This window comes from Sphingobacterium sp. xlx-130, from assembly GCF_011007405.1.
Classification (GTDB): domain Bacteria; phylum Bacteroidota; class Bacteroidia; order Sphingobacteriales; family Sphingobacteriaceae; genus Sphingobacterium; species Sphingobacterium luzhongxinii.
The window spans coordinates 57,672-173,014 of sequence record NZ_WFKN01000008.1; the positions used below are offsets into that span (position 1 = coordinate 57,672).

A 115,343-nucleotide genomic window follows, 5' to 3' on the forward strand; every position below is an offset into this window, starting at 1 on the left:
AGGACAGGTTGCCGGTGCACAGATTTCCTCTTCAGGTGGATCGCCAGGTTTGCCATCGGAAATTATTTTACGTGGTTCTACTTCTTTATCAGGAGATAATCAACCGTTAGTTATTATTGATGGTATAAGAGTAAGCAATGAATCAACTAATGGTTCTGTGAATAGATTAGCCGATTTTAATCCGGATGATATCGAAGATATTTCTATCTTGAAAGGAGCTGCAGCGGCAGCACTTTATGGTATTGATGCTGCTTCTGGTGCAATCATCATTACCACCAAAAAGGGTAAATCTGGCTCAATGCAGATTAATGGTGGATATAAAGCTTTTGTTGAAACCATGGGAAGACTTCCTAAGCAACAGTCGATTTATACATTGGGAACCGGGGGTGTTTATGATGAAACTTCCGGTAGTTCATGGGGTAGGAAATTTCGTTCTGACGAAAAGATATATAATAACTTAGAACGCTTTTTTGATACTGGGGTTACTCATGATGTAAACTTCAATGTCAACGGTGGTGCAGAGAAATTTAACTATTATATGTCTGGAAATTATAGAGATCAAGGATCTATGATTCCTAATACCAGCTCTGACAAAATTTCAGTCTTAGTTAAAGGTTCTTCTAAATTAAGATCCAATCTTGACGTTTCAGCTTCATTAAATTATATCAACAACAACATAACTGAAGGTTTAGTCGGCGGTAGTTCGGGTGGTTGGATTAATAGTATACTAACCTATCCGTTGGCATATGATATTCTTGATTATAGATTTGATAATGGATTGCCAAAATATGCGTATGTAGAGGAAGGTGACGAAGATGAAGCAAAGATTTCACCTATGTGGGCCACTATGATGAATCCAAGAAATACAGCTACTCAACGGACTGTTGTGAATGGAAATGTTGTTTATAAACCATTAGACTGGATTAATCTTTCTTATAGATTAGGTCAAGATTTTTATAATCAAGATTATGATTATCATGTCACAGAAGGCACCCCAGGTACATACTTTAATGGCTATTTGTCTGAAACGATTGGTAATTATAAGAACACGACTTCAATCTTTAATGCTTCTTTCGATCGATCATTCCTGGACGATTTTAGAGCAACCTTGTTATTAGGAACTACGCAAGAATATTATGAAGCAGATTCTAAAAGTCAGACAGGTCAGGGTTTTTTGAATCCGGGTATTTATTCGTTCAACAATATCGCAGCTGAAAATATTTATACAACAGATAACTTGCGTAAGCGTAGGAGATATGCGGTATATGGTGATTTCAAGATTGAATATAAGAATTTGCTAACGCTAGGTGTAACTGGTAGAAATGACTGGTCTTCCACATTGCCAATAAACGTTCGTTCATTTTATTCGCCTTCATACTCAGGTAGTTTTACATTCTCAGAATTGTTTGAAAATAAAAGAAGTTGGTATGGTAAATTAAGAGCAAGCTATGCAAAAGTAGGTAAGGATGCACCTATATATGCGACCAACACTAACTTAGTTAAATATAATGGGCTGGGAGGTGGATATGTTGTAAACTCTACGGGTGGAAATCCATATTTAAAGCCAGAGACAACTACAGAATTCGAGGTTGGTACGGAATTAAGAGTTTTGAAGAATAGATTATCAATAGATTTTTCTTATTATCATAAAAAATCTGTTGATCAGATTATTACTGCACGTGTTCCATTGCCTACGGGATTTGTGATTCAAACTTTCAATGCAGGTAGCTTAGAAAATAAAGGTTTTGAATTGTCTTTAACAGGTTCGCCTATTAAAAGAGAAAATTTTGAATGGTCTTCAACAGTAAATGCTTGGAAAAATACTTCTAAGATGTTAGAGTTTCCAGGACATATTACTACGTTCCCTTACACAAATGTACAGTTGAATGCAGGTAAGGCAGCTTCAGTGTTAGGTGAGCCAGTGTTGGGTATTGTCGGGACTGATTATAAACGTACAGAAGAAGGTTACGTAATCGTTGATAATAATGGTTATCCGGTAATCGATGATAACGAAAGGTATATTGGTAACCGTGAGCCTGAATTTAATATTGGATGGAGTAATAAGTTTAAATACAGTGATTTCACCTTGGCCTTTTTATGGGATTTCCGTTTTGGAGGCGATATCTTGAATGCTTCGAGACAGCGTATGATGTCTTTGGGTACTGCACATGATATCGGAGAATGGAGGGATCGTGAGTTTGTATTTAACGGTGTGGCTCAACAAGCGGATGGTTCTTTTGTTAAAAATGAGAAATCTGTCGTGCTAGATTATAACTTCTTTGCGCGCAACTATTATGCAGTGGGAACTAATTTTGTGGAGAAAGTGAATTGGGCTAGATTGAGATATGTTACATTATCTTATAACTTACCTAGAGCTTTTGCTGATCGTTATAAATTAGGAAATATTTCTCTAGAGCTGTCTGCTCAGAACCCTTTAATCTTTACAAATTACTCTGGAGGCGATCCTGAAGTGAATAGTGCTGGACCCAATGCAGGTGGCTCAGGCGCAAGTTCAATGGGGGTAGATAATGGTTCTATACCGTTACCGAAATCGTACTCATTTGGTATCAATGTTTCATTCTAAAGAAAGATCAGTATGAAAAAATATATAAAAAGTATACTAGCTCTAGTTATTGCTGCAGGTACAACGGTGTCATGTGATGACAAGCTAGATATCAATGTGAATCCAACACAGCCGGTAACTACTCCTTCTAATTTGAGGTTACCTGCCATTATATCGAACACCGCTTATCACTTGTATTCACATGCTAGATTCTCAGCATATCACAGTTATTATATGACGAGCAGAACAGGAAATAGTAATGCAATTATAGATAACTGGAATTATAATAATATTACACGTCAGGGAGCGTGGAGATGGCATTATTTTGATGTTGGGTCAAATATCATGGGGATGATCGACCGAGCAGAGCAGGAAGGATCAAATAACTATTTAGGTGTTGGAAAGATATTATTAGCTTTCTCTTATTTGACAGCTACGGATAGCTTTGGTGATATGCCTTTTACAGAGGCTTATTCAGGATCATATAATCCTGTATATGACAGCCAAGAAAAAGTATATGAAGGAATAGCAACTTTACTTGAGGAGGGGCTTACGGCTTTGGGGCGGGTGTCAAGTGCAGCCGTTAGAATGGATGACAAATCTGATGCTATTTATGGAGGTAATTTGGAACATTGGAAGTCTTTCGGGTTAGCCGTAAAGTCTAGGTTGCAATTGCATACGGCCAATTTTAAGGGGAGTAATCAAGAGACTTTAGCTACCGTGAATGCGGCTTTAGCTAATTATGCTGATGCTATCTTTAAATATCCTAAAGAATCTTCTAATGCTTGGGGAAAAAATCTGTGGGGTGAAAGTGCTGCACAACCGGAGTGGCAATTTGCGGATATCAAGAATATGGTTTCTACGTCTGTTCCTACAGATTTTTTAATTGACGCTTTAACGGTAGATAAAGCTGGTAATGGATATGACCCGCGTCTTAAGGTCCTTACATCTCCTGGTAAAAACAATAAATACTTTGGAGCGAAGCTTTCAGAAGGGTTACGTGATACAGATTTGCCAACAGGGACGACAGCTGATGATTTTCCTAATTTGAATTTAGGGTACTGGACATCAGACAATTCGCCCTATCCATTTATTTTGAAAGAAGAACTGTTTTTTATTAAGTCTGAGTTGCATTTTCATATGAATCAAACTGCCCAAGCGTATGATGCTATGATTGATGGTATTAAGTTGAATATGAGTAGGATGGGGATTCAAGAAGGGGAGATGTTGAACTATTTGAGTTCTGCTAAAGTACCTTCTTCTTCTGCGGATTTAAAGTTAGCAGATATAATGATGCAAAAATGGATTGCATTGTACCTGCAAAGTGAAAGTTGGGTAGACATGCGTAGATATAATTATAGTCAAAACGCATATCCCAATATTTACTACCCAAAAAACGCATTGGCAGAATGGGGCGGTAAATGGATTCAAAGATTTCCATATGATCCGCAGACGGAATATATTTATAACCCACGAGAAATAGCGAGATTAGGGGCAGAGGCAAGAAACTGGTGCTTCACACCAGTGTGGTGGGCTGAAAATTCATCTTTAAAATAATAGTTACGTATGAAAGGTCTTTTAAACAAATATATATATCTATTCTTGATAATCCCTTTTGTTATCAGCTGTGATAAAAATGATCCAATAACAGAATTGGGAGATAGTAATGGACAGTTTTTAGCTAGTCTTTCAGTGTCATACAGTAACAGTAAACCTGCGCTGGGGGATACTGTATTGGTGACAGCGAGCACTTGGCAGCGAGATGATAAAATTTCCAAAGTCGAAATGACAGAGACTGTTGTTGAAAATTTTGGGTTAAACTTCACTTTAACCAAAGGAACCAATATCTCTACTTTTGATGCTGAAAAGAAAATTTCGTTATTGAAATTAACAGATACCATATCTAAGTCTGAACCTTGGTTTGTCGTAAATAATCAAAACAAAGAGTTGGATCAATATTTCATTACTCTCACTAATAACTATGTAATCCGTGCGCGCTACCCATTTAAGCACAAAGACGGGAAATATAAAAATGATGTAAGCGTTTTTAATGAATTGACTAATGATGAATTCGCAGTCATTAAAAGTATATTAGCTTATCAAATTAGTCAGGCGGATTATAAGGCTATATTTCCAACGTCTCCAGCAAGCCATTTTTCAACGGGAACATACGCTTTATCAAATGAAGGAATGGTTTTTTTGAAAGCTAGTCTTACTAAAGAGTTATTAATCCAACATATAGCATCAGTAAAAAAAGCAGGAACATATAGTTCAGAGGTTTTTACGCATGTAACCACCCCTTCTGGAGCTGTTAAGTCATCTAATACTACATTTCAAGTTATTTTATAGGTATGAAATACATCAATTATATTTTTATTGCTTTGATGCTTTTTACAACGATGGGTTGTGAAAAAGATACGGTTTCATATATCGACCCAGCTGGCGAGTTTGCTGCTAATTTTACTTTTCCTGAAGGAGAAATTACAGCACCTGCAAAGGTCGTTTTAACGAATCGTTCCAAATACTCGGACAAATACGAGTGGAAATTTCAAAATGCAAAGCAAATCCTTAAAGATGGGGCTATTATAGAAGCAACTACTTCAGATAAGCTAGTCCCAGATACGTTGTTTTATGAATTACCTGGTACGTATAGCGTAACATTGACGGCTTGGGAAGGCTCTAAATCAGAAGTAGTTACCAAAGAGGTAACTATCAAGAAAATGACACCTAAAATTATTGTGCCTGAGAATATAGGTGTTTACTTGAATGTAACTTTTAGTGCCGAAGCTTTTATCTATCCGGGGCAAGGTTTAACGTATCAGTGGAATTTTGGGGAAGCAGGTACTTCTACTGAGGCTACACCTACTGTTAAATTTGTAACAGAAGGTGAGCATACAGTGACTTTAACAGTAAACGATGGGCAAGAAACATTGACTACAGAAACGAAAATATTTGTATTAGGTGAATTGACCCCTAGTTTATATTTTACCGATATGATCACCAAGAAATTGTATCGTTATGCATTTAAGCAACTTTCAGAGCCTACGCTAGAAGCTTACGAAGTCAACCTTGGTACTCATCCTCTTGCTATGCAAGTGTATAATAGTAGGGTCTATATTGCTAATGCAGGAAATAATTTGACTTTCAGTTCAGCGAGCGCGGACGGTAGGTTATTCTCTGTTGATTTAAAAGGTAATGATGATGTTACTTTGGGTAAAGGTGTCGGGAACTATGCTCAAGATCCATTTAATTTCACAATTGATTCTATCAGTAAAATGCTTTTCTATACCACTAGGAACAATAATGTAAGAGCTATTTCACTTAATTCCAGAGATATCGATTTGCCGGCGACTCAGCGTCTAGGTATTGTAGCTGCTAATGCCGGTGTATCTTCCGTTTTTGGTTGGGTTGATGGAGGAATTCAAATAGTTAATAACCAGTTGTGGTATTCAAAGCAGGCAAATGGCTGGGGATTGTATAAATTCAATATCTCAAGCAATGCTTTTGATAGTAGGATTTCAGCACTAGACAATAGCAGTATTCGTAATTTTATCGTTGATGAAGTAAATAGTAAAATTTACTTTGTATTGAATAACGCTGCAGGTACTCGTTCGGTAGGTTTGTATAAGTGTAATTTTGATGGATCTTCGATTACTTTGGTAGATGATTTATCCGGTTATGCACAAGAGGGTTCAGGGTCTGAAATTGCGACAGTTACTTCAATGGCTCTTGATAAGTCATCTGATGGATATTTGTATTATGCATATAGATCTTCTTCAGATATTAACAATACCGGAAAGATCACAGGAAACGGTATGAACTCAGGGATTAAGAAATATAAACTTAATGGGACAGAGAGCCCTTCGTTCTTAATCAAAGGATTCGTTTCTTATGGTATTGCATTAGATTATGTTAAGAGATAAGCAATCATGCATAGAGGTTTCCGTTTTAGTGCGGTAGCCTCTGCTATAATTTTTAATTATGAAATACTCATGTTTAGCCAAGCACAAACAACCATGAGTATTCCATATGACAGATAAAAAACAGATTATACACATATGAAAAAGATATTATTAAGTATTTTCAGTTTCGCTTTATTTTTTTCCTGCGAAAAAGAAATAATAAAAGTTCCGGATGGTTATGGAGTTTCTGAGCTTAAAAAACCTGAAGGTGATTATGTGGTGGATAACTCTTTTAAACGTGTAGCTTATAGCTGGGGAAATATTGATCCCGTGTTATTTGATACGACCAAGTTAGACTATCTTACACATGTTCATTTCGCGTTTTTATACCCTAAAGAAGATGGCTCTCTAACTGCGTTGTCGAATGAAGTGCGTTTTGAGTCCCTAAATGAACTAGCCATTAGTAAAGGGGTGAAAACAGCAATTTCTTTAGCTGGTGATGAGAATGTTTATCGGACAATAGCTTCAAGTGCTGCAGTTCGTAAGGCTTTTGTGAAAAATGTAGTAGAATTTGCTGTTAGGAACAACCTGTCAGGTATAGACCTGGATTGGGAGTATCCAAGGGCAAACTATGGGAGCGATGTTACGTTTGCATTATTAGTGAAGGAATTATCATTAGAGTTGCATTCTTGGCATAAATATTTAAGTATTGCTGTAACAGCGGGAGTGTTTAACGGTCCTGTAAAGGATGGTATAACAAAAGAAGCGATAGATGCGGTTGATTTTGTTAATTTGATGGCTTATGATGCTATAGGCCGTGACGCACAACAACCCAGTCATCACTCAACTTATGCGATCGCAAATAAGGTTTTGGATGTCTGGCTTCTGGAAAAGAATGTACCTAAAGAAAAGGTTGTTCTTGGGGTGCCTGCTTATGGTTTAGACGTTGCGGACAATCCTAGGACCTATGCAAATCTACTGGCTGCTGGGGCTGATCCTAATGCAGATAGTTTTATAATAGATAAAATTGAGTATTACTATAACGGTATTGCAACTATTAAGGCAAAAACTGAATTGGCAAAGTCAAGAGGTAATGGCGTAATGTTTTGGGAATATAGTCAAGACACCAAGGGGGCAAATTCACTAATCAAGGCTGCTTACGAAGTTTCAAAATAAATTTTCTTAATTAAAATTAAGGGGCCATTTCGATTATCTCGTATCGAAATGGCCTTTTTTATATCCTAATTTTAAGTTTCACAAATTAAGGTCGTATAAAAGTATTTGTGCATTTTTATGACTGTTTGTTCTTGGTGCTGTTACATTGTAAATTAATTCAATCGGTTGTTTTTGCGCTTTTTTACGTGTTTTGTTTTATAAGTTGATGAAAAAAATATAAAATGTTAAAAAATCTTAAATCTATTATTTAACTTAGTATTAGTAACTTATAAATCTGAAATTATGGTATCCAAACTTTTACCAAAACAGCTTGGCTGTAGGAAAAAGTCAATCTTGATGGCGGTAACCATTGGGGTGATTGTGCCTACAGTATCTTTTGCTAGTGGTAGAGAAGAGTCAAAAGTGACTCGTTCCACTGGTGAATCATTTCTTTTTATCAAACAGCAAAAGGTAAGTGGTGTTGTGACGGGCCCAGACGGGCCAATTGCAGGAGCTACAGTATCCGTTGTAGGTACATCCAAATCAACCATGACAGATGCTGATGGACGATTTAGTATCGAGGCCTCTAATGGAGCGACCTTGCGAGTATCTTTCATCGGGCTGACACCTAAGAATGTAATTGTTAACGATGCAACGATGAATGTTGCCCTAGGGACGGAAGATAATGCGCTAGATGAGGTTGTCGTCGTCGGGTATGGTACGCAACGCAGGGGAAATGTAACCGGCGCTGTATCAACTGTTAATGTGAAAGATAACCTGCAAGGGAGAACCGTGGTAGATGTAGGTCGAGCCATTCAAGGTACTACTCCCGGGCTTACTATAACGGTGCCCAGTGGTGAAGTGGGATCCGATCCTGTAATAAAGATTCGTGGAGCGATCTCATCGGTCAATGGTAGTAGTGCTCCTCTAATTTTATTGGATAATGTGGAAATTCCAAGTATACAATACGTGAATCCAGATGATATCGAGTCTATAACGGTGCTGAAAGACGCGGCGGCTTCTTCAATATATGGTGCAAAAGCTTCTACGGGGGTTGTGTTGATTACAACAAAAACTGGCGCTGCGGGCAAAGCAAGTATTAGCTATTCCAATAATTTCTCGTTTCAAAATCTTTACAAGAAATTTGAAATGGGGCAGTTGAATGCTTTAAAATATTCCATAGATGCCTTAGAACGTGTAGGGGGAACAGTATATGGCGCGTTTTACTCGTTGGACAAGCAGAGCTATGAAAAGGCTGTCGAATGGGATAAGAAATATGGCGGAAAATTAGGTCCCAATGATCCGACGGTATATGGTCGGGATTGGTATGTAGATCCAGCATTTCCGACACGTAAATATGGTTTACGTACTTATGATCCTTATGACTATATGATTAGGGAATGGGCGCCAACAAAGACGCATAATTTCTCGTTAGGAGGTACTTCTGGTAATACCAAGTATTCGGCGACATTCGGTGCTGTGGATCAGGATGGTATGATAAAGCCTGGAAACAAGGATAATTTTACAAGATATAATGCTGGTGTTCGAGTATCTTCAGATATTACAGATTATCTTACTATGAGGGCCGGTATGATGTATTCTCGACGGATCAAAAGCTATCCTTATGCCACAAATTCTACTACTGCCGACCCATGGTTGTATATGTATAGGTGGAGTTCATTATATCCAATGGGGTATGACGAGTTAGGTAATCCAATCCGTAGTCCTTGGAGTGAAAATGAATTTGCAAATGAAGCTTCGATGAAACGAAATTACCTGAATGCAAACGTAGGAACGACCATTAAGCTAAAGTCTAATTGGAAGGTTGATGTAGATTATACATATTCAAACGAAGATTATGGTTGGAGGCGAAATGGTACAAAATTTACAGGAGCCAACAGTTGGGTTGCTGGTAGGCAGCGTAAGGACTCCAATGGGAATCCGGTATACGTCAATGCTGATGGTGCGGTTGTAGGAGCTTCTGATCCTGGTGCAATATTAGCCTATGATCTTATCAATGAAACATATACGGCTAATGGTTCTAATCCAGATCATATTTACCAACGTTCCGAAAGTGAATATAAACATACTTTAAATGCTTTTACAACTTATAACCTGATGTTGAATAGTGATCATGACTTTAAGTTTATTCTAGGTTCTAATTTGGTCAGTAGTAATATGTCAAACCATTGGAACCAGCGTACCAATCTGTTAGATATTACAAATCCGCAGTTTAGTTTAGCTACTGGAGAAATGACGGGTGGAGGTGAAGAATTTTGGGAAGCCCAGTTGGGCTATTTTGGACGGATAAACTACGCTTACAAGAATAAGTATCTTTTTGAAGGTAATCTTAGGTACGATGGATCCTCAAAATTCCCAAAAGAACTTAAGTGGCGTTGGTATCCATCGATGTCTGCAGGTTGGGTGGTTACTGAAGAAAGTTTTATGGAGCCATTAAAAGAGTCTTTAAGCTTCCTGAAATTTAGGGGGTCTTGGGGATCTATAGGAAACCAAGGGGTTCGTTCCGATCTATACTTGCCTAATATGGACCCTGTTGAAAGTACGTGGGTTGTAGGGGGAGCTAAAGTGGTGGGTATTCCTTCTCCTGATTTGAGATATCCTGAAGTGTTTTGGGAAGATATTGAGACGTTAGATTTCGGCGCCGATGCCCGTTTCTTGAATAATAAGCTTGGAATTGTATTTGATTGGTATAAAAAATCAACTAAAAATATGTTCGGTCAGTTGAGCGGCGTCACATATACCATTGGTGGTGCTCCGCCGTTGCTGAATACAGGGTCATTGGTCACCAAGGGTTATGAAATCGCAGTAGATTTTAACCATCGTTTCGAGAATGGTTTGGGAATAAACCTGAGAGCAAATTTTGATGATGCTAAATCTCGTGTTTATAATTATACGAGCTCTCGTCTCACGACTTCGAATTATGACGGTAAGGTCTGGGGTGAAATTTGGGGTTATGAAACGGATCGACTGTATCAAATGGATGATTTTGTTCTGGATGCTAATGGTAAAACGCAATTGGTGGATTTGACCACAGCTATGACCAAATATAATACTAGTGGTGGCGGAAAGATGTATCTTTTGAAGGATGGACCGAATGGAGAGAAACCTATTTACCAGTCGCGTTTGGAGAATTCCTCTACATTTAATTTTGGGCCAGGGGACGTGAAATTTAAAGACTTAAATGGGGATGGAGAGATTGATAGTGGAGATGGCACGGTTGATAATCCCGGGGATCGAAAAGTAATTGGAAACTCTACTCCTCGTTTCAATTACGGATTTCGTATAGGAGCCGATTATAAAGGGTTTGATTTTGCGGTGTTTTTCCAGGGAGTTGGTTCCCGGCAAGTTTGGGGGAGTGGATTTTTAGCGCAGCCAGGATGGCACGTTTCTGATGGAGCTATGCCAGCTGCCTTTGTTGATGACTATTGGACACCGGATAATACAGGTGCTTTTTATCCTGCAGCTTATAGCAATGCAGGTACTGCAGATATCAATAATATGCAGGTGCAGTCAAAATATTTGTTGGATATGTCTTATCTCCGGATCAAAAATATGTCTTTAGGTTACACTTTTCCTAAAGAGTGGACACAGAGAGCAAAGCTGACAAACGTACGGATATATACCTCATTAGAGAATTTCTTCACATGGGATAAATTGCGAGGACTTCCGATTGATCCTGAAGAAGTATCTGGATTTTCGATATTTAATGAGACAAATTATAATTCGGGTAGAACAGGTGTAGGAACGCCTACTTTTAAAAGTGCGTCGTTTGGACTTCAGTTAACATTCTAAGTCGGTAATTATGAAAAAGATTTTATATACGATAATAATAGCATCTTCTACACTGTTGAGCTGTGAAAGTTTGCTTGATAGACCGGAATTAAATAAGGTAGTAGATTCAGAATCTACATTCTGGCGTAATGAAAGTGATATTCGGTTATTTGCCAATGATTTCTATACCAATTATTTCGTGGGATATAATTCAGGGTTTGGGACAGCTTATACTCCGCTGACAGGATACAATTTTGCAGATGATTTTACCTCTCAAGGCGCACAAGCAAATCTTTTAGGATCTGTACCTACTGGTGCGGGAGGAACTGCCTTGAGCAATACAACATTGCGAACAACTTCAGTGTTAAGATCTGAACACCCTGGACCGAATTGGAATTTCTATTGGGTGCGTAAAGCGAATGTCCTCTTAAACAGATTGGAAAACTATACTAAGCCTCAAGTTTCTGATGAGGTTTTTAATCACTGGACGGCCGTTGCACGCTTTTTTAGAGGGTACGAGTACGCAAGATTGGTGAGTAATTTTGGCGCAGTACCCTATTACGATACTGATATTGATCTAAACAGCCCAGATATGATGTATAAAAGTCGTGACGAACGTGGAGTTGTGATGGATAAAGTGTATGATGATTTTAAGTTTGTAATGGACAACATGCGCTTGGACGATGGAGTTGGGTTCGTAAATCGATATGCAGCAGCAGCGTTGATTTCAAATCTAATGCTTTTTGAAGGCTCCTGGCAACAGTATCATGGTCTGGATGCGGCACGTGCAAAGAAATACTTGGAATTTGCAAGAGATGCGTCTGAATTTGTTATGAATAGCGGAAAGTGGAACTTTAGTAGTGATTTTAAAAGCTTATTTGCTTCTGAAGATTTAGCCGCGAATAAGGAAGTGATTTTTTTTCGAAGTTACCTTGATGCATTGAAAATTACACATGCAGTAGGCTCGTACAGTAATGGTACTGAATCACAAGCTCGGTCTTCCAATTTAGACTTACTTAAAGATTTTATCTGTACAGACGGCAAGGTATGGCAAAATTCAACAGTTACGAATGCTACAAACTTTAGAATGCAGAACCTGGTGAAATCTAGGGATCCTCGATTTGAGGCTACTTTCATGGATACGATTAATACTGCTGCCTCTGGAACTCTGGCTTATGTGCACAAGTTCGCGGGAAGGGAAGCTTTGGGGTTTATTGGTTCTACTTATCCAGCCAAATGGGGAAGTAATACAAATACCAATGACGCTCCAATTGTCCGATTGGCTGAAGTGGTGTTGAATTGGATCGAAGCCAAGCAGATTCTTGCAGAGAATCATGGGGGGGCTGCCGTTACACAGGGTGATTTGGATAAATCAATCAACGCTATCCGTAATAGACCGCTTGATGCAGCCGCTACGGCCAAAGGTGTTCAAAAGACCGCTCCTTTATTATTAGCCAACCTTCCCAGCGATCCAGAACGAGATGCTGATGTATCTGCCTTGATGTGGGAGATTAGAAGGGAGCGTAGAATGGAATTTGTATTTGAATATGCTCGTATGCAAGATATTCGTCGTTGGAAGAAAATGGACTATCTAAATTTTGTTTCAAATGATTATAAGCGTGGTCCTTGGATAATAGGAAATGTAGATCTTAGAGATAAAGCCAAGCCAGGGAAAATCATTGCAACTTATAAAGATATTCTTCAGGTTGAAAATGCTGCCGGACAAATTGTGACATACAATGGTACAAACGATGCGGCTATGGTTGGGTATTATGTGGTTCGTAATTTTTCCAACAGATTACCTGTACAGCCACGTAATTATCTGGCTCCAATAAGTGAAACTTTGATTCAAGAATATAAGGATATGGGGTATACCTTATCCCAAACTTTAAATTGGTAGGACGTTGTTTTCACAATACAAAAGTATACCGCCCCATAGTGATGACTAGTTTTCATCACTATGGGGGCGGTATTTCTTTAGCAGATTTTAATTTTTACTTTATATGACTTTCAGATTTTTAGCACTTTCCATTTTTTCTTTTTTTGCATTAACATTACTTTCTGCCCAGACTCCTTTCAAATTTGCGCAAGTGACCGATACCCATGTTGGGGGGCATACAGGCGCTGATGACCTGCGGCGTACCGTAGCCGACCTTAATAAACAAATGGGTATAGATTTCGTGATTCTCTCGGGAGATGTTACCGAGTTTGGATCGGATGAGGAACTGGCATTGGCTAAACAAATATTAGATAGTTTGCAGCTCCCGTTATATATTATCCCAGGAAATCATGATAGTAACTGGTCTGAAAGTGGAGCAAATTCCTTTCGCAAAGTTTTTGGTGGAGAGACTTTCTTTTTCGAACATAAGGGTTATCAATTTATGGGTACCACCTCGGGACCAAATATGCGGATGAGCCCCGGACAGATACCTCGTGAAAACTTGGTGTGGGTTGACTCGGTTTTTAAAGCAAATGTAGACCCAAGTAAACCTTTAATTTCAATCAATCATTATCCTTTGGACTCTTCGTTGAATAACTGGTTTGAGCTTACGGACCGCTTACAACAACGGAATGTACAATTGGCTTTGTGTGGTCATGGGCATACCAATAAACTGTACAATTGGGACGATATCCCGGGGGTAATGGCTCGCTCCAATCTTCGGGCCAAAGAGGATGTCGGCGGATATAATATTGTTACGCTTACGGGTGACTCGGTATTTTTTCAGGTACGCAAACCGAATGTTGGTACAGCGGACTATTGGTTGAAATTGCCGCTCCAAAAGGTGGTTTTTAAAAATCAATACGCTCGTCCATCTTACGCTGTGAATACGAATACAAAAGCTAAATTGGTTTGGGAGTATCAGGATCACGGTGATATTGGCGCAGGTATTAGTTCAGATGGCCAGCGTATTTTTACAGCCAATACGGTTGGGGAGGTGTATGCGTTGGATCTTAATAGCGGTAAAAAGATATGGTCATTTAAGACGGGAGGGAAGGTGTATGCTACACCGGAAGTCTATAAAGGTATTGTAGTCGTAGGGTCTACAGATCACCATATCTACGGATTAGATGCCAAAACTGGAATAAAAAAATGGACAGTTCAAGCAAATAAGGCCGTATTAGGAACAGCCTCAATAGCGGAAGGAAATGCTTACCTAGGTGACTCGGAGGGGAAATTTCGTTGCATACGTATATCCGACGGGAAAGTCCTATGGACGTTTAATGAGGTAAAAGGGTACGTATCTACTAAACCAACGATTGCTGATGGTAAGGTCATTTTCGGAAGCTGGCAAAATGGTTTCTATGCGCTGGATCTGAAAACAGGAGCTAAGGTATGGGATTGGAGTAGTGGCGCGACGAACCGGATGTTTTCGGCAGCGGCTTGCTATCCTGTCGTGGCTAATAATAGGGTTTTTATTGTGGCACCGGATCGCTTTATGACTGCGTTGGATTTGAAAACGGGCCAGCAGGTATGGCGAGAGAAGAAGGATGGCGTCAAAGTGCGGGAATCGATGGGATTATCGCCGGATGGTAAGTTCGTTTATGCCAAAACGATGGACGGGGAACTTATCGGTGTTTCGGTCTTTAAAAATAACATGAGTGTAGATTGGAAATCGAAGTTGGATTTGCCCTACGAGCTAACGCCAACAGCGATTTATAGCAGTAAAAAGGCAGTATTTGTCCCTAGTCATTCGGGATTGCTATCGGCAGTGGAACCTAGTTCGGGGCAAGTATTGTGGCAATATAAAATTTCAAATGGAATGATTAATCCACCACTGCTGCTCAAGGATAAAATTGTAGCCAGTACCATGGACGGTAAGATCGTGATGCTAAAGTATTAATGGTCGATTATTAATTGTGAATGATATTCAAATGAGATTATTTTGTTTAACCTTTTATTTTATTCTCTTGTCTATCCTTGCGAAAGGACAAGGACAGAGCTGGATACGAATCAATCAATTGGGATATCTTCCTGATGGAAAGAAAAATGCTGTTTGGGTGACTAAGGGAGACCGCGATATTCGTTCGTTTGAGGTGGTCAATGCTAAAAGTAATAAAGTAGCCCTCAAAGGGAAGCTTAAAGATAATTTCGGTGCATATGGTCCCTTTACCAAAGGGCATCGGATAGATTTTTCCGGTTTAACAAGTCACGGCGAATATTATATCCGTACAGATGATGGGACAGAGTCTCCTCGTTTCAAAATTGACCCAGATGTATATAAAGGTACCGCAGATTTTACCCTACGCTATATGCGACAACAACGTACATTGTTTAATCCATATTTAAAAGACAGTTGCCACACCCATGATGGATTTACGATGTATGCGTCTTCGGTAGGGATGCCTGATAGCACACGTGTCGATGTGGGAGGGGGATGGCATGATGCATCCGATTACTTACAGTATGCCACTACGTCGGCGAACGCCACTTATCACTTATTGGCTGCGTACCGCGACTACCCAGCAGCTTTTTCGGATGAGAAGCAGGCAAATGGATTGGATGGTAGCAATGGTATTGCTGATGTATTGGACGAAGCAAAATGGGGATTAGATTGGTTAGTTAAAATGCATCCGGAACCGCATATCATGTTTAATCAAATCGCGGATGATAGGGATCATACTTCGTTAAGGCTCCCAGGCCAGGACTCCTTATATGGTAGAGGACATGAGCGGCCGGTATATTTTATCGATGGGAGGCCTCAACAGCGGGGCAAATTTTTCAATAATACGACTGGAACAAGTTCAACTGCAGCGAAGTTTGTCAGTGCGTTTGGACTGGGGTACGACTTGTTCAAGGAAGATGAAAGTGATTATGCGGCTGTCTTGAAGATGAAGGCTAAGACAGCTTATGAATACGCCCATCTTATACCTGGTGTGACTCAAACTGTTTCCGTAAAGTCGCCTTACATCTATGCAGAGGATAATTGGGTCGATGATATGGAGCTTGCGGAAGCTTGGATGTACCGATTGAGTGCGGACAAGAAGCATATTGATTTAGGACTGGGGTACGCTAAAGAGGAGGATGTGACACCATGGATGAAAAGAGATACAGCAAACCATTATCAGTATTATCCATTTATAAATCTAGGGCACTATGAGTTGGCGAAGGCTGCTGGTGAAAATGGGAAAAAACAACTAATGCGCTATTATAAAGAAGGGATTGAGGAGGTGTGGAATAGAGCAAAAGAGAATGTGTTTTACAGAGGTGTACCTTTTATCTGGTGTAGTAATAACCTGACTACGGCATTTACTATTCAATGCCTTTGGTATAAAGAGCTATCTGGCGACACCCAATACGAAGAATTGGAACAGGCTAATTTTGATTGGTTATTTGGTGTGAATCCTTGGGGAACCAGCATGGTATACGGTTTGCCCGCAGATGGTGATACCCCAATAGATCCTCATTCTGCATTCACGTATTTACATAAGTTTCCTATTGATGGGGGGCTGGTAGATGGTCCAGTGTATACAAATACCTATAAAAATCTGATTGGTATAAAATTAACTAAGCCGGATGATTATGCCGATTTTCAGAGTGATCTGGCTGTTTATCACGATGATTTTGGAGATTACAGTACCAATGAACCGACCATGGATGGCACGGCATCTCTGGTGTATTTACTTTCTGCAAAAGAAGCAGAAGCAAAAAAAAAAACGACCATCGGGTCGAAAATAGAAAACGTAAAAACTACTGATGTATTCGGAGCAACTGTGCGTGGAGACAGTACAGTCCGAGAGGTCAGTCTGGTGTTTACAGGGGATGAATTTAGAGATGGGCTGCCTGTTATTGCGAAAGTGATTAAAAGCAAAAAGGTAAAAGCATCTTTTTTTGTTACAGGTCGATTTCTGGAAGACAAAAAAAGTGCGAGAATAATCAGGAAGCTCATTAGACAGGGACACTATGTAGGGCCGCATTCAGATCAACATCTGCTCTATATGCCATGGGAGGATCGAAACAAGCTATTAGTGACTAAGGGGGAATTTGTGAAGGATATCAAAAGAAATATGGATCGGATAGAAGAGCTCGGAGGGAAAAATATAGACAAGTTTATTCCACCTTATGAGTGGTATAATGCTGTAATTGTGAAATGGGCTAAGGAGTTAGGGTTGGGAACTTATAACTTTACGCCCGGATTGAGAACAGCTACGGATTATACTTATCCCGAAATGGGCGATCGGTATTGGACTACAGACCAGATTTTGAATCAGGTATATAAGTACGAAAGAAGCAAAGGCATTAATGGTTACATCATTTTAGTGCACCTCGGTACGGATCGCCGCCGTCAGGATAAATTATACAACAAACTGGGGGAATTAATTGAGGAGATTCGCTCAAAAAACTATAAATTCGTGGCACTGTAAAAATTATAACTGCGTTTTTTTGCATGTTTTTTAAAAAAGTAGCATATTTACGAAATGTTACCAGGTATGACTATATTTTCGGAACCGATGATAAATACAACAGAGAAAGATTCTAATTACCAAGATCTCGACAAAATGTCGGTTCTTGAATTGCTTAATAATATAAATAAGGAAGATAAAACTGTTCCTTTGGCAGTAGAGAAGTCCATACCACAGATCGAATCGCTTGTAAAGGTGGCTGTGGAACGCATGAAAAATGGAGGAAGGTTATTTTATATTGGTGCGGGTACGAGTGGACGCCTAGGTATATTAGATGCTTCGGAATGTCCTCCAACCTACGGGGTTCCTTTTGATTGGGTTATTGGTCTTATTGCTGGAGGCGACACTGCTATCCGCAAGGCTGTAGAATTTGCGGAAGATGACATGGAGCAGGCTTGGATAGATCTGGAAGAATATGCCGTCAATTCTAATGACGTAGTGATCGGAATTGCAGCGTCTGGAGGGACACCTTATGTAATCGGTGGCTTAGAGAAAGCCAATGAAAAAGGTATAGCCACTGGCTGTATTGTGTGTAATGGCAATTCGCCGATAGCAGCTCGCGCTCAATATCCGGTCGAGGTTATTGTAGGGCCAGAATTTGTTACAGGATCTACCCGAATGAAGGCTGGAACAGCACAAAAACTGGTGCTTAATATGATAAGTACCTCGGTGATGATACAGCTAGGTAGGGTCAAAGGAAATAAAATGGTTGACATGCAGTTGTCAAATCATAAACTCGTTGCTAGAGGAGTGCGTATGGTTATGGCAGAGACCGGGGCTGATGAAGATACTGCTACAGCGCTATTGGAAGAGTTTGGAAATGTGCGTAAAGCGATTGAAGCTTTTAGATCGGAAAAACAGCTATAACAAATATCTAAACATATGTCACCTATCATCTTATTGTCTTTTTTAGTTGTCTATTTCGGCGTACTTCTGGCAGTGTCGCATTTTACCTCAAGGGGATCGGCCGACAATTCCACTTTTTTTGTTGCAAATCGTAACTCAAAATGGTACATGGTGGCTTTCGGTATGATCGGTACAGCGCTGTCCGGAGTGACTTTTATTTCCGTACCGGGCGCAGTAGGCGCATCCAATTTTAGTTATTTTCAGTTTGTCCTGGGGAATGCTGTCGGCTTCGTCATTATTGCGTATGTCTTATTGCCGCTTTATTACAGGATGAATCTGACTTCCATCTATACTTATCTCGAAGAACGATTTGGACATATGACGTACAAGACAGGAGCAGCTATTTTTTTAGTGTCACGTACGATTGGGTCGGCTTTTAGGTTGTATCTGGTAGCGATTGTGCTTCAGCATTTTATTTTCGATGCCTGGAATATTCCTTTTGCGATAACAGTTGTTATTTGTTTGCTCCTTATTTGGTTGTATACGAATAAGGGTGGTTTGAAAACCATTATTGTTACAGATACGTTGCAGACGACGTTTTTGATTACAGCAGTAATCCTCTCGATCTATTTTATGGCCAAAGGCCTTGATTTTGGTGTGGTGGATACATTTGAGGCTGTTAAAGAAAGCTCCTATTCCAAAATTTTCTTTTGGGATGATTTTGTGGGAAGTAAAGCTAACTTTTGGAAGCAGTTCTTGGGGGGGGTATTTGTTACGATAGCTATGACGGGACTTGATCAAGATTTAATGCAGAAGAACCTATCTATGGGTACGATAAAAGAGGCGCAAAAAAACATGATCACCTTCACCAGTGTATTTGTCGTCATCAACATTTTTTTTCTTGCAGTAGGCGCTTTATTGTATATCTACGCAGAGAAAAACGGAATTGATATATCCACATTAGCTACTAGAGATTACCTGTATCCCGAAATTGCGCTGAATCATTTGGCGATTTTACCGGCGATCATCTTTATGATGGGATTGACTGCGGCTACCTTTGCAACGACAGATTCGGCGTTGACAGCATTAACGACTTCTTATTGTGTAGACTTTTTGAATTTTAATAAAAAGGAAAATCCGAATGATCCAGTCTTGGTGAAAAGGAGAAATCTTGTCCATTTTGGATTTTCGGTATTGATGCTTATCGTTATTTTAGTATTCAGACTGATCAATAATGATTCCGTAGTAAATGCTATTTTTACGGCAGCGAGTTATACTTATGGTCCTTTGTTGGGATTGTTTACTTTTGGGATGTTAACCAAACGTGCAGTTAATGATAAGCTTGTTCCTTATATATGTATATTGTCGCCATTGATTTTATTTTTGCTTAATACCTATGTGATATCAGTCTACACACCCTATATAATAGGATTAGATTTGATAATCCATAACGGATTGATCACATTCTTGCTATTGCTTATAACATCACCAGGAAGGGCGACAGAAAAGGCGCTATCGCACAAGTAGTTCTACTTTTTTGTTGATACGAAGGAAGACCTTCAAAGCAGGTTTTTAACTGTTTTGAAGGTCTTTTGTATTATAAAGGTTTTGGAGTTCTTCTTTTTTAACCTTTAATAACAGCGATTCCCCACATAGAATTGATATTATCAGTATCTTTATCGTGGACGTTATAAGGATGAGTCCCTCAGAGTACAGTTTTTTTGAATATTATTAGAATATGTATCATCTAGTTGAAGACACTATCGCTGCAATTCGCCGTAAAATAGGCGATTTTGTGCCTGAATTTGGGATTATATTAGGTACGGGATTAGGAAAACTTGTTGATGAGATCGAAATAGTCCACCAGATCATGTATGCAAATATCCCTAATTTTCCGATTTCGACAGTAGAATTCCACTCGGGTAAACTTATTTTCGGTACCCTGAATGGTCGAAATGTCGTCGCTATGCAGGGAAGGTTACACTTTTATGAGGGGTATAATATGCAGGAGGTTACTTTTCCTGTGCGTGTGATGAAGGTGCTTGGAATTCAGAAGCTGTTTGTTTCAAATGCCTCCGGTTCCTTGAATCCAGAGATTAGAAAAGGAGATGTCGGTATAATTGAAGACCATATTAACCTATTGCCGGATAACCCATTAAGAGGGGCGAATGATCATAGCTTTGGACCTAGATTTCCGGATATGAGCGCACCTTATGATCGATTAATGACGGCGCAAGGGCTTGCTATTGCCGATCGTCTAAATATAAAAGCACACCGTGCGGTGTATGTTTCGACACCAGGTCCAAACTTGGAAACACGAGCTGAGTATCGCTATATGCGTACTATAGGTGGTGATATTGTAGGCATGAGTACGGTTCCCGAAGTGATTGTCGCTAATCACATGGGATTGCCTGTATTTGCTATCTCAGTAATTACAGATGAGGGATTTCATGCAGATCTAAAACCTGTTTCTCTTCAGGAGATTGTACGCGTTGCTGCAGAGGCTGAGCCGAAAATGACGGCTATTTTAAAAGAATTAATTGCCATGCAGTAAAATCTAATTTATCCTTTATTTTTGCAGGTATATTTAAAACAGATTCATGAATAGTTGCTTACGTAATGCCTTTGTTATCTTAATACTTTTGGTGTCTTTCTTTAAAGGGGGGGCGCAGGAAGATGAAGGTTTTAGTAGTGCCTTGGATTCTGCCCGTGCATTGGAAGATAATAAAAAGGACTCTGTGGTGTTTTCGGCAAGATATATCAGGTATGCTACGCTTAATATGTTAAAGTATGCCACATCTACCAAGCAAATCGATACTACGCATCATAATTTTCAATATTTTAACAAACAAAACTTGCCATGGGATCCCAGTATAAACTTAGGTTCATATGGTTTAGCAACTCGTGATTTACTGTTTACACCCGATAAAAATATAGGCTTTCAGCCCGGGTTTCACGCTTTAGAGCGGTATTTGTTCACCTCGGATTCTGTAACCTACTACCGTGCTCGGGCAAGATTTTCGGAGCTTTATGCTGTTGGATTCTTTTTTGACGATCAGGTTTTTAGAGCAAAGTTGGCCCAAAATATAAATCCACTCTGGAATATAGGAGCCGAATACCATGCGACAAATACAGATGGTTATTATTTGAATCAGAAGTATTCAGATCGTAAAGGGGCAGTTTTTTCTTGGTACGAATCGCCCAGTAGGCGTTATAATATGATTACAAATTTTACATTCAACAAGTTGGATGCGACAGAAAATGGATCTATTGTTAATGATACTGTATTTAGGGACCCTAAAGTGGGAGCATTATACAGTGTGCCAGTTCGGTTAAAGGGACAACAAGCCAATAGGCCCTATAACAAGTGGAATGATTATGGTGTTTTTTTAAGACAGTCTTATTACTTGGGGCGGTTAGACACCTTGCATAATGGACAGCCGGAGATGGAGATCCATCCTACTAATGCAATCGCACATAATACTTCATTCCGTCAGCGAAAGTATATCTTCTTCAAAAATGAATCGGATAGAGAGGGAGCGTTCCCTTTTGGAACAGCAGAATTGGTGCGGGACACAACCAGCATAACTACGATCAGCAATGAATTTACATACTCTTTCTATCTCCGCAATAAATCGTTGTTGAAAAATGAAGCTAAGTTAAATCTCGGTTTTCAAAATGATCTCATATGGTATAAAGATAGTCTCACGAGTGATTTTTTTCAGAATAGTACGGTGAAAGGGGAACTGACTTATAAATTTAGTGACCGTGTGAATGTACGGATAGCAGGGGACCAAATTGTTGTAGGAAAGAACTTTGGAGACTTTCTCTATGAGGCCAACGCAGATATAGAAATAGGCGATAAAATAGGTAAAGTATCACTTGGTGCTTATAGTCAGAATAAGTCTCCTGAAATGGTGTTTGATCGAATGAACTATACGTATCATCAATGGTCGAATGAATTTGACAAGACCAAGACACAGAATGTTTCCTTTATGTATAGCAACAAGCTTTTAGGTTTTAGTGGAAAAGCAGAATATTTTCTGATGAATAAATACCTTTACTTTAAAGAAGTTGATAATCCTGATAGCGATGAGCGCTTAGACCGGGTTATCACACCTGCACAAACAGGCAATCTGAACCTATTGAAAGTTACCGTTGCTCAAAATTTCAAATTGGGCGCCTGGAGTCTCGACAATAAGGTGGTCTATCAGAAGTCTGATGCGATGGATGTGTTGATGACGCCAGAGTTATATACGTGGCATAGCTTCTATTATAGCGGGTTTTGGTATAATGTTCTAGATTTTAGAATCGGTACCGATGTGCGCTTTAATACACCGTTTAGAAGCCCTTCTTATGCTATTAATGCGGGTCAGTTTTATTACGATAATACTGGGATAGAGTTTTCCACTTATCCAATAGTAGACTTTTGGATTACAGCAAACATTCAACGTGTTAATCTGTTTGTGAGCAACAATTTTACCAATCAATATATAGCGCCTAAAGGATATTATACAGTTAGGAGATACCCAATGAACCCCGCTAATTTTAGATTTGGGGTTTCGTGGAAGTTTTACGATTAAAATTATCTGATTGTTTTTTAGTATCTTGTGATATTAATGGTGAAAAATGTTTATGAAATGTTTTGAAAATAGAAATTTAGGCCTATATTTGCACACGCAATCAGGGAAACAGATTGTGAGTTCTTAAAGATAAAAAATATGGAGAATTAGCTCAGCTGGTTCAGAGCACCTGCCTTACAAGCAGGGGGTCACTGGTTCGAACCCAGTATTCTCCACATAGAGTCTCGGAGGATTAGCTCAGCTGGTTCAGAGCACCTGCCTTACAAGCAGGGGGTCACTGGTTCGAACCCAGTATCCTCCACATATTGAGCATCAAGTAATTGGTGCTTTTTTTTTTAAATAGAAAATAATTTTGGGGGTTTAGCTCAGTTGGTTTAGAGCACTACCTCGACAAGGTAGGGGTCACTGGTTCGAGCCCAGTAATCCCCACAAAATTCAAAAGCATCAGTCATCTGATGCTTTTTTTTTGAATACTTCTCCTCTTCTTCATGCGTGGTGCTGTTCCTTCTCCTTTTTTATGACCATGAAGTTCGTGTTATTTCAACAAAATAGCCTATTTGTTTTTTTTGAAGATGAAGAATTAAAATTTGAAGATGAAGAATTAAAATTTTCTTAACTATCTGAAAATGATAAGTTAATCTTTCTTTTCTTTATTTGTATTAATCAACTATGAAGAGAGAAGTAGACTTGGTCGTTTTGTCCGACCTGCATTTAGGGACCTATGGCTGTAGAGCCAAGGAAGTACTGCATTATCTGTACTCCATAAAACCATCCAAACTGATCTTGAATGGCGATATAATAGATATTTGGCAGTTTAAGAAAAGCTATTTTCCGGATCAGCACCTTCGTGTCATTAAATATCTCTTTGATATGGCCTATCAAGGGACAGAGTTGATCTATGTTACGGGTAATCATGATGAGATGCTTCGTAAGTTTTCGGATATCAGTTTTGGGAATATCAAGTTGGTGGACAAGCTGGTGTTGCATTTGGGAGATAAGAAAGCCTGGGTATTTCATGGGGATGTATTTGATGCGTCTGTACAGCATTCCAAATGGCTAGCCAAATTGGGCGGGTGGGGCTATGATATGCTTATTCGATTGAATAATCTTATTAATTGGTGCTTGAATAGACTGGGGCGTGAGAAGTATTCATTATCAAAAAGGATTAAAAACTCTGTAAAAAAAGCGGTCAAATTTATTGGAGATTTTGAACATACAGCGTCGGAGCTTGCTATAGAGGGTCACTATGATTATGTAATCTGCGGTCATATCCACCAACCACAGATCCGTACCGTCGAAACAAAAAAGGGAAAATGTGTCTATATGAATTCCGGTGATTGGATTGAAAATCTCTCTGCATTGGAATATAATAACCACGAATGGACCATGTTTCACTATGAGGAGCAAAAAGATACCTTGGGCAAGTACCCGCTGCACGAGTCTCCTTTATCCTACACTTTAGATGGTCTTTTGGATAGGATAAAGGTCGGGCTCTAATTTGCTAGAATCGAATAATCTCCTCAATCTGCTCCTGTACGAATTGATAGGTACTATCTTCAGCAAAGTCTCCTCCTTGACTTAGCTCGCTTTGGATGCTCGGGATATGGATCTTAAGGGGCATGACATGCATCCGCATATAATTACAAACGCCGGTAAAGTGATCTACACCTCGGATATTTCCGTATTTTCCGGTTGATACTCCTACAAGAGCGGCTTTTTTGTGGTAGAAGGAAACAGGGTAAGCACAGGCATCAATGAAAGTTTTTAATACTCCGGGGTAGCTACCGTTGTATTCTGGAATAATAAAGACAAATTTCTGTGCCTTCGATACCAATTCTTGAATTGGAGCGAAAGCTGTGGAACGTTTGCCGTATAGATCTGTAAACAATATGTCGTGTGGAAGATCTATTAATGATAGAATTTGCCAATCTTCTCCTTTCTTACCCAACTCTTTTTTGTAATATTCTGCGACTTTTAACGAGTTACTACCCAGTCGATTTGTTCCCGAAATAATTAAATTCATTGTAATGTTGCTACTTATAATAATCAATCAACGAGTTTTTCAAATCGTAAATCAATTTTTTGTATCTTAGCATCCTGAGTAATAGTACCAGGAAGTTCTCAAATTTAGTAATTTTAACATCATTTAAACATTTCTTTAGTAATAGGAATGTATTTTTGAATGGAGAACAATTCTTGAAAACAAAAATTGTAAAAGGTTCGGTATCTCATGGGAAAAATAATTGCAATAGCAAATCAAAAAGGTGGCGTAGGGAAGACAACAACTTCGATAAATTTGGCAGCGAGTTTAGCTGTTTTGGAGTACAAGACGCTTTTAGTGGATGCTGATCCACAGGCAAACTCTACTTCAGGGATAGGTTTTGATCCCCGAAATATCAAAGCTAGCGTCTACGAATGTTTGGTTAATGATCTGGATCCTCGTGAGGCTATACAGGCTACAGATACACCCTATTTAGATCTTTTGCCAGCACATATTGATTTAGTAGGGGCGGAAATTGAGATGATTAATCTTCATGAGCGTGAGTACAAAATGAAGAAAATGCTGGGTGAAATCAAAGATGATTATGATTTTATCATCATAGATTGTTCGCCGTCCCTGGGTTTGATTACGATCAATGCATTGACAGGATCTGATTCGGTGATTATTCCGGTACAGTGTGAATATTTTGCGCTTGAAGGACTTGGCAAATTATTAAATACTATAAAAATTGTTCAAAATAGATTAAATACCGACTTAGAAATCGAGGGAATCCTATTGACGATGTATGATGTGCGTTTACGCCTATCCAATCAGGTAGTCGAAGAGGTACGTACACATTTTACGGATCTGGTTTTCGAGACTATTATACAACGTAATACACGATTAAGTGAAGCCCCTAGTTTTGGGATTTCTGTGATCATGCATGATGCTTCGTGTAAAGGAGCTGTGAATTACTTGAATCTAGCACGTGAGATCTTGCAGAAAAATGGTTTGGTTGAACATAATAAAGAAAAAGCGATCGTATAAGAATGGCAGCATTACAACGTAAAACAGGGTTAGGTAAAGGCTTAGGTGCTTTGTTGCAGGATGATTTGAAAGATTCACCGGCTGCTCCCCCAAAAGAGAGCGGCGAAGTGTCGGGGTCTGCGGCGGGAAGTATCAATTTTATTAAGGTCGAGCAAATTACGGTCAATCCTTTTCAGCCCCGTACTGATTTTGATGAGGAAGCATTAAAGGAGTTATCGGAGTCTATTCAACTTCAGGGATTAATACAGCCCATTACGGTACGTCAGGTCAGCAAAAATCAGTATCAGCTGATCAGTGGAGAACGTCGTTTACGTGCTTCCAAACTAGCGGGTATTACTGATATTCCAGCCTATGTGCGTACAGCCAATGACCAACAGATGTTGGAAATGGCGTTGATTGAAAATATTCAACGGGAGAATCTAAATGCAATTGAAGTCGCATTGAGTTTTCAACGGATGATCGAAGAATGTAATTTAAAGCAGGAGGAACTGGGAGACCGTGTTTCTAAAAACCGTTCTACCGTGACAAATTACCTGAGATTACTGAAGCTTCCCCCAGCTATACAAGCTGGTATCCGGGACGGACAGATTTCTATGGGACATGCACGTGCTTTGATTAATGTCGGTGAAATTGATAAACAGCTGTTTGTCTTTCAGGAGATTATTGAAAAAGGACTATCTGTGCGTATGACAGAAATTCTAGTTCGTAATATACAAGAACAGGCGAAACCTAAGAAAAATCAAAATGTAGGAAAGCAATTGGATTTTCAATACCAAAAAATTGAAGATGATTTGGCTTCTAGATTTTCTACCCGGGTACGTTTAAATCTGAAAAATAGCCGTGGTAAGGGGGCTATCGAAATACCATTTGATTCTGAAGATGATTTGAGTCGTATTTTAGAACTTCTTGACTGGTAATGTCGAAGATATTCGTAGTTATATTTTTCTTACTATTGGCACAGGGCACCTATGCCCAGGTAGATTCTACCCGTGTGCTTAAGGATTCGATAAAGCTAGCTTTAGACAGCGTTGCTCCACAGACTTCTGTAAAAAAAGAAACACGGAAGGAGCGTAAAGAGCGAGAAAAAGCTGAAAAGGAACGCGCCAAATATTATTATAAGGATATTCTTAAAGATTCGACACGATTGGCCATCGAAGAGATCTCCCGAGTGGCATGGCGGAGATCGGCTATAGCACCTGGTTGGGGGCAAATAACGAATGGTGGTCGCTGGGTGTGGGTCAAGTTGCCTATTATTTATGGTGGTTTTATAACAGCCTATTTCGTGTTTGATTACTGGAATTATTATTATAAGATGTTTGCCAAAGAGGCCGCTTATCGGATCGATAATGGTGAAGATAAGCAAAATTTGGATCTCCAATACCTTAGTACAACAGGAATTATCCAGCAAAAAGACAACTTTAGGCGAAATCGTGATATGACGATCCTAATTACCGCGGTATGGTGGGCGGGGAATGTAATAGAAGCATATACCGATTCCATGCTGCGCAACCGGTATAATATAGGTGATGATCTAACGGTTAAAATCAATCCGACATTTATGCCTACCCCGACATTGGCTTATCAACGTAATTTTGCAAATTATTTTACCCCAGGCATCAAATTGACATTTGCGATTAAATAATAAATGTTAATTTGGCAATTATTAAACTATAAGATATGAAAATCGTTTTACTTGGTTATGGAAAAATGGGGCAACTTATTGAGAAGTTTGCACTCAAGAGAGGTCATGAAGTCGTACTTATCGTAGATGCCAGTAATAGAGATAGTATCGGTGCCGAAGATCTTGAAGGAGCAGATGTTGCTATCGATTTCAGTACACCAGAGGCTGCATTGTCCAATATAAGTTTGTGTTTTGAAGCAAACCTACCTATCGTAGTGGGTACCACCGGATGGTACGAGCATATGCAAGAGGTTAAGGAAACTTGTCTTGAGGCTGAGCAAGCTCTTTTATATGGATCCAATTTTAGTATAGGTGTAAATGTTTTCTTCCATATCAACAGACTTCTGGCTCATGCTATGAATCCCTATAAACAATACGATGTACAGGTTGAAGAAATTCATCATATTCACAAATTAGATGCACCTAGCGGGACTGCCATTACAATAGCTGAAGGAATTCTTGATAATTATGAGTCAAAATCTTCGTGGGTGAATGAAGTCGTCGGTGCGGAAAACGATGTGATTAATAAGCCGGACGAGTTATTGATCGAAAGCCTTCGCATCGAAGAGGTTCCCGGTACGCATACGGTACTGTATAGCTCTGAAGTAGATCAGATCGAATTTAAACATACAGCCCATAACAGAGATGGTTTTGCTTTAGGTGCCGTTGTGGCAGCAGAGTGGTTAAAGGGACGTACAGGTTTTTTTCAGGTTACTGAGATTTTTGATTTTAATAAATAATAATAAGTACTGTAACATTTGAATTGAACAGTCGACGTATAAGAAGTCATCATTAAAACTTTTGACTTTAGTCGTGTTTTTAATTTCTGACTTTTAAATTTTACTATTATGTGGTATATCGTTTTTGGAATACTGACTGTTATCTCGCTCTACGGGCTTTGGCTATTGTTTAAAAAAGCTGGTAAACAAGGTTGGGAAGCAGTGATTCCTTTTTATAGAGAATATGTCATGGCCCAGCTGGTTGGTAGACCGACATGGTGGATCGTTTGGCTTTTCGTGCCTATCGTAAATATTTTTATATTTTATGGTTTTTACCTGGATCTGATTAAAGCTTTTGGCAAGCGTCGTTTTTGGGAGAATGCGGCAGCAGTTCTTGTTCCTTTTATAGTTCTTCCGATGTGGGGTAAGGATCCTGCTGTCAAATATTTGGGACAGCCTAATACCGAGGAGTTTAAGAAGAAATATCCTTACAAGAAATCTGTAGCCCGCGAATGGGCCGATGCAATCATTTTTGCGACTGTGGCAGCATCCTTAATTAGAGGTTTTCTTATTGAAGCTTACATGATTCCTACAGGTTCTATGGAGCGCAGCCTTTTAGTGGGTGACTTTTTGTTTGTGAGCAAGTTGAATTATGGGCCACGTATTCCTAACACGCCATTGGCATTTCCATTTGCCCATCATACCATGCCTATTACAGGAGGTAAAGCTTATTCCGAATTAGTTAAAATTCCTTATAAGAGGTTGCCAGGCTTTGAGAATATCGAACGTAATGATGTTGTTGTTTTCAATTTTCCTATGGAAGCAGATGCTCCTTACAATAGGCCTGTGGACAAACGGGAGAATTATATCAAACGTGCTGTAGGGGTGCCTGGTGATGTCGTGGAGATGAAAGGAGGGAATTTGATTGTTAATGGTAATACAGGCTTTGATTCTAATGATGTACAATCTGCCTATATTGTGTATACCGACGAGCGTGGACTTGATCCAGATATTTTAGTGGACAAACGTTTCGAATACATGGAATTACCTGATGAGAATGGACGTATTGTTGCCTACCTGCTACACGTTACCAAAGAAGAGATACAGCAAGTCAGAGGTTGGTCTAATGTGACAGAGGTAATGCCGTATAATAATGACAGCGCAGCCTTTCCAAAAGACAATCAGTATAACTGGAACTTTCATAATTTTGGGCCATTAACTGTGCCCAAGAAAGGGGATGTTGTTCAGATAAATGATCGTACCTATCCGATTTATCAACGCTTGATTACAGTTTATGAGGGAAATACACTTGAAAAGCGAGCTGATGGTTTTTATGTTAATGGAGTCAAACAGGCTACTTATACTATTAAAATGAATTACTATTGGATGATGGGAGATAACCGTGATAACTCTTTGGATTCTCGTGATTTTGGATTCGTTCCAGAGGACCATGTGGTAGGGAAAGCCTTGTTTACTTGGTTGAGCTGGGATAAAGATGGAACTTTCTTCTCGAAGATTCGTTGGAACAGGATATTTAGAGGAATAAAATAAAAATAACCAACGAAGTGCAATAAAAAGCCCTAAGTAAAACAATTTACTTAGGGCTTTTTATAAGATTAAAATAATCATTTAGGCTTTTAAAGCAGCTAAATAACGTTTTATGGTTTCTTCGAGACCAAGATAAAGGGCATCTGCAATCAATGCGTGTCCGATGCTGACCTCTAATAAATCAGGAATATGTTGGTTAAAGTAAGCTAGGTTATTTAAGTCTAGATCATGACCTGCATTTAACCCCAAGCCGAGTTCGCGTGCTTTTAACGCAGCTTGATAATACGGTTTGATCGCTTTTTCCCTGTCAAACCCAAATTCAGCGGCATAAGCTTCCGTGTACAACTCGACGCGATCGGTTCCGGTTTCTGCAGCTCCTTCAATCATTTCGACGACCGGATCTACAAAAATAGATACACGGATTCCCTCTTTTTGAAATAGGCTGACCATCTTTTTAAGATAATCTCTATGCTTGATCGTATCCCAGCCATGGTTAGATGTTATTTGTTCAAGCGCATCAGGTACCAAGGTGACCTGTGTGGGATTGTTGGCTAATACCAAGTCTATAAATTTCTGTTCCTGACAATTACCTTCAATATTAAATTCAGTTTGGATTTCAGCTTTAAGGTCGTATACATCTTGATAGCGTATATGTCTTTCGTCTGGACGAGGATGTACCGTGATGCCTTCAGCTCCGAATCGCTCGGCGGCAAGTGCCGCAGCAAGAACGTTGGGGGTGTTGCCTCCGCGAGAATTACGAAGGGTAGCCACTTTATTGATGTTTACAGATAGTTTTGTCATGTTTAGCATATTATTACGTAAAGATAGTTAAAATCAAGTTAATACCTTTTAGACGTAATTATGGAGATTGTTTTTATTAAAATGGAAGGTTTTTTATGCGCCTCTCTGCCGGCGCAGGGCATGTTACTTTTGGAGCAAAAGTAACCAAAACTTCTCGCTCGAACATTTTGGCTGTAAGGGTAGGGCTTTCTCCTACTAATGCCAAAATCTTCACAGGCGAGATTTAGCTAAAATGTACGTTTTATATCGACAGTATTGGTGCCATACATCGAGAATTGAAGAATCGCCGTAAGTACTACTTCGTACACTTTAAATTATGTCACCTTGGCGGATTGCCAATAGCAGGAATGGGAAGGCTTTGTGGCAATCCGGCACAGTGACGAGTTTTTTGCATACTTTTTTGCGGGAAAAAAATATGGGACAGTCACGGCCTGAGTGACGACATAAAAACCTTCCTTTAATATCGACAGATCGTTTCTTTTTTTAAGAAACTCCCTAACATTTACACGATACCAAGATCATACGACGCAAAGAGAGGTATTATCTTTATAAAACTATTGAACAGGAAGAAATCTTGGTATTAATTTTTTAAATTGCATTACAAATGGAAGGACTAAGCTTTAATCTACTCGAAGGATTCCGGTTACTGGATATTATAGATATCTTTTTAGTTGCTGTCATCGTGTATTATGTGTACAGTTTAATAAAAGGTACTATTGCTGTTAATATCCTGTTGGGGGTAGCATTATTTTACGGAATTTATCTGGTAGTGAAGCAACTGGAAATGCGCCTATTGACGGAAATATTCGGTGTGTTTATTTCTGTAGGCTCAATAGCATTAATTGTCGTCTTCCAACAAGAGATAAGGCGTTTTTTGTTGCATATCGGTAAGAATATCTCCATGCGCCGTAAGAAGTTTTTTTGGACTTTTTTGGGGGCTAAGAAGACGGCACAACAGGATCATTCCGAAAAGATAAAACCTATTATAGATGCTTGTAGGAGTATGTCCAGGTCACGTACCGGAGCCTTACTGGTGTTTTCTAAGTATTTTGATGAAGAATATTACCAATCCAGTGGCGAGTATATAGATGCTCCTGTATCTAAGCGATTACTGGAGAGTATTTTCTTTAAAAATAGCCCTTTGCATGACGGAGCTGTCGTCATTGTGGATTTTCGTGTGATGACAGCGAGTTCGGTGTTGCCATTGTCCGATAGTGAAGATCTTCCGCCACAGTTTGGATTAAGACACCGCGCTGCTATAGGTGTCACGGAGGTCTCGGAGGCTGTCGCCGTTATTGTTTCTGAAGAGACAGGTGAAATTTCCTTTGCCAAAGATGGTAATGTAAATATGAATCTTAGTCCGGAAGAACTGGAGGATCTCTTGAAAGAAGAGCTGTAGTGTTCGGTTCTTTTATATATTGTTAGAATGTTTTTCGTTAACCTCTTTATTATTCTGATTTTTATTCGGCAAAACCTTTGTTGTCATGTTTTATTAAAATCTATTTCTTAAATTTACTGAAGTATAAACTTTAAATTTGATCGTATGCATTTTGATGAAAATGAGCCACTTGATATTGTTTTGAATGATTTATTTGATCATTACAGGTCTAATGTTTCGGACGTTAATAAGATTACAGATGCTTTATTGGCAAAAGGGGTGATTGGATCACAAGAAGATATTGTCAATGATCATATCGCATTTCGGACACTAGGAGTTCCCCATCTAGGAATTAAATCTTTTGAGAAGATATTCCTAGCATTGGGTTATGAAAAGCGGGATTATTATCATTTTGAAGGTAAGAAATTGGACGCATACTGGTTCTCTTCTCCTCAAGAAGGATACCCACGTATATTCGTTTCTGAACTTCGCGTACAGGATCTAAGTGCGAATTTGCAAGAGATAATACGCAAATATACTTCTGCCATTGTAGCCGATCCAGTCGATTCTATTGATTTGAAAAATGGTCAGGAAGTTGCCGATTTCCTTCAAAAGCCACTATGGGGTCTGCCCACTTCATCGGATTATAAATCGTTACTGGCAGAAAGCGAGTATGCAGCCTGGGTGATTTACAACCGATACTACTTAAACCACTATACCATCAGTATTCATGAATTGAAAGATGGTTTTAATACATTAGAAGAGTTTAATTCCTTTTTAAAAAGTATCGGAGTGAAGCTTAATAATTCTGGTGGGGTGATCAAAACCAGTGATGACGGTTTGTTACGACAGAGTAGTACTGTATCTGCATTGTATAAAGCACTTTTCGCAGATGGTCAAGTATTAGAGATAGCAGGTAGTTATGTAGAGTTTGCCGAGCGCAGTGTATTGCCCCAGTTTAGTCATTTAGATAAATCTGAAGTTGGTGTCAAGCATCGTAGGGACGGTTTTGAAGCCAATAATGCAGATAAAATTTTTGAAAGTACGTATACTGCGCAAATTAAAGGTTCGTAAGAAAGATCCATGTAGCAATGGCTTCACAATTACGAATGAGTTTAGTTTGGATGCTCCTTAGGACAGATAAAAATAAGATTATACACATAATAAAAATTGGCAGTGGAAGAGAGGTTACAGGAATTAGCGCGCGCTATGGAAGGAGAGTTGTATAGCGATCACCTGATGCGTACACTCTATGCGACAGATGCTTCGGTTTATAGGGAATTGCCGTTGGCGGTAGCATTCCCCCAGCAGGAATCTGATATTGAGAAACTGATTCAATTTGCAATAGCCAATAGTACATCGCTCATCCCTAGGACTGCAGGTACTTCGTTGGCGGGTCAAGTTGTAGGTGCAGGTATTGTAGTAGATGTTTCTAAGTATTTTACCCAAATTTTGGAAGTCAATACGGATCAGCAATGGGTGAAGGTGCAGCCTGGTGTTATTCGCGACGAGTTGAACATGTTTCTAAAGCCCTTGGGGTTATATTTTGGGCCAGAGACATCCACAGCAAACAGAGCGATGATAGGGGGCATGGTTGGAAATAATTCCTGTGGATCCAATTCATTGATTTATGGCAGTACTCGAGAGCACACACTAGAGGTCACTGGATTTCTTTCTGATGGTACTAAAGCATCTTTTAAGGCATTATCTTTTGATGATTTTATCGCAAAATGTGACCTGCCTTCTTTGGAAGGGGAGGTGTATAGACAGATTCGGACTATTTTAGGCGATTACCATAATCAGGAAGAAATCCGTACCCAGTTTCCCAAACGCAGTATCCATCGACGTAACACAGGTTATGCGATTGATCTGTTGTTAGCAGCAGATCCGTTTACGGCGGGAGGAGATCCGTTTAACTTCTGTAAGTTGATCTGTGGATCAGAGGGAACACTATTCTTTATGACCGAGATCAAGCTACATGTGGACAAGTTGCCGCAAAATCCAACAGGTTTGCTCTGCGTACATTTTCACAGGTTAGACGATGCACTCCGTGCTAATCTTATTGCCTTGGCATATCAGCCCTTAGTCAGCGAGTTGATGGATCACTATATTTTGGAATGTACGGTTGGTAATCTCGAGCAGCGCCAAAACAGATTTTTTGTAGAAGGAGTGCCAGAAGCTATTTTAATTATCGAATATGATGGTCCCGACGAGGCTGCAATACGAGAGAGGATTGCAAAAGTGGAATCTGCAATGCGAAAAGAAGGTCTAGGTTATTATTTCCCTATAGTTTTCGGGAAGGATAGAAAGAAGGTCTGGGATTTACGCAAAGCTGGGTTAGGACTGCTAAGTAATATGCATGGTGATGAAAAACCCGTTGCAGTGATTGAAGATACGGCTGTGGCTGTAGAGGATCTGCCTGATTATATCGCGGATTTTAATACCATTCTTGATAAATATGGTTTGTATTCCGTGCATTACGCGCATGCTGCTACAGGTGAGTTGCATCTACGCCCTATTCTGAATCTCAAAACAAAAGAAGGGAATCTTCTTTTTCGGAAGATAGCTTTCGAAATTGCAAAGTTGGTGAAGAAATACCAAGGCTCTTTAAGTGGGGAGCATGGCGACGGGCGACTACGTGGGGAGTTTATACCCTATATGATTGGCGAACGTAATTATCAGCTGTTGAAAGATATCAAGAAAAAGTGGGATCCTAACTGTATTTTCAATCCTGGGAAGATCGTTGACACACCAGCGATGAATACATTTTTACGTTATGCCCCTGGAGGAACGAAGAAGAAAATAGAAACAGTTTTTAGATATCCTGGCCAAGATATATTAGGACATGCGGAACAATGTAATGGTTCGGGAGATTGTCGAAAGTCATCCCTTTCTGGCGGGACAATGTGTCCTTCCTATATGGCCAGCCGTGATGAAAAGGATACCACACGTGCAAGAGCCAATATATTGCGGGAGTTTTTGACGCACTCGCCCCGAGAGAATCCTTTTGACCATCCCGAGATAAAGGAGGTGATGGAGCTTTGCCTGAGCTGCAAGGGATGCAAAATAGAATGTCCTTCTAGTGTTGATATGGCAAAAATGAAAGCTGATTTTTTACAGGGATATTACGATGCACATGGCGTACCGTTACGTAGCCGTATGATTGGAAACGTGGATCGTCTTATGTATTGGATGTCTTATATACCGAGTTTCTACAATTGGTTCGTGCAAAATCCGATTGTAGGAAGGTTAGCTAAGCGTATGATAGGATTTGCTACGCATCGGAGTCTACCTTTGTTGGGGGATATCCCCTTGAAAAAATGGTTCTCAAATAGAGATAAACCAATTCGAAAACGAGAACAGATCAAAGGGACTGTGTATTTCTTCTGTGATGAGTTTACCAACTACAATGATTTAGAAATAGGGCAGCAATCCATTCTATTGTTAGAGCGATTAGGTTACGAGGTTTTGATGATTTCGCATATGTCCAGTGGAAGAGCCTTGCTTTCTAAAGGATTGTTGCGGGATGCGAAAAAGCTAGCTAATAAAAACGTGAAATTGTTTGCTTCCCGTTTGACAGCTGAGACACCACTAATATCTGTAGAGCCTTCTGCGATATTAACATTTCGCGATGAATATGTTGACTTAGTCGATGTGGAACTGGAACCTGAAGCAAGAAGAATAGCTCCGTATGCCATGCTTATGGAAGAGTTTTTGGTACGTGAGTTTGAAAAGGGAAATATATCCTCCGATCTATTCGATTCGGCAGAAAGGCGACTTTTGTTGCATACGCATTGTCAACAGAAAGCTTGGAAGCTACAAGGTTATACAGAAAGTGCGTTAAAAATAATGAAAGGAGCTGTGGTAAAAGTGATACCTTCGGGGTGCTGTGGGATGGCTGGTTCATTTGGTTATGAACAAGAACATTACCAATTGTCTATGCAAATCGGTAATCTGGTTCTATTCCCTGCTGTTAAGGAAAAGGTCACGGAAGAGATTGTAGTTGCTCCAGGTACAAGTTGTCGCCATCAAATAAAGGACGGCACAGGAGTAAAGGCCATACATCCTGTTCAGGTACTGTATGAATCGTTGATTTAGTCTATAAACGCTGTTTTCCAGTTTTTTTTGTGTAGAATGTTAGCCAGCAGAACGATTGAATCTAGAAAGCATATTAAAGGAGATAACCGATAACGTCATTTCGACCTTGTGGAGAAATCTATAAACTATACAGCAATAATTTTAGTTTTTAAATTTCTGCGTTTCGGTCGAAAATGACGTATAATAGAAGTTTCTATTTAATAGCCTTTAATGCTTCTGTATTCAATTTTATATACTCTGGATTGTTTCCTTTTGTAGCCATATCGATACCTTCTTGTGCTGCTTGTTTAGCAGCTGCCTTATCCCCGGCCTTAGTTAAGATTCTTGCTTTCCAGTATTTGATGTGCGGAGCTGTAGTGTTGCCTTCATCCGCTTTCTTAACCCAGTCTGCTGCTTTTTTGATGTCCAGGTTGTTGTTGAAGTAATATTGAGCTGCTTGGAAATAAGGTTTTTTATCACCCTCCATCGCTTTTTCTATACCAGCTAAGATTTCTTTTGATTGATCTGTTGTAATCGTAAATCCTACTTTTGTCTTCTCCCAGGCTAATGTAACTTTTGCAGATTTAGTGTTTACATCCTCAAAAGCAATGGTAAATGTCTCCACATTACTATTTAACATTTGGGGTTTCACAGTAAAGCGTAGTAAATCCTCTGCTTTGTTGTATTGATAAGCGCCCCATTGCTTTACATTTTTGCTTAGAATGATAGTCCATTCATTCTTGTTAGGAATAGTAAATAGCCCATAGGTTCCTGCAGGTACTTTGTTGCCCTCGATGGTTACCTCTTCCTCAAATGTAATGCTTGGGATATTATTTGCTCCTGTACGCCATACCTCTCCGTAAGGGACAAGTTGTCCGAATATGACACGGTTATTCATGTTTGGACGTTGATAGTTTAGAGTTATGTTTTTGATGCCTAGTCCTTGTGTGATGTTCTGTGTACTACTAGCCGCTGGCAATTTAATTTGGGCATTACTGATCTCAGTTCCGAGAAAAAATGCTGTAGCTGTCGCTATCGAAAGAATTATCTTGTTCATATGTGTATAATTATTTTATGATCCGCTAGCCTGCGGATCGGTTTGTTTTTTATGGTTATATGGAATACTCTTACTTGTTTGTAATTTGTATAATAGTAGCATTCCATTTCTATATTGTTTGTTTTTTTGTTGAGGTGAATTTACGAAAAAAAACTTAGGAATATAGGAGATTTTTAAAGGTTCAGGGTGAGCCTGTTTATAGGCTCACCCTGAACTTGACCAATGAAATATCCATGTTGCGGCACTGTACAAACGCCAATGAATGTAATTACTTCGTGATCTCGTTACACTCGCTTTGGATCCGCCGCTTGGCGAATGGCAGTTCAGCATCAAATACCTATGAGACAGTACTATTTATTTGTATAATATACGGAATTTTATCGTATGGTCGATCTGTTTTAGTTGCTTCAGTAAGCTCCTGTCATAGTCGGTATCAATATCCGTCACCGCATAGCCAATGTCTCCACGGGTCATCAAGAACTGGGCTAAAATATTAATTTCATTCGCTGCGTATACATTGTTCAATTGAGCCATGATCCCCGGCGTATTTTTATGGATGTGGAGCAGCCTGTGTCCTTTTATTTTTTTAGGAAGAAGTAGATTCGGGAAATTTCGACTTTGATCGGTATCACCGTTATTAATAAACTCGGCCATACGTCTTGGAATAAATTCGGCATTATGGCTTTTATTCTTCTTATCATCAAACACAACGATTCCTTTTTGACTACATATTGATTTACTGATCCGTCCTTTAATGTCCCCTAGATACCCGATAGTTTTAAGTTTGGATGCATTCTCGAGCTGTTCATCGGACACTGAAACGCCTGGTCCGAGTAAGAGCATGCCTACGTCTTTCGTATATTTATCTTCAAACGTATCTTTAATTCTTATGGAAAAGCCATCTCTCTTTAGAATGTGACTGGAAATCTCCGGTACATCCCCTACGATGAGGCACAAAATCCTGTTTTTGGGATAGGATATCGCACGTGGCAAGTCATTTACATATAGAAATTCATCAAAGCTTGGTGTCACATGGTCGGCTTTTTCAGTAACACTCTGCCGAGAGATGTTCTCTGTGAAGGCAAAGAATTTCTCAATAAGACCAGATTCCTTAAGTTGAAAATCCGAATAACCATCCCCTATGCCGAAAATACGACCTTGGATATTTAATTCTTTTAAAAGCTTGACCTTACCGCCTTCATCCGATAGCGGATTGGTGTCATCATAGCCAATGATATTATCGTTTTCATCAAAAATAAAAGTATTGGCGTAGATGTTTTCTGTCTTTATGCCGTACGGAGATACTACTGGAGTGATAAATTCTTTGAAGCCACCAGATACAATCCAAGCGGTATCGGTATTGTTTTTGAAAAACTCTCTATTGCGATCAAATGATTTTGAAACCTTTTTTTTGAGTTGTGATATAAGTTTTTTTAAGTGATCTCGGTTCGCTTTCAATAAGGCCACTCGGCCAGCTAGGCTCTCGCGGAAAGAAATCTTTCCTTCCATAGCCAGATTGGTGTAACGTTCTATCTCCTGATATACTTTTTCTTGGTCAGGGTCGCCTTCAAGTGATATCCGGGCGAGTTCGTCAAGCGCTTCTACCTGGGTGAAGGTGCTGTCAAAATCAATGATGTAATAATGTTTCATTGCTGTAAATGGTTTTAGGTTATGAGCCAGATATAAATGCTAAGTGCATATCAGACGCATAGTATTTAGATTGTTGTTGTGTGTTTTGTATTATGAGGGTGGAACAAGTTCTAAAGGTTAATAGTTCGTGTTTCACTTTTTATAAATATGTTTCTGCTATTTCTTGAAGTGTTTGGTTGAGTGGTTTGAAAGAATAGTTCAATTCTTTTTTGATCTTGACATTCGAATACATAAGTTTTTCTGCAGAAGCACGTGCCGATTCCTCTGTTAATGCCGGGCGTCCCCCTTTCACCAAGGCTATGAGTCTAGCAGCTCGCCAAGCAATTTGAAGCATAAAGGGTCTCGCAGCAATTGTTGGAGCTTTCTTACCCAGGAGAGAGGCAATTTGTTCTAAGAGTTTTTTATTCGAAATGTTCTCACTATTGAGCACATAACGCTCAGCAGTAATCTCTTTCTTTTCCATCAACTGTAGCATAATTTCTGCAACATCATCTACATCGACAATGCCTATCGATCCGGGAGGATAGATTTTGATACCCTTCTGTACGAGGTCAAAAATAACAGCCGATCCCGATTTGGTATTACTGGCTCCCATGATGACCGATGGGTTGATAATCACTGCGTCAAGTCCTTCCGTGATACCGCGCCACACTTCAAGTTCACTTTTATACTTTGATAAGGAATAATTGGACATGTGAATGTCGTACTCCCATTTATCTTTTTCGTCGACAGGTCTTCCTAGTTTATTGCTGCCTAATGCAGCTATGGAACTGACATGTACTAGCCGTGCACCGTGTTCTAGTGAAAGGTTGACAATATGACGGGTGCCTTCAACATTGACATGTAGCATCTGCTCAGCATCGTCTTTTTGGTAAGAGATCTTGGCTGCACAATGGTATACCTGTGTTACCCGTTCGAAAATATCCGAAAGAGCGAAGTAATCTGTAATATCAGCGTCTACCCATTCGATTAGTGAAGATGCTTTTAGACTTTCCGGTATGCAGGAAGTTGTCCTTTTTAAGGCGATTACCGCATTCCCTTTTTCGATGAGGCGTTTAATTACAGTTGAGCCTAAAAAACCTGTTCCTCCTGTTACTAATATCACTGTTATCTTATTATTGAAATACTTGATGTACTCAAAGATAACCCATTGCTGTTTGCAATGCAAATTATAGTGGGGCTAGAAGAGGAAAATTGAAAGGTGGTTTTTGTTGAACACATTTATTGTCGCTCTAGCTGCGGGAGGGCTCCTACTTTTGTCTTACTAAAAGTATACAAAAGCGTGTCGCTGTACCGTATCGGCACAATGGTTCATTATTTCTGCTATTGCCGATCCGCTAAAGTGGCATGATCTAAAGTGTACGAAATAAATCCTCTTGTAAACTCTTCAATTTGGTATTAATGAGGTAGATGTGGCTAATGGACCGTGCGTTTTAGCTAAATCTCGCCTGTGAAGATTGTGGCATTAGCAAGAGGAGGTCCTTCCCTTACAGCCAAAATGTTCGAGCGAGGAGTTTTGGTTACTTTTGATCCAAAAGTAACATGCCTGAGCTGGCATAGAGGCACAAAAAGAAAACCTTCTTTTATATTAAACAATGTAAACATCACTTCCAATACAATAAATTTATTGGTTACTTTGCTTTCTCAATATTTGTGGATATTTTTGATTCTTATACTTTTTACTTCGGTCTATGTCATTAGCAGATTTTTTTTCACCTATCGTTATTACAGATTTTTCCTCCAAAGAAGGTTACTTCAACTCACAGTTTGGTCACATCGTTGAGGCCTACATCGATGAGTTTCCGGTTCTGAATGATCCAGATAATAAGCCTCAATTAGCGATTGTCGGTGTAGAGGAAGATCGTGGTGCTATTGGCAACAAAGGAGCGGCAAAGGCTCCTAATGCCGTGCGTAAACATCTGTACGAGTTGTATCAAGGAGATTATAATGTTTCCCTTGTGGATCTCGGTAATATTAAACCTGGAAATCGGATAGAGGATACTTATGCTGCTTTACGTTTGGTCGTTGAAGAGCTGGTGAAATACGACATACTTCCGATAATTATTGGAGGCGGACACGACCTGACTTATGCACAATATCGGGGTTACGAAGACTTGGAGCAACGTGTCGAAGTGGCTATTGTGGATGCCAAGTTTGATCTGGATCAAGCCAGCACTCAAGATACACCTTTAAATTCAAATACTTACCTTAATCACATTATCTTACATCAGCCAGATTATCTGTTTAATCTGAATAATGTCGCTTATCAGACCTACCTCGTAAGTAAAGAGTCGATAAATATGTACGATAAGCTTTTTTTTAATGCGCAGCGTGTAGGAATGATCGCGGGCAAGTTGGATCAAGCTGAACCGATTATTCGGGCTGCGGATATGGTAAGTTTTGACATTGGTGCTATCCGAGCATCTGAGGCCCCTGGGAATGCCAACGCTGTACCTAACGGTTTGTTCGGTGACGAGGCCTGCCAGCTGGCGCGCTACGCGGGGATGTCGGATAAATGTAGCTCAATAGGCTTCTATGAATTTAATCCGACTTACGATCCGATGGAACAGACCGCGATGTTGGTCTCGCAGATGATCTGGTGTTTTGTGGATGGTTATTATAACCGTAAAAACGATGCGCCGTTGGTTCCTAAATCAGCTTATATTATATATCGGACACCGTTAGAAAACGAAGCGCACGAGTTGGTTTTCGTAAAAAGCAAAAAGTCGGATCGCTGGTGGATGCAGGTGCCTTATTTTGGTACAAAGTCCGTCAACGAAAGATTTTATCTGGTTCCTTGCCGATACGAGGATTATCAGCTAGCTGTAGCTGGCGAAATGCCTGATTTATGGTGGCGTACACACCAAAAATTACAATAATTGCCTCTGATAACAATGGAATATATATATATAGCCTTACTTTTTGTTCTGATAGTTGCCTGTGCTTATTTGCTTTGGCGCAATGGGCGCTCTGTTTCTAGAGAAGCCTATGCGGCTGCGCTGGCAGAAAAGCAGCAGTTGGAAATTTCGGCTTCCAAGTCAAATCATCATGTTGAGCTGTTGGCCGAAGAGCTACAATCGCTCAAAGATGTGTTGGAAAGAGAAAGGCAGGAGAGACAAGCGGTAGAACGTACTTTAGAAGGGACTAATGCCTATTTGCAAGCGCAGCAGGAAAAGTATGTAGAGCAGAAGGAAGAAATATCCCATATAAAGGAGAAATTTAATGCAGATTTTCAGGTGCTAGCCAATAGAATTCTTGAAGAGAAAACACAAAAATTTACCGCCTACAATCAGGAACAAATGGGTAAGTTGTTGGATCCATTGAAAGATAAGATAAAGAGTTTTGAAGAGCGAGTAGAAAAGACCTATAATCAAGAGGCGGCCGAACGTAATGTGTTGAAAGGTGTAGTGGAGCAGCTCATGCAGCAGAGTCTGGAAATAAAAAACGAGGCAGGCAATTTAGCGCGTGCTTTGAAAGGGGATACCAAAAAGCAAGGTAACTGGGGAGAGGTTGTATTGGAGCGTGTTCTGGAACGGTCTGGATTAAATCGGGATCAGGAATATCGTATGCAGGTTTCGTTGGCTGATGATCAGGGGCGTCGATTTCAACCGGATGCTGTCATAGATCTACCCGATAATAAACAGTTGGTTGTCGACTCCAAAGTTTCACTCGTGTCGTATGAGAAGTTTGTGAATGCCGTGACGGACGAAGAAAGAGCGATACACCTAAAACAGCATGTGCTGTCTGTGGAGAACCACGTAAGGGAACTTTCTGTCAAGAACTACCATAGTCTATATGGAATACATTCGCCCGACTTTGTCTTGCTATTTATGCCGGTTGAATCGGCTCTAAGTGTGGCTGTAATGCACAAGCCTGAACTCTTTTCAGATGCTTGGGATCGAAAGGTAGTCATCGTAAGTCCTTCTACACTATTAGCTACGCTGCGTACTATAGCGGCAGTTTGGAAGCAGGAACGTCAAAATAGAAATGTATTGGATATCGCACGCGAAGCAGGTCTGCTATACGATAAATTTGTAGGCTTCCTTACCGATATGGAACATATACAAAGTCATCTGGACAAAGCTTCTGAAAAGCATGGTGAGGCGATGCGTAAGCTCACTTCTGGTGCTGGCAATATTGTACGTAAGGTCGAAAACCTAAAGGTTTTGGGGGCTAAAGCGAATAAGCAGATCGATGACCGCTTTTTAGAGGGGTAATTTAATACCCCATTGCCTTGTCATCTCCTCTGGGATCCGCACCTGTCTGTAATCTGCCATCAGGAAGGATTACGATATTTTCAACCCGCCCTATAGGTCCTCTCTTATTGATTTTGTACCCGTCTTTTTCTAGACTCTTTCGGGTTTCTAGGTCGATAGCTTTTTCCTCTACATCAATATAATCGGGTTTCCATTGATGGTGAAAACGTGAGGCCGTTACCGATTCCTGTGCAGTCATGTCGAATTCTAGCACGTTTAGTATCGTCTGTAGGACAGAGGTGATTATTGTCGATCCACCGGGAGTCCCCACTACCATGCTCAGTTTTCCCTCCTTCTCGATAATAGTCGGAGTCATTGCCGAAAGCATCCGTTTTCCTGGCTGTATTGCATTGGCTTTCCCTCCTAGCAGTCCATACATATTGGGAGATCCCGGTTTAACAGAGAAGTCGTCCATTTCGTTGTTGAGCAGAAAGCCTGCGCCATCCACCCAGACACAAGAACCGTAGGATCCATTTATGGTTGTCGTAAGAGAGACAGCATTGCCTTCCTTGTCCACGATACTGAAGTGAGTTGTCTCTTCGGATTCGTAGCCGGGGAATTTGCTGGCTTTGATACTTTCGCTATTGGTCGCTTTTGCCAAGGACACCTTGGACATACGGAGGTTATTAAAGGAGGAGTCCGTAAGCTGCGGCACGGGCACATTGTAGAAGTCTGGGTCTCCAAGGTATGTAGCTCGATCTGCGTAAACTCTACGTTCGGCTTCAACAATCGCACGAACTGTGCTGTCTGCCTGGAATCCCCATTGTTTTAAAGGATATCTTTCAATTGATTGTAGCAAAGCTAACAATGCTATACCTCCACTGGAAGGTGGTGGCATTGAAATGATTTTATACCCTTTATAGTAGCCTATGATAGGTGCGCGCCATTGTGCGTTATAATCTGCTAAGTCTTGATGCGAAATAATTCCATTTCCTCGTTTCATTTCCTCTACGATATAATCGGCAGTCTTTCCTTTGTAAAAACCATCACGTCCTTTTTGCGCAATCCGTTCTAGCGTTTCAGCTAATTCTGCTTGTCGGAAAAGATCGTTTTTGCGCCATAGATCCTCTTTGATAATAGCTGCGCCTTGTAGATTATATGCTTGAAATCTTTTTTTGTAGTGATTAAACTCTTGGGCTTGTTGGGCCGTAATAGGGAAACCTTCCTCTGCTAACTGAATAGCTGGGGCCAATAATTCTTTCCAAGGAAGACTGCTGTATTTTTTGTACGCCTCATCCATTCCTGCGACAGATCCTGGTACACCGGCCGCGAGCTGTCCATATAGACTAAGGTCAGTTATAGGATCTCCTTTTTTATCCAAATACATGTCGCGAGAAGCTGTAGAAGGTGCTTTTTCGCGAAAATCCAAAGCGACAACTTTTCCATCTTTGCTACGATAGACCATAAATCCTCCTCCCCCGATGTTGCCAGCATTAGGATATACTACGGCAAGAGCGAATTTGACAGCGATGGCAGCGTCAATGGCGTTTCCTCCTTTTTTCAAGATATCGATACCGATGGCAGAAGCTATTGGATGAGCGGTAACTACAGCGCCGTTTTTGTAGGTATGGGTATCTTGATTGTTGGCCCGCTGTTGCGTAGTACAGCTTGTCGTGATATAACAAAAGGCTATAAATAACCAAAAGTGTTTCATCGTTTTTTTTTATTGGGAGTGGTTATGTCGGAGCGATATAAGCGTCAATACGCCACTCAATTTGAAATTAGTTTAGTCTTTTTTGTTAAAGATACTTATCTTCAGCTAAATTATCGAATATGCGCTATTTTGTTTTTATCCTATTCCTTTTTGCGAATTTTGCTGTATCAGCACAGACTGTTCGCGTATTGACTTATAATATCCATCATGCAAATCCACCTTCCAAGCCGGGAGTAATTGACATAGAAGCAATAGCAGATGTAATTAATAAGGTCGATGCGGATGTCATCGGTATACAAGAAGTCGATGTTAATGTATCTCGTTCGGCACATATGGATCAGGCTAAGCGACTTGCAGAACTTACGAATACCAACTATTACTTCTCTAAAGGTATCGATCTTGAAAAAGGGGAGTATGGAATCCTGATCTTGAGCAAGCATAAGATTCTTGGGCAGAGACGATATGATCTACCTATGCCGGTAAAGAGTGAAAATCGTTCTTTAGCAGTTATTGATGTTGCATTGTCGAATGGAAAGACAATCTCCCTAGCGAATACGCATCTGGATCTTAAGGAAGAAAATAAAATCGCCCAGGCAAAATTTGTTAATGAGTTGGCTGCTGAGTATAAGCATCCTTTGATTCTGGTTGGCGATCTTAACGCTGCTCCAGCTTCGGAGCCTATTCAGCTATTTGAACAGAAGTTTGTACGCAATAAAAAAGATAATGCACCAACTTTTCCTAACATCAACACGAAAGAAGAAATAGATTATATTTTAGTTTCAAAGCCCACTAAGTTTGAATGGAAGAAATATAAGGTCATAGATGCTTCTTATCCTTCTGATCATTTGCCTTTGTTGGCAGAAATCGTTTTGAAATAGTATACTCTATTTGAGTTTCTCATTGTTCTGGTGGCGTTCGGCATCACGAATACTCTTTTTATTCAGATTTTTTTCCAAAGCCTGTGTTAAATCTATGCCGGTTTGGTTTGCTAAACAAATGAGTACAAAAAGCACATCCGCCATTTCGTCCGACAAATCAACTTCTTTATCTGATTTTTTAAAAGATTGTTCGCCATATTGACGCGCCATAATACGTGCGACCTCTCCGACTTCTTCCATCAGCATTGCTGTGTTGGTCAATTCATTGAAATAACGGATCCCGGTTGTTGTAATCCATTTGTCGACGATTTCTTGTGCTTCTTTGATTGTCATTTTTTTTAATTGTTGAGTGTTAATGATAAATGGTTAATGTCATTAAACTAACCATTAATAATTATCTTTATCCTTAGTGTTCATCATAATGGTGACAGGACCGTCGTTTCTAAGATCGATCTTCATATCAGCACCAAAGATACCCACTTGGACTTCTTTTCCTAGGAGTACGGACAGATGTTGAGCCATTTGGATGTACATCGGTTTGGCTTTGTCGGGTTTTGCTGCCCGTATAAAAGACGGGCGGTTTCCTTTCTTAGTCTGTGCAAATAGCGTGAATTGAGATACAAGAAGAATATTTCCTTCGATATCTTGTATGGATTTATTCATCAGTCCCTGCTCGTCACCGAATATACGTAGGTTAACCAATTTTTGCGAAAGCCATTCCATATCCTGTTGACTATCTTCATCTTCAATACCTATCAATACCAATAAGCCATTACCTATCACTCCGGTCACTTGTTCGTCTACGGTGCACGAGGCTTGTGTCACCCGTTGTATTACTGCTCGCATGGTTCAAAGTAAAAATTAAAAAGTGAAAAGTGGAAATTATTCTTGTTGGAAAAGAAGATCCCACTGTAGCACATCATTCTGTGTACAGCGGGATATAATTTGTTGAAGGTTAGTAAACCTGTTTTTCTAAAAACGAATGTTTAAGCCTAGCATAAAATTAGTGGTTGCCTGTGGGTAGTAGAAATTGTAGTAATCCCGTTCGGCTCTGTTTTCAAATTTCTGTCCCCCAGTGTAGCCATTTGTTGTATACTTCGCGTTGAAGATGTTATTAATCATGAGGTTGCATCCGATTTCTTTAAGTCCTAAGGCCGAGAATGTATAGTTTGCCAAGAAATTGTTTACAAAAGAAGGGTCAATGGATCTTTCCTCTGCTGAAGTATTGTCTAGGTATAGACGTGATACATATTTAGACAATAAACTGAAAGAAAGCCTGTCAACCGGAGTGTACGTAAAACTATTAGAAAGAATAGTCGACGCAGATTTCGCAATTTTCGTGCTTCCTAAATTGCGCGAGTCTTCTCTTAGGTAGTTCCAGTGGGTGTCGTTATCATAAACCTGATAATATTCGACAAAGTCGTATATTTTATTGTCGCTCAGCGCAGCTGTTGCTGACCAGGTGAGTGTGCTACTGACCCTCCATGAAGCATCAAGCTCTAATCCGATACGGTGACTTTCAGGGATGTTCATACGTAACTCAGCTCCTGTATCATTCAATGTTCCGGTTGGGATCAGCTGATCTTTGTACAGCATTGCATACACATTTGTCCCTATGTTAAACCCTTCGCTACGGAAGCGATAGCCTAGCTCGATATCTTGCATGCGTTCCGGCTTCGGGAACTCGTTTCTAGGATTTTCTACATAATCTTTACGTACAGGTTCCTTGCTTGCATATGCGTAAGATGCATAAATGTTTGAGTTGCCGTTAAGGAAATAGGTGGCGCCTACTTTAGGGTTTACAAAGTTTAATTTGTCGTTGAAATCCAGATCTTTGATTTTGTCGTCATCGCCTTTTACGGTATAATTTACGTTGCGGTACTGTACATCAAAATTGAAAAGCCATTTGTCTATTTTATAGTCGGCTTTAACGTACATATTAAAATCGTACTTTTGTGCATCATTCAGGTAGTATTTGCTGCCGGGGTTAGGATTGGCATTGAATTCGTCCCAAATGACCTTGCCGTAATGATCTCCTTTGTACTGATTGTACCCCCCACCAAAAATGAAGTTCCATTTATCGGAAGCTCTATAGTCAAAGGAGTAAATGAGTCCATAAAAATGGTTGTCCAGCCAACGCTGACGGATAAGGTCTGATTTCTTGATGATTTCCTGTCCGACGGTAACATCAGGTATCCCATATTTTACGAGTTTATCTTTTGTGCGATACTCTTCGTAATAGCCTGCACCACGGGTGTAGTGTAAAGCGGAGTTGAATTTCAACTTTTCACTAATAACGTTGGTGTACTGCAGATGGCTATGCGTCTGCGTGTAGTTGTCGGTTTGATTGTCGTATGTGTAGTAGTTGTACTTTCTATCTGCATTTAGCAGACGGTCGTATTCTGGACCATCATATAATCCAAAAGCTTCATTTGCATATTTGATAAGAAGATCTTTATCGCCAGTCAGGAGGGGTTCGGGGGTTCCGTACCATGCCTGATAGGTTTTCTCTTTACCCGTGAAGACTGTGGCCTTCAAGGTATGTTTGTTGGTGTATAGTCCCGCGTCGACATAGAGCGATCTTAGATTTGACGATGCGCGATCAACGTATCCATCGGATACGATCCGTGATAAGCGGGTGTTTATAGCGAACTTGTTGCTCATCAGACCAGTTCCACCTTTAATGGTGTTTTTCCAAGAATTGTATGAGCCGAAGGAATTGTTTAATTCGGCGTAGGGTTTTTCTTCTAGTACATCAGTCTGGATGTTTAAAGAGGCACCGAAGGCACCGGCGCCATTTGTGGAAGTACCTATACCCCGTTGTATCTGTATGCTTTCTGTACTGGAGGCAAAGTCAGGTAAGTTGACAAAAAATGAGCCCATACTTTCGGCATCATTTAGCGGGATACCATTTAAAGTCACGTTAATGCGTTGGTTGTCAGAGCCTCGGATCGTCATATTAGTATAACCAATCCCTGCGCCAGCATCAGATCCGATAACTACCCCAGGAGTCTGATCGAGTAGGTAAGGAATGTCCTGACCTAGATTTTTCTTCTTAATGTCTTCTTTTGTTAGATTTTTGAAGGTTGTCGCCGAATTTTCCTTGGCACGGGTAGCATAGACCAAGGCTTCATCAGCTTGTATAACAGCGGCTTGAAGCATGATATTGATGCTTCGTTGCCCAGTGGTTAATGGGCCAGTAAAAGACTTGTATCCCAAATAATGGACTTTGATTGTTCGATTGCTTTTCGGACCTATCGTGAATATAGCTATTCCGGATCTGTCGGTTTGTTTGGTGGTGTTGTCCATAGTCACGGTTGCGCCATGTAACAATTGTGCTTGACTGTTTGTCACTGTTACCTTAACATTTTCCTGTGCTATCACAACGATAATGGTAAGTAATCCTAGCAAACCAGTAGCAATAAGATGCTTAATCATAAATGTAAAATAATTTGAGTTAAACCAAACTATTGCAAGGGGTTACAATAGCGATACATTTAACCGCCCTTTCCCTACGCTGGCATTATCCAGATCAGGTGCTCCCGAGAATACTCGAGACGGGTATAATCTCAGCCTTACTTTATGTTCTGATGAACGAGGCACCCCTTTTCGATGGCGCAAACATAGAATATTTTTTTTACAAAACAAAAGTTCATTTTTTTTGTGTAAAATAAATTACTTAATTTGTCAAGAGTATTGGTTTAAAGCAATATTTTGTGTTAAATTTACATTTTCTAAACAGGGTTGCTCTTTACCCCTTAGAAAATACACACACACTAACTATTGGTATATAAATGGTTCATTATTATTCAGCTGATTATGTGATGCCAGTCACGTCCAGCCCTATCAAAAATGGGGTGATTGCAATGGACGAAAATGGTACGGTTTTGGGAATATATGATAATGATTCGGTGCCGAATAATGTAGAAATAGAACGCTTGAAGGGCGTTTTGATTCCTGGTTTTATTAACGCACATTGTCATTTGGAGTTGTCTCATTTGATAGGCAAAATTTCTCAAGAGCAGGGTTTGGTTAAATTTATCACCGAAGTGATGTCAAATCGGGGTGCAGACGATGACGTTGTCCGTGAGGCTATGATAGCTGCAGATCGAGCGATGTACGATAGCGGTATACAAGCGGTGGGCGATCATGTAAATTCGGCTATTTCCGCTAGCGTGAAAGAAGCAAGTAAGATTGCTTATCATACTTTTGTTGAAATATTGGGATTGAATGATGAAGAAGTGAATCGTAAGATTGACGAAGCGCGGGAGCTTGAGTTTCATTTTGATTCTAGTCATGCTTCTATAACACTTCATTCTCCCTATTCTTGTTCTAAGGCACTTTTTAAAGCTTTTAAGAAGTCAGTTTCCGATGACAATATCATTTCAATCCACAATCAGGAGAGTGAAGAGGAAAATAAGCTTTTCCGTTACAAAACTGGGGATTTTTTAGAGTTCTATAAGCAAATCGGTTTTTCTGCAGATGATTTTAAAGCGCAGGCAAGAAATTCGGTACAGACCTACATGTCTTATCTCCCGACGGGCAATAAAATTATCCTCGTACACAATACTTTTACTTCATTAAAAGATTTAGACTTTATCCGCAGAATGGGAAGGGATGTGGTGATGTGTCTCTGTCCAAAGGCTAATCTATATATTGAGGGCACCCTTCCTAAAGTAAGTATTCTTGAACAAAATGGATGTGAGATTGCTATAGGTACGGATAGTTTGGCGTCTAATGATACCCTAGATATATTGGACGAGCTCAAAACATTGCACAAGCATTTTGCTGACCTGGATTTTATCAAAACGATACAGTGGGCGACCATCAATGGAGCAAAGGCATTGTCCTTGGAAGAGAGTTTAGGCTCATTAGAAGTGGGCAAGACTCCCGGTCTGTTACTTGTTAAAAATATGAATCATTTCAAAATGACGGACAAAGTTCAAATAGAACGTATTGCTTAAATAAAATTATTACTTTTGTAGTTAAGAAGCGTCGGCGTATACTTCACCTGAGTAAGGCAGGAGAATACGCCGATGTTCCGTATATGACTATATATTACAGATGAAATATTCATGTAGCGCAGGCCGCGAAAACACGAATGACCGCGAAGCAGCATGCACAGCAATTACAACAATTCGTGCATAATATACTTTGGATATTCCATATGACCATTAAAAGTCAGATCGAGCTTGTGAGCTCATCTAAGATAATTATTTATATATGAAACATTGGGATATTACCGTTAAAGGAAAAGTTCAAGGCGTATATTTTAGGCTTACAGCAAAAGCGGTCGCTGATCAGCTTGGTGTTAAGGGGTTTGTACTGAATGAAGCAGATGGTTCTGTATATATCGAGGCAGAGGGTGATGATTTTGCTTTAACTTCGTTGGTTGAGTATTGTGAAGAGGGACCGGACAGGGCAGAGGTAGAATCTGTTGTGTATAAAGAGCGTTTGGAGCTTCAGGGCTTTACGGATTTTGTTGTATTGAAAAGACGAAAATAAGCTGTTGTGTCTTCTATTAAAAAGTTCTTAAGCGACACGGTGATTTATGGTATGACCACCATTGTATCACGGATGATCAGTTTTTTGATGACGCCTATTTACCTGCGGAAATTTCAGAATGCAGGCACATATGGTATATATACTAGTTTTTACGCTTGGGTCTCCATGTTGAATGCTATTTTGGCATTTGGGATGGAGACTACTTTTTTTAGGTACCTGCAAAAGCAAGAGATTGCGGACAAAGACAAAGTTTATAATAACAGTTTCTTTGTGACCTTGTTTATGTCGGTCCTGTTGCTAGGGAGTGTTTTTATTTTTACAAGGCCGATAGCTTCATTTTTTTCCGAAGGAGGAGATATAGACTTATATGTTCAATATGTAAAGTTTTTTGCCTTTATTTTGGTCGCGGATGCATTAGCAGTTGTTCCTTTTGCTAAAATAAGAGCCCAGGGACGCCCTGTTCGATACAGCTATCTGAAATTTATCAACATCTTTGTTACCGTCGGTCTGAATTTGTTTTTTATCGTTTTCCTACCGAGGTGGAGGGTTGAATCTTCATTTTGGGCATCGTTTTCGTTGGGTTGGTTTCAAGAAGGGTGGCTCGGGTATGTGTTTATCTCTAATTTGGTAGCTTCTGTATTAACGCTGGTTTTGTTAGCTCCCGAATTGTTGAAAGTACGTTTAAAAGTTGATAAAGTGCTTTTGAAAAATATGCTGAGGTATAGCTTTCCTATTTTGATTGCAAATATTTCTTTTATCATCAACGAGAACTTGGATAAAATGTTTTTTAGAAAGCTTTTACCCGGAGAATTAGGGGTCACTGAATTAGGGGTATATGGTGCTGTAGCTAAAATAGCTATTTTTTTAAATCTATTTGTTACAGCGTTTCGATTGGGAGCCGAACCTTTTTTCTTTTCGCATGCGAACAATGCGAATGCACCACGTACCTATGCCGCTGTCATGAAGTATTTCGTCATTCTGATGGTGTTGGTAATGATCGGGTTAAATGCAAATATCAGCTGGATAAAGGAATTTATAGAAGGAAACGCGAAAAATCCTGAAGAGTATTGGTCTGGATTGAAGATATTGCCGGTATTATTGTTTAATTATGTGCTTTTGGGTGTATATATGAACCTTTCTGTGTGGTATAAATTGACTGATCAAACCAAATATGCGATATATATATCGGGTGTAGGTGCTTTGGTTACGATAGCTTTAAATGTACTGTTAATTCCCTTGTATTCTTATGTGGGAGCCGTTTTATCAACCAGTCTTGTATATTTGGTTATGATCGGACTGTCCCTGTTTTGGGGGCAAAAATATTATTCTATACCTTACGCTTTTGGTAGCATTAGCCTTTATCTGCTTATTGGACTGGTGATTTCTCTAGCAAGTTGTTTTGTATTTGACAGTAATGTATGGGTAGGGAATTTATTATTAATTGTTTTTAGCGTTTGCACTTTCTTCTTAGAAAAGAATGCTGTTTTGAAGTTGTTAGGGAGAAGATAAAGTTTAGAAATTAAAGTGTTAAGGAAGGTTATACCGGCTCACCAACAAAACTATCTTTTATTTCATCTAAAACCTCGATGATTTCGTCATAGAGATTCAGTCCTACAAGTTTCATACGGTATTCTTTAAAATTGGGTATGCCTTTGAAATAGTTTGCGTAGTGCCTGCGCATTTCGAATATCCCAAGTTTATCACCTTTCCACTCAATGGATTTGGTGAGGTGGCTACGACACACTTCCACGCGTTCTGCTATGGTCGGACCTTCCAAACGTTCTCCTGTTTGAAAAAAATGTTTGATCTCTCTAAAGATCCAAGGATAACCGATAGAGGCTCTACCTATCATGATACCGTCTACTTCATATTCCTGCCTCCAGGCGGCTGCTTTTTCGACAGAATCGACATCACCATTACCGAATATTGGAATCTTTATCCGTGGATTTCGCTTGATATCTCGTATCATAGACCAGTCTGCCTGCCCTTTGTACAGCTGCGCACGTGTTCTTCCGTGTATGGCTAGCGCTTGTATGCCTACATCCTGTAGGCGTTCGGCCACTTCGTAGACATTTTTGGTATTATCATCCCATCCTAATCTCGTTTTTACGGTGACAGGGAGATGTGTTGCCTCTACGACAGCTTTGGTCATCGCTACCATTTTATCTATGTCTTGCAACAAGGAGGAACCTGCACCTTTGCAGACCACTTTCTTGACAGGGCAGCCATAGTTGATGTCTATAAGATTGGGGTTTGCTTTGGTGCATATCTCGGCAGATTGCCGCATAGAATCGATGTCACCACCAAAAATTTGGATACCGATAGGTCGCTCGTATTCGAAGATGTCCAATTTTTGAACGGATTTTGCTGCGTCGCGGATGAGTCCCTCTGAAGATATAAATTCGGTATACATCATATCTACGCCATTCTGCTTACAAACGTAACGAAATGGCGGGTCGCTGACATCCTCCATAGGAGCCAGAAGTAATGGGAATTCACCTAGATCAATGTTGTTACCAATTTTTACAGACATGGTGCAAAATTAAAGCTTTTTGCGTAAATATGCGAATTTGCAAATGCGCGGATTTGCAAATGGTCAAATCTTCATTTAAATAGTTAACTGTTTAACAAAGTCTTGCATCGCTTCTCCTGGATTGGTGGTTTTCATAAAGTTTTCACCAATTAGGAAGGACTGAAATCCGCGTTTTCTTAAATCTAAGATGGTTTTTGGGGCAGAGATTCCACTTTCCGAAACTTTGATATACTGATCTGGTATTTTGTTGACAAGGTCGTAGGAATGGTTCAATGAAACGTTGAAATCCTTTAAATTCCGGTTATTTACACCGATAGCATCGATGCTATCGAAAATGTTATGTTGAAGTTCTTCTTCATTATGTACTTCCAATAACACGTTAAGACCTAGTGATTTAGCGTGTAGGGACAAGGATTGGACGGCTTCTGAGGTAAGGCATGCGGCAATTAGGAGGATAATGTCTGCTCCATATGCTTTTGCTTCTGTTATTTGATAGCTATCAACGATAAATTCCTTGCGGAGTAGTGGGATCTGTAGTACTTCCCTAGCACTGCTAAGGTCGGCAAGACTACCTTGAAAGAAGTCCCTGTCGGTAAGTACAGAAATGGCGGAAGCTCCGGCTGTCTGGTAGCCTTGTACGACTTCTTGGACGGTCGAACTATTATTTATAACCCCTTTAGAAGGCGACGCGCGTTTATATTCGGCAATGATGCCTGTTCGGAGTGGATTTTCTACCGATTCTTTTAAGGAATAGCAGGATCTAGGAAATAAAGGGAACTTTTCAAGCTGTTGCAAGGATGTTTTGGACTTTGCTTCGGCAACTTCTGTTTTTTTTCTTTCGATGATTTTATCCAGTATAGTCATATTTGTTGTTATCAAGTTCTGAAGTTATATTGTTATCAAGTTATGTTGTTATTGAGTTGTCTTGTTATGCTGTTATCGAGTTATCTAGTTAACTTGATAACATGTTCACTTGTTACCCCGTAACCTTCATAACCTTTTTAACTTCATTTCAACCAATTTTCAATTAATTTCTTTCCATTATCGGTCAATATCGACTCCGGGTGGAATTGCATTCCGCGCACATCGTACTGTTTATGTGCTATGGCCATGATAATTCCATTTTCATCGATAGCAGTGATTTTTAGAACGTCCGGTAAACTTTTCTCATCGACAGCCCAAGAGTGGTATCGTCCTATTTTTGATTCTTCGGGAAAGCCTTGAAAAAGCTTCTCGTCTTTGTCGGTGATAATGATGGATGAAGCTATACCGTGTAGGGGTCTTGACATGTTGAAAAGTTTGCCGCCAAATACTTCCGCAATCGCCTGTTGGCCGAGACATATCCCCAAGATACGCTTTTTGGATGCGTAGGTTCGGATTACGTCCATCAGTAGTCCGGCTTCTTCGGGTATACCAGGGCCCGGAGATAGCAATATGTTCTCAAATTGATCGATATAGTCCAGATTGAATTTGTCGTTACGTACGACTTCGTAGTCTACTCCTAATTCCTGTAACAAATGGACTAGGTTGTAGGTGAAAGAATCATAGTTGTCTATGACTAAAATTTTATCTTTGTTCATCTTGTAACAATTGACTGGTTTCCACTAGTTGCTGTATTTCTTTATTGGTCGCTATCAAATCTACGAACTCTGTGTCGTTTGTATTTCCTCTCTTTTGTTTTTCTGCCATATACTGTTTGCGTAAATGGAGTAATTCCAAAATTCTGGTATCAATAGTTTCGATGCTTGATGTGAGATGTGTCGTATTCTCACAGTATTCAAGAGGACGTATCATAGGGTTTGTGCTATTTCAAGGGCTCTGCGCAGTGCAGCTATTTTGTTGTTTACTTCTTGTAGTTCTTTTTCTGGATCCGAATCCAATACTATACCTGCTCCAGCTTGGTAGTGTAATACATTCTTCTTACTCAAGAAGGAACGTATCATGATGGCATGGTTAAAATCTCCGTTGAAGCCCATAAAGCCGATTGCCCCTGCGTAGAAAGAACGTTGCATTCCTTCATAGCGATCTATCAACGTGATGGCCATATGTTTTGGGGCACCCGATAGTGTGCCAGCGGGATAGGTGTCGCCGACGACGTCAAATGGATTGGCACTAGGCGTTAGTTTTCCCGATACCTTGGAGACTAAATGGATGATATGGGAATAGTACTGTGCTTCTTTGTATGATTTGACTTGAACGTTCGTACAGTGACGACTAAGGTCATTGCGGGCCAAATCAACCAGCATGACGTGTTCTGCCGATTCCTTTGGATCATTTTTTAGTTCTTCGGCTATTTTTTCATCTTGTTCCATGTCGCCCGTACGTTTGAAGGTTCCCGCTATCGGGTATATGGTTGCCTCTCCCTTTTTGATGGTGAGCTGTGCTTCCGGTGAAGAACCAAAAAGCTTGAAGTCTCCGTAATCAAAGTAGAATAGGTAAGGGGAAGGGTTGATGGCACGCAGGGCTCGATATACATTGAATTCATCGCCTGCAAATGATGTTGAAAACCCTCGAGAAGGTACGATTTGGAAGACGTCACCTCTACGTATATGAGCTTTCATTTTGTCAACAAGTGCTTTGAACGATTCATCGGTCATGTTTGATTTCTCTTCTCCTGTTGTATAGAAAGAATACTCTGGGAAATTTTTGTTTTGAATCAAGTATTCGATACGTTCCAGGTCGCTTTCTTTCTCGTCAAGTAGATGCTCGAAGATGTAAAGCTGATTGCGAAAATGATCGATAGCAATGACATATTTGTATACATGGTATTGTAAAAAGGGAATTTTTCGTGCGTCTTCTAATTTGGCGGTGAGGGTTATATCCTCAAAATGTGCTACAGTGTCGAAGGTGAAATAGCCAAATAATCCGTTGGAAATGACGTTTGTGTCAGCTAGGTATTCTTCCTGAAACGATTGCCTAAAAGCGGATACTTCAGTTCGTAAGTCGATGGATGAGGCTGGTTTGACAATCTTTTCTTGGTTTGGATAGCTAATCGTTAAGTCATTTTCATTGAGTGCTAATCCGGCAATCGGTTGGCAGCAGATATAGCTGATGTTGTTGTCCCGGCTGTGATACTCCGAACTTTCGAGTAGAATAGTGTTTGGAAAGATATCCCGCATACGAAGATAGATACTAACTGGTGTGGTGGTGTCAGCTAGTATTTTTTTGTGGTTTGTTTTGAATGCGTATGTCATATATGTTTAATTGTTGGTAAGTCTTTATTTATTTTTTTCAGTTTTTAAAGCGCTTTTTTTTCGAAGGTTCTGGTTTTGTAACTATATTAAACAAAAAAAGCCCGACGAAATACGTCGGGCTTTTGATTTATGGTTTTGGTTGATTAAAAAAATCCTTATTCTGAAAACCAATAGAGGTGCCTCCCGACGCTATTTGCTCCAGGCCACCACCAAAATTGATATGTACTTTGTGTCATCATTACACTGCAAATTTAGAATAATTTTTAAATAATCAAACTCTTTTTGTTAAAAAAATAAAACTTTCATGATTTTATTGAATTATCAATAGAATCATGAAAGTTCTTGATACCCTTTGAAGATAGATTCTTTCAGAAAAATAAAGTTGCAAATGCTTACTTATTTAGCAACTGCTACTCTTCTTTCAATAAATCTGGCCTTCTTTCCTGTGTTCGTTGGAGTTGTTGTTCATCCCTCCACGCATTGATTTTGGCTTCGTTGCCACTTAATAGGATATCAGGAACCTTATGCCCACGCCATTCAGCAGGTCTTGTATATATAGGAGCATCGAGTAGACCATCTTGGAAGGAATCGGATAAAGCGGAAGTTTCATCGGATAGAACACCGGGTATTAGTCGTACTATAGCATCGACGAGGATAGCTGCCGGAAGTTCGCCTCCTGAAAGGACATAGTCACCTATCGATATTTCGCGTGTCACGAATACATCGCGTATGCGTTGATCTATTCCTTTATAGTGCCCACACAATACAATGATATTGCCCCGTGTGGAGAGATCATTAGCGATAGCTTGGTTAAGCGTAGTACCGTCCGGAGTCATATATATGATTTCATCATACTCTCTTTCGTTCTGGAGTTTCTCGATACATCGAGCGAATGGTTCGATTTGCATCACCATACCGGATCCTCCTCCATAAGGATAATCGTCTACAGACTTTTGTTTGTGGGTACTGTAGTCTCTAAGGTTGTGAACATGAATTTCCGTCAAGCCTTTTTTTTGTGCGCGCTGTAAGATTGAATGTGCAAATGGACTATCCAGCAAGGAGGGTAATACGGTAATGATGTCAAATCTCATCCTGCAAAAATAAGTAAAATGCTTTGTATTCGCGAATTTTTACGGTGCGCGGCTTTGTGATATATCCGGCTAGGGAGCGGTTGACGGATTAAATTGTTACAATAATTAACACTATATATTAATGATTGAACAAATAATATCGAAATGATAATAGGATTAAATCTAAGTAGTTTAACGGTTTGTCTTAAAATTTTATTTTGATTTATCGAATAGATTGAAATTATATTTTGATTATTTTATTTTTCTTAAAATATGTTAAATCGAATAGTGGGGTTGCTTGATTTTCATTGGTAGAATATTTTGATTATGTTTATTTTAATGAAAAACGTTTTGATTTAAAAAACTTGCAATGACAACTTGTGTCCCTTATATTTGTCACCCTGATTCTTTTAGATGATGGCATACTAACTATTTGTACTTCTCTTTAATTATGGAAAGACTATAATGCTTTCTATAGCCTGCTATTTGCTGTCTAAAGTCTGCATTAAACTATTGGTTGTGTTATATACCAAAGTTTAGACATGAAAATTATTTTTTATACACATATACTTTAACATGAAACAAAAATTACTCAGTTTTATTTTTGTGTTTACATTCCTTGTCGGGGTTTCGTTTGCACAAAATCGTCAGGTGAGTGGTAAGGTTACTTCTTCAGTAGATGGTGCTCCGGTAGCAGGTGCATCCATTTCTGTAGTAGGTACCAGCACTGCTACGCAGACTGACAATGCAGGTGTCTTTAAGATTAATGTTGCCGAGGGGTCGACTTTGAACGTCTCTTACATCGGTTATCTTGCACAACGTATTACGGTAGGTACACAAACCACCCTTAACATTGTGTTAGAATCCGAAGAGAACGCTTTGGAGGAAGTGGTCGTTACGGCAATGGGACAGTCTCGTCAAAAAAGAGCTTTAAGTTATGCAACACAAGAAGTGAAAGGCGATAAATTGACGGAAGCTGCCAATAGTAATTTAGCGACGGCGATCCAAGGTAAAGTGTCGGGGGTACAAGTTACGCCTTCGTCGGGTATGCCAGGAGCTTCTGCCAATATTACCATCCGTGGCGCACGTTCGTTTACAGGTAATAACTCTCCTTTGTATGTAGTGGACGGAATGCCGATTTCTTCCGGAAATGACGTTTCGACTGGAAATAGTGTTTCCGGTGCCGACTATGCATCGAGAGGATTGGATATTGACCCAAATGATATAGAGAGTATTAATATCCTAAAAGGACAGGCTGCTTCGGCGTTGTACGGTATGCGTGCTTCTAATGGCGTAATTATTATTACTACGAAAAGCGGTAAAGGCAAGCAAGGGAAACCTCAGATTTCTTACAATTCTAATGTTTCGTTTGATAAAGTGTCTGTGTTGCCTGATTTTCAGGATACTTATGCCCAAGGGATCGGAGGTAAATATTCACCAATGTCCTCGACTTCTTGGGGACAACGTATAGATCAGTTGCATTTAGATCCAGTATATGGAGGAAGTGTGGATAATGCCTATACGCAGAAATACGGAAGACAAGAGGGGAAATACTTTGTACAGCAACGTGCTAATGCGGGATTAGATCCATGGGCGACTCCACAGTCCTATAATAATGCAAAGGAATTCTTTGAGATCGGGAACACATATAATAACTCGTTTAATATTGTTCAAGGTTTTGACAAAGGAAGCTACGCGATGTCATTAGGAGCTACCAATGCTGATGGTATTGTGCCTTCAACAGGTATGGATCGCTATACTGCAAAGCTAGCTGGCGAGGCAAAATTATCAGATAAATGGACTACAGGTTTTAGTGGTAACTACGTGAATTCTAAAATCACAAAACAGACAGGAGCCAATAACGGTATTATAGCAACCTTGTACGGAGCACCGGCATCTTATGATCTTAAAGGTATTCCTTCTTATTACCTGAATAATCCTACGCAACAAAATACATACCGTAGTACAGGTGGTTTCGATGGTGTTTATTGGGCCGTAGATAACAACAAGTTTTCTGAGAACACGCAGCGTTTCTTTGGGAACGGATTCGGGCAGTATGCTACAGATCTAGGTGATAATCAAAAGTTGATCCTTAAGTATCAAGCAGGTGTTGATTCTTACACAACTAATTATACGGATCTTTGGGGATACGGACATGCCAATGCTAACGGTGAAGTCGAAAACTATCATATCTCTGTTACGGAATGGAACTCTTTAGGGACAGCTTCTTACAACTGGAAGATCAATGAGGATCTTGTGTTTGATGCGATGATCGGTAATGAGATTGTTAATCGTACGCGTAGAAGAGATTATGCTTACGGTATGAATTTCAACTTTCCGGAATGGAATAACATTAATAACGCGGCAACTGTAATCACAGAACAAAATTTGCGTAATAGCCGTACGTTTGGTACGTTCGGGAGTTTAGCGTTAGCTTACAAAAATATGTTGTTTTTGAATGCTACAGGGCGTAACGATATTGTTTCTTCTATGCCACGTAACAATCGTTCATTCTTTTACCCTTCGGTATCTACGGCATTTGTGTTTACAGAATTAGAGTCTGTGAGAAACTCGATCTTAACAATGGGTAAGATAAGAGCGTCTTATGCAGAAGTGGGACAAGCGGGTGATTATTATTTGAGCTACTACGATAAGCCTGTTTATGGAGGAGGATTTTCTTCGGGTACGCCTATTCTGTATCCAATCAATGGTACTACTTCATATACACCGTATTCAATCATTTACGATCCAAGTCTAAGGCCTCAAAATACGCAGGCGATCGAAGTGGGTACAGATTTGACATTCTGGAATGGTTTGGTGAATTTGAACTATACCTTCTCACGTCAGAATGTAAAGGATCAGATCTTTCAGGTTCCTTTAGCGGCCTCAACAGGTTATTCTAGCTTGGTCACCAACGGAGGTAAGATTCATACCAATACACATGAGTTGACACTGGCTGTAGCACCTTACAGAGATGGAGATTTCAAATGGGATTTTGCCTTCAATTTTACAAAGATTGACAACTATGTTGACGAGCTAAAGGAGGGTGTTAATAGCATTTTTATGGGAGGATTTACCGAGCCTCAGGTGCGTGCAGGTATCGGTGAGAAGTTTCCGGTCATTTACGGTGTTTCTTACTTGAGAAATGACGCAGGACAGATTGTCGTAGATGCAGATGGTATGCCACAGGCAGGTCCAGAGCAAGTTATCGGTTCTGTTTCTCCAGACTTTAATTTAGGCTTTAATACGAATTTTGAATACAAAAAAATTCGCTTGTCTGCAGTTTTTGATTGGAAGCAGGGCGGTCAGATGTTTCACGGTACAGCAGGTGTTTTGGATTATTATGGTGTGACTCAAAAGTCAGCAGATTTCCGCAGTGGAACAGGATTTATGTTTGAACAAGATGCTGTTAAAGAGGTCGCTCCGGGACAATACGAGAAAAATGATATCGTCATAGATCCATCTAGGGCTTTCGAATATTTTACGAATATGAATGATATCTCCGAGTCATCAATTCGCGGGACTTCATTTGTGAAACTTCGGGAAGTAGCCTTAGGTTATCCAGTTTATCAAACATCTAAACTAAAGGTAGACGTTAATGCATTTGCACGTAACCTCATTCTTTGGTCGGAACTTAAAGGATTTGATCCTGAGGTTTCACAAGGTAATACCAATATGTCTGGCGCATTCGAACGGTTTTCACTTCCAGGCACGTCGAGTTATGGGTTAGGTGTTAATATTAAATTCTAATAATTACGACAATGAAATTAAAACTAAATATAGTAGGCTTACTCGCTATAGGAATTTTAGCGACTCCAGTACTTTTCACTTCTTGTTCAGAGGATGTTATGGACGGGATCAATGAGAATATCGATAAGCCGAAAGATGTACAAGCAAAATTTATTCTTACTGATATTATTACGCGTACAGCATTTTACAACGTAGGGGGGGATTTTAATACGTACTTGTCAGCCTATGTAGAGCATGAAGCAGGTACGCACAATCAACTTTGGAATGCCGAACAAAGACTTAACTCAGTATCAGCAGCTTCTACATTTAATAACGTGTGGGGTTCTGTTTATACAGCTTTGAGAGATTCCCGTTTGGTGATCGAAAAATGTTCTGAAGGCGGATCTCAATCTGGTAACTACACTACTTTAGGTATAGGACAGGTGATGGCTGCTTACAATTTAGCGCTATTGACCGACTTGTTTGGTGATGTCCCATATTCTGAAGGATTTAATCCTTTGCAAGTCCGTGCTCCTAAATTGGATAAACAAGAAGAACTATATAAGCAGATCTTTGCCTATTTAGATGCAGCTGTAGTTAATCTACCGAAAGGGGATACCCACGGATCAGGTCCAGTAGGAACGCAGGATTTGTTGTTCGGGGGTAACATTGGTAGTTGGACTAAGTTTGCCTATGGATTGAAAGCCAGATATTCGATGCGTCTGTTAAATAAAACAGGAGCTACTGCAGAGGTATTGAATGGGATCGTTGCAGATGTCGATAAGTCGTTTAAAAACGCTGCAGAAGAAGCGAAGTTTAAAATTTATGATGCTTCAAATCTGAATCCTTTATTTGATTTTCAGTGGTCTAGAGATGGTCTTGCAGCAAGTAAGAGTATCGCAGATAAAATGATTGCGCGTAAGGATCCAAGAGCTACTCGTAGCTTTATGAATCCGCCAAAGGCTATTGATCGGGTTACAAATTGGATTCAGGTCGCCAATATAGGTAATGATCAGGCTGCATATGATCTGTTGGCCGTAAATGGTAAAAATGAGCAGGTTCAAAACAAATATTTGACCTCTGTATTTGTTTACGCACAGACAGCTCCGACACAGTTCTTGAGTTACCATGAATTGCAGTTCTTGAAAGCTGAAGCTTTACAACGATTAGGTAAAGGTAGCTCAGAGGTAGAATCTGTCTTGAAGGAAGCAGTTACAGCTGCTATTAAAAATTCAGAGATTTCTATCAACGCGGCATTTTCTGCTCCACGTGTTTTGTCGAATGGCGTAATTACAGAGACTTCGCAGGATTTAACCGATGCAGATATCTCAACTTACTTTAATGACCAAGTAAAAGCTCTATTTTTGGCTAACCCGTTAAAAGAGATTGCTAACCAAAAGTATTTAGCTTTTTACGGCGCTTCTGGCGAGTCTACGGAAATGTATAACGATATCCGTCGATGGAAAGCTAACGGCGAAGAGTTTATCGAGTTGAAAAATCCAGGTAAATTTCCTTTGCGCTTGCCATACGGTAACGATGATACAACGACTAATCCAAATGTGGAAGCAGCATTTGGAAATGGACAGTACGTTTATACCGAGCAGGTATGGTGGGCTGGCGGTACACGATAAGTTCTATTTTTTAATTAATAGGATGCCTCTCATGAAAATGGGGGGCATTTTTTGTTTGTTTAATTTTTTCTTTCTATCTCTTTTCTGGTACGAATTAGTGGCTTGAAATCTGGTTTTTATTATTGGTTGTTTAGTTAATAGTTTCTGTCATCGTTACAATTAGAATAGGATTCCGTATTTTTTCTTGTTTAAAGTGATGTTTCTGAAAAAAAAATGTTAAAAAGTGTGAAACTTTATTTTTTTTTATATGTTTGCATAGTAATATCACTGCTAAGATAGTACGCTACTAACAACAAACAATTGTAAAAACTAAACATACAAACACATGAAACAAAAATTACTCAATTTATCCCCTCGTCTTTGGATTTAAATTATTATTTAAAGCCGGAGTCGAACCGAACAGTTACCAAGGGTACGAATCTAATTTATTTCTTAACAACTCAGATTTAGCAATCGTTATTAGTTCTGTTTTTAATTTTATCAGATTTTGATAAAACTTTCCATCTGTGTCTAATAAGTGTTAGGTATGGGACTGTGATAGTATATCTAAATTTTGCGTTGTATAATTTGTTATAAAAAATTTTAACTAAACACATAAACACATGAAACAAAAATTACTCAGTTTATTTTTTGTGCTGACATGCCTTATCGGCGTGTCGATGGCACAAAATCGGCAAGTGAGTGGGAAGGTTACCTCTGCAACAGATGGTTCTCCTATTGGAGGAGTATCTGTGTCAGTTGTTGGCAGCTCTACCGCTACACAGACTGATGGTGCAGGTAACTACTCAATATCTGTGCCCGAAGGTTCGACTTTAAATTATAGTTATATTGGATATGCCTCGCAAAGAGTTAAGGTTGATTCACGCTCTGTTGTTAATGTAAGTCTAGTTTCTGCAGACAATTCTTTAGAAGAGGTCGTGGTAACGGCTATGGGAATACAACGTTCGGCGAAGAGCTTAACTTATGCTACTACCAAAGTTAACCCGGATGATTTATTGCAAAATTCTGAACCAGATTTATTAAAATCTATGCAAGGTAAAGTAGCAGGGGTAGATATTCGTACTTCTCAGGGAACTCCTGGAGCGGCGACACGTTTTCAAGTTCGTGGTAATTCGTCTTTTTTTGGTGATAATCAACCTTTAATTATTGTTGATGGGGTGCCGTATGATAATTCTATGGTAGAATCTAGTAGCATGACTTCAGGAGGTGCAGCTTATTCTTCGGGTATCTCAAATCTAGATCCAAATGACATTGAAAGCTTCAACGTGTTGAAAGGGTCTGCAGCAGCAGCTTTATATGGTTCCAGAGCTTCCAACGGTGTTGTTATTATTACAACTAAATCTGGGAGTGCGAAGCTAGACCAACCTACATCGGTAACGTTAAGAAGTTCCATTTCCTTGGAAAACATAGCAAATCTTCCGGAGTATCAGAATTCATATGGTGCGGGTTCTCAGTTTAATTATTCAGCATCTAATGGTTCTTGGGGACCAAAATTTGGGACGATTGATAGCATTCCCACTTGGGGCCCATATTTGGCAGCATATCCAGAGCTTTTTGGAAAAAATGTTGCTTATAGAGCTTATCCTAATAATGTTAAGGATTTATTTCAAACTGGGCGTGTTTTAGAGAACTCGATAAATTTTGCTGGAGGATCGGCAAAATCTGGGTTCAATGTGACCTTATCTCAAATGGATCACAAAGGGTATGTACCAAATTCTTCATTTAAAAGATATAATTTATCTGCTGGGGGAAATTTGAAAGTTTCAGAGCGCATGAATGTGCGAGGTAGTTTAGCTTATACAAATTCTAATCAAGTCGGTGGTTATTTTGGAGAAAATCAGGTTGACGGTGCGGCTTCATCGTTTGCTCGCTCATTATTTTTAGCTCGTAATTGGAACGGATCTTTGCCATGGTCTGATAAGCTTGGAAATAATTTGAATTGGCTCGGAGCAGGGCAATTTGATCATCCTATGTGGTCTGCTTACAATAATTACGCTACGACACTAGAGAATAGAGTTTTAGGTTCTTTTGCAGCAGATTTCAAAATCAATGATTGGTGGAAATTAGACTATAATTTAGGTGCAAATTTAGGGTTCATGAATAGAAATGAGGTTTACGAAATTTCATCTAGAGCAAAAGAAGGGCTTGGCGCATTGATTATTGATAAACGGGATACCAAAGAATTAGAAACAACGTTTAAAAGTACGTTTACACCAAAAATTACGGATGAAATTTCTCTTACTGGTGTAATAGGGTTTAACTATAACCAACGCATTGTTGATCGTAACCAAGATGAAGGGAAGCGATTTATTGCAAGAGGAATTTATAACTTAACAAATACGGAGCAAAAGTTGTTCAATATAGATTTTTTTAATAAAAGAAGAATCATGGGACTTTTTGCTGACGCAACGTTTGACTATAAGCAGTACTTGTATCTTACTTTAAGCGCCCGTAATGATTGGTCTTCTACGTTGCCTAAGAGTTCGAGATCATATTTTTATCCTGGTGTTTCAGGCGCTTTTGTGTTCTCTGAGGCTTTGGGCCTAGAAAGTGATATTTTGAGTTTTGGGAAAATACGGGCGGCCTGGGCAAAGGTCGGACGGGACACGGATCCATATAGTTTGTTGACTACTTATGTTGTTGAAAATAATTTTCTTGGTAAGCCTACGGGGCATATTGATTACAGATTTCAATCACCTAATTTAACTCCTGAATTCTCAAATGAGGTAGAATTTGGAGCAGAGCTTATTTTGTTTAGAAATCGATTGAATCTGGATGTTAGTTGGTATAATAAAACGTCTACAGATTTATTAGCACCTATTGCTCTTTCGCCATCGTCTGGTTTTGACGAGTACTTTACGAATTTTGGCAAGATAAATAATAAAGGTGTTGAAATAAGTTTAGGCCTCAAGCCGTTATCTCCAGATAGTCCTGTTAAGTGGAACCTTACTGCTGCATTTACAAAAAACAAAAATATTGTTGAAGAACTTATCGCTGGTACCCCGCGTATTGAGTTGAGAGCAATGTTAAGCGGTTCGATCTCTACATATCTTGAGCCTGGAATGCCTTTTGGTTACTTGAGAGGAACCAAGGTTTATAGAGATGACGAAGGAAATGTCTTGATAAATCCTGCTACGGGAGGTATGATCGAGGATAAGACCCAGGAGTATATGGTTGGTGACCCAAATCCCGATTTCAAGTTAGGTATTAATAATACGGTTACTTATAAAGGTTTCTCTTTTGCAGCTTTATTTGATTGGACAAAAGGGGGGGATATGTATTCTGTAACTAACAGCTCCTTATTAGGTAGAGGTGTTACAAAGGATACGGAGGGACGCGAGTACAACGCGATTCTACCAGGTGTTTATGGAGACCCCATTACTGGAAAGCCAATTCTCGATGGAGCACAGAATAAAATTTGGAACCAGACAAAGTTAACCGTAAATGATTTGTACTTTTCTCCAAATCCAGATATTGGTCAAACTTTTGCTATCAATACTGCAACGGAGTGGAATATCTATGATGCCACTGTTTACAGATTACGTGAAGTTTCAATTGGCTATGAATTGCCGAAAGCGATCTTTAATAATTCATTCATAAAAGGGGTGAGTTTGAGTGTAACAGGAAGAAATCTGTGGTTTTTTGCCCCGAACTTTCCTAAGTATTCAAATTTTGACCCAGAAGTTGCTAGCTACGGTTCTTCTTCTTCTCAAGGTGTTGAGTTATCTGCGGCGCCAACAACAAAGCGTTATGGTTTTAATTTAGTTGCAAGATTTTAATTAAGAAATTATGAAAATGTTTAGAAATATAGTGGTAGTGGGGTTATTGTTGACATCAGTCTCGTGTTCCAAGCAACTAGATATCAACACAGATCCCAATAATCCATCTGAGTTAGAGTCTAAGATATTATTACCTCATATTCAGAAATTTATAGGTCAGAGTTTAGCCATGACTTCGGGGTTTAGTACAAGCTTATCGGCATATATGCATCAGATGGTTCATTACGGCGATTACGATCAATATGGTGCTGCTGGTAACGATTTTGAAACGTCACAAGGATGGCAATATTCATATAGGGATGTATTGACAAATGCAGATATTATTATTAAGCAAGAAACAGAGGAAGGAAATCTTCAATATGTTGGTATCGCTAAAATAATTAAGGCATATACATTTTCTTATCTAGTGGATTTGTATGGGGATATTCCATTTACTGAAGCGAATAAAGTTGCTGAAGGGATCTTATATCCTAAATATGATAAGGGACAGGACATTTATAAGCAATTGATAACCTTGTTAGATGAAGGTGTCGCGGATCTGAAGAATACGACTGCTACAAATTTAAAAAAGCCAGCTGCAGATGATTTGATTTATGGTGGTAGTGTTAATAATTGGGTAAAAGCAGCAAACTCTATAAAATTTAAATTATTAGTGCAAGTGCATAAAAAAGAGGATGTAAAAGCCCAGATAAGTGCGCTAATTGCGGAAAATAATATGATTAGCACCAACGCTGAAGCTTTCATGATTCCATACGGTAAGAATGAGGCAACAGATGATCGTAATCCCGGATTTGGCGAATATTTTGCAACACAACGAACTATGCACGTCAGTCCATGGCTTTACGAAATAATGGCCGGTTATAACACAAGTATATTTGAAGGACTAACTGATCCGCGTATTCCGTATTATTTTTATAATCAAATGAAAGCATCTGATGCAGCAAATACAGAGTTGGAGTATAGAGACGGAGGTTTTGTCTCGAAGTATTTTGGATCTCAAGGCCCTAAGAGAGGTTCAAATGTACAGAATCAAGTTTCTCTTTTTGGGATATACCCAGTGGGAGGACGATATGATGACGGTAAAGGTGGTTCTGCTTCAGCTACTTCTGGAACTGGGGCGGCTCCATACCGTTTAATCACTAATGCAGATATTTTGTTTTTGAAAGCGGAGTTAATACAGGATGGTACAATAACAGGAGATGCAAAAGCAGTATTGGAATCTGCAATTAAGGAGGCTTTCAAAATGGTCGACTATGTTGTTTCAAAAAATGGATCTACTCAAGTTATTCCTACATTAGCGACATCTTCTGCTGCTACTGGTTATATCACTGGAGTTATGGATGAATTTACTTCAGGAAATAGTACGAAAAAAATGGAAATTATTATGACACAAAAATGGTTATCTAGTGTTGGGTCATCTGTTGATCAGTATAATGATTATAGGAGAACCGGATATCCAGTGTTGTTTTCCGCTGCAAATCTTGTTGATGGTAAAATTACCCCACCATTAGAAGGTAATGGAGGTGAAAGCTTGCCTTCGGTGATTATACTGTTTAACAGAAAATTTCCGAACTCATTGCCGTTTAATCAGGATGAGGTAAATAAAAACCCGAATACACCTGCTCAAAAAACAGATCTGAATGGAGCGAAGGTGTTTTGGATGCCATAATATTAAATTAGTGAGAAAATGAAAAGAATTTTATATATTATAACGTTGATATCACTAGTTGTGGTTTCAGCTTGTCGAAAAAGCGACAATGCAACAATGCTGGATGGTATAGTGTATCTAAATGAACCTATCTTTAAGAAAGTGTTGCAAAATTTTGACGAATCGATAGCCTTTCAAGATCCCTTGGCATTTAAAGGAAAGTTTACTGTTGGACTTAAATATAACGTTGATGCTATGCCGAAGTATCTTGATATTGTCGTAACGAAAAATCGAGACACAGGAAAGGATAAGCCTTATCCTGTTTCGAAAAAAATTCGAACTAATGTAACTTCCTTTCCTGAAGAAGTTGAAATTACAGGACAGCAAATCGTCGATTTATTCGGGGCTATAGCTTTGGGAGATAACTATGATATCGGAGCTAATTATATCACCGAAGATGGGAAAGAGTATGAGGCATTTCCACTTTATGGGGATGGATACGGAGCTGGTGTTGCATCTCAAGGAGGATCCAATCCAACTATTCGTTATTCCTGTATCTGTACATTTGATATGGATGAGTTCCTAGGTGATGGCAAGTTTGAGACACTTGTTGATGGTTGGGAAGATTTTGGAGTAGGTACTGTTGTGGATGTCAAAAAAGTAGATGAAGAGACTTTTGAGATTGTTTATCCTATTGCTGGTTACAACAATATTAAAGTGGTTGTAAATCCAGGAGATAATTCTATTAGTGTCGCGAAGCAACCATTAGGAGCCTATCCTGCTCCATGGCCTTATGGAGTGTATTCGGTAGAATCTAAAGGTGGTGCTGTCAATAACTATCTTAATCCTTGTGAAGGAACAATTAAAATTAATGGCAGCTATACGGTTAGTGCCGGAGGGTTTGGAGAATATGTGTTAGAATTAAAGAAAAAATAGGGCAGCTTCGAGCAGTTATAAAGGAAAATAAAGGTCGTCTCTCGTAGTTGATACGACCTTTATTTATAAACTATGTAACTTTGTTTGATTCGATTTTCTTATCTTAAGAAGACAAATCCATATCTCGTTATATATTATACTAATCATACATTATTTAATAATGATAATAAAGGTTCTGCTATATTATCGTGTTACATATGGGGTGCTTTGACGGTTCATTGAATTAACAATACACTACAGGATGTTATGTTGTCCTCGATAAGCGTTTCATTTCGAGAGTCTGTATATCAGTACATAAAATATTATTAAAATGTTGTGTATAATTAAATTATTCTAATTCTTGAAGAAAAGTGAGTAAAAACATCTAATTACTGTTATTACTGATTTTGTATCAGCTTTGAGGATTCCATTGAATGTTTAAGCGATATAATCCCCTCTATAAGTTAAAGCTAGCATCTGTTGTTTAGTTAAATAAGTTGCAATATTGTTACATTGAAAATTCAATTCCATATTTTTTCTTGTTTATACCTGGTTTTTTTAAAAAAAATATGTTAAAAAATGTGAAATATTGTTTTTTTTTATATGTTTGCATAGTATTGTCGTTGCGATAATACAACTACTAACACAGAAACAATTTTAAAAACTAAACACACAAACACATGAAACAAAATCTACTCATTTTATTCCCACATATCCGCGTTTAAATTATACTCGATCTCGGATAGAGCTTGGCTTTTAGAGTCAACTTTACGCTAAAGTTTTAGATCCCTTCTGGTATAGTGATTTATATCGCTTACACTGTAATTGATTTATCATTTGATGAATTGGTTTTATCGGCATATGTATTAGGCCCGGTGAGGGTGGGGTATAATCTATTTATTAGACTAATCTATTATTAAAACAATTTTTAACTAAACACAATAAACACATGAAACAAAAATTACTCAGTTTATTTTTTGTGCTGACGTGCTTGATAGGCGTGTCTTTTGCACAGAATCGGCAAGTGAGCGGGAAGGTTACCTCTGCGACTGATGGGGTACCTTTGTCTGGGGTATCGGTTTCGGTATTAGGTACTTCTAATGCTACGCAGACTGACGAAAATGGTAATTATACTATAACGGTAGGTCAAAGAGGAAGTATTAGCTTTTCTTACATTGGATATACCTCTCAACAAGTTTCAGTAGGTAGCCAGACTTTAATCAATATACAGTTAGTAAGTGATTCCGAAGCTCTTGACGAGGTCGTTGTAGTTGCTTATGGTACACAACGTAAGGAGGCTATAACAGGTTCTGTCGCTACAGTGAGTAGTAAAGAGCTAGAGAAAAGGGTGATAACAAACTTAACTTCCGCATTAGCAGGAGCTGCTCCAGGAATCGGCGTTTCTGGGGTTAATGGGCAGCCCGGAAGCAGTGCATCAGTCCGTTTACGTGGTTTTGGATCTTATTCGGTTTCAAGCTCGCCATTGTATGTGGTGGATGGTGCGGTTTATGAAGGAAGTATTGGAGATATACCAGCTTCAGATATCGAGAGTCTTACTATCTTAAAGGACGCTACTTCAACAGCTCTGTATGGTTCTAGAGGAGGAAATGGGGTTATCATCATTACTACAAAAAAGGGAGTTTCCGAAACCCCTACCTTGTCACTGACCTTAAATAAAGGCTTTACTTCTCGTGGTATCCCTGAGTATGACAGGGTAAACACATTTGAATATTATCCATTGATGTGGGAGGCTATGAAGAACTCTGTTAAGTTTCGAAAGGACAAGCCTCTTTCTGACGAAGATGCCAGGAAATATGCTACAGATAATATCGCTTCTCAGTTGGTATACAATCCTTTTAATGTAGATGATAAAAGTATAGTAGGTGTAGATGGAAAGTTAAATCCTTCAGCATCTTTATTATATGATGATTTTAATTGGTACGATGAAATGACACGACAAGGTCATCGTGATGAAGCAAATCTTAGTGTCTCAAATAAAAAAGAAAAATCAGATTACTATAGTTCTTTATCTTATCTCAGGGATGATGGATATATTTTAAAATCCGATTTTAAAAGGTTCGCTGGTCGAATAAATGTTAATTCGGAAGTCAAGGATTGGTTAAAATTCGGATTAAATGTCGCTGGTAATGCGTCGGAGGGGAATTTAGCCAGAGATGCGTCCACGGGTAATGCTTCTAGTTTTGTGAATCCTTTTTCTTTTATTAGAGGGATTGGTCCTATATACCCTGTACACGCGTGGGATAAGTCAGGAAATGCTATAATTGATCCTTCAACGGGACAGCAATTTTATGATGCAGGTATGCATCCGGGAGCGGTCAATAGACCCACTGGCGCCTCACAAGGTAGACATGTGATTTGGGAATCGCTATTAAATGATGTTACGAACAAAAGAAATTCGGTCTCTGCTCGTACATTTACAGAAATTTCTTTTCTGAAGCATTTTAAGTTCAAACCTAGTGTGAGTGCGGATTTTAGAAATGGTCTAGACGATCAATTCCGTAGTCCACTGATTGGTGATGGAGCGACCTTAAAAGGTTATGCGTATAATCAAAGCCATTCTTCAAGAACATTGACATTTAATCAGATTCTTTATTATCAACAAAACTTTGATAAGCACAATGTGTCCGTCTTTGGTGGACATGAGAATTACGAATACAAAGCAAGTATCAATTCCTCTTCGAAAACTAACCAAATTTTGGCAGGGAATACAAAGTTTGATAATTTTGTGACTCCATATTCAGCAGGTGGTTATGAAGATGTATATAGATTGGAATCTTATTTTTCCCAAGCTGCGTATAATTACGATAATAAATACTTCTTTGATGCTTCTTTGAGAAGAGATGGTTCTTCTAGATTTCATAAAGACAGTAGATGGGGAACTTTCTATTCTTTAGGAGGCGCATGGTCAATCAGTAAAGAAAATTTTATGCAAGATGTTTCTTGGATCAATGATTTGAGAATGAAGGCTTCTTTGGGGGCTGTAGGGAACGATGCATTGAGTACTTATTATGCTTATCAAGCTTTCTATTCGTTGGGATTTAACAATGGATCTCATCCTGGCTTACTTTTGAGCAGTTTAGCAACACCCGAGCTGACTTGGGAAGCTTCTAAGACCTATAATGTTGGTCTTAACTTTAGTCTTTTGAAAAATAGGGTTTTTGGAGAGGTCGAACTGTATAAGAGAGGATCTGATGATTTGATATTTGCACTACCATTAGCATTGTCTGATCCTGTTACCACTATTAACGCTAATATTGGTAGTTTATATAATAGAGGTGTAGAGATTCAGTTGGGTGGAGATATTATTCGTAAACAAGATTTTAATTGGAGAATGATTACCAATTGGACGTTCTTTAGAAATGAGATTACAAAAATGCCTGCTGAGAATCCGGTTATTACTGCTGGTACCAAGCGTAGGGAAGTGGGAAGAGATGTATACAGTTTTTGGTTAAGAGATTTTCAAGGAGTTGATCCTGCGGATGGTTCATCCTTATATACACCAGTGGAAGGTACTGCCCCTGATAAAATCAGAACAGTTAATGGTAAGGAATATGTAACGACGATATCGGATGCTAAATATGGTTATTTTGGGACAGCGATCCCGAATTTAATCGGATCGGTACAAAATACCCTCAGCTATAAGGATTTTTCACTTAGCTTTTTGATAAATTATCAACTAGGTGGGAAGTTTTATGACAGTGAGTATGCGGGACTAATGGGCTTGAGTTATGGTAGTGCAATGCATGTAGATCAGCTGAACGCGTGGACTACGCCAGGACAGGTAACAGATATACCTAGATTGGATATGAATGCGACAAGTGATTTAAACGCTGCCTCAAATAGATGGTTGATTGACGCTTCCTATATTAGTTTTAGCAATGTAAATGTCACCTATAATCTGCCTAAAAATTGGATTAATAAAATTGATTTGAAATCGGCACGTATCTTCTTTGCGGGAGAGAATTTAGGGTTGATATCGAAACGCAAAGGATTAAATCCTACCGAGTCATTTGACGGGACAAATTCCACTACTTACGGAATGAGTAGAATATTCTCTTTTGGTCTTAATGTTGCATTCTAAAAATAAAAAAAATGAAAAAAACGATATATATAGGATTAATCTCTTTGCTTTTTCTTGGTTGTTCTAAGGATTATCTAGAGACTTCACCTACTGATAAAGTAGATGACAAAGCCATATTTTCTTCTATTGAAAACGTTGAAACAGTTATTAATGGGGTCTACAGATACATGTTCGAACGCACGACAGCCGTGAGCTCGAACCAACAAAATAAACCTGGTGTAGGTGGGGTCTTGTTAAGTAATGATTTTTTAGCGGAAGATTTACATATTGGTTCTTCCTCATGGTTTACAGGGACGGGTGACGGGAATTGGAATGGACATCGAATAGATAACGGAACCAATACAGCATATGTTTATAGGACATTTTATCGTATTATAGGTAATGCTAATGCTGTACTTGACAATATCGATCTCTTAGATGCGCCGGATGATCAAAAAGCAAGACTAAAATCACAAGCATTGGTTTTGAGAGCTTATGCTTACTCTTATTTGGTTCAATATTATGGTAAACGCTATGATGTTGCAAATAAACCCAATAGTCAACCGGGGGTTCCTCTTCCTTTATCCCAGAAGGATAATAAAATGCCTCGGGTGTCAGTAGAAGAGGTGTATGCTGCGATTAATAAAGATCTGGATGATGCTATCGGTTTAAATGTAGCAACGAGAGCTGACAAGTCGCAAACGAATGTTTGGATTGCTAAAGGATTGAAAGCTCGTGTCGCTTTGACTATGCAGGACTATGACAATGCTATTAAATATGCTAGAGAAGTAATAAATTCACAAAGCTTCAAGCTTATGACGGTAGCAGAATATAAGACAGGGTTTAATAATGCGGGCTTATCTGAGTTTATGTGGGCCTCTATGCCTTCAGAGGATCAAGGTGATACTTTTGGGTCATATTTTGCTCAGATTGCTTACAATGCAAATACATCATTCCAAAGAGCAAATCCTAAGCGCATAAACTCTGTGTTATATGATTTTTTGCCAGCAACAGATGTTAGAAAGACGATGTGGGAGCCGACTCCTACTCAGGCAAATTTTCCACTACCTGCATCTAATTTTGTGCGTCAACCTTTCATGAGCAGAAAGTTTTCAATTAAGGCAGCCGGAGGTACATTAGGAGATGTCAGCTTAATGAGATTGTCTGAAATGTATCTGATTGAAGCCGAGTCTTATGCTTCGAAAGGTCAATCTGGTCCTGCTCAAGATGTACTGCATGAAATTAATTCTGTTCGAAACCCTAGTGCTGTTAAATCTACTAAGATAGGGAATGAATTATTAAAGGAAATATGGAATTACAGACGGGTGGAACTGTGGGGAGAAGGCTTTAGATTTTTAGATCTAAAAAGGCTAAATCAAGACATGGATCGAAATACTGTGCCAAATTATACATCGGCTGCTGTCGGAGGCTTTATGTTGGTAAAGGCTGGAGATGATAGGTGGCAGTTTTTAATTCCTCGTTCTGAGATGGAAAATAATCCAAATATAGGCGAGCAAAACAAATAATACTTTTCTATTATTGAGTTAAAGGAGCTCTCAAAAAAAGTCGCTTAACAAAGAACCCCGTCATTCGAAAATGGCGGGGTTTTTCTGTTGTGCGCCTATCATGGGGGTAGCTCTTTGGTGTGACGTCCTCCCAAAAAACTGGAGCATTTAAAAGTAGGGAATTCGGGATTGAATTACTAATTTTAAATAGGAGGAAAAACGATGAAAAGATCGAAGTTTACCGAAGCTCAGATCGCCTTTGCGATCAAACAATCCGAGACGGGCACCCGGGTGGAGGAAGTCTGTCGCAAGATGGGCATCAGCGAGGCTACATTTTACAATTGGAAGAAGAAGTACGGTGGCCTAGGAGTTTCAGAACTTCGAAAACTGCGCCAGCTTGAAGAAGAAAATGCTCAGCTGAAAAAGCTTGTTGCCGATCTGAGTTTGGATAAACAGATGTTGCAGGATGTGTTAAAAAAAAAGTATTGAGACCTTCCCAACGAAGAAAAATAGTGAAGGGATTAGTTGCGGACTATCGGGTTTCATTACGGAAAGCATGCGAGGTATCACTACTAAGTACTTCTGTTTGGTACTATAAGAGCCAGCGTCGCGAAGATCTTCCATTACGTATAAGGATACGTAATATAGCCGAAACACGGGTACGTTATGGACTTTGGCGCGTCTATATTCTTTTACGTCGCGAAGGCTGGTCTGACAACCATAAACGTGCATATCGGATCTATAAGGAAGAAGGTCTGAACTTAAGGAGTAAACGCCCGAGACGCTGCAGAGCAGCCTCTCATCGTTCTGAAAGACCTTCTTTTTCCAATTTACATGACTGCTGGAGTATGGACATTGTCGCAGATGCGCTGTTCGATGTAAGAAAAATCCGCTGTTTAACTATAGTGGATAACTATAGTCGTAAATGTATGGCTATTGAGGTTGGGCAGGGTCTTAAGGGAAGTGATGTTGTTTCTGTTTTGGAAGAACTCAGGTTGTTCCAGCAGGCAATGCCCCGAAAAATTCAAGTGGATAACGGATCAGAGTTTATTTCTAAGGATGTTGATAGATGGGCATATGAACATCAGGTGGAATTAGTATTCTCCAGACCGGGAAAACCAACAGATAATCCGTATATTGAGTCATTCAATGGAAGTTTTCGGGACGAGTGTCTAAATGCGCATTGGTTTCTGTCATTGGAAGATACGAAAGAAAAAATTGAAATCTGGAGGGAAGAGTATAACACCTTCAGACCCCACAGCTGTTTAGGGGATATGACTCCTGAAATGTTTATCAAAAAACATTTCAAAACAGAAGAATTTTCTACTTTAGAGCACTCCTAATTTTGGGGAGAGGTCACTGATTGGAATTCTTTAGTTTTGGGTGTAGCTAGCTAGGGTAAGATTACAGTGATTTTGTAGTAGAAATGAGCCGCTGGTACGGATTTCGGATTCAGAATATACATTGTATACCCGATGAACGTCGAGTCAATGCATCGGTCTGTCACAGACTTACGGAGAAAGAAATCCTTGCAATAATACGACAAGATGGGACCAAAATGGTCAAAAGGAATGAACTGTTGAGCTTTTGTCCGGAAGATACCGATACGAGGTTGGCGGATAAACCTTAAGACTTTAACAGTAGTAATTTTAAGAGCAGGCTAAGCCTGCTCTTAAAATATTATCTATTCGCCAATATGCTGACTTCCTGAGCTACTCTACCGGCCATGTCCTTATAGGACTGTGCGATCTTTTCGTCTCCATCCAGCACCACTGGGAAACCATTGTCGCCCGCATCGCTGATAGCTTTGACCAAAGGTATCTCGCCTAGGAATGGAACCTGATTGTCCTGGGCTAATCGTTTGCCTCCATCTTTACCAAAGATATAATACTTGTTTTCTGGTAATTCAGCAGGTGTAAAGTAGGCCATATTTTCAACAATCCCGATAATAGGGACATTGATGCCTTCCATTTTGTACATCGCCATTCCTTTGATCGCATCGGCTAATGCAACTTGCTGCGGTGTCGTCACGATCACTGCGCCAGAGATAGGGTAGGTCTGCGATACCGTGATGTGGATATCACCCGTACCAGGTGGCATATCCACAATCAGATAATCCAGTTCGCCCCAATCAGCATCGTTAAAAAGCTGCTTAATAGCTGATGTCGCCATAGGACCGCGCCACGGGATCGGCTGATTGGGATCCGTAAAAAAGCCGATAGAAAGAAGCTTTAATCCAAACTTTTCGATCGGTACGATCTTCGTTTTCCCATCTTCCGTCTGTGTGGACATCGGCTTAGCACCTTCTAGACCAAACATGATCGGAAGCGATGGCCCATAGATATCAGCATCCAATAGACCTGTTTTTGCCCCAGATTCGGCTAGTGCCAATGCAAGATTACTCGCTACGGTAGATTTACCTACGCCACCTTTGCCTGATGAGACGAGAATGATATTTTTGATTCCTTTGAGCTGGCTGTTGTCTACGCTCGTGACCCGCGAAGTCATGTTGATATCTACCTCGATATCCTTGTCGACAAATAGTGCAATAGCATTCCGGCAGGCGTGCTCAATATGCGCTTTCATCGGACAAGCCGGAGTGGTCAGTACCACATCAAACCTTAGCTTATTCGGAAGTATTTCTATATTTTGAATCATGTGGAGTGTGACCAGATCTTTTTTTAGATCGGGATCCTCTACATGACTCAAAGCGTGTAATATCTGCTCTTTTGTAATCATAACTTCGTAATTCTCCTACAAAGCTACACATTGCTGCAGACAAAGTTGTCATGCCTGCTTCAAATCCATGATCTTTTCGAAGACCTTGTCCATAAATAGGACGGTGTCCAAGTTCCGGTCAAATTTGCGTTGCTCAAATACCAAGTCGTAGGTGTTGTCAAACTTCATCGCTTGTAATTCGAATTTTTGCAATTCCAGCCATGCAGGTGTATTTTCTTTATCAGGTACTGTACAGCTAATGGTTTTCAGACCACCTTCATTCGATATTTTGTAGTTGACACTCACAGGCCTCGAATTGGCCTTTGGATAATGTATTAAGATGTTATTGTTCATATGTATTAAGAATTTTAAAAAAATAAGGAGATCGTTGTTGTGTTGTACATGTATAAAGCTCCTGTTTTTATTAGAATTATATTCAGATAAAAGCTAGTGTTTTGTCTGATTTTTATAATATAGTGAAAATAAGTGATATATAAAAATATTAGGGGCTATCGAGGCCTAACAAGAAGCTTTGTAACTTTTGTTGGCTAATAATGAAATGTGGATGGATAGTTGGAATAGTTTAGATCCGCCAGCTGGTGGATCATGAAATATGAAATGTGAACAATATAACCTAATCGCTGCGGTTTAGGTTACAGTCTCTAGCGTTTTGGGGCCGATCGCTTGCACTATTAGGTCAGATGCTGGCGTTCCCTGCTTAATCGCTAGCACATAGCGTCCGATGCTAGGCGCTTGGACTTAAATAGCATACGTTTGCATTTGCCGCGATAGCGATGGGCTGTTTCGCCTTGGCGTTTACACGGCGAGCGCAAGCGAAAGCGGGGTATGTGCTTGCGTTTTAAGGCTGGACGTAAGCGTTTTTTGTTGCGGTGCAAGGGTATAAAGGGGAAGCGCATGCATTTAATTTTCGATTGCTAGCGATTGTGGATTGCACGCTAGCGATCAGTCTAGAAACGCTAGCGTTTCTACTCGAAGTTGTAGTTTTCGCAAATTGTGCTTTTGGAGAGCTGGAGCTCTTGTTTTTCGATGTTTAATCAGGTTTAAAGGTGGTTTTTAGGCGTTCTTAAGGGAGCTGAATGAATGGGGAAAGGTGTAAATTTGTGCCACAAGAAGTTTTGCAAAGTCCGAATATTGGCACAAATTTACACCTTTTTGGCTTTTTTTTAGAGGCGTCTTTCTAGTGTTTGTTAATAATTGTTTATTTAAAATTCAACAGAATGATCAAGCCAAATTACAAGAGCAAAGATGCAACAGAATTGTTGAACTATAAATAAGTACATCTTCTGTGGCGAACAGTTTTAAGTCTATTGTGAATTTTAATTCACAATAGACTTAAAAATATAGCATAGTTTACAAACCGAGCTTGCGAGCTCACCGTAATCTGCAATTGGTAGCTTAGTTCAAATAAAAAAGGTCTCCATCTTGATGATCGAAACCTTTTTCTGTATAAATAAGCAACTAAGCTTAAAACGACCTATAATCGCCCTGCAGATATTGGTTTGCTTTTTCCTCTTTAAATTTAGCCTTTTTAGCATCCCAATGTAAGGTCTCACCAGGGAATCGCCCAGCAATGGTGCCCAAGAGAATAGTTTCTGTTAATCGAGAAGCGTAATCAAAAGGCGCCGAGCATTCCGCTTTGCCCAAACAAGCGTCTACAAACTGGTGGTAGTGCTTAGCACCTTCCTTATCATAGTCACGAACGGGCTGGCCTAAATTATATTTTTCCGACACCTTTTCTATTTCATTAGTAATATCTACGTACTGACCATCGACAATTTTTCGAGGTAGCTGCATGAAGTGTGGCAGTAATAAACGCCCTTTGGTGCCGACAAACATCGCGCCTTGCTCAGGCAGCTGGCCGTCGCCCGCTATTCCCGGGTCTAAGGACAATTTGGAAGGATCGTCCTGTTTCTTTTCTTCCGTTTTGGCAGCTTTCATGTTCGGAAGCATAAGATCCTCATGCACAGCCGGTGCAGCCGGGCCATCATACCAGATCCATTTCAAAGATTTGCCAGTATACTTGGTGCCTGGAAATTCATAAGTGACCTTATTGTGTTCCGGAAATCCAAACCCATTGGTAGGTCGACACTCGTTGATTATCGTACGCGGTACGTCGAGTTGTAGCGCATTATAAGGGGTATCAAAAATATGCACCCCCATATCGCCCAAGGTTCCACAGCCGTAGTCCATTATTTGTCTCCAACGTCCCGGATGGTATGCGCCCTTTTTGTAAGGTCTTTTGGGTGAGGTGCCAGCCCATAGGTTCCAGTCTAGTGTTTCTGGGATTGGATCCTCTCCTTGAGGAGGCGGCCCATCATAACCATGGTTTTTTGGTGACCAAGCGTGTACGGTATGTACTTTTCCGATAATACCGGATTGAATCAAATGTGTAGCTAGCTTGTAGTCATAAAAAGAGTGGACCTGAATACCCATCTGCGTGACTAATTTTTTTTCAGCAGCCATTCTTTTCATTTCACGCGATTCAGACACGTAGTGCGTCAATGGCTTCTGGCAATAGACGGGTTTATTCATCTGCATGGCCAATAAGGAAGCCGGTGCGTGGGTATGATCGGGTGTCGATACAATGACAGCATCAATTTGACCGCCAAGTTCGTCCATCATCTTTCTATAATCAGAAAATATACGCGCTTTGGGGTGTAGTTTGTGGGCCTCGGCGAGGTTTACAGCGTCCACATCGCACAGCGCGAAGACATCCACATTTGCATGGGATGAGATGGCATCCAGGTCGGCTCTACCCATACCTCCTACACCGATATGTGCGGTCCGCAAGCGACGATCTGCTGGGAAAGCTTTCAGAATAGAAGGCGAGAGGAGAAGCCCCAACGCGCCTATTGCACTGCTTTTTAAAAATTCCCGTTTGTTCATATGTTTATAATTATTTTATGAGCTCGCAAGCTCGGTTTGTTTTTTAAAGGCCATATGGAATATCCAACGTATGCCCATTCGTGTTTGTTAAACAGTTGCAGCATGGATATTTCATAATATAGTTGCGTTTATGTTTAAGTATGGTCTAAAATAATACTATTCTTCGTTTATTCCAAGTGTATAGATGCTGTGCTTTCTGGAACTTGTTGTATTTCACAGTGGCAGAACTTCATCGCACCAAAAACCGACCCGCTGTAGACCAGTCGCTCACCCCATTTTTGTTGCGCGCTCTGACTCGAAAGTAAATGTAGCTTCCAGCCATAAATCCATCTTGGTAGGCAAGGAAAGATCGCGTGGTAAACATAAGATTACATCCATCTCAGCTCCCCTTAACTCCGCTGTAGATCCGACTAACCTTCGGTAAAGCTTCGTATCTTCCTCGGGTTTCCTTCGGGACTGCTTCGACTATTCTTTGACAATTCTTCGGGTATGCTTTCGCTCCAAGTCAAACAATAGGCGAGGATGTCCCAATGCAGTCTCGAACCTATTTCCTAGCTCTCTCGAAGGTATACGCAAGAACTCTCGAAGGCTATGGAGTAAACCTGTTCTTAACAATAACACTGTAAAAGAGGTTTTATCTTGAATTTAGGTGCATTTTGTAGCGCCTTGTTTGGTCAGTACGTTTTAAATCAAAACTTACTAATTAAAACACTATTATGCGCTTATCACTGCTTTTATTAGGTTCTGTGGGGCTACTATTCGCTTCCTGTTTGAAAAATGATACGGATGGTCCTGAAATTATTGTAGAGCCACCATTCCCGGCTGAAGTTATACTGGATAGTATCCAAACCGGATCATTATATAACGTGACTGTTGGAGCCTCGGCCGAAGAGGTATATAAAGGATTACAGGGGGGTACGGATTCCAAGGGTAAGATGAACTATTTGGGAATAACAGGTGTGTTGAATACGAAGCTTAGCGATCTGAAAGACCGGATACCGCTCTATAATGGACTTATTCTAGACCAAAGGCCGAGCAACCCCTTGTCGGCGCAGATCTATTTCAAAGACGGTAAAATAGAATCTATTTATTATCGTAACAGCCCAAATAAGTTAAGTCGGTGGCCTGCTGATGCACGTGTGCCTTTAAAAGTTGGCGATCCTTTAGAAAGTATTTATGGCAAACTTGTCGGTTTAGAGAAAGATAATCGCTACACCCGTTTCTTTGAGTACATAGGTCTATTTGAAAAGAATATCGACAAGCCATTCGATACCTTCCAAAACAAATCCAATCTATGGCAATTTAGCATAACGGTAGATGATAAGAATTTTATCCGTGTGGACTTGGTTTTCGAAAATGCGGTGTTGGTAAAGATACGCTCCAGGCACGAACGATATCTGTAGGTGCTTAGATCTAAAGAATAAAGTGCTTACTTATACATGATGATAAAAAGGAACTGTCAAAGAAGAGACAGTTCCTTTTAGTTAGCTTTTATGGTACTCTGATCACTTGAGGAACTATGACTTCTATCTCATAGGTGCCAGGTGCAAATGCTCTGAATGAGAATCGCGCATTACAGGAGTAGGTGTTGTATGGCAGCTCTAGAGAATCGTCATACTTCACGAACTTCGCCGGAATCCTGTAATAATAGTTGAAACCATTTCCAAGGGAAGCCAATGGGAAAGGTACGACACCGAATTGAAATTCCATTCTGTCATCGAAAAGTGTTGTTGATAAAGAGTAGTCTTGCATAGTTTGTAAAAAACCACCTTGTGTTCCTGAGTTTGGACGTCTTGCAATTTCTCCTTTGTTGGGATTGAAGGTGTTACCATTTTTATCTACAATGCGAACGATTACTTTATCGCCACTTTCTGAAATGCGTTTCACTTTAATGTGATTAGCATTACTTGGAATTAATTTGGTCGTTGTTTCTGCTCCTATTTTCATAGCTACCGTAGATCTGACTGCCGGTATTTCATAAAATGGTGCTGAAATCAGATCAAATTCACCTATGTCTTTATAAACTTTACTGCTTGCAGGGTTGCTAATCTCCAAATCAAATTTATACTTGCCTAAAGGTAGATTTACGGTCGTGTAGTTTGCTTCTATTTGTCCGGAGACAGGATTAATCACCAGCGGATAGATCATAGAGTCTACGCGCTTCGCATCAATAAGCGCCAAGGTCGTGTCTTTTTTAGAGTCGTACAGCGCTTTCCAGACTTTATGCTGGTATTTTTGTTGAAACAGTGAAGTTACATTCTCGCCAGTCTCCCTGTTGTAAATATTTAGTAATTTAATCTGTAAAGGCTTTGTGGACCCTTCTGGATTTATGGCCGAAGAAACAAAAGCTCTTCCCTGGGGTACTTCAGTGGGTTGGACCTCATAACGGATAATGTTACTTAGGTTTCCGTCATTTATTTTTTTACAACCGGTAAAAGCTAATGTTGTAAGTACTAGTCCGGTAATTATGTTTTTATTTTTCATGACTATCTGAAATAAAATAAAGTGTGTGAATTAGATAAGACATGTAGTGTTCCTGTATTGGTCTGGGCATTTGAAGTCTGGACCAAAGTTCGTATGCCGACTGGATAAGAAATATTGTCTACCTCAAATCCTGGACTTAATGATTGGTAAAGGTATGTGTAGTACACTACTCTAGGTATTACAGAAGAATTTTTGTTATAGCCTAAATTTTCATCAAATGTTTCTTCATACGACGCTACCACCTCTTTGTTCTTAAGGTTTTTGTAAATTTTTCCTTCAGCAGTTAAAGCTCGATTTGGTAGGTTTTCTTTTACAAAGTAGATGTCCAAAGAGTCTGCAAATCGGGGAAGCTCATATTTTATGATAGAATCTACCGTCCATTTTTTGAATGGATCTATCTTTTGTAGGGCTAAAGTCCTTAACTCTACATAGCTCTTTATAGCAAAATCTGTAGGAGCAAAGAAGGTCACACCTTGTTGATTGATTTTATCTTTTATACCTGCTTTATCCACAAGTAAGAGTAACGTATCAAAGAGTCCATATTTATTGCTTTTGAGATAATCGTACGTAGTCATATTGATATTGGGGTTATGTAAGTCTCCCCCTACACGGTATTCATCTTTTTTGCAAGACGGCGAAAGTAGTATTGCAGAGATGAACAATATGAAATATATAATATTAGATGTCTTCATAATCTTAATGATTTTTCCACCAAGGGTTTTGCGTTAATAATTCGTTTTGTGGGAGTAGGTCTCTCATATTAAGGGGCCAGTAATAGCCTTGATTTGCAATGCGATCTGTTGTGTATATGCCAGAGAATTCATCAATTTTGTCGAACAGTTGCATGCGAATTAAATCAAACTGTGTTGAGCCTTCTCCTATAAGTTCCCTTCTTCTTTCCTTAAAAATTTCTATAAGCAATGCTTCTCCACTGGCTTGTATGTTGCTGATACCAGCTCTTGTTCGTATAAGGTTTAAGTCTTCTAGGGCGAGTTGCGGCTTACTGTTTTTATAATATGCCTCTGCGCGTAGTAAATGGATATCTGCTAAGCGTAGTAATACCAAATTATTATCCGCAGCATAGTAATCATCACCCGGATTTCTAGGTGTATAGGTTACCACACGGTCGTATTTTCTTAAATACACGGTTTGGCTATTACTTCCTGCTCTAGAAATCGAATCGTACCGAGCCCCTCTTTCTTCATCTGTGAAAAGCTCATTTAATACATCTGCATCAAACGTCCAAGCAGATTTAGGAGATTTACCTTTTACGATTGGATCGGCAAGGAAAGCATTATAAAATCCCTGTGAGTATTCATTTCCACTAGTGTTGTACAGGGTGTTTATCTCAAAAATCGATTCCTTCGAGTTGCCTTGCCAGATTTTCCGGTAGTCCTTCATTTCTTCCAGAGCGAAAGAGGAATTAATGACGTCTGTGGCTAGCTTTTCAGCGTTAGGGTAATCATGTTTCCAGGCGTATATATGTGCCAAGAGCGCTTGTGCTGCACCTTTAGATGCTCTCGCTTTACTGCCTCCGATCCCTAAATGTTCGATACCAAAAGTAAGGTCATCTATACAAAACTTAAGTGTTTCATCTTGTGTGCTCCGGGCCACAGGAGGAATGTTTTGAGGATCTTTGTACGATTCCTTAATTAATAAGACATCGCCCCATACTCGCTGCATGTAAAAATTAGTATAAGCTCTTACAAATCGGGCTTCAGCTATTAGTGAGTTCTTTTCAGACTCTCCGCCTTCAAAGTTTTGAGTAGGGATTTCGGGGGTTTTCTCAATAATTAGATTACACTGGTTTACTACTTCGTAAAATCGGGTCCAATTCCATAAACTTCCTTCGAGATAAGGGGCGTAGCTAAATTTGAAGTTACCTGATTTTGATAAATCTTTATAGTTCCAATAATCATTTCCCGTCACAAAGTTGCCGGCTGCGAGATCTCCAAATATGAAGAATGAGCGGCTATCTCTCAATGAATTTCTGAGCATCGAATAAGCACCAGCGGTGGCTTTGGATATATTTCTAGCGTCTGTCCAGAACACTTCGTCGTAAGTGCTGTTCTCTGGAGTTAGGTCTAAGTATTTTTTACAGGACCCTAAACTCGATAATAAGAGTGCACAGCAAATAAATGTTTTTATATGTCTTAATTTCATGGCGATATGCTTTTAAAAGTTTACTTCTAAACCGATCGTATATTTTCGTGGTAATGGATAGGCTCCGCCTGAATACTCGCCTTGAGGTGAGATAAGTTCGGCGTCAGGTACGCTTGCCGATTGGAATGTAACAACATTGTCGAGCATACCATAAACTCGTACCTTGTTAAGGCCTATTCCTATTTTTCGTGTAATATTTTCCGGTAATAAATAGCCAAGCGTAACGGTTTTTATCTTGAAATAATCACCATTTTCATTCCACATGGTGCTAAATGGTAAGAATTGATAAAAATATCCTCCTGGTTGGATAGACGGGAAGTTTGCTTGATAGTTAGGGTCTTTAGCCTTTTCGGGAGTCCAATAATCCACTCCTTCTAAATCAGGAAGACGGTTGTTTGTGAATTTGTATACATTTCCTCCAATGCTGTTGAATTGGTTGGCTTTTAGGTTGTTGATGATATCTCTTCCAAACGTGAAAGTTCCTAAAATTCCCAAAGTAAAGTTTTTATAGATGAATTCGTTATAGAGTCCTCCTGTAAATTTGGGATTAGGATTTCCTGTAGGTACTAAGTCTCCATCGGCTGCTCCTTTATCCTCATCACTCCATACGTCCCAATCGCCGTTTACATCAGCCCAGTTTGGATAACCAGGGAGAACTGGATTGTATGTCTTAAAGTAAGTCAGTTTATTGCCTGTTATCGGATTTACAGGGATATCTTCCAATCGATTGTAGACTCCTTGATACAACATCTGTGCCCATTGATAGATTGGGCTACCTACCCGGTATAATAGCGCTTGATTATAACCACGAGAGTCAGCATAGAAACTCTTATCTCCGTATGGAAGCGATCCTATTCTGTTCTTGTTATAGGTCAGGTTAAAGTTTGTGTTCCATTGAAAGGCCTTTCCTGGACTGAGGTTTTTAGTGGAAATAGTCAAATCAAATCCTTCATTGTAGATACTCATAGGTACATTGTAGGAAAGTTTGGTGTATCCTGTATAAAAAGGAAACGGGAAGGCCATTATCGGATCTTGTGTTATCTTTCTGTATGTGTCGAAAACTACAGTGACACGATTATTAAACATGTTTAAATCGAATCCGATATTCGTTTGCGCGGATTTGTTCCAGGTAAGATTTGTCAATGTCAACGGTTTGCTAAAAGAAGGAGTAGCAATACTTTCGCCGTTGTACGTTGTCGTGGAAAGATCCCAGACATTGAAAGGTGCATAGAAATCACTAGGCAGTACACCGGATTTTCCCCAGCTACCTCTTATCTTGAAAAAGTTTATGAAATCCATATTCTTTAAGAAAGCTTCGTCAGAAACTACCCAACCCAAAGATACCGCTGGAAAATAGCCCCATTTTGTGTTTTTTCCAAATCGAGAGGAAGCATCGGCACGCCATGAAGCATTAAATAGATATTTGGATTTATAATCATAAGAAAACTGACCCATATAAGATAATAATCCCGAATGCCTTCTGTTGCTCGAGCTGTATAAGTCTTTTTGAGCAACACCTTGAATGACATGGATATCGTCTGTGGCTAGGTTGTATCCTGTTAATTCCAAGGATTTGAAGTCATCGTATTGAAAAGATTGCATACCGGTTAAAGTAACTGTATGCTGTTCGTTAAACCTCTTTACGTAGTTCAATACATTCGCTAAATTATACGTAAATGCATCATTTTTATTTGAAGAGGCAAAGTTAACTCCTCCATTTAGCACTCTCGGTTGAAATTGATCTCGACGATCCATATTTGCCTGGACAGACCCTTCGAATGAGTATTGTAATCCTTTGGTAATGTCAAAGTATGTTTTTGAGAATAAATTTAGAACATCTGTCTTGTTGTCATCTAATAGTTTGTCATATTGACCATAGTAAAAGTCGTAATCAACATCGGAAAGAGGAACAAAAGAAGAAGGCATACCAGCTTGATTAACTGGAACAACTTCGTCAACACCGCGTCCCAAGCCTCGTTTTCTGTCCATTCTGCTGACAGAAAGCATAAGATCGCTATGAACGAAAGAAGCTAGATTAAATCCGAAGTTACCACGTAAGGAATACCGCTTGAAACCTGTGTTGCGAACTATTCCGTCCTCATTATAATATCCGAGAGATAATCGATAGTTAACAATATCTGACCCTCCAGATATACTCCCATCGATGTTGTCAATGTTTCCTGACTTGTAGAAAAGATCCTGCCAATCTGTTGCATTATTGTAGCTGTCGTTTAGACTATCCGTTAAAGGTTGTGTAAATCCTGCTCCAATATTGGAAGAGGTAGCATATTGAGAGAGTATGTCTAACTTCTGTCTACGTTCTGTAGCACCGAGCAATGTTCTTTGAAGTGTCGGCCGCTCTGTAACCCCTTTGTAGTAAGAGAATCGAACTTGAGGTTTTGCTGCTTTCCCAGATTTTGTCTTAATTATGATAACTCCGTTGGCCCCTCGAGAGCCCCATACAGCGGTTGCAGCAGCATCCTTTTGTACAACGATGCTTTCAATATCGTTGATATTAATCCCTGCTATGTAGTTTGTTCCAGTGGCAGTAGATGTTGCTAAGTCGGTAACAGAAAGAGGCATGCCATCAATAATGTATAATGGAGAACTCATTGTATTAGCAAGATCGACTTCGGCATTTAAGTCCGGCGAAATGGTGGAGTTACCTCTAACGGTAAATGTGTTTCTTGCACCAGGTTCACCGGTGAAATTTTGAATGTTTACACCAGATACTCGTCCTTGTAATAAGCTTTCAAAACTTGGAGCCGCGAGGTTTTCTATCTGCTCTCCGGAAATAACTTGTACGGCACTGGTTGTTTTCTTTACGGACTGCTTTTGATAACCTACAATTACAACTTCATCCAACGAAGAGTCATCGGTTTCTAAAACAACTGACACAGGATGTTCCCCTTTGTAGGAGATTTCTTGTTTTTTGAAGCCAATCCCTGAAAAAATTAGTGTGCCCGAGTTTCTTTGACTTTTCAGGCTAAAAGACCCATCCGGAGAAGTGGAGGTTTGGATAGTGCTTCCTTTTTCTTTAACGGTTATTCCGACAAGGGGGGTGCCCTCTCTGTTTTTGACAGACCCCGTTAGGACAATATTCTGACCGAAAAGAAAGGAAGTGCAAAATAGCAGTACTGCTAAGGTTAGTATACTTCTTTTCATAATTGTGTAATTTTAGTTTTACAATTTAGTAACAAATATGTGGTAATAACAAGGCGTCTATTGGCTGTTATAGCCTTTTTTTGAATTATTTTATTTGTTTTTACCATACTCAAACGTTTGCGTGATTTTAATGCAAACGTTTGAGTTATTTCGTTCAAATTAATTGGTGTAACATTGTTGTTGCGTTTAGGCTGGATTTTTACTTAAAATTATTAATAAAGTGTGGTTGGTTGGTATAAAAAATGAACCAAGAAGTTGGGGTTAAATTGGACTTTCGCTTGGCTATCCTTGCCGTTGTATTATTGGTTTAGTATCACTGAGGATGATAAGAATTTTATTCGTGTAGATTTGGTTTTTGAAAATGCGGTGTTGGTAAAGATACGTTCGAGGCATGAACGATATCTGTAGGTTGTTTTTGTGAATTTTGTGAAACTTTTTCTCGCCAAGTTTCGGGAATTCCGAGCATTTTATCTAAGTTTATCATCGAATTAGGTAACGTCAGATATGAAGGTTTCAACGTCACGGAAAAGGTGGGGTATAATAGTGTTAAGCGCGTTCGTTGTTTTGATCGGAGCAGCATTTGCTTTTGCGATGTCAAAGCGCGAAGGTTATCTTAAAGCTGCGGTCGAAAAGGTACAGACAAAATTGAAGAACGACCAACAGATCGATTTTACGGTGGACAAATATCGTTTTGACGGGATGACAACCGTGGTCTTTGACGGCGTGACGATTGTACCGATGGGACGGGATACATTAGCCTCGATGGATCACCTCGGTGTACGGATCCGGGTATGGCCCTTATTATTTGGAGAAGTGAAAATAGGTCAGTTTGATCTCGATAGAGGAAAGATTTCTTTTGTGAAGCGTGATACGGTAAGTAATTATGATTTTCTCTTCCGAAAAAAGGCAAAGGACTCTACGACTATAGAAGAGCCAAATGAGCGTAATTTTGCCGAGTGGGCACAACGTCTGGCCAAACAGGTGTTTTCTAAAGTCCCTGATAATATGCGGATGAATGATTTTGAAATCTCTTATCGGGATAGTTTACTGCATCAACGTATTCGAGTCCCTCAAGCTATTATAGATGATGGCGATTTCGAGACCAGTCTTTTTTTGAATGATCATGATGCAGAGTGGCGACTGAAAGGTTATGTAAATGGCGATGACCAGAAATTAAAGGTAGAAGTGTCTTCTAGGGAGAAGAATACGGAATTACCTTTCATAAGGGGCAAATACGGTCTGGGCATCAGTTTTGATAAGTTGGTATTTGACTTGGCCGGAATTAAGAAAGTGGAAAAGGACTTGTTACATGTGACGGGTGGTGTAGAATATGAGAACTTGGTCGTGAAGCATAGGCGCCTATCGGACGAGCCGATTGTATTGCCACATGGTATTGCCGAAGGTGGCCTAGCTATTGCTAATGATTATATTGCACTGACGGATAAATCAAAAGTTACGGTAAAAGAATTTTCTGTAGCTCCTAAAGCTAAGTTGATACTCAAGCCAACAAAGAAAATAGAGCTATCCGTGCATACAGGCCCTTTTACGGCACAGAATTTTTTTGACGCTATTCCCCAAGGATTATTTGAGAGCTTAGAAGGGGTCGAGGTCGCCGGGCAGGTAGACTATAGTCTGGATTTTTCGGTAGAGCTCGATAATCCGGATAAAATTATGTTTAGGTCGACCATCGATGATACGGACCTTAAAGTCCTACAATGGGGAAAGGCCAAAATAGATTCGCTTAATTTTCCGTTTGAATATGATGCTTACGATGATACCACATTGGTAAGGCATATCGTGGTAGGGCCTGCTAATCCTAATTTTACGCCTCTGGCGGAGATACCCTATGTGTTGAAGACCACGGTTCGCAATACGGAAGACCCTTTCTTCTATAAACACAATGGATTTGAAGAGGAAGCTTTTAAGCTGTCCATCCGGACCAATATTAAAGAACGAAAGTTCAAAAGAGGGGCAAGTACGTTATCGATGCAGCTGGTGAAGAATGTATTTTTGAATCGGAAGAAGACGATGACACGCAAGTTTGAAGAGATATTGCTGGTGTGGTTGATGGAGGCATCGGGACAGGTAAGCAAGGATCGGCTTTTTGAAGTGTATCTGAATGTGATCGAATGGGGCAAAGATGTATACGGTATAGCTGAAGCTTCGCAATATTATTTTAAAAAGAGACCGCAGGATCTGAATTTAGGAGAAAGTTTGTTCCTGTCTAGTATTATTCCTCGTCCTAAAACTGGGTTGTCTTCTTTTGATTATACGGGACACCTGAGACCTTGGGTGCAACGTCACTTTAATACCTATGGCTATATCATGACTAAGGTCGGGGATCTGAAGGGTGTAGATGTACCACCCAGTTACGGGTTTTATGAAGTGTTGTTACAACCGGGGCTGCGGGCAGCAGCTCCACTGGTACAGGATACGGTATCGCGTGACGTTATAGATGAACACGAGCTGTTTATGGAAGAAATGGAAAGAGAGGAAGTTGAAAAAAAACATATCCTTGAAAAGTTAATGGGTAAAGAACAAAAGAATTAAATAGAGATGCGTACGATTGAGATTGATAGTTATAGTTTTGAACCTTTTATTGAATATGAGCAGATTAAGAAGCGGATTCGCCTGATCGGAATAGATATCAATGTGCAGTATGCCGACAAACATCCGGTATTCATCGGTGTGTTGAACGGCTGTTTTATGTTTATGGCTGATTTGATGAAGCAGGTGCATATCCCCTGTGAGATGTCTTTTGTGAAGTTGGCCTCCTATTCAGGGACGTCGCACGGAGATATAAATGAATTGATCGGCGTAGGGATGGATCTTACAGGACGTCATATCGTCATTGTTGAGGATGTAGTCGATTCGGGTAATTCGTTAAAACATACCATGGAAGCTTTGGAGCGACTTGACGTAGCGAGTATATCGGTCTGCACCCTGTTGTTAAAACCGTCTTGTTTACAACATGATTTTGATAATATCATGTATGTAGGATTCGAGATCGACAAGGAGTTTGTGGTTGGATACGGCCTAGACTACAATGGTCAATGTCGAAACCTCCCTGATATCTACAAGGAGGTGTCAAGCACGGATTAATTTTTAAAATGACAACTATCTAGATGGTCATTCACCATACCGACTGCTTGCATAAAGGCATAGCAAATAGTGCTCCCAAAGAATTTAACCCCTCTTTTCTTAAGGTCCTTTGAAATGGCATCGGACTCAGAGGTATTGGTAGGAGCATCTTTTAGCGAGATCAGTTTATTTTTGATAGGTGCCTGGTTGGGCATAAAGGAGTACAGATAGTTATAGAAAGAACCGTACTCTTGTTGTATCGTAAGAAAAATCTGTGCATTGGTTACTGTGGCTGCGATCTTGCCACGATGACGGATTACTGCGGGATCCTGAACGATCATGTCGATTTGTTCAGGGGTGAATTGAGCTACTTCTGTGGGGTCGAAATCTGCTAACAGTCTACGGTAGCCTTCACGCTTACGAAGGACGGTAATCCAACTTAGGCCCGCTTGTGCTGACTCTAACACGAGGAATTCGAATAGGGTGCGATCGTCTGTGACGGTTTTCCCCCACTCCTCATCGTGATATTTTACATATAGTGGGTCATCGCCGCACCATGGGCATCGAATGATTGTGTTACTCATAGATTCGTTTAGTTTTTATAGACAAAAATCCTACCTTTGGGCATACATGAAAACAAAGAATAGGCTGTCGCAAATTAGGAAAAAAGTTGAATATCTGCTTTTGTTATTTATAGCGGTTTTTTCTTTTGTGTCGGTTGATGCCCAAGTTGTCCCCTCTGTTGGTGTGTTGGATAGTACAGCGCGCGCTGAGCAAGATTCTTTATTGCATGCGCGTATGAAGAAGGATTCTTTGGCTCGGATATATGTTTTTGTCGACCCCAATAGACCAAATCAACGGCTTGATAGCCTGCGTCAAAAACTGGTGGTTACCGATAATGATTTCGTTTCTTGGATGGAGTTTACAAATAGTTTGGTCAAGGATAAGCATATGGCTACGATGACTCCATCGCAAAAGACCGACCGACCATTATGGATTATAGGGGTATTAATACTTTTGTTTTCGGGTATCGGTGTGGTGCGACTCTTTTTCTATTCTACCTTTCACAATATTATTAACGGGTTCTTCAACGATAGGATATTGGGGCAGATTAGCAAAGAAGATAATGTGATGACCTCATGGCCGTATATTTTCTTATACATCATCTTTAGCTTTTCATTGGGGCTGTTCATCCTTATTTTTCAGGTGGCTTATAATCCCATGGGGGATGTTAGTGTTAGTAATTTTTTGAAGTTATCGGCTTTGGTGGGAGTTTTGTTTGTTGCCAAGATCTTATTTATAAGGATTATCGCAGTTGTTTTTGAGGTAGAACGATTGGTCAGGGAGTATATAGCTGTTTTATATTTGGTGTACTTCAATAGTATGTTAATCTTAATGCCGCTGCTACTTTTCGTTACCTTTTTTTCAACTTCCTACTTTAAGATTATATTAATTTTCTTTCTGATTGTTGTGTCTATCTTGTTCTTATACCGCTTTTTACGAACTGCGATTGGTTTGGTGGGAAATCTAAAGTTTTCAATGTTTTATTTAATTCTGTATCTTTGCAGCTTAGAAATTGCACCAATTTTAATATTAGTGAAAGCACTAAACAGTTAAAGAAACAATTTATGCAGATCGATGTTGCGAGAGCAAAAAAAGTAAAAAGTGTGTTGGTTACCTTACCAAAACCTGAGAATGATAAGTCACCTTATTTTACATTAGCGGAAAAGTATAACTTGAAATTGGATTTTCGTGGTTTTATCCATGTAGAGGGGGTTCCCGCTCGTGAGATAAGAAAAGACCGTATCAATTTCTCCGAATTTTCAGCTGTTATTTTTACAAGTAAGAATGCTGTAGACCATTTCTTTCGCGTATGTGAAGAGATGCGGTTTGAAGTTTCGGCCGAGTTGAAATACTTTTGTATTTCCGAAGCTATTGCATTGTATTTGCAGAAATATATTCAGTACCGAAAACGCAAGATTTTCTTTGGAAAACAGACCGCCAAGGATTTGGAGGAAGTGTTGAAAAAGCACAGTAAAGAGAAGTTCTTGTTCCCTTGCTCGGATGTAGCAAATGAGGAAACCCAAAAATGGTTGCAAGACAATGGCTACGACTTTACACCTGCGGTTTTATTCCGGACAGTGATAAGCGATATTACGGACTTGAAAGATGTATTTTATGACATCATCGTGTTTTTTAGCCCTTCAAGTGTACAATCATTGTATGAGAATTTTCCGGATTTCGTGCAGAATAGTACGCGTATTGCTGCTTTTGGAGCGAGCACACAGCAGGCCTTGTTAGAAAAAGGATTGTTGTTGGATATCCCTGCTCCTACACCAAGCGCACCGAGTATGACGATGGCGGTAGAACAATATATCAAACAAGTCAATAAGTAAAAGTTGCGTGCCTTGCACGCAACTTTTACTTCATATAGGAGTGTTAGTTGCAGGGGAAGAGTCGTGTTAAAAGATGTTAAAAAGGGGTTCGCTTTAACTTTTTTTTACTTTTTTTTGAGAATTCTTGTTCGAATAACATAATTAACACCTATTTTTAGATGCTTCTTTTGCCAAAAACCGGCGTTAGAAGCAGTTTTTTAGGAGCGTATCTTTCTCAACTGAATCATGGGAGATTGGATGAGGTTGATATCGAGGCTTTAAGAGTTTTTTAGCTTAGATTATTTAGTTTATGGATTTTAGTCGGTACAGATTGTCTTATGGTTTGCTATGTATGCTGATTGCTATAACAGCAATTGGTTGCAAAGGCCCCAGTAATTCAGGTGAGCTAGTAGGCGTACGATTGGATAAATTGAAGGCGAGTAAGACACCGCACGGTATGGTGTTAATTCCCGGCGGTACTTTTATCATGGGACAATCGGACGAAGATATCGGTTTTTCGCAGACGGCTCAAAATCGTCAGGTAACTATCGCTCCGTTTTATATGGACGACACAGAGATTTCAAATAGTGAGTATCGTCAGTTTGTCAACTGGGTTAGAGATTCTATCTTAATTCATAATTTTTTGGGCGATGATTCTTATTTTGTACAAGGTGAAGGTGGTGGTGGCGAACGCTATATTGATTGGGATAAGGTAAATAAGCAATCTCCATGGAGAGCGAAAGAGCAGGAAAAGCGGGAGCGATTGAACAGTATGTTTTATCAAGGTGAAGATCGTGTGTTTGGACGCAATGAGCTAGACGTACGTCTATTGAAATATCACTTTGAATGGTACGACCTACAAGCTGCGGTTCGCGGTAAGAATGATCCTTCAAAAAGACGTTCGGATTTCATTATGCGTGATACGATGCTTATCTATCCGGATACTACGGTATGGTTAGCTGATTTTAGTTACGCGGCTAACGAGCCAATGGTAAACGGCTATTTTTCACATCCTTCGTTTGATGATTATCCTGTAGTGGGAGTGACTTGGCGTCAAGCACAGGCGTTTAACTCTTGGAGAACGCAGTTATTCAATAATCAAGCTGCTAAAAATAGAGTTCAACCGCGATTTGATTACCAACTCCCTTCTGAGGCAGAGTGGGAATATGCTGCAAGAGGAGGTAAGGTGGGAATGCAATATCCTTGGGGAGGGCCTACAGCCCGTAACGCTCGTGGTTGTTTAATGGCGAATTTTAAACCAGGAAGAGGTAATTATATTGACGATGGAGTCGCTTATACGGCGCCTGTATATTCGTATTGGCCAAATGATTTCGGTCTGTATAATATGGCAGGTAACGTCGCGGAGTGGACACAGTCAAGTTACAATGAATCGGCATATTCTTTCGTACATGACATGAACCCAACGTACACGTATAATGCTAAAGCTTCCGACCTGGAGACAATGAAGCGTAAAGTGATCCGTGGTGGGTCATGGAAAGATGTAGGTTTTTTCCTGCAGAACGGAACAAGACAGTATGAGTATCAAGATACATCGAAATCATACATCGGCTTTAGATCTGTTACAAAGTATGCGGGAGTAGCATATTAAAAGGAGTTTTAAGAAATTAGTAACGAATTATATTATTAGCATTAGTCAAATGGCACGCAAAAAGAAGTTTGGTTTCGGAATCAATACATTTATCAACTGGGGAGCAACAGTCGTAATTATCGGCTTGATGTTTAAAATTCTTCACTTTAAAGGCGGTGAATGGATGATAGGTATTGGTCTTGCGGTAGAAGCATTATTATTCTTCATCATGGGGTTTATGTCAGCAGAGAAAGAAGTAGACTGGACAAGAGTGTATCCCGAGCTGGATGAAGACTTCAATGGCGAACTTCCGAAGCGAAGTGCTACAGTAGCAGTTGCCCAGCCTACAGCAATTGGAAATACAGCTGCATTGGATAAATTATTGCAGGATGCTAAAATTGATGAAAACTTAATTGGTAATTTGGGGGATGGCCTGCGTACGTTTAGTGATAAAGTGTCTGCTATTTCTAAAGTCGCCGATACGGCTGTCGCGACTAACCAGTTTGCAGACAAATTGAATGCAGCTTCAACCGGAGCGTCTCAGCTTAGCCATGCCTTTGAGCGTGCAGCAGCAGACTTGCAGACGTTTAACGAAGCGTCTGGAGATATGCAACAATTTAAAGAGCAGGTAAGTACATTTAATAAGAATCTGACATCGTTAAATGCTATTTATGGCAATATGTTGTCGGCAATGAATGCAAATCGTTCCTAAGTGTCACTTAAATTAAATGGGGATTTAAGGAAAATTAAAGATTATGGCAGGACATAAGGAGACACCTAGACAACGGATGATCGGCATCCTATACTTAGTGCTATTAGGTTTAGTGGCGCTGAATGTATCGGATTCTATTTTGGATGCATTCCGAAATCTAGGTAATAGTTTAAATACATCTACACAGAATACACAGACCGGTATTGATAATATGTTTTTGGCTTTTCGCGAGACAAAAATGAAAGAGAACCCAGAACGTGCTCAACCGTTATTAACAAAAGCTGAAGAGGCACAAAAATTGATAGCTCAGTTGACTGCTAAGCTGACGGAATATAACCAAACTCTTTCTTCACAGGGAGGAGGAATGGACGAAGAGACAGGTGATGTAAAATTTCGCAGTAGTACAGATATTTCGTATCGTGTGATGATTAATGAAGGAAGAGGAAAGCAGCTTCGGGATTTAATCAATAGTACGTCAGATAAATTGAAGAAGCTGACAAATAACGAGGTGAGTTTTGCGTTGTCGGCAGAAGATCCGGCACCCAGAGGTGGGATTAAGAGAAGCTGGGAGGACGTGAATTTTGGTAGTGGTATTCCATTGACAGCAGCCATTACGGCATTAGATAAAATAAATGCCGATGCTAAAAATGCAGAGTCGGCAGTAGTGAAACATATCTTTGGTAAGATGGACCAAGCAGTTGTTAACTTGGATAAGTTTGCTGCTGTAGCGGTAGCACCTACTTCTTATCTTATTGCAGGCCAGCCTTATACCGCGAAAGTGTTTTTGACGGCTTATGACTCGAAATCAAGCCCACAGATATCGGTAAATGGTTCGTCCATTCCCGTTGTCGATGGACAAGGTACGTATTCATTAACTCCGGGTGTAGGTACGCACACTTGGCGTGGATCTATCCGTGTACAGCAGACGGATGGTACGGTGAAAACTTACGAGACAGAACCGATGACATTTCAGGTTTCTAAGCCTTCGGCTGTGGTTTCGCCTGACGCGATGAACGTATTGTATATTGGAGTAGACAACCCTATATCAATATCTGCCCCAGGAGTACCTGTTGAAAGTTTAAAAGTTTCGGGTTCTGGCGTAAATTTAACTGCAAAAGGAGATGCTAAATATATTGCAAGGGTTTCGTCTCCTGGTGATGTTTCTTTGAATGTGACCGCGACAGTAGACGGTAAGACACAGAATCTAGGGACATCGAAGTTTCGTGTGAAACGTATTCCAAAACCAACGGCACGGGTAGGAGGCAAGACTGGAGGGCGTATTTCGGCGGCCCAATTGAGAGGGCAGACGGTTGTATCAGCGGCGTTGGATAATTTTGATTTTGATGCTAAATTTAGAGTAACTAAGTTTAGCATGTATATAGCTATACCTCGGGTAGATCCAATCGGCCCGTACTCATCTGGTGGCAATGATTTCAGTGCGCAGATGAAGTCGGGATTGAGCGGTATAAAATCAGGCTCTGTAGTAATGATTTACGATATAGTTGGTGTTGGGCCGGATGGTATGGCACAAAACTTGGAGCCAATTACTTTCCAAGTGACAAATTAGTAGCATAATAAGTACTATTATGAAGAAGATAGTTTTATCGATAGCCTGTATAGGTATAGCTTTTGCCGGTTTGGCGCAAGACTCTAACCTATCGAATAGCACAAAGCCTGTTCGCAGCAAGTCGGATCAACCGCCTATCGATGGGTATTATAAAAATACGGATATCGAAAACCGAAAGGTAATTGATTATGCACCAATCCGACAGACGGATGTGTTCTATCGGAAGCGTGTGTGGAGAGAGCTTGATCTTCGGGAGAAGATGAATCAGATCTTTGCATCACCTAAAGCGCGTCTGATGGACATTATCGTCAAAGCAATCCAAGCAGGAGAGCTGACAGCATATGATCCTACGCCGACGGCTGATAACCCTACGGGTGATAATTTTGAACTCATGCAGATCTTACCTATAGATCAGGTAATGGCTCGTTTGGGTGGAGATAGTGTATTGGTAGAGCAGTTTAACGAAAACAACGAGGTTATTAGCTCTAAGTACGAGAATCGTGCGTTTAGCGGCGAAAATGTGCTGAAATTTCGGATTAAGGAAGATTGGATCTTTGATAAACAGCGATCGGTCTTTGAACCCCGTATCGTAGGTATTGCGCCGCTTATTACACCGCAGGTTCCCGGTATGGAAAATGCCGTACAGCAGGGAGCTGTAAAAAATGCAGCAGATAGCTCTGACCCGTTTGATCCATTTGCCGTGAAGCCAGAAGGTGCGGTTAATAATACTGCTAACGAAAACTCGACTACTCCAGAAAATGTTCCGGCATTGCCGGCTACAGATCCATTTGGACCGGTAGTGGATGCTACACCGGCATTTTGGATCTATTTTCCAGAGGCACGACATGTATTCGTGAATAAGGAAGCAATGAATAGACATAATGCCGCTACAGGGTTGAGTTATGATGATATTTTTATCAAACGCCTGTTTTCCAGTTATATAGTAAAACAGGACAATCCGGAGGATATGCGTATTAAAGATTACATACAAGACGATATTGAGCGATTGTTTGAATCTGAGCGTATTAAAAAAGTAATCATGGATTGGGAGCAAGACCTGTGGTCTTATTAATAAAATAATCACTATTTCTACACCTTGATGCTTAGATTGTTTCTAAATAAAGACGGGAAAAATCAATGATGGCATTAAAAGTGTGGAAATATTTTTTTTAAAAATATCCGTTTTTGTTACTTTATAGTATAGAAGGAAATAAACTAGAAATCTTGTGAAACTACAACCTGTCGATAAAATATCGGGAATCGCTCCAAAGGATTTTGTGAGAGATTACCTCAATAAGGGACAACCTGTAATCATTAAGGACTTTATAAGCAAAGATAGTGCATGCTGGTCTAAATGGAGCTATGACTATTTCAAAGAAGTAGCTGGAAGCGAAAAGATAAATGTTTATGGTAAAGAGGAGGAAAGTCAAAACTATGCGGCAAGTCCTCCGGTGGGTAAAATGACGTTTGCGGAGTACCTAGATAAAATCAGTGCAGAACCGACGGAGCTTCGTCTTTTTTTATTCAACCTTTTGAAAATCAGGCCTGAATTAAAAAAGGATGTCGTTTATAACGATGTGACTGGGGGGAAGGTAATACAAGGTCTACCTTATATGTTTTTTGGAGGTGAAGGATCTGCAACGCGAAATCACTTTGATATCGATATGTCGCACGTGTTCATCTCTCAGTTTCAGGGATATAAGCGGATTTGGTTGTTCCCCAATGATCAATCGGATTTAATGTACAAATTGCCTTATAATTTTCATAGTATTGCCAATTTGAAGCACAGCAGTACCGACGATTATCCGGCTTTGAGATTGTTGGACGGTTACGAAGCGGTGATCGGTCCGGGCGAAACCTGTTATATGCCAGCAGGCTGGTGGCATTATATTCAGTATGAGACAGAAGGTTATTCTATATCCGTTCGTGCACTAGCGAATTCCTTAGGAGAGAAATTAAAGGGTGCGCGAAATCTATTTATAACACGCCACTTTGACGATACTATGCGTAAAATATTTAAGGATAAGTGGTTGGATTATAAAGTACAGATCGCTACACGTCGGGCTGAGCGAGCGATGAAGCGCCTCAAGATGAATTAATAGATGGAAAGCGAGTTCGTTGTTAGAGCTCGCTTTCTTCGTTTATACGGACTGCATTCCGATAGAAAAGTGTATAGGGATCTGAGGGGTATATATGTGCATCTGGATTGTGTCGGAACGGAACATTTGGATTAAAGATCTCTTCCAGTGTCATTCTTAAGAAATCTACAAAATTTGCCTTTTGTTCGGCCAAAAAATCCCCTTCCATTAATGTGCCATAACTGCCGTAAAACAAGGTGCCTTCGTCACGCATCTTACGTGCTACATATAAATGGGGTTCCAATCCTCGGTGACCAGTGACCTGCTCAAATACATGCGTATAGAAAAGTGTCTGCACTAAGGCTTTGTTTTCCGTATTAGCAGACAATACCTTTTCCATGCTGGAGAATTTGACAGCATCTGCTCCTGTTTTGTAATCGACGATACGTGTTTTGACCTCTCCTAAATCTGTAACTACCTGGTCGACACGGTCAATAATTCCAAACAATGCTACTGCCTCAGGCCGATCGTTAATGCTAATCTCGAAATCGATCGTATAGTCTTGATCATTTTCTAATTCAACAATACGGAAAGATTGATAATGGTCTATATCGTATTGCAGGTACATCTTGACGTATTCACACCCTATCTTGTGCATGATCGTTTGGAGGCTATTGAGTTCCTCCACAGATTTGAAGGTGCTGTGGTATTGATTTCCAATTTCCTTTAAGACCAAGGATTCAATAGTCCCTATTTTCTCTTTTAATTCGTTGGTAGACGTAAATGCCGCTATACCTTTGTAGGGAAAGAGGATTTTCTCCATCACTTCGTGAATCACAGTGCCAAGACGGTTCATTTCAAATTCCTGTGATATAGCAGGTGGTTCTTTTATTTCGGCTACATGTTTTAAGAAGAACTGCAGCGGTGAAGCCAGATAGGTGGTCAGAGCGGTAGCTGATATTCGACGTTTGTTTCGTACGAAAGTGTTGTACATCTTGTCCCATATAGCCTCCGTTTTTGGGATGATTAGTTCTGGTGAAGCGGAAGGAAACTGAATGTTCTGTTGCTGCTGGTGCTTCGCAAATTGAAACTGACTTTCAAACTCCAATTGGCGGATAAAACGGCTTTCCTCCCCGGAGCTGCTCTCATCGACTATGCTATTGTAAAAAATGCGGATATTTTCACTATACTGAAAATGCCTGTAGAAGAGGTATGCGGTCAAGGCGTCCTGATTTTCTAAAATAGGCAGTCCATAAGCCCGGCGTAAATTGTTTGGTAGAAATGTTACACCGGCTGATGTTTTTGGTAAAATACCCTCATTTGCACCAAGAATATAAACATGGTCGAAGTTAAGACAACGGCTTTCCAATAATCCCATGATCTGTAATCCATCTAATGGATCTCCTTCTATAGCAGAATTGATCGTAACGATGGCTTTTCGGATCAGACCTATCTGGAAGACAATGCTCAGCTGTGGTATTTTTGAAAATCCCAGATGTAATTGATGGAGCACTTTTTTTGTCTCTATTAAGAGGTTGGCATCGATTTGTTTAATCTGGCTATCTAGCGCTAAGGAAAGCAGTAGGTTGTCTAAGATATGGATGAGCGTAGGGATAACATCCTTTGGTTGGTTTAATGGCCTGAAAAAATGGGGGAGTGAGCTGCTGCTTATTTGTATGTCTTCTAATCCGATCTCAAATAGTTGTTTTTCCGTCACAAATTCCTGACAGGATTTTTTTTCCTGTGCTGAAATCCTAGTCATAGGGTTGTTGAGAAAGCTCTCTAGATATTGGTAGGGTATCTTGTTCTTTTTGAGATGCGAAATATCTTCATGGACGTCCATCCAAAGACTTAGTACACCGAATATTGGCGATTGTGTCAAGGGAAACCCAGTTGTAATATTTACTTTTATATCGGGAAGACTTTGCAGTAGAGGGACTAATAGTGTTTCGTCCGCTAATAGTATAGCAGCGCTCTTGCCTTCCAGATCTTGCTCTAAGAGGATCTGATGAAGCAGCTTTGTCTGGCTTACTTTTCCCGTCGAAGCATAAAGATGGACGGCGTCTTTTCGGTTTCCAATAGAATTGCCGCTATCTTTGATAGCGTTTATTAACCCCGTTTGAAAAATATTACGGCGAATAAATAATCCGGCTTCCTGTTGCGTGTCCTCTAGATAATAAGTGTCTGTATCAAAGTAGAATAATGCACGATCTTCTTCTTGCCAACGTTTGAATAGTTGCGCTTCTGCATTGTTCAAAGCATTGAATCCTACAAATAGAATCTTTTTATACGAAGCTAAGAAATCAGGATTGTCCGTAGTCCGCTCTACAAGATTGCGATAAATTGTAGGAAAATTGCTCTGTTTCAGAGACTGTAGCTTGGTTTTGAAATTCTTATAAAGTACAGGTAGTCGTTTCCAAAGTTTTAAGAAACGTTGCTGCACTCCGGTATGGCCTGCCATATTGAAAGATTGCCAAAACTGCCGGATAAAGTTTTGTTGTTCGGTTGTTAGGTGTTGAAATTCGATATCAATACGACTGGTGTCGTATAATTCCATGAAAATATGATCAATATTGACCAGATCGTAGTCCAATTGACTAAAGTCACTTAAGATGATTTCTGCAATGGGATAAAATTCTTCCAGTGATTCAGGTGTCAATCCTTCTTGCTCTAGAAGTTCGTTGTGCAACTCAAAGAGGTAGAAAAATTGTGTCAGTTGACTAACTTGTTCAGCGTTGGACGAAAGCGCAAAGAATTCCTGAATAGTAAAGAACTGAGGGGACCAGATCGCTTGCCTGTAAGTGTCTGCGAGATGTTTCTTCAGGTAGGTAATGGGACGCTTATTGTTAAAAACAATAGCTATTTCAGAAAGGTCATTACCGAAACGCTTCTGAATATCTTCGGCGACTATTTTTAAAAATGGAACCATGTTTATAGTATTGAGATATAAGATATGAGTATTGAGATATTACTTTACCTACTTGACTTCGAGGAGCTCATTTATTTTGGCATAATACAAATAGCCCTTGACTTGTTTGTAACCTAGATTTTGAAGTGCTTTCATATACTGGTCTACTTGTGTTTTATGCTCGATATAGTTGTCACTGGTGAATTTGAAGTCCAATACGATGGTTTCTTCGGTATTGGTAAAAACTTTATCGGGTCTTAAGGTTCTTCCATCGGAAGTAATTATAGCTGATTCATTCCAAATTTTATGGTTGCCGATGAGCCAAGGGTGGATTTGGGGATGATGCCAGATCTGGTGGATTTCCTTTTCTAAAATTTCCTTGTTTTCAAGAGCAAGCACACCTTCATCTATGTATCGTGCTATAATGCGGGCTATATCACTTTCTTTAGAGGCTTCCGCCATTATCTCGTGTGCTAGTATGCCATATTGCGAGGCTTTTTCCATCATGAGGATGGTATTGATGGTCCTTCGGCTTGATTTGCTTAATGCTGTTTCCAGTGCTTTGGAGATGGGGTAGCTTTTTAAAGCAATGGAAGAAGCTGTATCGCTAACAGGAATAGACTCGGTGGTTTTTGTAATAATCTGGTCTATTTTTATGCGACCTTCTTGCAGTTGAAATGGAGCACCGTTATATTCCAGCACTTGGTACAACACATCTGAGATCAGTTCATTTTTAATGTCTAACCCGGTAATCGCACCAGTCTTTTTATCTACCACTTCTTTAAAGCCTGGAGCTGTAATATAGAGATGTTCGACGGCGCGTGTGGTAGCTACGTAAAGGGTGTTGAGCGCATCCATGTAGTTAAATAACATTTCTTCATAGTACTGCTTGTAAAAAATTGAACGACCGATATTACTGTTGTATTTGATCGGTATTTTACCCAGTTGTGCAAAGGGAGAGTTTTCGGTATTGATCCAAAAGTCGCCATTGAGCATACCATCAATTCCCCAAGCACAGAAAGGGATCATGACGACATCATAAGCTAGTCCTTTGGACTTATGTATTGTGGTCACTTCAATAGCATTGATTTTGCCACTGGATGGGAGGACTACTCTGTTGCCATCCTCTTCCCAAAAATCAAGGAATTGCGTGATTCCTCTTTCTCCACTGGACGTAAAGTTGCCCACTACATCCTTAAAAGTAAGGATATACGGTAGGTGTATATTGTTCTCGGAAGTGAAACCATAGATCTCTATAAGCTTCTCTACCAGGTGGATGAGGGGGAGTTTTTGCCATGCCCCCCAGTTTGTGAGGAGTTGTTCTGGCAGTATTCCGTCCAACGATTGAATGTCATTAGCCTTGAACTGCAGCCATACTGTAGAATCAAAGGCTTGTCCGGTCTGGATTAACTGATATAGATAGGCTATACGGGCATGATGAATGATATGCAGATCTGAGTTATGGACAAATGCTTTTAGTGTTTCTGTCAGCAAGATTACGGCGTCATTTGATGCTAAAGCTAGCGCATCTCCTGAAATAACATCAAAAGACAGCTCGTGTACATTCTTGTATTCCATTAATTTCTGGATGACGAGCATGGCCTGTGCATTGCTTCGAACTAATATGCCAATTTGTTTGGCCTTATATCTTTTTGAGGTAATCCATTCGCCTATCTTTTGACAGAGATTATCCGTCGCTTGCTCTAATACCTGATTGGCCCTGAATCGGCCATCGTTGACGGGGAGATAATCAATCTCGATAGAGCCTTGTTCTGCGGGGGTGTTACTTTTTTGTTCAGGAATGAGCTGACTGCTGTTTTCATAGGCTCGAATGAGCATGCTGTCATTCTGTTCATTACGCCACCAACGTAGCCCTTCGTCAGAGAGTTCGTCGGAGATTTTGTCATTCAGTACCTGCTGTAGATGTCTTGGAATTTGTTCGTACACATAGTTGTTGAACCGAATGATATTAGGAAGACTTCTGTAATTGGTATCTAGTATACCATTCTCGATAAAAGTTTTCTTTGTTATTTCGGATAGATGAAATGAGTTGCTGACTTGATCTTCTACTTGCTGCAATAGGATCCGCCAATCGCCGTTACGCCAGCGGTAAATACTTTGTTTGACATCTCCGACAATAAGGTGTTCATGTTGCTTTCCTTCCGTATTACCAAGTGCATTCAATAATAGCGGACTATAGTTTTTCCATTGAATCCGGGAAGTGTCCTGAAACTCATCAAACAGGAAGTAATTGTAGCGATTACCTATTTTTTCCCAAATAAAGGTAGGATCGTTGTTGTTGTCAAGCCCCAGCTTGTTTAATAGAATCTGTGAATCTGAAATCAACTGCGCAGCATTTTCTTTGCGCCAGATGCTTAAAAGGTCAGACATTTCTTTTAGCAGTCGGAGGTAATATAAGTTGCCTTGAACGGCCTGATAAGCGATGTATATAGGTGTCAGGTTTTGGAGTTCTATAAACTGTTGTAATACAGGTTGAAATGCGTGTATGTAATCGTGCTGTACGTTTTTATTTACATCCGTAAATGCTTCTTCATTGTCAATAAGTGCTATAAATCGTTCCATGACTTTGTCGAGGTCTGATAAGGAGAGCTTATGGACACGAGGGGATACCTTGTACGCTGAGACCAATTTGTTGCGGGATTTGCCCTTCATGTTATCCGCTTGGATCTGCAATGTTCGATAGGTATCTTGAAAAGATGTTATCGTGTGGCTGACAGCATCTAGATAGGATTGGGTCTTGTCTATGACCTCTGTGTTAAGCAGATTGAATACCCGGTTGGTATCTGCCGATACCAGAGCACCATCGAACTCCTGAAAATTTTCGGAAAAAATTAAACCCGCTAACTGTGCAAGTTGATTTCTGTAATTCCAATTCTCGTTATTACTGATTTTTTTTTCTGCATAACCAATAATCCAATCCAATAGATCTGGTCGTTCATCTAATAACTGATTGAGCATGATGGTTAGATCGGCCTTCACCTTATTGGTGTTCATTTCGATCTTATAACCCGCATCAAGGTTCAATTCGTAAGTAAACGACCGGATTACCTTCTGAGAGAATCCATCAATCGTACTGATGGTAAAGTGGCTATAGTCGTGTAAGATTTTTCGATATACACGGTGTGCTTTTTGTTGAAGTGAGGCTGCGTTCCAGCTTGGATTCTGTTCAATTAACAAATCTCTGAAACTTTTTATTTTTCCGCTGTTATCACCGATTGCCAAACCTTGTAACACAGAGAGAATACGTTCTTTCATCTCTGCCGTAGCTTTATTGGTAAAGGTAACGGCTAAAATCTCACGATAGCTGTTTTCATTGACCAGTAATAGGGATAGGTAATGGAGGGTGAGACTGAAAGTCTTACCAGAACCGGCAGATGCTTTAAGAATTCGGAGAGGAGCGACATTGTTCATCCTACAAAGTAAAAATTAAAAATGGGAAATTCAAAAGAGACTTTAAGCGATAAGCAATAGGCTATAAGCTAATTATTTTGGAGGGTAGACTTTTTGCCTATAGCAGTATTAAGTGATTAAAAATCAGTTTGTCTTTTTAATTAACTTCGTTGAACTCGCAAGCTCGGTTTTTATTTTTTACTTTTTATTGTTATCTTTGCGTCCCCTCTTACATACAGTACGGGGGATATGTTGAATACATAAATAATAATTAAACATGGCAACTAAAATCAGATTGCAAAGACATGGTAAAAAAGGAAAACCTTTTTACCACGTAGTAGTAGCAGACTCACGTGCACCACGTGATGGTAAATTCATCGAGCGTTTAGGTTCTTACAACCCAAACACTAATCCAGCAACTATCGTTTTAGATTTCGAAAAAGCTTTAGATTGGATGAACAAAGGTGCTCAACCTACAGACACAGCACGTGCTATCCTTTCTTACAAAGGTGTGTTGTACAAAAAACACTTGCAAGGTGGTGTGAAAAAAGGAGCTTTTGATGAGGCTAAAGCTGAAGAGCTTTTTACGAACTGGGCTGAAGGTAACACTGCTAAGATTGAAGGTAAAAAATCTGGTCTTGCAAATGCTAAAGAAGAAGCTAAAAAAGCAGCTTTAGTAGCTGAGGCTAAGAAAAAAGAAGAAAAAGCTGCCGCTGTAGCTGCAAAAAATGCACCAGTAGAAGAAGTTGCTGAAGAAGTAACTGAAACTGCTGAAAACACAGAAGAAACTGAAGGTTAATCTTTCATAAAGTATTCAAAGAAAAATGGTCGGTTCATATTATGGGCCGACCATTTTTTTCTGAAGCTGTATATTTTATTGATCATTTCATGTTTTTTAAGGAGTCAATGAGCTCGCTTCGTTCGGACCATAGGCCATCAAGAACTTTCATCTCCGTTGATGATTCATTGGAATCATGAAAGTTTTTCTTTTTTAATTTTTATTTTTGACTTTTAATTTGATAGAATGACCATAGAAGAAAGCTTTTACATCGGATATGTAAGTAAAACCAGAGGACTCAAAGGGGAGGTGCAATTGTTTTTTGAATTTGAGGATTATAATGAACTGGACTTCGAGATTATCTTTTTAGAGGTGAATAAGAAGTTGGTTCCTTATTTTGTGGATCAGATCAAGCTTCATAACAACAGTACCGCATATGCTACATTTGAAGATGTAGATCATATTGATAAAGCGCAGGTGTTGGTCCGTAAAAAAATGTACCTGCCGAATGATAAGATGCCGGAACGGGATCCAGATGATTTCCGGTATACAGATTTAGTGGGGTACTTGGTCATTGACGAAGAGCATGGTGAACTCGGAGAAATTATTGAAGTGCAGGAGATGCCGCAGCAGTTTATAGCTACGGTAGATATCGATGGTAAAGAATTGATGTTTCCACTCTCCGATGATTTGATTCTAGGGATTGATCCCGATGAAGAAATCATTGAAGTAGAGCTTCCTGAGGGATTGGTCGATCTGTACAAAGAGTAATTTTTTACTTTTTCATTTTTACTTTCCACTTTTAACACCGATATTAGCAGAGCTTATAGAGAAAGGCCGAGGGAATAGACCCGAAGAAGCCTTAGCAACCTGACGCTGTTCAAGGTGCTACATTCTATCCACCAGTTGGCGGAAAAGATAAGCTGCAGAATCACAAGGTCTTTGTGTGCTTTCTCTTAGCCTAAAAACAATTGTATGAAGATTATCGACCATATTAAACAGGCTGATGGGAAGACTTTGTTCTCGTTTGAACTTCTTCCGCCTGCTAAGGGCAAAGGGATCCAAAGTATTTTTAATACAATGGATGAGTTAATGGAATTTAACCCTCCTTTTATTGATGTGACTTATCACCGGGAGGATTACCTGTATAAGGAACATGCTAATGGTTTGTTAGAGCGTGTTGCCTATCGTAAACGCCCTGGAACGGTAGCGATATGCGCCGCAATAATGAATAAATATAAGGTGGATGCTGTACCTCATCTTATCTGTGGTGGTTTTACCAAAGAGGAAACAGAGAATGCATTGATAGATCTAAATTTCTTGGGTATTGACAACGTTTTGGTGTTACGGGGAGATGCCCGTAGGGGAGACGCTGATTTCATTCCTACGCCAGGTGGACATGCTTATGCTACGGATCTATTACAGCAAGTAAAGGATATGAATGGGGGGCATTACCTGCATGAAGATGTAGAGAGCTCGGAACAGACGGACTTTTGTATTGGTGTAGCTGGCTATCCTGAAAAGCACTTTGAGTCGCCGAACTTTAATACGGACTTCAAATGGTTAAAGAAAAAAGTGGAGATGGGAGCAGAATTTATCGTGACCCAGATGTTCTATAATATTGATAAGTACAAAGAGTTTGTCCTTAAATGTAGGGACAATGGTATTCATGTGCCTATTATTCCAGGATTGAAGCCCTTGACTTCAAAGAAGCAGCTGATAGCTTTGCCTAAGATATTTCATTTGGATATTCCAGAAGAGTTGAGTGATGCTGTGGATGCTTGTAAGACTAATGTAGATGTGCATCAGGTCAGTCAGGAGTGGATGGTGAATATGTGTCGGGAATTGATAGATTTTGGTGCTCCAGTATTACATTTTTATACGATGAGCAGCCCTGGGCCCACAAAGCGGATTGTCGAACAGTTAGCGTAAATGTTAAGGATTATTGATCAATGGTTGATTGTTAATTTTATATGTTTGTATTTGAAGAGCGAAGCAATCTATCCTATCAGGGGGTAGATTGCTTCGCTTCGTTGTATTTGTGTTAAAATTTGTTAACAATTGGTTGTTATGAAGCGTGTTATGTAGATTTATTTACTGATAATCTAAATTAATGCACGGATGACTTATAACAAAGCAAATAACTTGATCGGCTGGCTATGTGGTCTCGTGGCCGCAGCGGTTTATATCGCTACGGCCGATCGGTTTAATAGCTGGTGGGATACGGGGGAGTTCATTGCCTCGGCCTATAAGCTACAGGTCGTTCATCAGCCAGGCGCCCCATTGTTTCTTCTTATTCAAAACCTATTTTCGAATCTGGCAATGGGTAATGTCTCGAAAGTTGCTTTTTGGATGAATGTGGGGTCTGCGGTATGTAGCGGACTTACTATTGTTTTTTTATTCTGGACGATCACCGCGCTATCAAAAAAGGTGCTTCTTTCCAGTGGAAAGGAGTCGACTGATATGGCTAGTTTTCAAATACTGGGTGCGGGAGCTGTAGGAGCTTTGGCATATAGTTTTACCGATAGTTTTTGGTATTCGGCCGTAGAATCAGAAGTGTATGCTATGTCGTCCCTATGTACGGCCATCGTATTTTGGTTAATCCTGAAATGGGAGTCGAGAGTAGATCAGGAAAATGCCAATAAATGGTTGTTGGTGATCGCTTTTGTGATCGGATTGTCTATTGGTGTACATCTATTGAATCTTTTGACAATTCCAGTGCTGGCTTTGATCGTGTACTTTAAAAAGGCAAAACAGGTTAATTGGCAGGGGACGCTTAAGACGATCGGTGTGGGAATAGCGTTACTTGCATTTGTTTTGTGGGGCGTTATCCAATATTCGGTTAAGATAGCTGCTTATACAGATCTATTCTTCGTAAATAGTCTTGGAATGGGATTTGGATCTGGGATTATATTTTTTATCCTGTGTCTGGTAGGAGGTTTAATTTCCGGGATTATTTATGCTAAGAAGAAAGCTAGGCCAATTCTCCAGCTTTCATTATTAGCGGTTTGTTTTGTGTTTTTTGGTTTTAGTTCATATGCAATGCTTTTGATTCGTTCGCAAACGAATATTTCGCTGAACAATGGGTCTCCAGATAATGTGTTTTCTTTTCTGGGGTACCTAAGTCGTGAACAGTACCAGTCTGAACCATTATTTAAAGGGCCTTCTTTTGACGCCAATGTGGTTGGACTGGAAAAATCACATTCCTATTGGGAAGGGAATGGCAAATATCGTCAGGTAGCGAGCAATAGCTCGTACAAATACGATAAGGAAATGCTTTTTCCTCGTTTATATAGTGATAAACATGCTGATATTTATAGTTATTACCTTGGATTAGATAAAGGTGTAGCACCTTCTTTTGGGGATAATCTGAAGTTTTTCTTTTCGTACCAGCTTAATCACATGTATCTACGTTACTTTATGTGGAATTTTGTAGGTAGACAGAATGATGAGCAGGGACACAGTGGTGATATTTCTGGTAATTGGCTGTCGGGCATCACACCGATAGACAATATGTTTTTGGCAGGGCAGTCTAAACTCTCTGATGCAATGAAGGCTGACCCCTCGCGTAATGTTTATTTCTTTGCGCCTTTTATTTTAGGGATAATGGGGCTGTTGTGGCATATCAAACGAAGTAAGCGGGATGCTCTTGTTGTGGCATTGTTATTTTTTTTTACGGGTATAGCAATAGTTCTTTACCTGAATCAGACGCCGATGCAACCGCGTGAACGGGATTATGCTTATGCGGGTTCTTTTTATATGTTCTCGGTTTGGATCGGCCTTGGTGTATTAGCCCTGACGGATCTACTGAAGCGCTACTTATCAATTAAGAGAGCAGCGATCACTGCTTTTTCGTTAGCTACGGTGGCGGTACCTGTTTTGTTAGTTTCTGAAAATTGGGATGATCATAATCGGTCCGATAGGGAATGGACCAGAGATATGGCCTACAACTACCTGCAATCTTGCGAAGAGAATGCGATCTTGTTTACGTATGCGGATAATGACACGTTTCCGCTGTGGTACCTACAAGAAGTAGAGGGAGTTCGGCCAGATGTGCGAATCGTGAATTTGAGTTATTTACAGTCGGACTGGTACGTGAAACAAACGATGAAAGGTATAAACCGTGCTGAGGCTGCACCGATCCAAATCGATGCTAAAAAGATTGATAAAGGTATTCGGGATGTGATGTATGTGCATGATATGGGGATAGAGGGGCATGTGGATGTAGATACATTGCTTGATATTATGCTGTCGGATAATCAGAATAACCAACTACCCTTACAAAACGGGGAATTTGTAAATTTTTTGCCGACAAAGAAAATACGGCTAAAAATAGATCGAGAGGCGGTAATTCGGAATAAGGTCGTGCCCAAGAGTTGGGAGAATGCTATTCCTGAAACAATGCAATGGACTTATAATAAAGAGTATGTGTCTCGTGCTGAACTTGCGATGATGGCTATATTAGTGAATAATAGGTGGGAAAGACCTATATATTTTGCAAATATGTTATCCTCGGATAATTTTATGGGATTGGATCGGTATTTAGTAAATGAAGGGTTAGTATATCGTCTAATGCCTATAGAAGCACAACAGCCGGATAGTCAGATCTCCTTGGTGAATACAGATACCTTGTACAAAAATATTACGGAGAATTTTCGGTGGGGTAATATAGCACAAATGAAACATTTTGATCAAGATTACCGTTCTTTTGCAAATCGGTATCTGTTTGGTGAAACTGTTCGGTTGGCCTTGGATACGTTGCTTCAGGAAGGGGATATGAAACAAGGCAAGGATGTCGCGCTGTTGGCTTACGAAAAAATGCCAAGGAAAATAGTAAATATGGAGCACGTATATGATAATGTGATAGTGGTGGACACACTTTTCAAAGTGGAAGAACAGGAGCGGGCATCTATTTTAGCAAACAATAGTTTGAAGTATATTGATGAGCAATTGCGATATTACGAAAGCGTGGGAGATAAGCTTAGTACATTTGATGTAAGGAATATGCGATTGGCTGTAGAATCGTTGGAAAGCTTCAAGCGAGTCGTGCACAATGCGAAGAATGCGGATTTGATTGCGCGGGTTCATGGGATAGAACAACGTTACAAGGAATTGTAACAATAAAAAAAGGAAGCTTGATCAAGCTTCCTTTTTTTATTATTATCCTTTTTTGACCTCTTTGGCCCAAGAGTCTTTTAGCGTTACCGTACGGTTGAATACTAAGTGATCTGGGGTCGATTTTGTGTCAAGGGTAAAATATCCCATACGTATAAATTGATATCCCTTTCCTGGAATTGCGTAGTTCAGATCGGGCTCAATATATGCATTTTCGATGATGTGCAAGCTTTCTTTATTGATAGATGCTTTGAAATCTTCTTCTGCTGCAGGGTTTTCGACTTGGAATAAGCGATCATACAATCTAACTTCTGCTTTTTTTGCATGTGCTACAGAAACCCAATGTATAGTTCCTTTTACTTTTAATCCGGAAGTGTCTTCACCGGATTTGGAGTTGGGAATATAGGTACAATGTATCTCTGTGACTTGTCCATTTTCATCTTTTTTGAAATCATGGCACTCCACAATATACCCATGCTTAAGTCGGACAGATAGTCCAGGTCCTAAACGGAAGAATTTTTTAGGTGGTTCTTCCATGAAATCTTCGCGCTCGATCCAAAGTTCCTTTGAAAACGGAATCATTCTACTTCCTTCTCCTCCTTCTACTTCGGGGTTGTTTTCACCATGTAGTTCTTCTACCTGTCCATCGGGATAGTTGGTGATCACCATTTTGATAGGGTCTAGAACGGCCATTCTACGCCATGCAGTTTTATTCAGATCCTCACGGATACAGAACTCCAAGAGACTTACATCAATCATGTTTTCCCGCTTTTGTACACCGATGCGTTCGCAGAAGTTGCGGATACTGGCAGGTGTATAACCTCTTCTGCGGAATCCTGAAATGGTAGGCATCCGTGGGTCGTCCCAACTTTCGACGTGTCCTTCAGTAACTAGCTGTAATAGTTTGCGCTTGCTCATCACGGTGTACGTCATGTTGAGGCGTGCAAATTCGTACTGATGCGAAGGGAAAATCTCTAGCTTTTCAATTAACCAATCATACAACGGACGGTGAGGAATAAACTCTAATGTACATACAGAATGGGTTATTTTTTCAATAGAGTCAGATTGTCCGTGAGCAAAATCGTACATCGGGTAAATACACCATTTGTCACCAGTACGGTGATGGTGCGCATGTTTGATACGGTACAATAAAGGATCACGCAAATGCATATTAGGATTTGCAAGATCTATTTTGGCTCTTAATACCTTTTCACCATCTTTATATTTGCCGTCACGCATCTCTTGGAAAAGCGTTATATTTTCCTCAATAGACCTGCTGCGGTACGGTGTAGGTACGCCAGGTTCTGTCGGTGTTCCTTTGGCTGCGGCAATTTCTTCAGCTGTACTATCATCAACATAAGCCAGATCATGTTTGATTAATGTTACAGCATATTGATATAGCGTTTCGAAGTAATCGGAAGTATAAAGCTCTTCGGCCCATTGAAATCCTAACCACTGTATGTCTTTTTTTATGCTTTCAACGTATTCGACGTCTTCGGTAACAGGGTTGGTGTCATCAAAACGTAGATTTGTCTTACCCTTGTATTTCTGTGCTAATCCAAAATTTAAACAAATGGACTTAGCATGACCAATGTGTAGGTAACCATTGGGTTCAGGAGGGAAACGTGTTAAAACACGACCATCATGGGTTCCATTGCGAAGATCCTCTTCGACAATTTCTTCAATAAAATTTAGTGATTTATCTTCCTCTATCATGTAGCAAAGTTACTTAATAAAGCGTTAAATTTTAGCATTGATGGAGATGCCTATTCAAAAAAAAAAACAAAAATACGCTTCGTTTCTTTTTTGCGTAAACAGCTTCAGTTTTTTAGATAAGTTTTATGTATTTTAGGGTATGACAAAGTTAAATGTTACGATTATTGGATTGCTATTATTGTTGCAGGGGCTGCTTCCTGCAATGGCCAAAGAGGTGAAACCTGCCTTATTGGTGTATGGGAGTAACATGGAGGCTTTTGCCGCTGCATTACAGGCGGCACGGTCAAATGTACCTACGCTGTGGGTGTGTGATCAGGATAGCTACCTAGAAGACTTGAGCAGCAGACCGCTATCCGTTACTTCGAACGAGGAACTGTTGGGTGGCGTGTGGAAGGACTTGTTAATAGAAACAGGGCAGCTTAAGGTAAAAGATGATTCTACCGTTGCAGCCTTTCAAAGAGATGTGAATCCAAGATTGTTACGGAATGCTTTAGAACGGATGGTCAGCAAGCAGAAGAATCTTACGCTCTTAACCGGGCTTAAAATCTTAAATTTATCAAAGGGAAAGAAGGACTTAACTGTGACGCTGTCGAACAAACGAAAGTATGCTGTGCGAGCCATGGTAGATGCTAGTTTGGAGGCAGAGTCTCGGAAGTTTCTTGTTTCTACAGATCTGTTTGCGAAGCCTTCGCGGATTTTGGCCGTATCTGAAATGACAGATGAACAGCGTCGAACTTTGGTCGCAATAGGTGAGCATGGAGGGGTTGTGTATGGTTATACTTGGGGTAATCTGTTTTCTAGAAGTGTTTCTAATGTGTTCTATGTTAATAGTCTTGTTCAGGTAGTGCTAGATGATAATAGTTTGCCTTTACGGGCTAATTTGGGGCAAGCGATCGGTGCCTCGGCGGCTTACTGTGCTTTCTTTAAAACGGATGCTGGTAAGGTGGATGTAAGGAAGCTGCAAACGGAATTATTTGCTTTTGATAGTCGTATCTTACCGTTTTTGGATATTACTTC

78 protein-coding genes, 3 tRNA genes and 2 riboswitches (2 of these 83 cut by a window edge) are annotated in these 115,343 nt (G+C 39.8%); of the genes, 55 read left to right on the forward strand and 26 right to left on the reverse strand.

Annotation, left to right across the window (positions count from 1 at the left end):
- From G7B18_RS14245 to G7B18_RS14325, 17 genes are all read left to right on the forward strand, one after another.
- A protein-coding gene (locus tag G7B18_RS14245) for a SusC/RagA family TonB-linked outer membrane protein (RefSeq protein ID WP_164123202.1) crosses the window boundary here: on the forward strand, positions 1-2,584 show its 3' portion. Its footprint begins 485 nt before the window's first position; 2,584 of the gene's 3,069 nt are visible here — the last part of the coding sequence; its start codon lies off the left edge, out of view; it ends in the stop codon at positions 2,582-2,584.
- 12 nt (positions 2,585-2,596) lie between these two features.
- Positions 2,597-4,120: a SusD/RagB family nutrient-binding outer membrane lipoprotein gene (locus G7B18_RS14250; RefSeq protein WP_164123204.1), complete on the forward strand. Its 1,524-nt coding sequence runs from the start codon at positions 2,597-2,599 to the stop codon at positions 4,118-4,120.
- 9 nt (positions 4,121-4,129) lie between these two features.
- Positions 4,130-4,912: a hypothetical protein gene (locus G7B18_RS14255; protein ID WP_164123206.1), complete on the forward strand. Its 783-nt coding sequence runs from the start codon at positions 4,130-4,132 to the stop codon at positions 4,910-4,912.
- 2 nt (positions 4,913-4,914) lie between these two features.
- Positions 4,915-6,486 (forward strand): PKD domain-containing protein, encoded by a 1,572-nt coding sequence (locus tag G7B18_RS14260; protein ID WP_205601721.1) that lies wholly within the window; start codon positions 4,915-4,917, stop codon positions 6,484-6,486.
- 135 nt (positions 6,487-6,621) lie between these two features.
- Positions 6,622-7,641, forward strand: a complete 1,020-nt coding sequence (locus G7B18_RS14265) for a glycosyl hydrolase family 18 protein (protein WP_164123210.1) — start codon at positions 6,622-6,624, stop codon at positions 7,639-7,641.
- 336 nt (positions 7,642-7,977) lie between these two features.
- On the forward strand, positions 7,978-11,433 hold the full coding sequence (locus G7B18_RS14270; protein ID WP_205600332.1) for a SusC/RagA family TonB-linked outer membrane protein: 3,456 nt from the start codon (positions 7,978-7,980) through the stop codon (positions 11,431-11,433).
- A 10-nt stretch (positions 11,434-11,443) separates the two neighbouring features.
- Positions 11,444-13,312 (forward strand): RagB/SusD family nutrient uptake outer membrane protein, encoded by a 1,869-nt coding sequence (locus tag G7B18_RS14275; protein ID WP_164123214.1) that lies wholly within the window; start codon positions 11,444-11,446, stop codon positions 13,310-13,312.
- Between the two features lie 103 nt (positions 13,313-13,415).
- Positions 13,416-15,254: a PQQ-binding-like beta-propeller repeat protein gene (locus G7B18_RS14280; protein WP_164123216.1), complete on the forward strand. Its 1,839-nt coding sequence runs from the start codon at positions 13,416-13,418 to the stop codon at positions 15,252-15,254.
- 31 nt (positions 15,255-15,285) lie between these two features.
- Complete coding sequence (locus tag G7B18_RS14285) at positions 15,286-17,775, forward strand: glycoside hydrolase family 9 protein (RefSeq protein WP_164123218.1); 2,490 nt, start codon at positions 15,286-15,288, stop codon at positions 17,773-17,775.
- A gap of 87 nt (positions 17,776-17,862) precedes the next feature.
- Positions 17,863-18,681, forward strand: coding sequence for an N-acetylmuramic acid 6-phosphate etherase (gene murQ / locus G7B18_RS14290; protein WP_164111020.1), 819 nt, complete (start codon positions 17,863-17,865; stop codon positions 18,679-18,681).
- A 15-nt stretch (positions 18,682-18,696) separates the two neighbouring features.
- Positions 18,697-20,187 (forward strand): sodium:solute symporter, encoded by a 1,491-nt coding sequence (locus tag G7B18_RS14295; protein ID WP_164111022.1) that lies wholly within the window; start codon positions 18,697-18,699, stop codon positions 20,185-20,187.
- A gap of 211 nt (positions 20,188-20,398) precedes the next feature.
- Positions 20,399-21,214, forward strand: coding sequence for a purine-nucleoside phosphorylase (locus G7B18_RS14300; protein ID WP_164123219.1), 816 nt, complete (start codon positions 20,399-20,401; stop codon positions 21,212-21,214).
- Positions 21,215-21,260: 46 nt separating this feature from the next.
- On the forward strand, positions 21,261-23,243 hold the full coding sequence (locus tag G7B18_RS14305) for a putative porin (RefSeq protein ID WP_164123221.1): 1,983 nt from the start codon (positions 21,261-21,263) through the stop codon (positions 23,241-23,243).
- Positions 23,244-23,383: 140 nt separating this feature from the next.
- Positions 23,384-23,458: transfer RNA gene (locus tag G7B18_RS14310), tRNA-Val, on the forward strand.
- Between the two features lie 11 nt (positions 23,459-23,469).
- Positions 23,470-23,544 (forward strand) — tRNA-Val (locus G7B18_RS14315).
- Positions 23,545-23,597: 53 nt separating this feature from the next.
- Positions 23,598-23,672, forward strand: a tRNA-Val gene (locus tag G7B18_RS14320).
- 240 nt (positions 23,673-23,912) lie between these two features.
- The gene (locus G7B18_RS14325) at positions 23,913-24,740 is read left to right on the forward strand and encodes a UDP-2,3-diacylglucosamine diphosphatase (RefSeq protein WP_164111028.1); all 828 of its coding nucleotides are present in this window, start codon (positions 23,913-23,915) and stop codon (positions 24,738-24,740) included.
- Between the two features lie 4 nt (positions 24,741-24,744).
- Here G7B18_RS14325 and G7B18_RS14330 read toward each other — a convergent pair whose 3' ends face one another.
- Positions 24,745-25,266 (reverse strand): NADPH-dependent FMN reductase, encoded by a 522-nt coding sequence (locus tag G7B18_RS14330; RefSeq protein WP_164111029.1) that lies wholly within the window; start codon positions 25,264-25,266, stop codon positions 24,745-24,747.
- Positions 25,267-25,473: 207 nt separating this feature from the next.
- Here G7B18_RS14330 and G7B18_RS14335 point away from each other — a divergent pair, with 207 nt between their 5' ends.
- The 5 genes from G7B18_RS14335 (at position 25,474) to lepB (ending at position 30,222) form a co-directional block, all read left to right on the forward strand.
- Positions 25,474-26,271: a ParA family protein gene (locus G7B18_RS14335; RefSeq protein ID WP_079642815.1), complete on the forward strand. Its 798-nt coding sequence runs from the start codon at positions 25,474-25,476 to the stop codon at positions 26,269-26,271.
- A gap of 2 nt (positions 26,272-26,273) precedes the next feature.
- Entirely contained in the window at positions 26,274-27,188 is a 915-nt protein-coding gene (locus tag G7B18_RS14340) for a ParB/RepB/Spo0J family partition protein (protein WP_164123223.1), read from the forward strand.
- Complete coding sequence (locus G7B18_RS14345) at positions 27,188-27,913, forward strand: DUF5683 domain-containing protein (protein WP_164111035.1); 726 nt, start codon at positions 27,188-27,190, stop codon at positions 27,911-27,913. Before G7B18_RS14340 ends, G7B18_RS14345 begins: the two co-directional genes overlap by 1 nt.
- Before the next feature lie 35 nt (positions 27,914-27,948).
- Positions 27,949-28,692, forward strand: coding sequence for a 4-hydroxy-tetrahydrodipicolinate reductase (gene dapB / locus G7B18_RS14350; protein ID WP_164111036.1), 744 nt, complete (start codon positions 27,949-27,951; stop codon positions 28,690-28,692).
- A 108-nt stretch (positions 28,693-28,800) separates the two neighbouring features.
- Positions 28,801-30,222 (forward strand): signal peptidase I, encoded by a 1,422-nt coding sequence (lepB, locus tag G7B18_RS14355; protein ID WP_164111038.1) that lies wholly within the window; start codon positions 28,801-28,803, stop codon positions 30,220-30,222.
- Positions 30,223-30,300: 78 nt separating this feature from the next.
- On the opposite strand, the gene G7B18_RS14360 is transcribed toward lepB, so the two are convergent.
- Complete coding sequence (locus tag G7B18_RS14360; protein WP_164111040.1) at positions 30,301-31,020, reverse strand: pyridoxine 5'-phosphate synthase; 720 nt, start codon at positions 31,018-31,020, stop codon at positions 30,301-30,303.
- Positions 31,021-31,624: 604 nt separating this feature from the next.
- Here G7B18_RS14360 and cdaA point away from each other — a divergent pair.
- The 3 genes from cdaA (at position 31,625) to G7B18_RS14375 (ending at position 36,496) form a co-directional block, all read left to right on the forward strand.
- Positions 31,625-32,419, forward strand: a complete 795-nt coding sequence (cdaA, locus tag G7B18_RS14365) for a diadenylate cyclase CdaA (protein WP_164111042.1) — start codon at positions 31,625-31,627, stop codon at positions 32,417-32,419.
- Positions 32,420-32,563: 144 nt separating this feature from the next.
- Entirely contained in the window at positions 32,564-33,472 is a 909-nt protein-coding gene (locus G7B18_RS14370; protein ID WP_164123225.1) for a DUF1338 domain-containing protein, read from the forward strand.
- Positions 33,473-33,574: 102 nt separating this feature from the next.
- Positions 33,575-36,496, forward strand: a complete 2,922-nt coding sequence (locus G7B18_RS14375) for an FAD-binding and (Fe-S)-binding domain-containing protein (RefSeq protein WP_164123227.1) — start codon at positions 33,575-33,577, stop codon at positions 36,494-36,496.
- A gap of 193 nt (positions 36,497-36,689) precedes the next feature.
- On the opposite strand, the gene G7B18_RS14380 is transcribed toward G7B18_RS14375, so the two are convergent.
- The 3 genes from G7B18_RS14380 to G7B18_RS14390 all read right to left on the reverse strand — a co-directional run bounded on the left by G7B18_RS14380 (position 36,690) and on the right by G7B18_RS14390 (position 40,287).
- Positions 36,690-37,532, reverse strand: a complete 843-nt coding sequence (locus G7B18_RS14380; protein WP_164111047.1) for a DUF2911 domain-containing protein — start codon at positions 37,530-37,532, stop codon at positions 36,690-36,692.
- Between the two features lie 354 nt (positions 37,533-37,886).
- Entirely contained in the window at positions 37,887-39,182 is a 1,296-nt protein-coding gene (locus G7B18_RS14385; protein WP_164123229.1) for an HAD-IB family phosphatase, read from the reverse strand.
- Positions 39,183-39,321: 139 nt separating this feature from the next.
- Positions 39,322-40,287, reverse strand: a complete 966-nt coding sequence (locus G7B18_RS14390) for an SDR family NAD(P)-dependent oxidoreductase (RefSeq protein ID WP_164123231.1) — start codon at positions 40,285-40,287, stop codon at positions 39,322-39,324.
- Positions 40,288-40,873: 586 nt separating this feature from the next.
- Here G7B18_RS14390 and G7B18_RS14395 point away from each other — a divergent pair.
- Positions 40,874-42,061 (forward strand): formimidoylglutamase, encoded by a 1,188-nt coding sequence (locus G7B18_RS14395; protein ID WP_164111053.1) that lies wholly within the window; start codon positions 40,874-40,876, stop codon positions 42,059-42,061.
- A gap of 15 nt (positions 42,062-42,076) precedes the next feature.
- On the forward strand, positions 42,077-43,399 hold the full coding sequence (gene rmuC, locus G7B18_RS14400; RefSeq protein WP_164111055.1) for a DNA recombination protein RmuC: 1,323 nt from the start codon (positions 42,077-42,079) through the stop codon (positions 43,397-43,399).
- 1 nt (position 43,400) lies between these two features.
- On the opposite strand, the gene ggt is transcribed toward rmuC, so the two are convergent.
- Complete coding sequence (gene ggt, locus G7B18_RS14405) at positions 43,401-45,092, reverse strand: gamma-glutamyltransferase (protein ID WP_164111058.1); 1,692 nt, start codon at positions 45,090-45,092, stop codon at positions 43,401-43,403.
- Between the two features lie 119 nt (positions 45,093-45,211).
- Here ggt and G7B18_RS14410 point away from each other — a divergent pair, with 119 nt between their 5' ends.
- On the forward strand, positions 45,212-45,970 hold the full coding sequence (locus tag G7B18_RS14410) for an endonuclease/exonuclease/phosphatase family protein (RefSeq protein WP_164111060.1): 759 nt from the start codon (positions 45,212-45,214) through the stop codon (positions 45,968-45,970).
- A gap of 6 nt (positions 45,971-45,976) precedes the next feature.
- On the opposite strand, the gene G7B18_RS14415 is transcribed toward G7B18_RS14410, so the two are convergent.
- The 3 genes from G7B18_RS14415 to G7B18_RS14425 form a co-directional block, all read right to left on the reverse strand.
- A complete protein-coding gene (locus G7B18_RS14415) occupies positions 45,977-46,303 on the reverse strand; it encodes a nucleotide pyrophosphohydrolase (protein ID WP_164111062.1) in 327 nt (108 codons plus the stop codon).
- Between the two features lie 54 nt (positions 46,304-46,357).
- The gene (gene dtd, locus G7B18_RS14420; RefSeq protein ID WP_164111064.1) at positions 46,358-46,816 is read right to left on the reverse strand and encodes a D-aminoacyl-tRNA deacylase; all 459 of its coding nucleotides are present in this window, start codon (positions 46,814-46,816) and stop codon (positions 46,358-46,360) included.
- Between the two features lie 126 nt (positions 46,817-46,942).
- A complete protein-coding gene (locus G7B18_RS14425; RefSeq protein ID WP_164123233.1) occupies positions 46,943-49,408 on the reverse strand; it encodes a TonB-dependent receptor in 2,466 nt (821 codons plus the stop codon).
- A gap of 54 nt (positions 49,409-49,462) precedes the next feature.
- Positions 49,463-49,587: riboswitch (TPP riboswitch) on the reverse strand.
- A 177-nt stretch (positions 49,588-49,764) separates the two neighbouring features.
- Here G7B18_RS14425 and G7B18_RS14430 point away from each other — a divergent pair.
- From G7B18_RS14430 to G7B18_RS14440, 3 genes are all read left to right on the forward strand, one after another.
- Positions 49,765-50,934 (forward strand): amidohydrolase family protein, encoded by a 1,170-nt coding sequence (locus G7B18_RS14430; RefSeq protein WP_164111068.1) that lies wholly within the window; start codon positions 49,765-49,767, stop codon positions 50,932-50,934.
- A 259-nt stretch (positions 50,935-51,193) separates the two neighbouring features.
- Positions 51,194-51,475: an acylphosphatase gene (locus G7B18_RS14435; RefSeq protein WP_164111070.1), complete on the forward strand. Its 282-nt coding sequence runs from the start codon at positions 51,194-51,196 to the stop codon at positions 51,473-51,475.
- Between the two features lie 6 nt (positions 51,476-51,481).
- Positions 51,482-52,984 carry a polysaccharide biosynthesis C-terminal domain-containing protein gene (locus tag G7B18_RS14440; RefSeq protein ID WP_317164276.1) on the forward strand — a complete coding sequence of 501 codons (1,503 nt, stop codon included), beginning with the start codon at positions 51,482-51,484 and terminating at the stop codon, positions 52,982-52,984.
- A gap of 28 nt (positions 52,985-53,012) precedes the next feature.
- On the opposite strand, the gene dusB is transcribed toward G7B18_RS14440, so the two are convergent.
- The 6 genes from dusB to trmD form a co-directional block, all read right to left on the reverse strand.
- Positions 53,013-54,008 carry a tRNA dihydrouridine synthase DusB gene (gene dusB / locus G7B18_RS14445; RefSeq protein ID WP_164111071.1) on the reverse strand — a complete coding sequence of 332 codons (996 nt, stop codon included), beginning with the start codon at positions 54,006-54,008 and terminating at the stop codon, positions 53,013-53,015.
- A gap of 75 nt (positions 54,009-54,083) precedes the next feature.
- The gene (gene trpC / locus G7B18_RS14450; RefSeq protein ID WP_164111380.1) at positions 54,084-54,872 is read right to left on the reverse strand and encodes an indole-3-glycerol phosphate synthase TrpC; all 789 of its coding nucleotides are present in this window, start codon (positions 54,870-54,872) and stop codon (positions 54,084-54,086) included.
- A gap of 143 nt (positions 54,873-55,015) precedes the next feature.
- Positions 55,016-55,588, reverse strand: coding sequence for an anthranilate synthase component II (locus G7B18_RS14455; protein WP_164111073.1), 573 nt, complete (start codon positions 55,586-55,588; stop codon positions 55,016-55,018).
- On the reverse strand, positions 55,575-55,802 hold the full coding sequence (locus G7B18_RS14460) for a hypothetical protein (RefSeq protein ID WP_164111075.1): 228 nt from the start codon (positions 55,800-55,802) through the stop codon (positions 55,575-55,577). Before G7B18_RS14460 ends, G7B18_RS14455 begins: the two co-directional genes overlap by 14 nt.
- Positions 55,799-57,202 (reverse strand): anthranilate synthase component I family protein, encoded by a 1,404-nt coding sequence (locus G7B18_RS14465; protein ID WP_164111078.1) that lies wholly within the window; start codon positions 57,200-57,202, stop codon positions 55,799-55,801. The genes G7B18_RS14460 and G7B18_RS14465 overlap by 4 nt, the downstream gene beginning before the upstream one ends.
- A 410-nt stretch (positions 57,203-57,612) precedes the next feature.
- Positions 57,613-58,293, reverse strand: coding sequence for a tRNA (guanosine(37)-N1)-methyltransferase TrmD (gene trmD / locus G7B18_RS14470; protein WP_164111080.1), 681 nt, complete (start codon positions 58,291-58,293; stop codon positions 57,613-57,615).
- Between the two features lie 555 nt (positions 58,294-58,848).
- On the opposite strand from trmD, the gene G7B18_RS14475 reads away from it, so the two are divergent.
- The 9 genes from G7B18_RS14475 to G7B18_RS14515 all read left to right on the forward strand — a co-directional run bounded on the left by G7B18_RS14475 (position 58,849) and on the right by G7B18_RS14515 (position 77,190).
- Positions 58,849-62,022, forward strand: a complete 3,174-nt coding sequence (locus G7B18_RS14475) for a SusC/RagA family TonB-linked outer membrane protein (RefSeq protein WP_164123234.1) — start codon at positions 58,849-58,851, stop codon at positions 62,020-62,022.
- An 11-nt stretch (positions 62,023-62,033) separates the two neighbouring features.
- A complete protein-coding gene (locus tag G7B18_RS14480; protein WP_164111084.1) occupies positions 62,034-63,632 on the forward strand; it encodes a SusD/RagB family nutrient-binding outer membrane lipoprotein in 1,599 nt (532 codons plus the stop codon).
- Positions 63,633-64,234: 602 nt separating this feature from the next.
- A complete protein-coding gene (locus tag G7B18_RS14485) occupies positions 64,235-67,411 on the forward strand; it encodes a SusC/RagA family TonB-linked outer membrane protein (RefSeq protein WP_164111086.1) in 3,177 nt (1,058 codons plus the stop codon).
- A 10-nt stretch (positions 67,412-67,421) separates the two neighbouring features.
- Positions 67,422-69,080 carry a SusD/RagB family nutrient-binding outer membrane lipoprotein gene (locus G7B18_RS14490; RefSeq protein ID WP_164111088.1) on the forward strand — a complete coding sequence of 553 codons (1,659 nt, stop codon included), beginning with the start codon at positions 67,422-67,424 and terminating at the stop codon, positions 69,078-69,080.
- Positions 69,081-69,098: 18 nt separating this feature from the next.
- Complete coding sequence (locus G7B18_RS14495) at positions 69,099-69,995, forward strand: hypothetical protein (RefSeq protein ID WP_164111091.1); 897 nt, start codon at positions 69,099-69,101, stop codon at positions 69,993-69,995.
- 928 nt (positions 69,996-70,923) lie between these two features.
- Positions 70,924-74,076: a SusC/RagA family TonB-linked outer membrane protein gene (locus G7B18_RS14500; RefSeq protein WP_164123239.1), complete on the forward strand. Its 3,153-nt coding sequence runs from the start codon at positions 70,924-70,926 to the stop codon at positions 74,074-74,076.
- An 11-nt stretch (positions 74,077-74,087) separates the two neighbouring features.
- Positions 74,088-75,581, forward strand: coding sequence for a RagB/SusD family nutrient uptake outer membrane protein (locus tag G7B18_RS14505; RefSeq protein WP_164123241.1), 1,494 nt, complete (start codon positions 74,088-74,090; stop codon positions 75,579-75,581).
- A gap of 201 nt (positions 75,582-75,782) precedes the next feature.
- A protein-coding gene (locus G7B18_RS14510) for an IS3 family transposase (protein ID WP_410528454.1) occupies positions 75,783-76,903 on the forward strand; the annotation gives its coding sequence in 2 pieces (ribosomal slippage) (positions 75,783-76,032 and positions 76,032-76,903; 1,122 coding nt in all).
- Between the two features lie 83 nt (positions 76,904-76,986).
- Positions 76,987-77,190: a hypothetical protein gene (locus G7B18_RS14515; protein WP_164123244.1), complete on the forward strand. Its 204-nt coding sequence runs from the start codon at positions 76,987-76,989 to the stop codon at positions 77,188-77,190.
- A gap of 50 nt (positions 77,191-77,240) precedes the next feature.
- On the opposite strand, the gene G7B18_RS14520 is transcribed toward G7B18_RS14515, so the two are convergent.
- The 3 genes from G7B18_RS14520 to G7B18_RS14530 form a co-directional block, all read right to left on the reverse strand.
- On the reverse strand, positions 77,241-78,299 hold the full coding sequence (locus G7B18_RS14520; protein ID WP_164123246.1) for an Mrp/NBP35 family ATP-binding protein: 1,059 nt from the start codon (positions 78,297-78,299) through the stop codon (positions 77,241-77,243).
- Between the two features lie 48 nt (positions 78,300-78,347).
- Positions 78,348-78,632 carry a hypothetical protein gene (locus tag G7B18_RS14525; RefSeq protein WP_164111100.1) on the reverse strand — a complete coding sequence of 95 codons (285 nt, stop codon included), beginning with the start codon at positions 78,630-78,632 and terminating at the stop codon, positions 78,348-78,350.
- A 1,131-nt stretch (positions 78,633-79,763) separates the two neighbouring features.
- Positions 79,764-81,185 carry a Gfo/Idh/MocA family protein gene (locus G7B18_RS14530; protein WP_164123265.1) on the reverse strand — a complete coding sequence of 474 codons (1,422 nt, stop codon included), beginning with the start codon at positions 81,183-81,185 and terminating at the stop codon, positions 79,764-79,766.
- A 716-nt stretch (positions 81,186-81,901) separates the two neighbouring features.
- Here G7B18_RS14530 and G7B18_RS14535 point away from each other — a divergent pair.
- The gene (locus G7B18_RS14535) at positions 81,902-82,588 is read left to right on the forward strand and encodes a hypothetical protein (protein WP_164123267.1); all 687 of its coding nucleotides are present in this window, start codon (positions 81,902-81,904) and stop codon (positions 82,586-82,588) included.
- Between the two features lie 88 nt (positions 82,589-82,676).
- Here G7B18_RS14535 and G7B18_RS14540 read toward each other — a convergent pair whose 3' ends face one another.
- From G7B18_RS14540 to G7B18_RS14555, 4 genes are read right to left on the reverse strand one after another with little or no spacing between them, the layout of a single operon-like run.
- Positions 82,677-83,669, reverse strand: coding sequence for a DUF5007 domain-containing protein (locus G7B18_RS14540; RefSeq protein ID WP_164123269.1), 993 nt, complete (start codon positions 83,667-83,669; stop codon positions 82,677-82,679).
- 2 nt (positions 83,670-83,671) lie between these two features.
- On the reverse strand, positions 83,672-84,361 hold the full coding sequence (locus G7B18_RS14545) for a fasciclin domain-containing protein (protein ID WP_164123271.1): 690 nt from the start codon (positions 84,359-84,361) through the stop codon (positions 83,672-83,674).
- A gap of 4 nt (positions 84,362-84,365) precedes the next feature.
- On the reverse strand, positions 84,366-85,832 hold the full coding sequence (locus tag G7B18_RS14550; RefSeq protein WP_164111109.1) for a RagB/SusD family nutrient uptake outer membrane protein: 1,467 nt from the start codon (positions 85,830-85,832) through the stop codon (positions 84,366-84,368).
- A 12-nt stretch (positions 85,833-85,844) separates the two neighbouring features.
- Positions 85,845-88,997, reverse strand: a complete 3,153-nt coding sequence (locus tag G7B18_RS14555) for a SusC/RagA family TonB-linked outer membrane protein (protein WP_164123272.1) — start codon at positions 88,995-88,997, stop codon at positions 85,845-85,847.
- Positions 88,998-89,501: 504 nt separating this feature from the next.
- On the opposite strand from G7B18_RS14555, the gene G7B18_RS14560 reads away from it, so the two are divergent.
- Both G7B18_RS14560 and hpt read left to right on the forward strand, forming a co-directional pair.
- Positions 89,502-91,547: a transglycosylase domain-containing protein gene (locus G7B18_RS14560; RefSeq protein ID WP_164111114.1), complete on the forward strand. Its 2,046-nt coding sequence runs from the start codon at positions 89,502-89,504 to the stop codon at positions 91,545-91,547.
- 6 nt (positions 91,548-91,553) lie between these two features.
- Entirely contained in the window at positions 91,554-92,099 is a 546-nt protein-coding gene (gene hpt / locus G7B18_RS14565; protein WP_164111116.1) for a hypoxanthine phosphoribosyltransferase, read from the forward strand.
- Here hpt and G7B18_RS14570 read toward each other — a convergent pair.
- Entirely contained in the window at positions 92,096-92,662 is a 567-nt protein-coding gene (locus G7B18_RS14570; RefSeq protein ID WP_164123274.1) for a DNA-3-methyladenine glycosylase I, read from the reverse strand. The genes hpt and G7B18_RS14570 overlap by 4 nt on opposite strands.
- A 46-nt stretch (positions 92,663-92,708) precedes the next feature.
- On the opposite strand from G7B18_RS14570, the gene G7B18_RS14575 reads away from it, so the two are divergent.
- From G7B18_RS14575 to G7B18_RS14605, 7 genes are all read left to right on the forward strand, one after another.
- Positions 92,709-93,695: a DUF4271 domain-containing protein gene (locus G7B18_RS14575; protein WP_164111119.1), complete on the forward strand. Its 987-nt coding sequence runs from the start codon at positions 92,709-92,711 to the stop codon at positions 93,693-93,695.
- Positions 93,696-93,706: 11 nt separating this feature from the next.
- Positions 93,707-94,474 carry a uroporphyrinogen-III synthase gene (locus tag G7B18_RS14580; protein WP_164111121.1) on the forward strand — a complete coding sequence of 256 codons (768 nt, stop codon included), beginning with the start codon at positions 93,707-93,709 and terminating at the stop codon, positions 94,472-94,474.
- Between the two features lie 331 nt (positions 94,475-94,805).
- Entirely contained in the window at positions 94,806-96,062 is a 1,257-nt protein-coding gene (locus G7B18_RS14585; RefSeq protein ID WP_240452867.1) for an SUMF1/EgtB/PvdO family nonheme iron enzyme, read from the forward strand.
- 49 nt (positions 96,063-96,111) lie between these two features.
- Positions 96,112-96,753 carry a gliding motility protein GldL gene (gene gldL, locus G7B18_RS14590; RefSeq protein ID WP_164111126.1) on the forward strand — a complete coding sequence of 214 codons (642 nt, stop codon included), beginning with the start codon at positions 96,112-96,114 and terminating at the stop codon, positions 96,751-96,753.
- A gap of 43 nt (positions 96,754-96,796) precedes the next feature.
- Positions 96,797-98,320 carry a gliding motility protein GldM gene (gldM, locus tag G7B18_RS14595; RefSeq protein ID WP_164111128.1) on the forward strand — a complete coding sequence of 508 codons (1,524 nt, stop codon included), beginning with the start codon at positions 96,797-96,799 and terminating at the stop codon, positions 98,318-98,320.
- Positions 98,321-98,339: 19 nt separating this feature from the next.
- Positions 98,340-99,392, forward strand: a complete 1,053-nt coding sequence (gene gldN / locus G7B18_RS14600; RefSeq protein ID WP_164123284.1) for a gliding motility protein GldN — start codon at positions 98,340-98,342, stop codon at positions 99,390-99,392.
- Between the two features lie 154 nt (positions 99,393-99,546).
- Positions 99,547-100,419, forward strand: coding sequence for a cupin-like domain-containing protein (locus G7B18_RS14605; RefSeq protein WP_164123286.1), 873 nt, complete (start codon positions 99,547-99,549; stop codon positions 100,417-100,419).
- A 22-nt stretch (positions 100,420-100,441) separates the two neighbouring features.
- On the opposite strand, the gene G7B18_RS14610 is transcribed toward G7B18_RS14605, so the two are convergent.
- Positions 100,442-103,327 carry a PD-(D/E)XK nuclease family protein gene (locus G7B18_RS14610; RefSeq protein WP_164111134.1) on the reverse strand — a complete coding sequence of 962 codons (2,886 nt, stop codon included), beginning with the start codon at positions 103,325-103,327 and terminating at the stop codon, positions 100,442-100,444.
- Between the two features lie 48 nt (positions 103,328-103,375).
- Positions 103,376-106,738 carry a UvrD-helicase domain-containing protein gene (locus tag G7B18_RS14615; protein ID WP_164123288.1) on the reverse strand — a complete coding sequence of 1,121 codons (3,363 nt, stop codon included), beginning with the start codon at positions 106,736-106,738 and terminating at the stop codon, positions 103,376-103,378.
- Positions 106,739-106,994: 256 nt separating this feature from the next.
- Between G7B18_RS14615 and G7B18_RS14620 the strand changes: the two genes are divergently transcribed.
- The 4 genes from G7B18_RS14620 to G7B18_RS14635 all read left to right on the forward strand — a co-directional run bounded on the left by G7B18_RS14620 (position 106,995) and on the right by G7B18_RS14635 (position 112,613).
- Entirely contained in the window at positions 106,995-107,516 is a 522-nt protein-coding gene (locus tag G7B18_RS14620) for a 30S ribosomal protein S16 (RefSeq protein WP_164111138.1), read from the forward strand.
- Positions 107,517-107,741: 225 nt separating this feature from the next.
- On the forward strand, positions 107,742-108,266 hold the full coding sequence (rimM, locus tag G7B18_RS14625) for a ribosome maturation factor RimM (RefSeq protein ID WP_164111140.1): 525 nt from the start codon (positions 107,742-107,744) through the stop codon (positions 108,264-108,266).
- Positions 108,267-108,316: 50 nt separating this feature from the next.
- Positions 108,317-108,420: riboswitch (SAM riboswitch) on the forward strand.
- A 50-nt stretch (positions 108,421-108,470) separates the two neighbouring features.
- Positions 108,471-109,427, forward strand: coding sequence for a methylenetetrahydrofolate reductase (locus G7B18_RS14630; RefSeq protein WP_164111143.1), 957 nt, complete (start codon positions 108,471-108,473; stop codon positions 109,425-109,427).
- Positions 109,428-109,616: 189 nt separating this feature from the next.
- On the forward strand, positions 109,617-112,613 hold the full coding sequence (locus G7B18_RS14635) for a protein O-mannosyl-transferase family (protein WP_164123290.1): 2,997 nt from the start codon (positions 109,617-109,619) through the stop codon (positions 112,611-112,613).
- A 42-nt stretch (positions 112,614-112,655) separates the two neighbouring features.
- Here the strand turns inward: G7B18_RS14635 and G7B18_RS14640 are convergent, their stop codons facing one another.
- Positions 112,656-114,326: a glutamine--tRNA ligase/YqeY domain fusion protein gene (locus G7B18_RS14640; protein WP_164111147.1), complete on the reverse strand. Its 1,671-nt coding sequence runs from the start codon at positions 114,324-114,326 to the stop codon at positions 112,656-112,658.
- Positions 114,327-114,465: 139 nt separating this feature from the next.
- Between G7B18_RS14640 and G7B18_RS14645 the strand changes: the two genes are divergently transcribed.
- Positions 114,466-115,343, forward strand: the 5' portion of a protein-coding gene (locus G7B18_RS14645; protein ID WP_164111149.1) for an FAD-dependent oxidoreductase. The gene runs 406 nt beyond the window's last position; 878 of the gene's 1,284 nt are visible here — the first part of the coding sequence; its start codon is at positions 114,466-114,468; its stop codon lies off the right edge, out of view.

Coding starts and splice junctions, on each gene's coding strand:
- G7B18_RS14260 (WP_205601721.1), top strand. CDS start 4,915: ATGAAATACATCAATTATATTTTTATTGCTTTGATGCTTTTTACAACG.
- G7B18_RS14250 (WP_164123204.1), top strand. CDS start 2,597: ATGAAAAAATATATAAAAAGTATACTAGCTCTAGTTATTGCTGCAGGT.
- G7B18_RS14580 (WP_164111121.1), top strand. CDS start 93,707: ATGCAGATCGATGTTGCGAGAGCAAAAAAAGTAAAAAGTGTGTTGGTT.
- G7B18_RS14285 (WP_164123218.1), top strand. CDS start 15,286: ATGAGATTATTTTGTTTAACCTTTTATTTTATTCTCTTGTCTATCCTT.
- G7B18_RS14490 (WP_164111088.1), top strand. CDS start 67,422: ATGAAAATGTTTAGAAATATAGTGGTAGTGGGGTTATTGTTGACATCA.
- G7B18_RS14455 (WP_164111073.1), bottom strand. CDS start 55,588: ATGAACAAAGATAAAATTTTAGTCATAGACAACTATGATTCTTTCACC.
- G7B18_RS14635 (WP_164123290.1), top strand. CDS start 109,617: ATGACTTATAACAAAGCAAATAACTTGATCGGCTGGCTATGTGGTCTC.
- G7B18_RS14525 (WP_164111100.1), bottom strand. CDS start 78,632: ATGAACAATAACATCTTAATACATTATCCAAAGGCCAATTCGAGGCCT.
- G7B18_RS14300 (WP_164123219.1), top strand. CDS start 20,399: ATGTATCATCTAGTTGAAGACACTATCGCTGCAATTCGCCGTAAAATA.
- G7B18_RS14620 (WP_164111138.1), top strand. CDS start 106,995: ATGGCAACTAAAATCAGATTGCAAAGACATGGTAAAAAAGGAAAACCT.
- dtd (WP_164111064.1), bottom strand. CDS start 46,816: ATGCGAGCAGTAATACAACGGGTGACACAAGCCTCGTGCACCGTAGAC.
- G7B18_RS14380 (WP_164111047.1), bottom strand. CDS start 37,532: ATGAACAAGATAATTCTTTCGATAGCGACAGCTACAGCATTTTTTCTC.
- G7B18_RS14475 (WP_164123234.1), top strand. CDS start 58,849: ATGAAACAAAAATTACTCAGTTTTATTTTTGTGTTTACATTCCTTGTC.
- trmD (WP_164111080.1), bottom strand. CDS start 58,293: ATGAGATTTGACATCATTACCGTATTACCCTCCTTGCTGGATAGTCCA.
- G7B18_RS14410 (WP_164111060.1), top strand. CDS start 45,212: ATGCGCTATTTTGTTTTTATCCTATTCCTTTTTGCGAATTTTGCTGTA.
- gldL (WP_164111126.1), top strand. CDS start 96,112: ATGGCACGCAAAAAGAAGTTTGGTTTCGGAATCAATACATTTATCAAC.
- trpC (WP_164111380.1), bottom strand. CDS start 54,872: ATGACTATACTGGATAAAATCATCGAAAGAAAAAAAACAGAAGTTGCC.
- G7B18_RS14465 (WP_164111078.1), bottom strand. CDS start 57,202: ATGACATACGCATTCAAAACAAACCACAAAAAAATACTAGCTGACACC.
- G7B18_RS14370 (WP_164123225.1), top strand. CDS start 32,564: ATGCATTTTGATGAAAATGAGCCACTTGATATTGTTTTGAATGATTTA.
- G7B18_RS14555 (WP_164123272.1), bottom strand. CDS start 88,997: ATGAAAAGAAGTATACTAACCTTAGCAGTACTGCTATTTTGCACTTCC.
- dusB (WP_164111071.1), bottom strand. CDS start 54,008: ATGTCTGTAAAAATTGGTAACAACATTGATCTAGGTGAATTCCCATTA.
- G7B18_RS14505 (WP_164123241.1), top strand. CDS start 74,088: ATGAAAAAAACGATATATATAGGATTAATCTCTTTGCTTTTTCTTGGT.
- G7B18_RS14275 (WP_164123214.1), top strand. CDS start 11,444: ATGAAAAAGATTTTATATACGATAATAATAGCATCTTCTACACTGTTG.
- G7B18_RS14570 (WP_164123274.1), bottom strand. CDS start 92,662: ATGAGTAACACAATCATTCGATGCCCATGGTGCGGCGATGACCCACTA.
- G7B18_RS14550 (WP_164111109.1), bottom strand. CDS start 85,832: ATGAAATTAAGACATATAAAAACATTTATTTGCTGTGCACTCTTATTA.
- lepB (WP_164111038.1), top strand. CDS start 28,801: ATGTGGTATATCGTTTTTGGAATACTGACTGTTATCTCGCTCTACGGG.
- G7B18_RS14610 (WP_164111134.1), bottom strand. CDS start 103,327: ATGGTTCCATTTTTAAAAATAGTCGCCGAAGATATTCAGAAGCGTTTC.
- G7B18_RS14435 (WP_164111070.1), top strand. CDS start 51,194: ATGAAACATTGGGATATTACCGTTAAAGGAAAAGTTCAAGGCGTATAT.
- rmuC (WP_164111055.1), top strand. CDS start 42,077: ATGGAATATATATATATAGCCTTACTTTTTGTTCTGATAGTTGCCTGT.
- G7B18_RS14515 (WP_164123244.1), top strand. CDS start 76,987: ATGAGCCGCTGGTACGGATTTCGGATTCAGAATATACATTGTATACCC.
- G7B18_RS14280 (WP_164123216.1), top strand. CDS start 13,416: ATGACTTTCAGATTTTTAGCACTTTCCATTTTTTCTTTTTTTGCATTA.
- G7B18_RS14520 (WP_164123246.1), bottom strand. CDS start 78,299: ATGATTACAAAAGAGCAGATATTACACGCTTTGAGTCATGTAGAGGAT.
- hpt (WP_164111116.1), top strand. CDS start 91,554: ATGCGTACGATTGAGATTGATAGTTATAGTTTTGAACCTTTTATTGAA.
- cdaA (WP_164111042.1), top strand. CDS start 31,625: ATGGAAGGACTAAGCTTTAATCTACTCGAAGGATTCCGGTTACTGGAT.
- G7B18_RS14360 (WP_164111040.1), bottom strand. CDS start 31,020: ATGACAAAACTATCTGTAAACATCAATAAAGTGGCTACCCTTCGTAAT.
- G7B18_RS14430 (WP_164111068.1), top strand. CDS start 49,765: ATGGTTCATTATTATTCAGCTGATTATGTGATGCCAGTCACGTCCAGC.
- rimM (WP_164111140.1), top strand. CDS start 107,742: ATGACCATAGAAGAAAGCTTTTACATCGGATATGTAAGTAAAACCAGA.
- G7B18_RS14295 (WP_164111022.1), top strand. CDS start 18,697: ATGTCACCTATCATCTTATTGTCTTTTTTAGTTGTCTATTTCGGCGTA.
- gldM (WP_164111128.1), top strand. CDS start 96,797: ATGGCAGGACATAAGGAGACACCTAGACAACGGATGATCGGCATCCTA.
- G7B18_RS14270 (WP_205600332.1), top strand. CDS start 7,978: ATGGCGGTAACCATTGGGGTGATTGTGCCTACAGTATCTTTTGCTAGT.
- G7B18_RS14255 (WP_164123206.1), top strand. CDS start 4,130: ATGAAAGGTCTTTTAAACAAATATATATATCTATTCTTGATAATCCCT.
- G7B18_RS14265 (WP_164123210.1), top strand. CDS start 6,622: ATGAAAAAGATATTATTAAGTATTTTCAGTTTCGCTTTATTTTTTTCC.
- G7B18_RS14340 (WP_164123223.1), top strand. CDS start 26,274: ATGGCAGCATTACAACGTAAAACAGGGTTAGGTAAAGGCTTAGGTGCT.
- G7B18_RS14560 (WP_164111114.1), top strand. CDS start 89,502: ATGAAGGTTTCAACGTCACGGAAAAGGTGGGGTATAATAGTGTTAAGC.
- ggt (WP_164111058.1), bottom strand. CDS start 45,092: ATGAAACACTTTTGGTTATTTATAGCCTTTTGTTATATCACGACAAGC.
- dapB (WP_164111036.1), top strand. CDS start 27,949: ATGAAAATCGTTTTACTTGGTTATGGAAAAATGGGGCAACTTATTGAG.
- G7B18_RS14585 (WP_240452867.1), top strand. CDS start 94,806: ATGCTGATTGCTATAACAGCAATTGGTTGCAAAGGCCCCAGTAATTCA.
- G7B18_RS14335 (WP_079642815.1), top strand. CDS start 25,474: ATGGGAAAAATAATTGCAATAGCAAATCAAAAAGGTGGCGTAGGGAAG.
- G7B18_RS14615 (WP_164123288.1), bottom strand. CDS start 106,738: ATGAACAATGTCGCTCCTCTCCGAATTCTTAAAGCATCTGCCGGTTCT.
- G7B18_RS14575 (WP_164111119.1), top strand. CDS start 92,709: ATGAAAACAAAGAATAGGCTGTCGCAAATTAGGAAAAAAGTTGAATAT.
- G7B18_RS14460 (WP_164111075.1), bottom strand. CDS start 55,802: ATGATACGTCCTCTTGAATACTGTGAGAATACGACACATCTCACATCA.
- G7B18_RS14545 (WP_164123271.1), bottom strand. CDS start 84,361: ATGAAGACATCTAATATTATATATTTCATATTGTTCATCTCTGCAATA.
- G7B18_RS14530 (WP_164123265.1), bottom strand. CDS start 81,185: ATGAACAAACGGGAATTTTTAAAAAGCAGTGCAATAGGCGCGTTGGGG.
- G7B18_RS14640 (WP_164111147.1), bottom strand. CDS start 114,326: ATGATAGAGGAAGATAAATCACTAAATTTTATTGAAGAAATTGTCGAA.
- G7B18_RS14325 (WP_164111028.1), top strand. CDS start 23,913: ATGAAGAGAGAAGTAGACTTGGTCGTTTTGTCCGACCTGCATTTAGGG.
- G7B18_RS14535 (WP_164123267.1), top strand. CDS start 81,902: ATGCGCTTATCACTGCTTTTATTAGGTTCTGTGGGGCTACTATTCGCT.
- G7B18_RS14480 (WP_164111084.1), top strand. CDS start 62,034: ATGAAATTAAAACTAAATATAGTAGGCTTACTCGCTATAGGAATTTTA.
- G7B18_RS14630 (WP_164111143.1), top strand. CDS start 108,471: ATGAAGATTATCGACCATATTAAACAGGCTGATGGGAAGACTTTGTTC.
- G7B18_RS14345 (WP_164111035.1), top strand. CDS start 27,188: ATGTCGAAGATATTCGTAGTTATATTTTTCTTACTATTGGCACAGGGC.
- G7B18_RS14385 (WP_164123229.1), bottom strand. CDS start 39,182: ATGAAACATTATTACATCATTGATTTTGACAGCACCTTCACCCAGGTA.
- G7B18_RS14500 (WP_164123239.1), top strand. CDS start 70,924: ATGAAACAAAAATTACTCAGTTTATTTTTTGTGCTGACGTGCTTGATA.
- G7B18_RS14415 (WP_164111062.1), bottom strand. CDS start 46,303: ATGACAATCAAAGAAGCACAAGAAATCGTCGACAAATGGATTACAACA.
- G7B18_RS14330 (WP_164111029.1), bottom strand. CDS start 25,266: ATGAATTTAATTATTTCGGGAACAAATCGACTGGGTAGTAACTCGTTA.
- murQ (WP_164111020.1), top strand. CDS start 17,863: ATGATAAATACAACAGAGAAAGATTCTAATTACCAAGATCTCGACAAA.
- gldN (WP_164123284.1), top strand. CDS start 98,340: ATGAAGAAGATAGTTTTATCGATAGCCTGTATAGGTATAGCTTTTGCC.
- G7B18_RS14540 (WP_164123269.1), bottom strand. CDS start 83,669: ATGAAAAATAAAAACATAATTACCGGACTAGTACTTACAACATTAGCT.
- G7B18_RS14485 (WP_164111086.1), top strand. CDS start 64,235: ATGAAACAAAAATTACTCAGTTTATTTTTTGTGCTGACATGCCTTATC.
- G7B18_RS14425 (WP_164123233.1), bottom strand. CDS start 49,408: ATGATTAAGCATCTTATTGCTACTGGTTTGCTAGGATTACTTACCATT.
- G7B18_RS14395 (WP_164111053.1), top strand. CDS start 40,874: ATGTCATTAGCAGATTTTTTTTCACCTATCGTTATTACAGATTTTTCC.
- G7B18_RS14305 (WP_164123221.1), top strand. CDS start 21,261: ATGAATAGTTGCTTACGTAATGCCTTTGTTATCTTAATACTTTTGGTG.
- G7B18_RS14495 (WP_164111091.1), top strand. CDS start 69,099: ATGAAAAGAATTTTATATATTATAACGTTGATATCACTAGTTGTGGTT.